The organism is Agrococcus jejuensis, from assembly GCF_900099705.1.
GTDB lineage: Bacteria > Actinomycetota > Actinomycetes > Actinomycetales > Microbacteriaceae > Agrococcus > Agrococcus jejuensis.
Window position 1 is genome coordinate 509,195 of record NZ_LT629695.1, and the last position, 112,526, is coordinate 621,720.

Genomic DNA, 112,526 nt, shown 5'->3' on the forward strand with positions numbered 1-112,526 from the left:
AAGGCCTCGGGCGAGTACGGCGGGAACAGCGGGTAGTCGCGCGTCGGCTTGGCAGCCGTCTTCGCGACCTGCTGCTGCGCCTCGACGAGCTGCTTGATGAAGGGCTTCGATGCCTCGAGACCCTCGGCCACGACCTCCTCGGTGGGGGCCTGCTGGCCGCCCTCGATGAGGTGCCACGACTCGTCGGTCGCCTCGGCCTCGACCATCATGATCGCGACGTCGCCGTCGTCGGTCACGCGGCCGGCCACGACCATGTTGAACACGGCGTGCTCGAGCTGCGAGTGCTTCGGGAACGCGACCCACTGGCCGTCGATGAGCGCGACGCGCACGCCACCGATCGGGCCCGAGAACGGCAGGCCCGAGAGCTGCGTCGACATGGACGCGGCGTTGATCGCGAGCACGTCGTAGAGCTCGTCGGGCTCGATGGCGAGCACCGTGATGACGACCTGGACCTCGTTGCGGAGGCCCTCGACGAACGTCGGGCGCAGCGGGCGGTCGATGAGGCGGCACGTGAGGATCGCGTCGGTCGACGGACGGCCCTCGCGGCGGAAGAACGAGCCCGGGATGCGACCCGCGGCGTACATGCGCTCCTCGACGTCGATCGTGAGCGGGAAGAAGTCGAAGTTGTCCTTCGGGTGCTTGCTGACGCTCGTCGCGCTCAGCAGCATGGTCTCGCCGTCGATGTACGCGGCGGCCGAGCCCTGCGCCTGCTGGGCGAGGCGGCCGGTCTCGAAGCGGATGGTGCGGGTGCCGTGCTTGCCGTTGTCGATGACGGCTTCGGCGAACGTGATCTCAGGACCTTCCAAGGTCTCTCTCCTCCTGTGCCCGATCCGCGGGCACGACAGACAGGTCGTGCGCAGCCTGATCCGTCGGAGTGGTCATCAGTGGTGGACGTCGAGACCTGCGGCCTCGGCATCCGCCACCAACGACCAGCCTTCCGGTCGTGACGGCGCACGCGGCCGCAGTCCTGCGGCCATCGGGAGCCTATCAGCCGGCACCCCGCCGAGCCCGGGATCTCCAGGCGGCGCGGCGAGCCCGCACATGCGACGAGGCCCCGCATCCCTTCCGGGATGCGGGGCCTCGCGTGCAGATACGGTGTCCTGCCGGGGGTCTCTAGCGGCGCAGGCCGAGACGCTCGATCAGCGAGCGGTAGCGCGCGATGTCGATGTCCTGGAGGTAGCCCAGGAGACGACGGCGCTGACCGACGAGGAGCAGGAGGCCACGACGCGAGTGGTGGTCGTGCTTGTGCTCCTTGAGGTGCTCGGTCAGGTCCTTGATGCGGCGCGACATGAGCGCGACCTGCACCTCGGGGGAACCGGTGTCACCCTCGTGGGTGGCGTACTCGGCGATGATCGCCTGCTTGACCTCAGAGGCAAGGCTCATTCGGTCTCCTCTCTCCTGTCGCAGCGCGGCGCCCGACGCTGGATGCGTGAGCTCTCTGGTTCCGCGGCCGATCGACGGCAACCTGTCGAGTGTAGCAGCGTCTCGGAGGCCTCGGCAGCGCGAGGAGTCGGGCGTCACCAGCCCTGCGTGCCGCCCTGCTGCGGCGGCTGCACGGGCGCCTGCTGCTGCGGGGGCTGCGGGGCGACGAACGGCGGCGCGACCTGCGTCGGTGCGGCGTTCGGCTGCGCCGGCGCGGAGCCGCCGACCGCCATGGCGTACTGCCAGCCCTGCTGCCACGGCTGCGCCTGCGCGCCCGGTGCGGTCGCGAAGCGCTGCGAGTGCGGCGTGGAGCCCTGGATCGGTGCGGGCAGCTGCTGGCCGACCCCGACCTGCACGGGCGCTCCCCCGCCGACGGTCGCCATGTACGAGCGCAGCGCGGCGACGTCGCCGAGCAGCCTCGCCTCGTCGGCGACCGGGCGCAGCTTCTCGCGGCCGATGATGGCGCGCTGGCGGTTGGCGGCCAGCCTCGTCGCGATGCGGATGTAGGCCTGCATCGCGCGCTGCAGCCCCTTGCGGCGTGCCCACTGCGTGAGGCTCAGGCGGCCGTCGGACGACGAGAGCATGCGCGACTCCTCGTTCGAGAACCAGCCGGCCTCCGCGTACTCGTCGAGCCGCAGGCGGGTGAGGCGCGCCTCGAATCGGCGCAGCATCACGACGAGCAGCAGGGCGCCGATGCAGATCGGCACCTGCACGAGGCCGTAGTAGATGAAGAACCCGAGCATGCCTGCCGGCACCCAGAACGACGCGCTGTTCCACAGCGCGTGCAGGAACATCGAGACGCCGAGCCCCACGGGCAGGGCGAGGAGGATCCAGAGGCGCGACGAGCGTCGGGCGGCGAAGCCGAGCGCGAGCCCCACGCCGACCGCCGTGAAGATCACGTGCGCGAGCGGGCTCATGATGCCGCGGAGGAAGAAGATGAACGACGCGTCGCCGACCTCGGCGAGCTCGCGACCGAAGTAGAGGATGTTCTCGGTGTAGGCGAAGCCCGCCGCCGAGAAGCCGGCGATGACGAAGCCGTCGATGGGGCCGTCGAAGTGCTTGCGCACGAAGAGGAACATGACGACGACCGGCACGGCCTTCCAGAGCTCCTCCGTGAACGGCGCCTGGATGACGGGGCCGTAGAACGAGTAGACGGCCTGCGCGGTCGAGGCGCCGCCGGACTCGACGAGGTCGCGCAGCGCGGGGAACGCCGGCGCGAGGATGCCGTAGATCGTGTCGGCGAACGCAGGCACCGAGAGGATCGGGACCGCGAGGAACGGCTGCAGCACCGCCTCGTTGAGCAGCAGCGTGAGCAGCACCGCCATCGTGCCGCCCCACAGCACCGACAGCCACAGCGCGACGCGCGGCTCGGGCTCCCAACGGTCGAGGCCCAGGAGCGCCCACACGACGAACGCGAGCGGGAAGAGGCCGAGGAAGCCCGCGATGGGCACGGCGAAGCCGAGCCCGAAGACGACGGCGAGCATGAAGAGCGTGACGACGCTCGCGAGGCCGAGGGCGGCGACGCCGACGATGCCGAGGATGAGGCCGGTCGACGACGGCTTCGAGAGCGCCGGCATGGGCGGCGCCTGCGGCGCGACGAGCTGCTGCGGGGCAGGCTGGTAGCCCGGCTGCTGGGGGGTCTGCGGCGGCTGCGCGAGCGTCATGCGGCCATGCTAGGCCGAGGAACCCGCCTGTTCGCCGGGAACGCGGCGCGCGTCGCCTGCCGGTCGACGCGCGCCGCGCGGCGGCTCAGGCGCGGTCGTGCTCGGCGAGCATCTCGGGCGTGATGACGGGGATGGCCTGCGTGGCCGGGTGCAGCCCCGACAGTCGTGCGGGCTCGAGCAGCTTCGTGACGCGCTCACGATCCATGAGCCCCGCCTCGACCACGAGGTCGGCGATCGACTTGTGCGACGTGAGCGCCTCGTGCGCCAGCGACGCCGACGCCGTGTAGCCGATGTACGGCGTGAGCGCCGTGACGACGCCGACCGACGAGCCGACCATGGCGTCGAGCCGCTCGCGGTTCGGCTGGATGCCGTCGATGCAGTTGATGCGCAGCGTGAGGCACGCCTGCGTCATCCAGTGCAGGCTCTGCAGGATCGAGTGGGCGATGACGGGCTCGAAGGCGTTGAGCTGCAGCTGCCCGGCCTCCGACGCGGCCGTGACCGTCGCATCCGAGCCGATGACGGCGAACGCGACCTGGTTCACGACCTCGGGGATGACGGGGTTGACCTTGCCGGGCATGATCGACGACCCCGCCTGCTTGGGCGGCAGCAGGATCTCGCCGAAGCCGGCCTGCGGTCCCGACGACAGCAGTCGCAGGTCGTTGCAGATCTTCGACAGCTTGACGGCGCAGCGCTTGAGCGCCGCGGACACCGACATGAAGACGCCCGTGTCGCTCGTGGCCTCGATGAGGTCGGCGGCCGTGACGATGGGCAGGCCCGTGAGCTCGGCGAGGTGGCGCCCCGCCGCCTCGGCGTAGCGCGGGTCGGCCGTGATGCCCGTGCCGATCGCGGTCGCGCCGAGGTTGACCTCCGACAGCAGGCCGATGGTCTCGTCGAGCCGGTCGTAGTCCTCGTCGAGCGTGACGGCGAAGCCGCGGAACTCCTGGCCGAGCGTCATGGGCACGGCATCCTGCAGCTGCGTGCGCCCGACCTTCAGCACGTCCTGGAACTCGACGCCCTTCGCATCGAACGCGTCGATGAGGAGGCGCAGCTCGGCGAGCATGCGGCGCAGCGTGAACGCCATCGCGACCTTGATCGACGTCGGGTACGTGTCGTTCGTCGACTGCGAGCGGTTGACGTCGTCGATGGGGTGCAGGTGCTGGTAGTCGCCCTTGGCGAAGCCCAGCTCGACGAGGCCCGCGTTGGCGATGACCTCGTTCGTGTTCATGTTCGTCGACGTGCCGGCGCCGCCCTGGATGACGCCGACCTTGAACTGGTCGTGCAGCTCGCCTGCGCGGATGCGGCGGCACACGTGGTCGATGAGGTCGGCCTTCTCGGGGTCGAGCGCGCCGATCTCGCGGTTCGCGCGCGCCGCCGCCTGCTTCACGACCGCGAGCGCGTCGACGAGGTCGGAGTACACCGAGATCGACCGACCCGTGATGGGGAAGTTCTCGAGCGCCCGCTCGGTGTGGATGCCCCAGTAGGCGTCGGCCGGCACGGGCTTCTCGCCCAGCGAGTCGCGCTCGATGCGCACGGGTCCGTCGACGACGTGCTCCCCCATCGGTGCTGGCTCGAGCTTGTATGCGGGCGTGTCGGTCATCGGCTCCAGCGTTCGTCGGATCGGCGCCGCGAGCGCTCCATCGCGCTCGCTGGGACGACCACGAGCCTAGCGTCGCGCCCAGGCGCCGGCTCGTATGCTCGCTTGCATGCGTGGCCTCTCCGTCGTCCCTCTCGCCCTCGTGCTCGCCGTGACGCTCGTGGGCTGCAGCGACGGCGGCGACGAGGCGGCGCCGAGCTCGTCGGCGCCGACGAGCGTCGCGCCCGACGGCCCGGGCGCGCCGTCGGCGACGCCCGACGCGGGCGGCGTGGATGCGCCCATCGCGCAGGAGGACATCCCCGGCTGCGAGGAGATCGACGCCGTGCTGCTCGCAGCCCTGCCTGCGGGATCGACGGCCGACGCCGCCGGCCAGTCGTTCGACGACCCGTCGGTCGACGTCGAGGGCTCGTGCGGCTACCGCGCGAACGGCGCGCTCGTGCAGGTGACCGTGTCGGCCATCCCGTTCACGGACGACGAGCTCGCGGCGCTGTCGACGGGCCCGACCGTGCGGGCGAGCGCCACGGGCGACGCCGCGGGCCTGCTCGTGATGACGAGCGACGAGATGGGCGACGACGCCGAGTGGCTCAACGGCTCGGTGCTCGCGTTCGACGGCGCGGTGTCGGTGAGCATCACGGCGCGCGATCAGGGTGGCGAGCGCACCGTCGTGCCGGAGGCGCTCACGATCGGCGCCGCGACCGACGCCGCCGTCGCGGTGCACGACCTGGTCGGCTGATGCCCGCGGCGCGGACGGTGGCAGGCGACCTCGGCCGCTTCGCCGCCGACCTCGCCGTCTCGATGCGCAGACTGGCGGCGCGCGGCCTGCCGGAGGTGCTCGCGATCGAGCTCGCCGCCCGCATCCTCGGCACGCTGCTCGTCGCCGTCGCGGGCTCCGTCGGCGCGACCTCCGCGGTCGGCGGGCTCGCGCTCACCGCCGTGACGGCGCTCGTGCGCATGGTCGCGATGATCCTGCAGATCCTCGTGCTGCTGCGGGCGATGCGGTCGACGCCGCCGCCGCTCGAGGGCTCGGCGCGCCTGCAGTCGGCGCTCGCGGGGCTCGCGGCATCCGTGCTCCCCGCGTTCCTGCTGCTCACCGCGTGGGGGCTCTTCACCGACGACCTGCGCGAGTACGCGCTCACGGCGCTGTCGGCGATCGACTGGTTCCAGGAGGGCGCGGGCGTCGGCGCCGTGCTCGACGTGCCGGTCGACGTGCTCTCGATCGGTCTCCTCGTCGGCTGCCTCGTGCTGCGCGGCGTGCTGCGCCGCTTCGAGCGCCGGGGCACGCGGCGCGGCGTCTCGGTCGCGACGCTCGTGCTCGAGGGCCTGTGGACCTTCCTCGCCGTGTCGATCCTCGCGCGTCTGCTCGGCATGGCCGGCGACTGGTTCGCGACGACGCGCCTCGCGAGCGGCGTCGACGACGTGCGCGCCGCGATCGACGGCGTGATCGGCGGATGGCTGCTGCAGACGTGGGAGGCGGTCGGCGAGGTGTGGCACACGGTCTCGCTGCCCCTCGTGTGGCTCACGCTCGTCGGCATCGTGCTGCTCGGCGCCCGGCCCGAGCTGGCGCCCGAGCCTGCCGAGCCGCCGCGGCCGGCGCGCTGGTGGCTGCGACTGCTCGAGGCGCTGCCGTCGCCGCTCGACGACCTGCTCGAGGAGCTCACCGACGACCTGCACGACCGCTGGGTGCCGATCGTCGCGACGCTGCGGCAGGTGTGGGGCGCCGGCCTCGTGCCCCTCGGCGCCGCCGTGCTCGCCTGGCACGTCGTGCACGTGGCGGCGTCGTGGCTCACTGTCGCGCTCACGCACGCGCTCGGCGGGCAGCCGCAGCAGCTGGCGGAGGCCGTCGCGAACGTGGGCGGGGCGCTGGGCGACTCGATCGTCGCCGTGCTGGGCCTCGTCGTCTCGGTCGCGGCGCTCGACGCGCTGCGGCTGCGGGCCGTGCCCGAGGCCGCGGGTCAGAGCGTGAGCGGCACGCCCAGCCAGATCGGCTCGCCGCCGACGAGCAGCCTCGCGTCGGACACCGAGCCTGCGGGCACCACGAACCCGACGACGCCCGACAGCGAGCCCTCCTCGGCGTAGCAGCTCGTGACGTCGGTCGCCCCGCCGTCCCACAGCCACTGCGACCGCACGCCGTCGACGGTCGCCTCGAGCCGGTACGTGCACCACGCGAGCAGGTCGTCGGCGTCGTCGACGCGCAGGTCGACCACGACGACCTGCGACCCCGCCGGCGCGTCGGCGTAGCCCGCCTCCTCGCTGTCGGGCGCGACGATCCTCGCCGACCCGATCGTGAACGCGGGGCCGCCGACCGTGTGCGCCGTGCCCTCGACGCCCGCGACGACGACGACGGGCTCGCGCTCCATCCAGCTCGTGACGGGCTCGGATGCGACGAGCACGGCGAGCCCGAGCGCGAGCGGTCCGATCGCGAGCGTCGCGACGATCCTCGACGGCCTCATCGCGACACGACCTCGATCGTCAGCTCGTCGACGACCGTCGGGTCGATCGAGAGCGGCACGACGACCTGCGGCTGCAGGTCGCCCTGGGCGTCGATGCCCATCGAGACCACGAGCTCGACCGTGCCGTCGGCGGCGAGCGCCGCCGGGTCGACCTCGAACACGAGGTCGCCGCGCACCGGGAGCCCGGCGGCGGGCTCGCTCTCGTCGAACGACGTCGGGCCCTTCGACGACGCGTCGTACACGCGGCCGTCGACGAGCAGGTCACGGGCGACGAAGTCCGTCATGCCGGTCCAGCCGATCGTCGCCTCGACGACCACGAAGACGCCGTTCGTCGTGCGCACCTCGTCGTCGACGACGATCGTCGCGGCGAGCTCGGCGTCGTGCACCTCGACCGACAGCGGCCCTGAGGTCACGAGCCCCGACCCAGAGGCCGAGAACGGGGCGTACCGCGCGGTGGGGCCCGGCTCGAGCCGGTCGACGCCGACGGCGAGCGCCGCGAGCGCCACCGCCACGAGCACCGCCGCGATGCCGCGCGCCGTCACGGCACGGCGTGCCGACGCCAGGCGGCTCACGGCATCCTCACGTACGCGACGGCGTGCTCGTCGTACGAGTTCGACCCGAGCCCGAACGCCGTCTCGTCGCGCGGCGTCCACGTGGCGTCGCGCACCTCGGCGCGCACGGAGCCCTCGATCTCGCGATCGACGACGAACTCGATGTCGAACGTGTCGGTGACGCCCGGCTGCGCGCTGTTCGCCGACACCCCGTCGACCGTGCCGTAGCCCCACAGCGCGAGGTCGCCGGCGTCGTCGACGAGGTGGAAGAGGTCGTCGTTGAGGATCGAGACCGGCAGGTGGCTCGTGATCGTCGCCGTGACGACGATGGCGCCGTCCTCGCCGTTCGCGAACGCCTCGATGGCGATGTCGGCCCGGCTCGTCTCGATCGTGTCGCCGAGGGCGACGATCGGCACGCGCTCGTCCTCGCGCGGGCCGAGGGCGCCCGTGAGCACGAGCGTGCCGACGATCGCCGCGACGGCGACGAGCGCCACGATGCCGATGCGCACGCGACCCGTCATGCAGCCGAGGCTAGCCGCCGCACCTCCACGCTCCGTGATCGACGGACGCGACGGATGACGACGCGTCATGTGCCGCCGATACCATCGGGCACGATGCCCTCGACGACCGCCGCCGACCGTCTCGCAGCCGTGCTGCGCGTGCCCACCGCCGCCACCGACGGCGTGCCCGACGCCGCGGGCCTCGCGGCGCTGCGCACGCTGCTCGCCGACCTCTACCCGCACGCGTTCGGTGCGCTCGAGGTCGAGCTCGTCGCCGAGCACACGATCCTCGCCCGCTGGCCGGGCGCATCCGCCGACGCCCCCGCGCTGCTCATGGCGCACCAGGACGTCGTGCCGCCCGGCGACGGCTGGACGCACGGCGCGTTCGACGGCGCCATCGTCGACGGCGTCGTGTGGGGCCGCGGCGCCATCGACGACAAGGGCTCGCTCGTCGGCATCCTCGAGGCGATCGAGGCGCTCGTCGTCGACGGCTTCGTGCCCGCGCACGACGTGTGGCTCGTGCTCGGCCACGACGAGGAGACCTTCGGCGGCGGCGCGCACGCCGCGATCGCGGTGCTCGCCGAGCGCGGCGTGCGGCCCGCGTTCGCGATCGACGAGGGCGGCGCCGTCGTCGACCCGCCGGTGCCGGGCGTCGACGTGCCCGCCGCGATGGTGGGGCTCAGCGAGAAGGGGATGCTCGTGCTGCGCCTCGCGGTCGACGAGCACGGCGGCCACGCCTCCACGCCACCGCGCATGCCAGCGACGGCGATCCTCGCCCGCGCCGTCGTGCGCGCCTCCCGCGCCCGCTTCCCCGAGCGGCTCACGCCGACGACGGTGCGGATGCTGCAGACGCTCGGCGCGCACGCGCGGGCACCGTACCGCGCGCTGCTGACGCGGGCCGACGTGCTCTCCCCCGTGCTGCGCCGCATCCTCGCCGCGAACGCCGAGACGCGCGCGACGATCGCGACGACCGCGACCGTGACGGGCCTGCAGGCGGGCACCGCCGCGAACGCCATCGCGGAGCGCGCCGAGGCCACCGTCAACGTGCGGCTCACGCAGGGCACGACGATCGCCGACGCCGTCGCGATCCTCGGCCGCGCCATCCGCGACGACCGCGTGACGATCGACGTCGTGCGCGGGCACGAGGCGTCGCCGACGTCGCCGACCGACGGCCGCGGCTGGGATGCCATCGAGGCCGCGACCGCCGCCGAGTACCCGGAGGCCGTCGTCTCGCCGTACGTGATGCTCGGCGGCTCCGACGGACGGCACGCGTACCGCGTGACCGACCGCGTCTACCGCTTCACGCCGTTCCTGCTCACGAGCGACCTGCGCGCATGCCTGCACGCGCGCGACGAGCGCATCCCCGTCGACGCGTTCGAGCGGGGCATCCGGTGGTACCGGCGCCTGCTCGAGACGTGCTGACCGGCGCGGCTCAGTAGTCGCTCGCCGAGGGCGCGCCCTCGACGATCGCGCGCGTCGACGACAGGCCGAGGCGCGAGGCGCCCGCACGGACCATGGCGTCGGCGGCCTCGCGCGTGCGGATGCCGCCCGACGCCTTGACGCCGAGGCGGTCGCCGACCGTCGCGCGCATGAGCGCGACGGCGTGCTCGCTCGCGCCACCGGCCGGGTGGAAGCCCGTCGACGTCTTCACGAAGTCGGCGCCCGCGGCCTCGGAGGCCTTGCAGACCGCGACGATCTGGTCGTCGGTCAGCGCTGCCGACTCGATGATGACCTTGAGCACCACGCCCGGCGCGGCCTCGCGCACCGCGCGCACGTCGGCCTCGACGGCGTCGTAGCGACCGTCGATCGCGGCGCCCACGTCGATGACCATGTCGAGCTCGTCGGCGCCCTGCGACGCGGCGAGGCGCGCCTCGGCGGCCTTGACCTCCGAGTGGTGGCGACCGCTGGGGAAGCCCACGACCACGGCGGTCTTGAGACCCTCGGGCACCTCGACGGGCAGCACGTTCGGCGACAGGCAGACGCTGTACGCGCCGAGATCCGCCGCCTCGGCGATCGTGGCGGCGACGTCGGCCGCCGTCGCCTCGGGCTTCAGCAGCGTGTGGTCGACGATGGTCGCGATCGACTCGGTCATGGCGTCTCCTCCTCGGGCGCATCCACGCGCCCCTCGGCGATCCCCAGGATCTCGCGCACGCGCTGGACGTCGGCGTGCATCTGGGCGATGAGCGGCTCGATGCCGTCGAAGCGCACCATGGGGCGCACGTGGTCGACGAGCTCGAGCTCGATGGGTCGGTGGTACAGGTCGAGGTCGACGTCGAGCAGGTACGCCTCGACCGTCGTCTGCACGCCGTCGAACGTGGGGTTGTCGCCGATCGACACCGCGGCCGGGAAGCGGCCGGCGTCGACGGTCGCCCACGCGGCGTACACGCCGTGCCCGGGCACGAATCCCTCGATGTCGGGGCCGAGGTTCGCGGTCGGGAAGCCGAGCTCGCGGCCGCGCTGGTGGCCGCGCACGACCGTGCCGCGCAGGCGCGGGCTCCTGCCGAGCTGCTCGGTGGCGTGCGGGATGCTGCCCGCCTCGAGCGCGTGGCGGATCTCGGTCGACGACACGCGCGTGCCCGCATCGTCGACGACGTCGTCGACGACGAGCACCTCGACGCCGCGCGCCGTGGCGAGGCGCGTGAGCAGCGCCGGGTCGCCCACGCCGCCGCGGCCGTACCGGAAGTCGCTGCCGACGACGATGAAGCGGGCGCCGAGGCCGTCGAGCAGCACGCGCTGCACGAAGTCCGTCGGGTCCATCGCGGCCGTCTCGGCGTCGAACGGGATCGTGACGACCTCGCAGCCGAGCGCCTCGAGCGCCTCGCGCTGCTGCGCCGGCGACAGGATGAGGCGCGGCGCGAGCTCGGGGCGGAGCGTCGCGAGCGGATGCCGGTCGAACGTGACGACGACGGGCGTGAGGCCCCGCTTCTCGGCCATGCGCAGCGCGCCGGTGAGCAGCTCGCGGTGGCCGAGGTGCACGCCGTCGAACTTGCCGATCGTCACGGCCGACGGACGCGCGACGAGATCGTCGATCCAGCTCACGCGGCGACGCTCCCGTCGACGGTGGCGCGCTCGGTGCGGCGGATCCACCACAGGCCCACGATGGGCAGCACGGCGGGTATGAACAGGTAGCCCATGCCGTACCAGCTCCACACGCTCGCGTGGCCGAAGAGCGCAGGGCTCGTGAGCGAGAGGGTGCCGACGGCGACGACGCCGACGAGCTCGAACGCGATGGTCGCCACGGCGACGCGCGTCCAGATCGCGCCGCGCATCGCGAGCGCGATCGTCGCGACGACGTAGACGACGGCGGCGACGGCGCTCAGCGCGTACGCGAGGGGCGCCTCGTCGAAGCGGCTGAGGATCTGGTAGACCGAGCGCCCCGTCGCGGCGATCGCGAGGATCGCGTACACCGCGATGAGCACGCGGCCGAAGCCGGATCGACGGGAGGAGGGCACCGGACGATCCTACGCCCGCGTGTGAGCGCGTTCAGACGACCTGCACGAACCAGATCTGGTGCATGCGGTACACCATGACGGCGACGGCGAGCAGGCCGACGCCGACGACGAGCACGCCCCAGCGGCCCTTGTCGGCGAACGCCCACAGGGTCGCGGCGGGCGGGATGAGCAGCGCCGTGACGAGGTACACCCAGTACTCGAGCAGGTCGCCCGTGGGGCCGGCGCCGACGATGGGCGCGACGATCGAGGCGACGACCTGCACGATGAGGCTCAGCATCGTGAGGGCGGATGCGCCGAGCACGAGGTCGTTCATCTTGACCTTCGCGAGCCCCGCGATGGCGACGCCGGCGCCGAGCACGGCGATGACGATCGCCTGCGTCAGCATGAGCCACGAGATCATGCGTCGGCCTCCGTCGCGGCGTCCTTCGCGGCCTGGTCGGCGGCGGCGACGCCGAGGTTCGCGACCGGGTGCAGGCGGCCGCCCTCGCCGCGGGCGATGCCCACGAGCTCGCCGTCGTGCACGGCCGCGACGATGCCCTCCGCGTCGGTGCGCGGGCGGCGACCGTTCGCGAGCAGGCGCGCATCCTCGTCGCCGAGCGTCACGACGGGCAGCACGCGCGATGCGACGTCGACGGGGCGCAGCATGCCCTCGGGCACGATCGCGTCGGCGGCGACGGCATCCTCGAGCCCGAACGGGCCGACCTTCGTGCGCCGCAGCGCGGTGAGGTGGCCGCCGACGCCGAGCGCGGCGCCGAGGTCGCGGGCGAGGGCGCGGATGTACGTGCCCGACGTGCAGTCGACGACGGCGTCGATCGATGCGAGCGCGCCCGGCCGCAGCGGGCCGAGCTCGAAGCGCGACACCGTGACGGGGCGTGCCGTGAGCGCGACGTCCTCCCCCGCTCGCACGCGGGCGTACGAGCGCTTGCCGTCGACCTTGATCGCCGACACGGCGCTCGGCACCTGCTCGATGTCGCCCGTGAGCGGCACCACGGCGGCCGCCACGGCCTCCTGCGTGATGCTCGACGCATCCGCGGTCTCCACCACGTCGCCCTCGGCGTCGTCGGTGATCGTCGAGGCGCCGAGCGCGATCGTCGTCTCGTACGTCTTGTCGAGGCCGACGAGGAACGTCAGCAACCGAGTCGCGGGGCCGACGCCGAGCACCATGAGCCCCGTCGCCATCGGGTCGAGCGTGCCGGCGTGGCCGACCTTGCGCGTGCCGAGCTGCCGCCGCGCCATGGCGACGACGGTGTGGCTCGTGACGCCAGCGGGCTTGTCGACGAGCAGCACGCCGTTCGGAGCAGTCATCGGTCATCGAGCGTAGCCGTAGCCTGAGGGGATGCGGATCGCGGTGCTCGGTGCTGGGGCGATCGGCGGTTGCCTCGCAGCCCTGCTCGATGCCGCGGGGCACGACCTCGTCGTGGTCGCGCGCTCGTCGGCGCCGGTGCTGCGCGCGCACGGCATCCGCCTCGAGGGCGCGTTCGGCACGCATCACGCGCATCCGGAGGTCGTGGATGCGCTCACCGAGGCGCCCGACGTCGCGATCCTCGCGACGAAGACGATCGACTCGGCCGCGGCGCTGACGCCGTCGCGCGCCGCGCTCGCCGACGTGCCGGTGCTCGCGGTGCAGAACGGCCTCGACGCGCACGGACGCGTCGCGCGCATCCTCGGCCACGACCGCGTCGCGGCGGGCCTCGGCACGTGGGCGGCGAACGCGCTCGAGCCGGGCGTCGTGCGCATCACCGCGTCGGGCGAGACCGTGGTCGGCGGACCGGAGGGCGAGCGGTTCGCGGGCATGCTCAGCGGCGCCATGCCGCACGTGCGGCGCGCGGGGAGCATCGAGGGCGCGCAGTGGGCGAAGCTCTGCGTCAACGCCGTCAACGCCGTGCCCGCGGCCGTCGGGCTGTCGATGCAGGAGGTCGCTGCCGCGCCCGCGCTGCTGCGCGTCACGGCGGCGGCGATGCGCGAGGCGGCCCTCGCGGCGATCGCGTCGGGCGTGGCGATCGAGCGCGTCGGCAGCGTCGGGCCCGAGACCATCGGCACGCTCGCGGCGTCGATCGAGGAGGCCCAGGCGGTGCCGCGCCGCATGGCCGCGACGTTCGGCGACGTGCCGAACCTCGGTTCGACGCAGCAGAGCATCCGCAAGGGCCAGCCGACCGAGGTCGACGACCTCGCGGGCGCGATCGTGGAGGCGTCGGCGCGCCTCGGGCTCGACGCGCCGGTGAACGCGGGGCTCGTCGCCCTCGTGCACGAGGTCGAGCGCACGGGCGCGTTCGTGGCGCCCGAGCGGGTCGCGGCGCTCGCGCCGCTCCCCTAGGTGCTCCCAGCACGCGGCGGATACTGTCCCCGTAGCGACCAGGAGGAGACACAGTGGCGCACAAAGACGCAACGACGGTGGCGGAGACCCTTCGCCGGATCCAGCGTGGGGACCTCATCCTGCCCGCGATCCAGCGGGAGTACGTCTGGAAGCCATCCCAGGTCGTCAAGCTGTTCGACTCGATGATGCGCGGCTATCCCATCGGCACGTTCCTGTCATGGAAGGTCGAGCCGTCCACCGCCAAGTCGTTCAAGTTCTACGGCTTCATGCGCGAGTACAGCGCCTATGACAATCGACACAATCAGCTCCTCGATGTGGATCCGAGCCGGCCGGTCACTGCGGTGCTCGACGGTCAACAGCGCCTCACGTCGTTGAACATCGGGCTGCGCGGTACCTACGCATACAAGAACAAGGGCGGCTGGGCCAGCAAAGAGTGGTCCTACCCAACCCGACACCTCTACCTGAACCTCCTCGGCTACGCGCCCGAAAACGACGCTGGCCTTCGCTACCACTTGGCGTTCCTGACCAAGGAGCAGGTCGCCGCAGCCGAGGATGACGCGGAGCATCGCTGGCTTCGAGTCTCCGATGTCTTCGAAGCAGCCGAGCCCGCAGCGTGGTTCAAGCTCGCACAGCAGTACGGTGTGGGCAACGACGAGATCGCCGTCGAGATCCTCGGCAACCTGTGGGCCGCCGTGCACAGCACCGCCAGTCTCCAGTTCTACGAGGAAAGCGACCAAGACATCGAGCGAGTCCTTGACATCTTCATCCGTGTCAACTCCGGCGGCACTGTCCTCTCGTACAGCGACCTGCTGCTCTCCATCGCTACCGCGCAATGGAAGACCCGTGACGCGCGTGCAGCAGTGCACGGTCTCGTCGATCAACTGAACGCGACCGGCGCTGGCTTCGACTTCGCCAAGGACACCGTCCTGAAGGCAGGTCTGGTCCTCACAGACATCCGCGACTTCGGCTTCAAAGTGAAGAACTTCCGCACCGAGAACATGGAACTGCTCGATGCGCAGTGGGACAGCATCAGCGAGTCGCTCCGGGTCGCGGCCGGACTGCTGTGGGACTTCGGACTCTCCGACGCAACGCTCACCGCCGATAGCGTGCTGATCCCGATCGCCTACTACCTGCAGCACCGTGGCCTCGGCAACGAGTACCGCCTCGCAGAGAAGCACCGCGACGATCGTGGCGCGCTTCGGACCTGGGTGCTGCGCTCGCTCATCGCCCGAGGGGTCTGGGGTTCCGGGCTCGACACCCTCCTTCGCGAGATGCGCGAGGTCATCCGTGTGCACGGCACCGGTGCGTTCCCAGACGCTGCTCTCGACGCCGCGCTCGCACGTCAGGGAAAGTCCCTCGAGGTCACCGAGTCACTCGTGGACGATCTGCTCTCGCTGCGCTTCGGCGGCCCGAGAACGTTCGCGACGCTCGCAATCCTGTTCGACCACGTCGACACGAGGTCGGTGCACCACGTCGACCACGTCTTCCCCGCCTCCCTGCTATCGAGGAAGGCAGTCATCACGGCGCTGTCCCAGAACGGCGGCCCCTCTCCCGATCGAGAGCACGTCGACACTCTGCTGTCGCTTCGCGACTCACTGGCGAACCTCGAGCTGCTACCCGGCGCTGAGAACGTCGACAAGTCGGATCAAGACCCTGCGTCCTGGCTCGACAACGCATACCCGACTCATGATGCTCGGAGCGCATTCCTCGACCGAAACGCCCTCCCCGACCCGCTGCCGACCGACGTCTCCGAGTTCGAAGCATTCATCGAGCGCAGACGCACGCTGCTCGCGCAGCGCATCGCACTCCGGCTCGGCGGGCTCGGTGGCGTGCCGGCCGTCGGGACCGACTCCGATGCGGGAATCGACGACATCGACACCGACCTGGGCGTCGCGGACGACGGCAGCGAGGCGCTCTCGTAGTCCGCGCCCGACCGCTCGTCAGCCGTCGAGCGCGTCGACGATCGTCGCGGCGATCTCGGCGTGCGCCTCGTCTCCGGCGACCGTCGCCTCGTCGTCGCCCGGCTGCGCACCGTAGTCGCCGAACTGCGCGTGGTTCACGCCCTCGAGCTCGACGAAGACCGCGTCGTCGGGCAGCAGGTCGCGCGCCTCGTCGGCCGCATCCTGGCGCAGCACGCCGTCGCGCGAGCCCGTGATCGACAGCACCGTGAGATCGTCGCGGCCGCTGAGGTCGCCGAGCGAGCAGTACGAGGCGAGCAGCACGAGCGCCTGCACGGCGTCGTCCTCGGCGTACGTGCACGCGCGCACCCCACCCATGCTGTGGCCGCCGACCGACCACGACTCGACGCCGGGCACCGCATCCGTGAACGTCGACAGCGGCCGCAGCTCGACGATCGCCAGGTTGAGGATCGGGCGCACGAGCACGACGGTCGCGCCCGCGGCGGCGACGTCGCGGAACGTCGCGACGTAGGCGGCCGCATCCACGCGCGCCCCTGCGAAGAAGACGATCCCCTGCCCCTCGAGCGTCGTCGATGCCTCGGCGGCCGGCGACAGCACCACGACGTCGCCCTCGTCGGCGACCGTGATGCGCGCATCCGCCTCGGCCGCCGCGAGCCCCGCGGCCTCGGCTCGGTACGGCGTGCCCGCCCACACGAGGCCGCCCACGATCGCGAGCACCAGCACGCCCGCCACCGCGATGCCGACGATGCGCACGACCCGGCGTCGACGCCGGCGCGGCGGCGCGCCCGACTCGTCGGCCATCGTCAGCAGCGGTCCTGGAACACCTGCCGCGGCGCGCGCCAGTCGGTGGTGTCGATGACCATGTCGGCGTTGCGCACGGGGTCGGCGAGCCGCTCGTAGTGCTCGTGCGCGAGCCGGTACCGGTCGTGCGAGGGATCGGTGACGAGCGGATGCGCGCCGTCGCGCCGCTGCAGGCGCGCGCCGCGCTCCGCATCCGACGCCTCGAGCCGCAGCACGAAGTGCCAGCGTCCCTTGAACGCGGGACGCAGCAGGAAGACGCCGTCGACGATGAGCACGGCGTCGGGCCCGGCGGTCTTCCAGTCCATCTCGACGGGCTGGTCGGTGTCGAGGTCGAAGGCCTTCGTCATGAAGCCCGTCGAGCCGCCCATGCGGAACGGCTGCAGCAGCACGCGGTCGGCGAGCTCGAGGTCGAACGCATCCTCGTAGTAGCCGGCCCACGAGTCGCGACCCTGGCGGTAGCGGCGCTCGCGCGGCTGGTGGAAGTCGTCGAGGCTCGCGCGGAACGACTGCACGCCTGCACGGGCGAACGCGACGTGCAGCGCGTCGGCGAGGTGGGTCTTGCCGACGCCGTCGCGCCCGTCGACCGCCACGATGCGGCGGCCGCGCGGGCTGCGGGCGACGACGACGCGCACGACCTCGGTGTAGAGCGCCTTCTGCTCGGGCGTCCACGACGCCGCCTGCATGAGGAGCTGCTGATCGGCCATGCAGCCAGGCTAGCCGCGCACGGTCGGCACCGGGGCGCTGCTCGCCGAGGGCGCAGCGGCATCGCGCATCGCCGTCGGCTGCGCCTTCGCATCGCGCGGGTACGCGAGCCTGCGCAGCAGCGTCTCGGCCGGTCCCCGTCGCCCGGCCGCGTCGAGCGCGACGGCGACCGCGACCGTCACGAGCCACACGCCGAGCGCGTACAGCGCGCCCTGCCACTCGGTGAGCACCCCGCCGAGGCCGAGGCCCCACGCCGACAGCACGGGCGCGAACAGCACCGACTGCAGCAGGTAGCTCGTCATCGACCGCTTGCCGACGGCGGTGAGCGCCTTCGACACCGGGCCGAGCGGACGCTGCGCGAGCCGTGCGGCGACGAGGCCGAAGAGCGCGGCGTAGCCGAGGCCGCCCGCGACGCCCGCGGCGGTGTGCAGCATCCAGAACGTCGTCGGCATGACGGGGATGACGTCGACGTGCTCGAGGAACGCGAGGATGCCCGCCGACCAGGCGATGGCGATGCCGCCGACCGCGACCTTCGCGAGCAGGGCGCGGTGCCGCTCGGGCTCCTCGAGCATGCCGTGGCGGGCGGCGAGGATCGCGAGCAGGATCGCGACCGGCACGGCGAGGCCGAAGACGCCCTGCACGAACGTCACGGGCGCCCACATGCCGAGCCTCGCGAGGATCGAGGCGAGGTACGAGTCGATGCCGGCGACCGCGGGCAGCGAGACGTCGCCGAGGTCGGTGACGCCGAAGAGGGTCGCGACGAGGCCCATCGCCATCCACGCGAGCGCGCCGAGCGCGAGCAGGCCGCCGAGCACGCTCGCCCAGATCACGATCGTGCGGTCCCTGCGCTCGACGAAGAGCCAGCCCACGAGCAGGCCCACGAGGCCGTAGGCGCCGATGATGTCGCCGCCCCACAGCAGCGCGGCGTGCACGGCGCCGAACGCGAGCATCCACCAGTGCCGGCGCCGCAGCAGCCGCCGCGCCTCGAGCGACGTCGCCCCGGCAGCGAGCTGCCTCCGGTACAGCTGCCACATGCCGTAGCCGAACAGGAACGCGAACAGCGGGTACGAGCGCCCGTCGATCGCGATGATCGCGATCGCCTGCCAGATGCGGTCGCCGAGGTCGCCGCCGTCGAAGTGCATCGACGACATCGCCACGTCGCGGCCGTAGAGGTGGAAGGGCATGTTCGCCAGGGCGATCATGAGCAGCATGAGGCCGCGCGCGAGGTCGGGCGCGATGGCGCGCACGCGGGATGCGGCGGGCGTCGACGCGGTGCTGGTCGGCGTGGTGGCGGTCGGACCGGATGCGGGGGCTGGGATCGTCACGCATCCGACGCTAGGGACGCCCGACGCGTCGCGCATCCACCCGTGGTCGGACCTGCGCGCCCGCCGCTCGGCGGAGGCGGGCTTCGGGCCCGCCGCGCCCGTAGCCTGGTCGGATGGACGCGGACCTGCTGCACGCACGCCTCGCGCCCTGGTACGCCGAGCATCGGCGCGACCTGCCGTGGCGCGAGCCCGGGTTCACGGCGTGGGGCACGCTCGTGAGCGAGATCATGCTGCAGCAGACGCAGGTCGCGCGCGTGCGCACCGCGATCGTCGAGTGGCTCGATCGCTGGCCGACGCCCGCCGACCTCGCCGATGCGCCGACGCACGAGGTGCTGCGCGCCTGGGGCACGCTCGGGTACCCGCGGCGGGCGCTGCGGCTGCAGGATGCGGCGCGCGCGATCGTCGAGCGGCACGGCGGCGTCGTGCCCGACGACGTGGCCCAGCTGCTCGCGCTCCCGGGCATCGGCGACTACACGGCGCGGGCCGTCGCCGTCTTCCACTTCCAGCAGCGGCATCCCGTCGTCGACACGAATGTGCGCCGCGTCGTCGCTCGGGCCGTGCAAGGGCAGGGGGATGCGGGCCCGGCGGCGCGCGCGGACCTCGCGCGCGTCGAGGCGCTGCTGCCCGACGACGTCGCCGAGGCGGGCACCGTGTCGATCGCGCTCATGGAGCTCGGCGCCCTCGTCTGCACGGCTCGCGCGCCACGCTGCGACGAGTGCCCGCTCGTGGGCGACTGCGCGTGGGTCGCCGCGGGGAAGCCGGCGTACGAGGGCCGGCGCGCCCCGCGGCAGGCGGCGTTCGCCGGCAGCGACCGGCAGACGCGCGGCACGGTGCTGCGCGCCCTGCGCGGCGTCGACGTGCCGCTCACGCTCGCCGAGCTCGCCCCGCTGTGGCCCGACGCCGAGCAGCTGTCGCGCGCCATCGCCTCCCTCGCCGACGACGGCCTCGTCGTGGTGGAGGGCGAGGCGGTGCGGCTGCCGCACTGATCCCCTCCAGCAGCTGGTCGAGGAGCGCGAGCCGCCCCTTCAGCTGGTCGAGGAGCGCGCGAGCCGCCAGGCGAGCACGCGTCACGAGACCACGCCACCGCGGCTCCTGCCCAGCCATGCTCGTGGGTCGCGTCGAGCGGGCACGTCGCGAGGTCTCGTGACGGCTCCTCGCCTGCGGCTCGGGGCCTCCTCGACCAGCTGGTGGGAGGCGACTCGGATCGAGCCTGGCTAGGGTCGACCCGTGCCCCTGCGACAGCAACGGCTCCGCGCCGACGCTCCCGAGCTCACCGCCGCGCTCGCCGCCATCCGCGCCGACCTGGGCGCCGACGAGGCCTTCCCGCCGGCCGTCGAGGCCGAGGCCGCCCGCGCCGCGCAGCGCCCTCTCGAGGGCGTCGACCGCACCGACGTGCCGTTCGTCACGATCGACCCAGCCGGCTCGACCGACCTCGACCAGGCGCTGGCGATCGAGGCCGACGGCGACGGCCACGTCGTGCGCTACGCCATCGCCGACGTGCCGGCGTTCGTCGAGCCCGGCGGTGCCGTCGACGCCGAGGCTCGCAGGCGCGGCCAGACGCTCTACGCGCCCGACGCGCGCGTGCCGCTGCACCCGACGGTGCTGAGCGAGGATGCCGCGAGCCTGCTCCCCGGAGTCGAGCGGCAGGCACTCGTGTGGACGTTCGTGCTCGACGCCGCGGGCGCCGTGCGCGACACGAGCCTCGAGCGCGCCCGCATCCGCAGCCGCGAGCAGCTCTCCTACCCCGAGGCGCAGGCGCGCATCGACGCGGGCGACGCGCAGCTCGGCATGCTGTGCACCGTCGGCGAGCGACGCATCGTGCTCGAGGCGGCGCGCGAGGGCGCGAGCCTCGACGCGCCCGACGAGGAGGTCGTGCACGACGAGCACGGCTGGCGCATCGAGCGCCGCGCGCCCCTGCCGGTCGAGCAGTGGAACGCGCAGATCAGCCTCATGACCGGCATGGAGGCGGCCAGGATGCAGCTCGCGGCCGGCGAGGGCGTGCTGCGCACGATGCCGCGCCCGTCGAAGGGCGCCATCCGCGACTTCCGCCGTGCCACGGAGGCGCTCGGCGTGCCGTGGGCCGAGGGCGAGCACTACGGCGCCTTCCTGCGCCGCCTCGACCGCGCCGAGCCGACGACCGTCGCGATCCTCGCCGCCGCCCGGCGCCTGTTCCGCGGCGCCGACTACCTCGTGCTCGACGGGGGCACGCCCGGCGCGGATGCCGTGGTGCAGGCCGCGATCGGCGCACCGTACGCGCATGCGACCGCGCCGCTGCGGCGTTTCGTCGACCGCATCGTGCTCGCCCACTGCGAGGCCATCGCCAACGGCCGCGACGTGCCCGCGTGGGCGCGCGAGGCCGCGCAGGGCGTGCCCGAGGCCATGCGGTCGTCGGGCTCGCGCGCGTCGCAGCTCGAGCGCGAGTCGCTGCGCGCGGTCGCTGCGTGGATCCTCGAGCCCCGCATCGGCGACGAGCTCGACGCGCTCGTCGTCGAGCGCCGCGACGACGAGGCCGTCGTGCAGCTCGTCGACCCGCCCGTCGAGGCGCGCGTCGTCACGGCTGCCGAGCCAGCCACGCGCATCCGCGTGCGCGTGCGCGCCGCATCCGTCGCCGACGGCACGATCGCGCTCGACGAGGTCTGAGCCCGCACGCACGACGAAGGGCCCGGCGCGCCATGCGTGCCGGGCCCATCCGTCGGACGGTCAGTCCTCGTCGTCGAGCTCGCGAGGCTTGCGGTACGGGTCGGCCTCGCCCGCGTACGACGCCGTCGACTGCTCCTTGCTCGTCGCGGCGTCGCGCGAGCGCGCCTCGTCGAGCAGGTGGTCGATCGACGCCGCGTTCTCGGGCAGCGCGTCGAGGATGAACTCGACCGACGGCGTGAGCCGCAGCGTGAGACCCTTGCCGATCTCACGGCGCACGACGCCCTTCGCCGACTGCAGCGCGGCGGCGGAGTCGCTGCGCTCCTCGTCGGAGCCGTAGACGGTGTAGAAGATCGACGCGTGCTGCAGGTCGCCGGTGACGCGCACGTCGGTGATCGTCACGAACCCGAGTCGCGGGTCGCGGATCTCGCGCTCGAGCGTCTTCGCGGTGATCTCCTGGATGCGGTCCGCGATCTTGCGGGCCCTGGGGTTCTCTCCCACGACTCCTCCTTCTCTCCTCGACGCCTGCGGCGTCGGTCCTGCCATGCCCTGCCCGGACGTCCGGCGAGCGCCGGATGCACGGATGGGGTGGCCGCAGCCACCCCATCCTTGCGCGTTCGCCGAATCAGTCGCGCGGCTTCTCGACCATCTCGATGGTCTCGATCTCGTCGCCGAGCTGGATGTCGTTGAACTTGCCCAGACCGATGCCGCACTCGAAGTCGGTCTTGACCTCGGTGACGTCGTCCTTGAAGCGGCGCAGCGACTCGATGGCGAGGCCATCGGCCAGCACGACGCCGTCGCGGATGACGCGCGCCTTGGCGTTGCGGGTGATCGTGCCGGAGCGCACGATGACACCGGCGATGTTGCCCCACTTCGACGAGCGGAACACCTCCCGGATCTCCGCGACGCCCGACTGGACCTCCTCGTACTCCGGCTTCAGCATGCCCTTCAGCGAGCTCTCGATGTCGTCGATCGCTGCGTAGATGACGTTGTAGAAGCGCACGTCGACGCCCTCGCGAGCTGCTCGCTCGCGCGCCTTCGTGTCGGGTCGCACGTTGAAGCCGATGATCACGGCGTCGTCGACCGTCGCCAGGTTCACGTCGGACTCCGTGATCGCACCGACGCCGCGGTGGATGATGCGGAGGTCGACCGAGTCGTCGATGTCGATCTTGAGCAGCGACTCCTCGAGCGCCTCGACCGCACCGGACACGTCGCCCTTGATGATGAGGTTGAGGGTCTCGACCTTGCCCTGCTCGAGCGCGAGCTTGAAGTCCTCGAGCGACAGGCGCTTGCGAGCCTTCGCCAGGAGGGCGTTGCGCTCGACGGCCTCGCGCTTCTCGGCGATCTGACGCGCCGTGCGGTCCTCCTCGGTGACGAGGAAGGTGTCGCCTGCGCGCGGGACCGACGAGAGGCCCTGCACCTGCACGGGCATCGAGGGCCATGCCTCGTCGACGGGGGTGCCGTCGTCGAGGGTCATGGCGCGCACGCGGCCGTAGGCCGTGCCCGCGACGATCGCGTCGCCGATGCGCAGCGTGCCCGACTGGATGAGCACGGTCGTGACCGCACCGCGGCCCTTGTCGAGGCGAGCCTCGATCGCGACGCCGCGCGCCTCCTTGTTGGGGTTGGCACGCAGGTCGAGGCCAGCGTCCGCCGTGAGGAGGACGGCCTCGATGAGCTCGTCGACGCCCTTGCCCGTGAGCGCGGACACGTCGACGAACATGACGTCGCCGCCGTACTCCTCGGCCACGAGGTTGTACTCGGTGAGCTGCTGGCGCACCTTGGCGGGGTTCGCGCCCTCCTTGTCGACCTTGTTGACCGCGACCACGATCGGCACGCCTGCGGCCTGCGCGTGGTTCAGCGCCTCGACCGTCTGGGGCATGATGCCATCGTCGGCCGCGACCACGAGGATCGCGAGGTCGGTGACGCGCGCACCGCGGGCACGCATGGCCGTGAAGGCCTCGTGACCGGGGGTGTCGATGAACGTGACGGCACGGTCGATGCCCTCGTGCTCGCGGTACACCTGGTACGCACCGATGTGCTGCGTGATGCCGCCGGCCTCGCCGTCGATGACGTTCGACTTGCGGATCGCGTCGAGCAGTCGCGTCTTGCCGTGGTCGACGTGACCCATGACCGTGACGACGGGGGCGCGGAACTCCAGGTCGCTCTCGTCCTCGTCCTCGAGCTCCTGCTCGAGGTCGAGGCCGAAGCCCTCGAGGAGCTCCTTGTCCTCGTCCTCGGGGCTGACGATCTGGATGCGGTAGCCGAGCTCCTCACCGAGGATCTCGAACGTCGACTCGTCGAGCGACTCGGTGGCCGTGGCCATCTCGCCCAGGTGGAACAGCACCTGCACGAGGTCGCCGGGGCTCACGTCGATCTTCTCGGCGAAGTCCGAGATGGATGCGCCGCGGCGCATGCGGATGACCTGGCCCTCGCCGCGACGGACGCGCACGCCGCCGAGCGATGGCGCCTCGCGCATCTCGAACTCGAGCCGCTTCGTACGCTTCGACTTGCGCGACTTGGCCTTGCCGCCGCCCTTGCCGAACGCGCCGGCGGTGCCGCCGGGACCGCGGCCACGACGACCCGCGAACGCGGGGCCGCCACGACCGGGGGCGCCACGACCGGGCTGGCCGGCGCCGGGGCGCTGGAAGCCGAGGCCGCCGCCACCGGGGCCGCCCTGGCCGCCGCGCGGAGCGCCGGGACGGGGCGAGCCGGGACGCGGGGCGCCCGGACGGGGTGCGCCGGGACGCGGAGCGCCCGGACGCGGGCTGTCACGCGTGGGACGCGCGGTGAACGGGTTGTTGCCACCGCGGGGACGGCCCATGCCCTGCGACGACGCGAAGGGGTTGTTGCCGGGGCGGGGCGCGCCGGGACGCGCCATGGGGCGCGGGATGGCGTTGGGGGTCGGCGAGTCGCCTGCCGGTGCGGCGGGGGTCGCCGGGGCCGTTGCCTCGGCAGCCTCGGCGGGCTTGGCAGCCGGAGCCTCGGCGGGCTTCGCCGCAGCGGGAGCTGCGGGCGCGGCGGGCGCGGGCGCCTCGGCGGCGGGCTTCGCCGCGGCGGGCTTCGCGCCGGCGGGCTTCGCTGCGGGCTTCGACGCAGGCTTCTCCTGCGCCGGTGCTGCCGCTGCAGCCTCGGGCTGCTTCGTGACGCCGGCCTCCTCGAGGGCGGCCTTGAGCTTGCGCGCGACCGGCGGTGCGACGGCGGATGCGGGGCCCTTGACGAACTCCCCCATCTCCTTCAGCTTCGCGAGCGCGACCTTGCTCTCGACGCCGAGCTCGGCGGCGATCTCGTGTACGCGTGGATTTGCCACTGGTTGTTCTCCTGTCCGGGTCCGACCCCGGATCAGGGGACGGACGTCTAGCTGACGGGTCTCATCTCGAGCCGCTCATCAGTTGTCCATGGTGGTTTCTGTCTTCCTGTCGTGGCCGTCTCCGGCCAGTCGTGCCGCCCACGCTTCGATGGGCGTCGCGTCGAGTCCCCTCGAGCGCAGCGCGTGTCCGAGCGATCTCGTCGCCCGCTGGACGCACGCAGCATCCGAGTGCACCCACGCGCCCCTGCCTGGCAGGCGTCGACCTTCGTCGACGACCACCGCGCCGTTCGCCGCGACGAGACGCACCAGGGCGTCCTGCTCGCAGCGCATGCGGCAGCCGAGGCACATGCGGATGGGCATCAGTCTATCCCAACGCTGGAAGCGGCTCGACGCTTCCCTAGTCCTCGTCCATGACGGAGTCGGGCTGGATGTCGATCTTCGAGCCCGTGAGCTTCGCGGCGAGGCGGGCGTTCTGGCCCTCCTTGCCGATCGCGAGCGAGAGCTGGAAGTCGGGCACGAGGGCGCGCACGGCCTTGAGCTTCGCGTCGAGCACGAACGCGTCCGAGACCTTCGCGGGGCTCAGGGCGTTCGCGACGAACGTCGCGAGGTCGTCGGAGTAGTCGACGATGTCGATCTTCTCCTCGCCGAGCTCCGACTGCACGGCGCGCACGCGCGAGCCCATCTCGCCGATCGCTGCGCCCTTGGCGTTGATGCCGGGGGCCTTCGCGATGACGGCGATCTTCGAGCGGTGGCCGGCCTCGCGCGCGATGGCGACGATCTCGACCTGGCCGCTCGCGATCTCGGGCACCTCGTGCGCGAAGAGCTTGCGCACGAGCGCGGGGTGCGTGCGCGACACGGTGACCTGCGGGCCCGTGCGGCCGCGCTCGACCTTCGTGATGAGCACGCGCAGGCGCTGGCCGTGGCGGTACTCGGCGCCCGGGACTCGCTCCTCGGGCGGCATGATCGCCTCGATCTCGCCGATCTGCACGTAGACCATGCGCGGGTTCGGGCCCTGCTGCACGACGCCGGCGACGATCTCGCCCTCGCGGCTCTTGAAGTCGCCGAGGATCGACTCGTCGGAGTGGGCGCGCAGGCGCTCGAAGATGACCTGCTTCGCTGCCGACGCGGCGATGCGACCGAAGTCCTCCTGCGCGACGGGCGACTCGCCGATGACGTTGCCGTCCTCGTCGACCTCGGTCTGGAACACCTGCACGAGACCGGACTTGCGGTCGATCGTGACGCGCACGCGGGGCGCGTCGGCGGCGCGGTGCTCCTCGGAGCGCAGGTACGCCTGCAGGATGGCCTGCTCGGTGATGACGATCAGCTCGTCGAACGGGACCTCGCGCTCGCGCTCGAGGTGCTTCAGCACGCTGAGATCGATCTCCATGGGGCGCCTCCTGTATGCAGTTGTGGTCGGGCAGACCTTCGAGGATACCGGATGCGGCGGGCACGGCACGCGGGCGCCGTCGGGCCGGGGACGACCCGCTCGCGCGACCGGATACCGTCGAGTCGTGCGCTCCCGACTCATCCCCGCCGCCCTGCTGCTCTCCGCCACGCTCGCGCTCGTCGCGTGCTCGACCCCCGACTCCCCCGCGTCCCCGTCGACCTCCGCCGGCACCGCGACCGACGGCTGCGCCTACGTCTCCGACGGCAGCGGCGCCGTCGAGGCCCCGCCCGCCGAGCCCGCGGTCTCGGGCGAGGTCGCCGTGACGCTCGAGACGAGCGCGGGCGCGATCGGCATGACCCTCGACGCCGACCGCACCCCGTGCACGGTCGGCAGCTTCACCTCGCTCGCCGACCAGGGCTACCTCGACGGCACGCAGTGCCACCGCCTCACGACCGAGGGCATCTTCGTGCTGCAGTGCGGCGACCCGACCGGCACGGGCCGCGGCGGGCCCGGGTACTCGTACGCCGACGAGCTCGACGGCACCGAGACGTACTCGGCAGGCACGGTCGCGATGGCGAACGCCGGCCCCGACACGAACGGCTCGCAGTTCTTCCTCGTCTACGAGGACTCGCCCCTGCCGCCGTCGTACACGGTCTTCGGCACGATGGACGAGGCCGGCCTCGCCGTCGTCGCCGCGATCGGCGCGGCAGGCGTCGCAGGCGGCGGGCCCGATGGCGCGCCCGCCGACGACGTGACGATCGCGTCGGTCGCCATCGGCTGACCCGCCGACGAACCACGAAGGGCCGGACGCGCATCGCGTCCGGCCCTTCGTCGTGGCGGTCAGCCCTGCTGCAGGCGCGCGACGACCTCGTCGAGGCGCACCTCTGCGCGCTCGCCCGTCGCGCGATCCCACAGCTCGCCGAGGCCCTCGACGGCGCCCCGGCCCACGACGACGACGCGCGGCACGCCGATGAGCTCGGCGTCGCCGAACTTCACGCCCGGGCTCACCTTCGCGCGGTCGTCGAAGAGCACCTCGAGGCCGGTCGCCTCGATGTCGGCGACGAGCTGCTCGGCGATCGCGAAGACGGCCTCGTCGCGGCCCGTGGCGACGACGTGCACGTCGAACGGCGCGATCTCGCGCGGCCACACGATGCCCTTGTCGTCGTGGTGGCCCTCGACGATCGCCGCGAGGTTGCGCGTGACGCCGATGCCGTACGAGCCCATCGTGACGGTCTGCAGTCGGCCGGACTCGTCGAGCACCTGCAGGCCCAGCGCCTCCGCGTACTTGCGGCCCAGCTGGAAGACGTGGCCGATCTCCATGCCGCGCTCGATCGTCACGGGACCCGAGCCGTCGGGCGCGGGGTCGCCCTCGCGCACCGACGCGACCTCGACGGTGCCGTCGCCGACGAAGTCGCGGCCGGCGACGAGCCCGAAGACGTGCCTGCCGTCCTCGTTCGCACCCGTGAGCCACGTCGTGCCGTCGACGACCCGGGGGTCGAGCAGGTAGCGGATGCCGGTGGTCGACTGCTCGCCGAGCACGGCGCCCGCGGCCGACCAGGGGCCGATGTAGCCCTTCACGAGGCCGGGGTTCGCGGCGAAGTCCGCCTCGGTCGCCGACTCGACCTCCGCCGGCTGGAACGCCACCTCGGCGCGCTTCTCGTCGACCTCGCGGTCGCCGGGCAGGCCGACGACGACGAGCTCGCGCGAGCCGTCGAGGTGCGTGAGACGCAGCACGACGTTCTTCAGCGTGTCGGCGGCCGTCCACGGCGTCGCGCGCGGCTGGTGCTCGTTGGCGTGGGCGACGAGGGTGTCGATCGTGGGCGTCGCGGGCGTGTCGTGCACGACCGCCGCGGGGGCGTCGTCGAACCCGATGGCGTCGGGCACGAGCGTCGTGAACGCCTCGACGTTCGCGGCGTACCCGCTCGCCGAGCGCACGAACGCGTCCTCGCCGATCGCCGTCGGGTGCAGGAACTCCTCCGACCGCGAGCCGCCCATGGCACCGGCGTCGGCCGCGACGATGACGTAGTCGAGGCCGAGGCGCTGGAAGATGCGCTCGTACGCGTCGCGCTGCGCCTGGTAGCTGGCCGCGAGGCCCTCGTCGGTGATGTCGAACGAGTACGCGTCCTTCATCGTGAACTCGCGTGCACGCAGCAGGCCCGCGCGGGGCCGCGTCTCGTCGCGGTACTTGTCCTGGATCTGGTAGATCGTCAGCGGCAGCTGCTTGTACGACGACACGACGTCCTGCACGAGCAGCGTGAAGACCTCCTCGTGCGTCGGCGCGAGCAGGTGGTCGGCGCCCTTGCGGTCCTGCAGGCGGAAGATGCCGTCGCCGTACTCGGTCCAGCGCCCCGTGCGCTCGTACGGCTCGCGCGGCAGCAGGCCAGGGAAGAGCACCTCCTGGGCGCCCGCTGCCGTCATCTCCTGACGGACGATCTCCTCGATGCGGCGGCGCACCCGCAGACCGAGCGGCAGCCACGCGAAGAGGCCCGACCCCGCACGGCGGATGTAGCCGGCACGCAGCAGCAGCCGATGGCTGACGGCGTCGGCCTCGGCCGGATCGTCGCGGAGGGTCGTGAGGAAGAGCTGGGAGAGCCGGATCACCCCACGATCCTACGAGCCGCGACGAGCCGCGTCGGACGCGGCACGACCCGAGGCGTCACGTCACCAGGGCTGCTCGACGCCTCCGCTGCCTTCCTCGCCCTGCTGCTGGTTGTACTCGTCCTGCTGCTGCTGCTGCTCCTGCGCCTGCTGGTTCTGCTCCTCGAGCTGCTCCTGCTGCGTCTGGGGCTCCTGACCCTCCGCCGGATCCTCGGACTCCGACTCCTCGCCCTCCGACGGGTCCTCGGAGTCGCCGCCGCCGCCCGACTCGTCCTCGATCTTCTCCTCGATGCGCGGCACGGCCTGCTCGAGCTGCTCGCCCGTGTCTGCCTGGATGATCGTCGGCTCGGCGAAGCAGCCGTCGGGCGCCGCATCGATGATGCCGAGCGCCTCGGCGTAGAGCCCGTTGGCGGTCTGCACGTCGTCGGCCTCGCGCGCCTGGTCGCCCTGCTTCTCGACGACGTAGACGATCGACACGAGGATGATGCAGTACTCGTTCGAGCCCTCCTGGCCGTTGAGCGCCAGCGACTCCTCGAGCAGCGTGCGCGCCTCGACGAGCTGCTCGGGGCTCCCCTGCATGCCGAGCGCGACGCCCACGTCGTACGGCGCCTTCCACGGCTCGAGGAAGTTCCACCACTGCAGGCCGCGCGCCTGCATCTCGGCCTCCTGGTACGCGCGACGCTCGAACGCGTTCTGCGACGCGTCCGCGAAGGCGTTGACGCTCACGAGCTTCGCCGAGAGCACGAGCCCCGCGATCGTGATGGGCGCGAGCACGAGCATGAGGATGAGGCGCAGCCTGCGGCGCGCGTCGTCGGTCCAGCGGCGCCGCCTCGGCGGCGGCGGCACGTGCGGCGGCGCCGACTGCGCGGGCGCGGCATCCCTCGTGAGCGTGTCGGTCATCATCGCCTCCTCGCGCCGGAGCGCAGTCGCAGCGCCCCCGCGAACACCCACAGCTCCCACATGAGCAGCAGGAACAGCGGCACGGCGAGCACCCAGTACAGGTCGAGCCTCGCCTCCTCGGTCTGCGACAGGTCGACCTCGCCCTGCTGCGACGTCATGGCGTCGAGCGACGGCGCGAGGTCGACGTCGGCCGTGCGGTGCAGGTAGCTGACGCCCATCTGCGTCGCGATCTCCTGCAGCGCCGCCTCGTCGATGCGGCTGATGGCATCGCCGCCCGCCGGATCCTGCACGTAGACGGGCTCGGTCGGCTGCTCGAACGACGACTCCTGCATGCGGCCGCCCTGCTCGGTGCCGTAGCCGAGCACGAAGCCCGCGTCGACGAGCGGCGCGACCGTGTCGAACGACTGCGGCGGCGCCTCGGCCGTCTGCTCGCCGTCGCCCATGTAGAACACGAGCGTCGGCGCGCCCGGATGCGCCGCATCCGCCCGCTCGATCTCCTGCTGCAGCATGTCGCGCGCCGCCGAGATCGACGAGCCCTGCGAGAAGAAGCCGATCTCGGGCTTCAGCGCGTTGACGAGCTCGATGACGGCCGAGCCGTCGTCGGTGAGCGGCACGCGCAGCTGCGGCTGCGAGTCGAACGTGATGACCGAGATGTTCGAGCCGGCGAACGCGTAGGCGACGTCGCGCACGTCGTCGCGGATGCCCTGGATGCGCGCCTCGCCCTGACCCCAGTCCTCGGCCGCGATCGACTGCGACGTGTCGATGACGAGGAAGACGTTGACGTTGATCGAGCCCGTCGGCACCTCGCCGCCGGGCACGCCGGGACGCGCGACCATCGCGATGACGACGATCGCCATGAGCGTGCGGCGGATCCAGTGGATGCGTCGGCCGCGCTCGGCGATCAGGCGCCACACGCACAGGCCCACGAGCGCGAGGCCCACGATGCCGAGCACCGCGATGGGGATGTCGGGCAGGAACGTCACAGTCGCACCCTCCACGCCACGACGCACACGCCGATGACCAGCATCATGAGGATCGGCAGCAGCGGCCCCGGCCTGTCGACGATCTGCACCTCGGGTGGCGTCTCGATGTAGCCGGCCTCGATGGCGTTGACGCGTTCGACGATGCTCGAGACCGTGTCGGCGAAGTCGAGCGCGAAGTACGCGCCGCCCGTCGTCTCGGCCACGTTCTGCAGCTGCGCCGACACGGGATCCCCACCCCAGTCGAACGGGTTGATCGCGTACACGCGCACGTCGTTGTCGATGGCCAGCTGGCCCGCCTGCTCGAGCGAGAAGATCTGCTGGCCGTTCACCATGTTGTCGGTCGCGAGGATGATCGAGCGCGGCCGGTCGGTGTCGTCGGTGTCGGCGAAGTCGAGCGCGCACGACGCGAGGCCGTCGCCCACGAGCGACGCGCCGTTGCCGTTCGACGTGCCCGCCGCGTAGCTGAACTGCTCGTCGGGGCCAAGGTTGCCCTGGAACGCCCGCTGGTATCGCCCGAGCTGCTCGACGATGTAGTCGTAGTCGCTCGTGAGCGGGAACGCCATGACGCTCGACGCGTCGAAGATGCGCATGCCGATGCGCTCGCCGTCGAGGCCCTGCGCGATCTGCTGGAAGACGCCGAGGATCTCGGCGTCGACGTCGACCATCGAGCCCGACACGTCGAGGCACAGCAGGATGTCGCGCTTGAAGTCGTCGTTCTGGTTCGCGTTCACCGCGGCCGGACGCGCGGCGATGAACGCCGTGCCGACGCCGCCGACGATGAGCACGACGAGACCGAGCGCCGTCCACGCGCGGTACCTGGCGAACGCCGCCCTGTAGCGCGGCAGCGCCGTGAGGCGGTCCATGTGCGCCACGGGCTTGCCGCGCTCGGCGCGACGCCTGCGCACGACGGCGAGGACGCCGACCACGCCGCCCACGATGAGCAGCGCCGGCAGCATCCACCACCACAGCAGCAGCCCTACATCCACGTCGACACGACCTTCCTGGCGATGTCGATCGCGCCCTCGGGGTCGTGCTTCGCCGTGCGGCGGAACGACGACGGGTAGTACTCGGCGACGGCGCCGTGCACCGTCGGCAGGTCGGCGTCGGCGAGGTCCTCGAGGGTCATGACCTCGGCGACGACGCCCGTCGACTCGTGCGCGAAGAAGCGCAGCACGAGGCTCAGGCGCTGCGACAGCCTGCGCGCATCCAGCTCGCCCGCCTCGTGCTCCTGGGCGACCTCGTCGATCATGCCGAGGTACTTCTGCTTCAACGAGCGCACGTCGACCTTGCGCGGCGGCGGAGGCGGCGGCACGAGGATGCCGCGCGGCCGCGTGCACAGCCACACGACGTAGTACGCGCCGGCGAGCGCGACGACGAGCAGCACGCCGGGCACCCACCACGGCTGGTACTGGAACGGCCCGTACAGGTCGGGAGCGTCAACGGCGAACACGACGATGCCTCTCGAGCAGCCGGAACAGCGCCGGGATGACCTCGTCGGACGACGGGATGCGCTCGGCCGCGACGCCCAGCGACAGCAGCTCCTGCTGCAGCGTGCGGCGACGCTGCGCGATGCCCTCGTCGAACGCGCGCATGAGGCGCTTGTCGCGTCGCACGTAGTCGGGCAGCGGCGCGTCGCCCGCGACGCCGAAGATCTCGGGCGCCTTCGCGTCGCGCGCCATGAGGTCGGCGTCGCCGATCGAGATCCACAGCACCTCGTGCCGCACGTGCAGGCGGCCGAGCACCTGGTCGAGCTCGCGCGTGTACGCGAGGTCGTCGGCCACGATCACGACGAGCGAGCGGCGCCGCACGCTCTTCGCCACCTGCTCGAGCACGTGCTGCAGGTCGCTGTCGGGCGCATCGAGCGAGATCTGGTCGTCGAGCATGCGCAGCATGCGCTCGAGGTGCGCCTCCGAGCCGCCCTCGGGCGTGAAGCCCGTGTGCTCGGCGTTGCCCGCGTACATCGCGACGCGGTCGCCGTGCTTGATCGCGAGGTACGAGAGGATGCCGATCGTCTGGATCGCGACGTCCTCCTTCGACTCGCCGCTCTCGGCCGTCGCCGCCATGTTGCGGCCCGTGTCGACCACGACGATGACGTTGTGCTGCCGCGAGGCGATGTATCGCTTCACGAGCGGCGTCGTCGAGCGCGCCGTCGCCTTCCAGTCGATGTCCTTCACCTCGTCGCCCGGCGCGTACTCGCGCAGGTCGTCGAAGTCGTGGCTGCGGCCGTGGTGGATCGACTGGTAGTTGCCGTCGAGCAGCTCGAAGGTCCGACGATGGGCGTGGATCGCCATCTTCGTCTTGACCTTCTGGAGCCTGCGCTGCATGACGACCCCTACGGCGTGCGCACGGCGTCGAAGATCGCGTCGACGACCTGCTCGCTCGTCACGCCATCCGCCTCCGCCTCGTAGCCGAGGATGATGCGGTGGCGCAGGATCGAGTGGCGCAGCGTCTTGACGTCCTCGGGGATGACGTAGTCGCGGCCGCGCACGAGCGCGAGCGCCCGCGTCGCCTGCGTGAACGCGATCGAGCCTCGCGGGCTCGCGCCGTACTCGATGTAGCCGGCGAGCTGCGCGCCGATGTAGTCCTTCGCGTGGCGCGTGACGTACATGAGCTGCACGACGTAGTTCACGATCGCCTGGTCGACGTAGACGCGCTTCGTGAGCTCCTGCAGGTACTGCACGTCGGCGACCGACGCGACGGGCGTCGTGTCGGACTCGAAGACGCCGGACTCGATGCGGCGCACGATCTCGGCCTCCTCCGTCGGCGACGGGTAGGTGAGGATCTCCTTGAGCAGGAAGCGGTCGAGCTGCGCCTCGGGCAGCGTGTACGTGCCCTCCTGCTCGATGGGGTTCTGCGTCGCGAGCACGAGGAACGGCTTCGGCAGCGGGTGCGACTCGCCGCCGATCGACGTCTGGCGCTCCTGCATCGCCTCGAGCATCGCCGACTGCGTCTTGGCGCTCGAGCGGTTGATCTCGTCGAGCAGCACGAAGTTCGCGTGCACCGGGCCCAGCTGCGTGCGGAACGTGCCGTCGTGCTGGTCGTAGATCTGCGTGCCGACGATGTCGGACGGCAGCAGGTCGGGGGTGCACTGGATGCGGTGGAACGTCGCGTCGACCGCGCGCGCGAGCGTCGCCGCCGCCGTCGTCTTCGCGAGGCCCGGGACCGACTCCATGAGCACGTGGCCGTTGGCGAGCACCGCGACGAGGAGCGACTGCAGCAGGTCGGCCTGGCCGACGACCTTCGACGCGAACGACTGCTGCACGGCCCGGATCACCTGCCCGCCGCGTGCGAGCTCGTCCTTCGTGATGGGCGCGCGGCCCGGCACTGCGTTCACGGATGGTCCTCCAGAGGTCGGCGAGGTGCGCCATCGACGGTAGTCGCATCGCGCAGCGCCCCGCTGGGTGCATCCTGCACGGGGCCTGACGTCGACGTGGCGGTCGGCTGGGGCGCGCGGTCGCGGCCCGGGCGCGTCGCGGCGATCGCCGCGACGCAGCCTGCGACGACGAACGCCGCCATCGCGAGCGAGAGGCCCGCGTAGCCCGCGAGGCCCAGGATCGGGCCAGCGATCGCGCCCGCCGCGGCGCCCGTGAGGCCCTGCACGAGGTCGGAGCGGCCCTGGATGCGCGGGCGAGCGCGATCGGGCGCCGACTCGCTCACGAGCGTCGAGCCCGCGACGGTCGCCGCGCTCCAGCCGAGGCCGAGGAGGGCGAGCGACAGCGGCGCGAGGTCGGCGGGCAGCGCGACGTTCACGACGATCGAGCCGACGAGCAGCGCCTGCCCCACGAGGATCGTCTGCACCCTGCCCATCCGGTCGGCGAGGACGCCGAAGACCGGCGACAGCGCGTACATGCCCGCCGTGTGGGCGCTCATCGTGATGGCGATGCCCGTGAGCGAGTGGCCGGCGTGCTCGAGGTGCACGGGCGTGAGCGCCATGATGCCGACCATCGTCGCGTGCGCGCTCGCCACGACGACGATCGCGAGCAGGGCGCGGGGGTGGTCGAGGAGCCGGGTCTTCGTCGCTGCGGCGGTGCTCGTTCCGGGCTCGTCGCCGCGCATCGCCTGCGCCGTGAGCAGCGGATCCGGGCGCAGCCCGATCGCGAGCGCCGCAGCCGTCAGCGCCTGCATCGCGCCGACGATCACGTACGCGCCCACGAGGTGCGGCAGGCCCAGCGCGACGCCGATCGCGTCGCCCGGCGGGATGAGCTGCGGACCGGCGACGACGCCGATCGTCGTCATCCACACGACGAGCGACAGGTCGCGGCCGCGCCGCGAGCGCACCGACAGGTCGGTCGCCGCGAAGCGCGACTGCAGGTTCACGGCCATGGAGGCGCCGAGCAGCAGGAAGCCGGCGAGCGCGATGGGCCACGCGTCGAGCGTGCCGCCGACGACGATCGTCGACGTGCCGGCGAGGCCGATGAGCGCGCCCGTCGTGAGCGCCGCCCTGCGCCCCCTGCGCGTCGCGAGGCGGGCGAGCGGCACGGCCAGGATCGCGCCGCCGAGCGTCAGCAGCGTGGCCGCGAGGCCCGCGAACGCCGCATCCCCCGTCACCTGCTCCACGAGCAGGCTGCCGACGCCCACCGCGACGCCGTTGCCGACACCGCCGAGCGCCTGCCCGATCGACAGCACCACGAGGGTGCGGCGCTGCGCGGGATGCTGGATGAGGCGGGGCTTGGGCACTGGCTGCGTCACGAGCCCGACGTGACGACGGTCGGCTCGCCGGCCGGCAGGTCGGGGTTCTCGGCGGCGATGCGTCGCGCCTCCTCGATGAGCGTCGCGACGATCTCGGCCTCCGGCACGGTCTTGATGACCTCGCCCTTCACGAAGATCTGCCCCTTGCCGTTGCCGCTCGCGACGCCCAGGTCGGCCTCGCGCGCCTCCCCCGGACCGTTCACGACGCACCCCATCACAGCGACGCGCAGCGGCACCGTGACGTCCTTGAGGCCCTCGGTGACCTCGTCGGCGAGCGTGTACACGTCGACCTGCGCGCGGCCGCACGACGGGCACGACACGATCTCGAGGCGGCGCTCGCGCAGGCCGAGGGACTGCAGGATCTGCAGGCCGACCTTGACCTCCTCGGCCGGCGGGGCCGACAGCGAGACGCGGATGGTGTCGCCGATGCCCTCGCTGAGCAGGATGCCGAACGCCGTCGCCGACTTGATCGTGCCCTGGAACGCCGGGCCCGCCTCCGTCACGCCCAGGTGCAGCGGCCAGTCGCCCGCCTGCGCGAGCAGCCGGTACGCCTGCACCATCGTGACGGGGTCGTTGTGCTTCACCGAGATCTTGAAGTCGTGGAAGTCGTGCTCCTCGAAGAGGCTCGCCTCCCACACCGCCGACTCGACGAGCGCCTCGGGCGTCGCCTTGCCGTGCTTCTGCAGCAGGCTCGGCTCGAGGCTGCCGGCGTTGACGCCGATGCGCAGGCTCACGCCCGCCGCCTTCGCCCGCCTGGCGATCTCGCCGACCTGGTCGTCGAACTTGCGGATGTTGCCCGGGTTCACGCGCACGGCGGCGCATCCCGCGTCGATCGCCGCGAAGACGTACTTCGGCTGGAAGTGGATGTCGGCGATCACCGGGATCTGCGACTTCCTCGCGATGATGTGCAGCACGTCGGCGTCGTCCTGCGTCGGCACCGCGACGCGCACGATGTCGCAGCCCGTCGCCGTGAGCTCGGCGATCTGCTGCAGCGTGCCGTTGATGTCGGTCGTCTTCGTCGTCGTCATCGACTGCACCGACACGGGCGCGTCGCTGCCCACCGCCACGCTGCCCACGCGGATCTGCCGGGTGCGCCGCCTGGGCGCGAGCGTGCGCACCTCCGGCGTGCCGAGGTTGATGGCGGCCATGGTCACCACCCTACGGCGGCCGTCCTCCCGCTTCGCCGTCCTTGACTGGTCACAGTTGCACCCCGACTGGTCGCAGTTGCACCTGACTGGTCGCACTTTCGATTCGACTGGTCGCAATTGCACCGCACTGGTCGCTGTTTCGGTGCAATTGCGACCAGTCACGCGCTGGAGCGGCAGGCGCGTCCCTCACAGGTCCGCTGCGTCCACAGGCCGCGCGACCGCGGCCCGACATCGCGGCGGAGGCGAGCATCCTCCGCCCATGAGCCATCTCCTCCCGCCGAGCCCCGACCACCGCGCATTCAGCGTCGCCGACGCGCTCGCCGACGGCGCGACGCGTCGCGAGCTCGCCGGCCACGGCTACCTCGCGCCCGCCTACGGCACGCGCATCCAGCGTTCGGACGATGGCACCATCACGCGAGCGCAGTTCCTGGATGCGCTCAGATCGGTCGCGCGCGACGACCAGTTCCTCTCGCACGCCACCGCGGCGCTCGTGCACGGCATGCCCATCCCGCTCGCGTTCCAGACCGGCCCCGTGCATCTCGCGTCGCCCACGCTCGGGCATCGCATGCGACGCCCGGGCGTCGTCGGACATCGCCTCAAGGCCGAGATCGTGGAGGTCGACGGGATCCGCGTCGAGCATCCGCACGACGCGTTCATCCATCTCGCGACGCTGCTGCCGCTGCATCCGCTCGTGGCCGTCGCAGACTGGCTCCTGCAAGAGCGCAACGGCGTGCCGACAACGAAGCAGGCGCTCGTCGAGCGCCTCGATCACTTCCGCGGTGCTCGTGGGCTGTCGCTGCTCCGTCGAGCGATCACGCTCGCACGGCACGGCGTCGAGTCGCCGCGAGAGAACGAGTTGCGACTGCTCGTGACAGCCGCCGGCCATGCCGAGCCCGTCTGCAACATCGACGTCGTCGACGTCGATGGCCGGTTCCTCGCGCGCGTCGACATGGCGTGGCCGGAGCTGCGGATCGCCCTCGAGTACGACGGCGAGCAGCATCGGCTCGACGACCGGCAGTACGCACGGGACATCGAGCGATCCGCGATTCTCGAGCAGCACGGATGGATCGTCATCCGCGTGACGAAGCAGCACATGGCGTCGCCGGCGACACGGGTCCTCCCGCGCGTCGCGGAGGCCTTCGCCCGCCGACGTCTCCAGGGCTGACTGGTCACAGTTGCACCGAAACTGCGACCAGTGCGGTGCAATTGCGACCAGTCGAATCGGAACTGTGACCAGTCCGGTGCAACTGCGACCAGTCCCGAGCGGGACGAGTCAGGGGAGGATCGAGATGGGGTTGATGATGTCGGCATAGATGAGCAGGGCGCTCATCAGGCCGAGCACCACCGTGACCGCGAGGGTCACGGGCACCCAGCGGGCCGTGTCGATCGGGCCGGGATCCGGCTTGCCGCGCAGGCGGGCGAAGCCGCGGCGGATCGCCTCGAGCACCGCGCCGAGCACGTGCCCGCCGTCGAGCGGCATGAGCGGCACGAGGTTGAAGACGAACAGCGCGACGTTGAGCGACGCGAGGATGCCGAGCATCGACGACGCGCGCTCGGCGATCGGCACCTGGTCGAGCGACGCGATCTCGCCCGCGATGCGACCGACGCCCACGACGGAGATCGGCCCCTCGGGGTCGCGCTCGCCGCCGCCGAACGCCGCCTGCGCCACCTCGACGAGGCGCACGGGCAGCGTCGCGATGACCTGCGCCACGCGCACGACGTTGTCGCCGACCGCGACGGGCACCTCGGCGATCGACTGCTGCACGATCTCGTACTGCGGCCCGATGCCGATGAACCCGACGGTCTCGACCTGCGGCTCGCCGTCGACCTCGACGATCTGACCGTCGGCATCCGTCACGTACCGCTCGGTCGCGAGCGGCGTCACCTGCAGGTCGACCTCGGCGCCGTCGCGCTCGACCGTGAACGTGAGCTCCTGACCGGCGTCGTCGCGGATGCCCGCCTGCACGTCGGCCCACGACGCGATGGGCGCGCCGTCGATCGCGACGATGACGTCGCCTGGCTCGATGCCGGCAGCGGCGGCCGGCGCCGCGGGGTCGGACGCCTCGCACGTCGTGCGGTCCTGGCTCGCCGGGATGACGCACTCCGACAGCGACGAGATCGTCGTGCCCGGCTGCGCGACGCCGAAGCCGCACAGCACGATCGCGTAGAGCACCGCCGCGAGCAGCAGGTTCATGAACGGCCCGCCGAGCATGATGACGATGCGCTTCCACACCGGCAGGCGGTAGAACGTGCGGTCCTCCCCCACGCCCTCCGCCGACTCCGCGGACACCTCGCGCGCATCCTGCACGAGCGTGTCGAAGAAGCCGGTGGATGCCGTGCGGGCCGCCTCGCCCTCGCGGCGCGGCGGGAACATGCCCGCCATCGAGATGTAGCCGCCGAGCGGGATGGCCTTGAGGCCGTACTCCGTCTCGCCCTTCCTGCGCGAGAAGAGCGTCGGCCCGAAGCCGATCATGTACTGGCCCACGCGCACGCCGAAGCGCTTCGCCGGCACGAGATGGCCGACCTCGTGGAGCGCGATCGAGGCCGCGAGGCCGACCACGAGGATGACGACGCCGAGGACGTAGAGCAGGACCGAATCCATCGCCTGCCGATGCTACGCGGCGATGCTGTGGGTCGCGCCACGCGTCGGGCATGGCTCGCCCATGGGCTGCGCGCCTAGCCTTGCCGGGTGCCCGCATCCACCCGCTCCCGACGTGCGCCCGCGCGTCGGCGGTCGAGCGGTGCTCGGAAGCCGAGGTCGGCGGCGGCTCGCGCGCGCCTCGCAGCGCAGGATCGGCGCCGCGTCGGCATCGCGACCGGCCTCGTCGCGGCAGCGACGGTCGCGATCGTCGTGCTCGCGTGGGTGCTCCAGCCGCGCATCGAGCCGTGGGAGCAGACCGCGACCGTCACGGGCGACGTGCCCTCGGGCGTCGCCGGCTGGGATCGCGAGCAGCTGACGAACGCCGCGATCATCCTGCAGGCGGGCGCCGACCTCGGACTCTCGGACCGCGACCGCACCATCGCGGTCATGACGGCGATGGGCGAGTCGAGCCTCATCGTCGTCGACTTCGGCGACGACGCCGGCCCCGACTCCCGCGGCCTGTTCCAGCAGCGCACCGGATGGGGCCCGTACGAGGTGCGGATGGATGCGTACGGCTCGGCCGTGCTCTTCTACCAGGCGCTCGACGACGTGGCCGCGCGCGACGGCATGGCGCCGACGATCGTCGCGCACACGGTGCAGGTGAACCAGGATCCGTACCACTACGAGTCGTACTGGGACGACGCCGTCGCGGTCGTCGCTGCGCTGGATGCGGCGCAGATCGCCGTGGAGGTCGCGCCCGCCTGAGGCGCTGTGGCCGGTCCTCGACTGGTCACAGTTGCACCGAAACGGCGACCACTCTGGTGCAACTGCGACCAGTCGGAGCGAAACTCTGACCAGTCAGGTGCAACTGCGACCAGTCCAAGTGCAACTGTGACCAGTCGGCGCGGACAGCGGGTCAGGAGGACGCGGCGGAGGCAGCGATCTGGGCGTCGGCGGCGGAGCGAGCCCACGACTCGGCGGCGGCGATCGCAGCGAGGGTCGCGGGGACGGCGTCGTGCGCGTCGAGCACGCGCTCGACGACGGCGAGGACGTCGAGGAAGCCGATGCGACCGTCGAGGAAGGCGTGCACCGCCTGCTCGTTCGCCGCGTTCAGCACCGCGGGCGCCGTGCCGCCGCGCGCGGCCGCGGCGCGCGAGAGGCGGATGCCCGCGAGCGGGCCGTCGTCGTCGACGGGCTCGAAGGTCCAGGTGGATGCGCGCGTCCAGTCCAGCGGAGCGACCGCATCCGGCACCCGCGCGCCCCCGTCGAGGGCGAGCGCGATCGCGAGCGCCATGTCGGGCGGCGAGCACTGCGCGATCGTCGAGCCGTCGACGAACTCGACCATCGAGTGCACGATCGACTGCCGGTGCACCGTCACGGCGACGTCGTCGAGCGGCACGCCGAAGAGCGCGTGCGCCTCGATGACCTCGTGCCCCTTGTTCATGAGCGTCGCCGAGTTCGTCGAGATGACGCGCCCCATCGACCACGTCGGATGCGCGAGCGCATCCGCGGGCGTCACCGAGGCGAGCCGCGCGCGATCCCACCCGTGGAACGGCCCGCCGCTCGCCGTGAGCACCAGCCGCCGCACCTCGTCGGCGCGGCCTGCGGCGAGGCACTGCGCGATCGCCGAGTGCTCCGAGTCGACCGGCACGATCTGCCCCGGCGCCGCCGCAGCCATCACGAGCTCGCCGCCGACGACGAGCGACTCCTTGTTCGCGAGCGCGAGCGTCGCCCCGGTGCCGAGCGCCGCGAGCGTCGGCGCGAGCCCCGCCGACCCCGTGATGCCGTTCACGACGACGTCGCACTCGACGTCCTCGATCAGCCGCACGGCATCCGCGGCGCCGAGCGCCGTCGCCGAGGCGGGCACGCCCAGCGCCTCCGCCTGCGCCGCGAGCCCGCCGGCATCCGAACCCGCCGCGAGCCCGACGACCGAGAACCGGCCGGGATGCGCGCGCACGAGCTCGATGGTCTGCGTGCCGATCGACCCCGTCGATCCGAGCAGCAGGATGCGTCTCACGCGTGCGCGCCGGCGTCGCCGCCCGGCTCCCCCGCCACGAGCACGCCGTCGTGCCAGATCGTCGGCGCGTGGTCGACGGGGAACGCGACCGACGACGCGATGAAGCAGTCCTTCGACGCCTGCAGGTGCGCCTCGAGCGCGACCGCGGCCATGTCGGCGTCGCGCACCGTCACGCGCGGCCGCAGCACGACGCGCTCGAACGCGCCGCCCGTGCCCTGCGTCACCATGAACCCCTCGGCGACGTCGTCGTACGCCGTCACGACGACGCCGCGCGTCACCGCCTGGTGCAGGTACGACAGCATGTGGCACTGCGCCAGCGCCGCCACGAGCAGCTGCTCGGGATTGTGGCGCGTGCGGTCGCCGCGGAACGTCGGATCGGCCGAGCCGAGGATGTCGGGCAGCCCGTCGACGCGGATGACGTGGTCGCGAGCGTACGAGCGATAGCCCTCGGTGCCGACGTCGCCGGCACCCGTCCACTCCACCCCGACGCGGTACTCATGGCGCATGCCACCCAGGCTAGCCAGGCACGCGGGTCGCCCGCCGGGCCGCGCGTAGGATCGAGAGCATGACCGACGTGCTCGCACCCCAGTCCCGCTCCGTCACGACCCCCATCCCGGGTCCGCGCAGCCAGGAGCTGCTCGCGCGCAAGGCGAAGGTGGTGCCGCAGGGCGTGCCGAGCCAGCTGCCCGTCTTCATCGCCTCGGCGCACGACGCGATCATCACCGACGTCGACGGCAACCGCTTCATCGACCTCGGCTGCGGCATCGGCGTCACGACCGTCGGCCACACGAACGACGCCGTCGTCGCCGCCGTGCAGGAGCAGGTCGCGCGCCTCACGCACTCGCTGTTCGGCACGACCCCGTACGAGTCGTACGTGCGCGTCGCCGAGCTGCTCGCCGAGCTCACGCCCGGCGACTTCGAGAAGCGCTCGTTCTTCGTGAACTCGGGCTCGGAGGCCGTCGAGAACGGCGTGAAGATCGCCCGCCGGTACACGCGTCGCCGCGCCGTCGCGGTGCTCGAGCACGGCTACCACGGCCGCACGAACCTCACGATGACGATGAACTTCAAGCCGGCGCCGTACGCGACCGGCATGGGGCCGCTCGCCTCCGACATCTTCCACGCGCCCGGCTCGTACCCGCTGCGCGACGGCCTCGACGGCGCCGCCGCCGCGAAGCGCACCATCTGGTACCTCGAGAAGCACGTGGGCGTCGAGGACCTCGCGTGCCTCGTCGTCGAGCCCATCCAGGGCGAGGGCGGCTTCATCGTGCCCGCCGACGGCTACCTCCCCGCCATGCAGGAGTGGTGCACCGCGAACGGCGTCGTCATGATCGCCGACGAGGTGCAGTCGGGCGTCTGCCGCACCGGCAAGACGTTCGCGGCCGAGCACTTCGGCTGGGTGCCCGACCTCGTGCTGTCGGCCAAGGGCATCGCGGGCGGCATGCCCCTCGCGGGCGTCACGGGCCGCGCCGACATCATGGATGCGGTGCACACGGGCGGCATCGGCGGCACGTTCGGCGGCAACCCCGTCTCGTGCGCCGCAGCCGTCGCCGTGCTCGAGCAGGTGCAGTCGTCGGACCTCAACGGCAAGGCGCAGCGCATCGAGGCCGTGCTGCGGCCGCTGCTCGAGGCGCTCGCCGCGAAGCACGACGTCATCGCCGAGGTGCGCGGCCACGGCGCCATGCTCGCGATCGAGCTCGTCGACCCTGCCACGGGCGACCCCGTGCCGTCGGCGCCGATCTCGAAGGCGGCCGGCGAGCAGGGCGTGCTCGTGCTCACGGCGGGCACCGACTACAACGTGCTGCGCTTCCTGCCGAGCCTCGCGATCACCGACGCCCAGCTCGAGGACGCGATCGCCGTCATCGACGAGGCGTTCTCCGCGCTCTGATGCGGGTCGCCGTCGTCGGGCTCGGTGCCTGGGGCTCGATGACGGCGTGGCGCCTCGCCAGGGCGGGCGCCGACGTCGTCGGCTTCGAGGCCGGCGTGATCGGACATGACCACGGGTCGTCGCACGGCGCCACGCGGCTGTACCGGCGCCTGTGCGTCGAGCACGCCGGGCTCGTGCCGCTCGCCGAGCGGTCGGCCGAGCTGTGGCGCACGCTCGAGCAGGAGGCGGGAGAGCCGTTGCTCACCGTCACGGGCGGCGTCTCGATCGGTCCCGCCGACTCGGCGCTCGTGCACGACTCGCTCGCGGTCGCCGCGGCGACGGGCGTCGCGCACGAGGTGCTGGATGCGGAGGCGATCCGCGCGCGCTGGCCCATGCTGCGCATCGCCGACGATGCCGTCGGCATCGTCGACCCCGCGGCGGGCATCCTCGCGGCCGAGCCCTCGGTGCTCGCCGCCGCCGCGGCCGCCAGGCGTGCGGGCGCGACGCTGCACGATCGCACGCGCGTCGACGTGACGGATGCCGCCGACGGCATCGTGCGCGTCGACGGCCGCGAGGAGCGGTTCGACCAGGTGATCGTGGCCGCAGGCGCCTGGACGGGCGAGCTCGTGCCCGGACTCGGCGTCACGCCGACGCGCACGCTCGTGACGTGGTTCGCGCCGCGCCCCGGCGAGGAGGCGCAGCACTCGGCCGAGACGCTCGGCGTCGTCGTCGTCGCCGTCGAGGATGCGTGGATGTGGGGCCACGGCGCGCTGCCGGGCGGCCTCGTGAAGCTCGGCCCCGCCGACGACCCCGCATTCGTGCCCATCGGCCCCGACGCCCTCCCCGGCAGCAGCGACCCGCGCGACGGTGCGCTCGTGTCGCGCCTGGCCGCCGCGGCGCTGCCGGGCCTCGATCCGACGCCGACGGGCATGCGCCCCTGCATGTACGGCCGCACGAGCGACCACCAGTTCGTCATCGGTCGCATCGGCGAGCGGCTGACGGTCGCCGGCGGCTGCAACGGCCACGGCTTCAAGCACGCGGCGGCGATCGGCGAGCACCTCGCCGAGGTCGCGCTGGGCACCGAGCCCACCGTGCCGCTGCCGTTCGCCGACCCCGTGCGCTTCGCCGCTGCCGCCGCCTAGGCGAGCCGGCTCGCGACGCCGCCGACGAGCATCCAGCGCCGCTCGCCGCGCAGCACGGGCGACAGCGGCGCACCCCGCAGCACCTGCCGCGCGACACGGTCGTCGACGCCGAGCACGAGGACGGGCCGGTCGACCCGCAGCCGATCGAGCGCGCCCCATGCGGCCTCCCATTCGCCCACGGTGCCGATCGTGACGTCGCCCGGCGCCGCCGGCTTGCCCGTGGCGCCGAGGCCCCGCGGCACGTCGTCGAGCGTCGCCGCGACGATCGCGAGCGGCCCCCGCGGCATCGCGACGCGCTGCGGCGTGCGCGGCACGGCCATCGCATCCGCGATCCCCAGCTGCACGCGCTCCCCCGCCACCCACGCGGCGCCTGGCGGCATCGTGGCGTCGTAGCGATCCATCGCCCCACCGGCCAGCGCGTGCTCCTGCCGCGACGCGAGCCGCAGGAGCACGCGCGTGTCGGCGAGCGGCGCGAGCTGCCCCATCGCCGCCGTCGCCCGCCTCGCGGTGAGCGCGACGGCGTGGCCGACGCCCGCCCCCTCGCGCATGCGGCGCGCGAGCAGCGCCGCGACCTCGTGCGCGTGCTCGTCGTCGAGCCGGGCGAGCAGCGCGTCGACGTCGTCGATCGCGAGCACGCCGGGCGCGATCGGCTCGTGCACGGCATCCCACAGCGACTCCTCGTCGCGCACGACGTCGGCGCCGGCGGTCGCGAGCAGGTCGACGAGCGCGCTCTTGCCGCTCGCGGCGGCGCCGAGCGCGAGCAGCGGCCCGTCGACGGCCGGCCGCCAGACGAGCGGGTCGACGCGCTGGCTCGACGGTCGATCGACGAGGCCGAGCACGATGCCGCCGGGCTCCCGCGCCACGGGCAGCGCGTCGATCGGGATGCGGGCGGGCAGCGGATCGCACCACGGCCTGCGCGGTGCCGCATGCACCTGCGAGTCCGCGACGAGGCGCGCGAGCAGCGCAGGCTCGGCGAGCGCCGACTGCGCGTGCACCGTCGCGTGCCCCGCGATGCGCACGACGCAACGGCCGCGCTCGTCGAGCCGCAGCCGCGCGGCGTCGGGCACGCCCGTGACGGCGATGGCGTCGGCGTCGTCGGGGACGCGCAGCGAGATGCGCACGCCGCAGTTCGCGAGCACCGCGTCGCGCACGGCCTCGGCGGGCCGCTGCGTGCAGAGGATGAGGTGCATGCCGAGGCTGCGCCCGCGGGAGGCGACGTCGGCGAAGAGCCGCAGCAGGTCGGGCTGCTCGTGCAGCATCGCCGCGAACTCGTCGACGACGATCACGAGCCTGCCGAGGCCCGTCGCCTGCTCGATCGACCGCACGCCCTGCGCGTGCAGCACCCGTTCGCGGTGGCGGATCTCGGCGCGCAGGCTCTCGATCGCGCGCGTGGCGCCGTGCTCGTCGAGGTCGGTGACGACGCCCACGCAGTGCCGCAGCTCGCGCAGCGCCTCGAACGACGCCCCGCCCTTGAAGTCGACGAGCAGCACCGCGAGGTCGGCGGGGTCGTGGCGGCGCGCGAGGGCGGCGATCCACGCGACGAGCAGCTCGCTCTTGCCCGAGCCGGTCGTGCCGCCGACGACGGCGTGCGGGCCGTCGACCGCGAGGTCGATCGCGAGCGGCTGCGGTGCCGCGAGGAACGTCGCGGGCAGCACGCCGGGCGCGTCCTGCGCGAGGTCGGCGAGTGGCACGAGCGCGGGCAGCACCGCGGCGCCGCCGATGCCCGCATGCGTCGCTGCCTCGGCGAGACGCGCCGCCGCCGCGACCGCCTCGAGCGTCGAGACGAGCGCGGGCACGCACGACCGCTCCCCCACGCGCACGCCGTCGAGCCGTGCCTCGACCACGACGCGGCAGTCGCGGGGCAGCCTCTCGGCCGTCGGCCCGCTCGCGATCGTGACCTCGAGGTCGTCGCCGAGGATGCGCACGAGCACGCCGTCGTCGACGACCTGCCGGTCGACGCGATGCGGCACGGCGTCGATCCACGCCCACGTCGCGTCGGCCTCGACGACGACGGCGACGTCGCGCGGCGAGAGCTGCGCGAGCACCTGCAGCACGAGGCTGCGCGCGTGCGCGTCGCCGACGCCAGGTGCCGCGACGACGCCGATGCCCAGCCGGGCGTCGACGACGAGCGGCGCCTCGACCTCGGCGGCATGCGCACGCAGCGCATCCGCGCGCCGCTGCACGTCGTCGGCCTGGCGATGCGGGTACCCGTCGAGGGCCGACGACGACGCGACGGCCCCGACGCCGAGCGTCACGGGCACGGGCTGCCCTGCCGCGTGCCGCCAGCGGTGCGGATGGTTCGCAGGCGCCTCGGCGCACGCGCGCGCGTCGGGATGCGCGTCGGCGATCGCGAGCGCCTCGTCGGCGTGCGCGGCGCGGATGCGGTCGTCGAGCGCGTCGCAGTCGCGTGCGAAGCGCGCGGCCTCGCGCCGCCTGGCGCGGCGTCGCTGCATGCGCCCGTCGCCGAGGCTCGCGATCGCGATGACGGGGCCGAGCAGCGCGAAGAGCAGCATGCTCGAGAGCTGCGTCACGAGCCACAGCGCGCCGGCGCCGACGACGGGCGCGAGGCTCGCGAGCACGGGGAACGACGCGGCGGGCGGCTCGGCGGGCGGCGTGGGCAGCTGGAGGCGATCGGGCACGCAGGCATCGTGTCCCGCACCACCGCGCCGAGCGGCGGCCCATCCGAGCCCTGTGGACGACGAGCGCCTGTGGAGCCTCAGCGCCCCCGCAACGACCGCAGCGACAGCCGGGCCCGCAGCCGTTCGAGCCACGAGCGGTCGCGGTCGAGCCCGGCGACGAGCTCGCCGCCCGCCTCCCACGCCGCATCGGCCGCGGCGTCGTCGGGATCGACGCGACCGAACAGGGCGCGATCGATCGCCGTCGCGAACGCCACCTCGCGGTCGCCGCGCGCCGTCTCGAGGCGCGTCGCCCCCGGCCGTCGCGTGCGGCCGCGATCGACGGTCGCGTCGACGAACTCCTTCCACGCCCCCTCGACGCGGTCGGCGCGCGACGACGCGCGCCTGCGTCGGCGGCGCCGCAGCAGCTTGGCGCCGAGGATGACGAGCACGGGCGAGGCGATCAGCAGCATGCCGCCGAGCGTCGCCGCGACGATGCCGAGCACGGTGCGCAGCACGCCGTCCTCGGCTGCCTGCGCCGGCGGCTGCACGGGGTCGGCGGGCTGCTCGCCGCGGTCGACGCCTCCTTCGGGCAGCACGGGCGCGGCCGGCGGCTGCGGCTGCGTCGACGGCTGCGGCGCCGTCGACTCCTCCTCGGGGATCGGGCGCGACTCGGGCGTCACGCCGATCGCGACCCAGCCTGCCTCCTGCGTCGACACCTCGACCCACGCGTCGAGGTCGCCCGCGACGACCGTCGTCGGCTCGCCGTCGACGATCGACTGCGGCACGTAGCCGACGACGATGCGCGCCGGGAAGCCCAGCTGCTCCGCGAGCAGCGCGGCCGCGACCGCGTACTGCTCGCCGTCGCCCACCATGACGCCGTCGAACAGCTCGGCGATGCGTGCGACCGAGTGGCCGGCGCGGGAGGCGGGATCCCCCTCGACGCCGTGGCTCAGGTACCCGTCGGCCGCGAGCCCCGCGACGAGCGCCGCGAGCCGCTCGCCGGGCGTCGTCGCGTCCTCGGTCCAGCCCGAGAGCCACGCGACGGCGTCGGCGGGCGGCACGACGTCGAGGCGCGGCGAGCCCGCGGGGCTCAGCGTCGCGAGGTCGTCGACGACCGGCGATCGCGAGAACGACACCTCGTACGCGTCGCCCGAGTCGATGCCCGCCGTCGCGAGCAGGTCGCCCGTGTCGGCGTCGGCGTGCAGCGATGCCTGCAGCACCGCGGCGCGCGAGCCGACGAATCCGACCGACTCGGGCGTGCCGACGTGCGGCAGCCACGGCCCCTCGAGCGCCTGCACCGCGACGCCCAGCACGTCGTCGCCCGTGGGCGGCACGGCGGGCATGCGCACGAACGCGGCGTCGCCGACGCCCGCGACGACGCCGTCGTACGCGTCGAGCACCGCGAGGGCGAGGCGGTCGCCCTGCTGCATGCCCGTGGCCACGAGCACCGTCTCGTCGCGGCGATCGGGGTCGTGGGATGCGCGGAACGCCGAGAGCGGGCTGTCGAGGTCGCTCGTGTCGAGCACGACGGGGTCGGTGCGCAGCACGACGCGATCGCCCACCATGGCGGCGCCGCCCACGATGCCGCAGCCGATCGCCGCCGCGGCGACCGTGAGCGACGCGATCGAGCGGCGCCACAGCGTCGAGAGCGTGCGCGGCGCGGCGCGGCGACGGCGCGCCTGGCGCACGATCGACACGAGCACGACGACGAGCGACATCACGAGCACGGCGTGCAGCACGGGCGACCACGGGTCGGCGGGTCCGAAGAGGATGGTCCAGGCCGCGATCGCGACGGGCACGAGCCCCGCGAGCTCCGCGCGGTGCGCACGCAGCACGATCGACGACGAGATGGCCGAGCCGACGAGCACGAGCAGCAGCGGCGCCACGAGCACGCCACCGCCGACCCCGACGGGTGGCGCGATCGTGAGGATGTCGCGCCACGACTGCCAGATGGCGGGCACGACGATGCCGTACGCGTCGAACGTCGGCAGGATGCCCGCGAGCGCCTCGGGCGCCGCGAGCGGCGGCGCGACGACGACGAACGCGGCGATGCCGACGAGGATGAGCCACAGCGCGGGCCAGCGCCGCCACCAGCCGAGCAGGCCGATGCCGGTGCCGACGAGCAGCGCCGTGGCGACGACGGGCACGATGCGCGTCGAGCCGAACAGCGCGCCCATCGGCAGGCACGCGGCGAGGATCGCGAGCACGCTCGTCGTGAGCGCCGCGAGCCGCCACTGCGTCATCCGCGCACCTCCCGCCTCACGATCGCGCTCATGCGAGCGCCTCGGAGCGCAGGCCGCGCGCGAGGTCCTCGAGCAGCCCGACCGTCAGCACGGGCACGCGCGCGAGCCTGCCGACCGACGGCGGCGCGAGGGCGTCGGCGCGCAGCACGATGGGGGCGACGTCGGGCGGCAGCAGGCCCGCGGCCTCGCGCAGCCGGCGCGGCGCAGCGGTGCTGCCGACGACGATCCACGCGACCGACGCCTGCGGCGACAGCGCGATCGACCGCACGACGTCGACGATGCCCAGCCTCCGGTCGGTCGCGAGGTCGGTGAGTCCGTCGAGCAGGCGGTCGCGCGTGCGAGCGTCGATCGCGGCGGGGTCGAGCCTGCCGCTCGCGGGGCTCTCGACCACGCGCACGCGACGCCGTTCGGCGATCGCGCCGGTCGCGATGGTCGCGACGATCTCGAGCGCGAGCTCGAAGTCGTCGGCGCCGTAGTCCTCGGGCGACGTCGACACGCACACGAGGGTGTCGCTGCGCTTCGACGGCTCGAACTGCCGCACGAGCAGCTGGCCCGTGCGGGCGGTCGACCTCCAGTGCACGTGTCGCGGCTCGTCGCCCGGGTGGTAGTCGCGCAGGCTGTGGAAGGCGACGTCGTCGGCGGTGAGCTCGGCGGCCGACTCGCCCTCGAGGTCGCGCACGAGACCGGCGGCGACGGCGGGGATGCGGGCGATGCGCGGGTGCACGACGAGCTCCGACGCGACCGTGAGCACGTGGGTGCGCTCGAGGATGCCGAACGGATCCGTGCGCAGCACCGTCGCGGGGCCCACGACGACACGGCCGCGCCTGCGGGTGTCGAGCACGAGCCGCTGCGACGACTCGTCGCCGGCGTCGAGCCGCGGCAGGTCGATGCGGTACGTCACGTCGCCCACGAGCACGTCGATCGCGCGCGGCGCGAAGATGCGGCCCGGCCGGCGCACGACGAGCGTCGCATGCGCGGGCTGCCCGACGGGCACGCGCTCGGCCGACAGCGCCAGCTGCACGTCGACGTCGCGCTGGCCGACGACCCACGGCAGCGCTGCGAGCACGAGCAGCGCCGCCGCCGATGCGGCGACGACGAGCTCGACCCAGCCGAGCGCGACGCCGACGGGGCCGCCCACGATCGCGACGCCCACGAGCGTCCAGCCCCATCCGGTGACGATCGCGGCCCTGCGCCGCAGCCGCTCGATCACGAGCCGTCGCGCCCTCGCGGCGGCGGCGTCGAGAGCATGAGCTGCTGCAGGATCGTCTCCTGCGTGATGCCGTCGAGCTCGGCCTCGGGCTCGAGCACGATGCGGTGCGCGAGCACGGGGATCACGAGGGCCTTCACGTCGTCGGGCGTCACGTAGTCGCGGCCGTCGAGCGCCGCGTACGCCCGCGCGGTGCGCACGAGCGACAGGGCGCCGCGCACGCTGACGCCGAGCCGCACCTCGCCCGACTGGCGCGTCGCATCCACGATGCGCGCGACGTAGTCGGCGACGGCGGCGTCGACGTGCACCGTCGCGACGACGCCGATGAGCTCGATGAGCCGCGCCGTGTCGACGACGGGCGCGAGCGAGCCGGGATCGATGGGCTCGGCGGAGCCCTCGAGGATGCGCAGGGTCGACGCGTGGTCGGGGTAGCCGATGGAGGTGCGCAGCGCGAAGCGGTCGAGCTGCGCCTCGGGCAGGCGGTACGTGCCCGACTGCTCGATGGGGTTCTGCGTCGCGACGACCATGAACGGCGTGGGCACGGCGTTGGGCTTGCCGTCGATCGTGACGCGACCCTCCTGCATGACCTCGAGCATCGCCGACTGCGTCTTGGGGCTCGCGCGGTTGATCTCGTCGGCGAGCACGACGTTCGCGAAGACCGGGCCCTCGTGGAAGGTGAAGCGACCGGTCGACTGATCCCAGATGCTCACGCCCGTGATGTCGCCGGGCAGCAGGTCGGGCGTGAACTGGATGCGCGACGCCGAGCCGTCGATGCAGGCGGCGAGCGCACGCGCGAGCGAGGTCTTGCCCGTGCCCGGGTTGTCCTCGACGAGCAGGTGGCCGCCCGAGAGCATGGCCGCGAGCGCGAGCCGCACAACGTGGCTCTTGCCGACGAGCACGGGCTCGATGGCCTCGGCCATGCGGTCGCCGAGCTCGCGGATGGCGGTCACGTCGTCGGTCATCTCGCTCCTAGATCTGGCAGCCGTAGGCGGGCGGGTTGGCGTGACGAACTGGGTCCGGTCCGATCAGCGCTGTCGAGGCTACCTCGCCGATGACGCGAACCTCTTGGACGCCGAACTCCACGGGCGTGCCCGGCTCGTACGCGACGGGATCGCTCCACTGGCTCCCCGTTCGGAACGAGACCAGCACCCGGTCCTCGAACGCCCCCGCATTGGCTGGCGCCACGAGCAGGAGCTCCTCGCCATAGCGGCACATCTGACCCTGCTGCATCGAGGCCGCAAGCGTCAGAGGCGTCCGGGTGCCGACGGTCGTCGCACTGCTGCACGTGAGCGAACCACCATTCGATGCGCACTGCCGAGCCTCGACCCGGTACTCCTGGCCGTAGGTGACGGCGACGGGGTCAGGAGTGAGGAACATCGGGGCAGCCGTCGTCGGCTGCGCGACGGCCGTCCATGCGCTCGTCAGCCCGGAGCCGACGACCCGCACCTGCATCTGGAGGCCCGACGCCGGGGCCGAGCTCGTCACGGCAAGGTCGAGCGCAGCTCGACCGCCGGCCTGGCTCGTCGTGATGCTCACGCTCGACGCCGCAGGCGCGTCGGGCACGCCGTAGACGACCTGGCTCGTCGACGACGAGCAGAACCAGCCGTTGTCGGCGATCACGACGACCTGCACGCGCGCGTTCGCGTCGACGCGCGCGGTGCCCGACGTGTCGGCGGAGCCGCCACCGCCGGGCGCGCACGTCGGCGGCTGCTGACCGGCGGGCACGGTCGTGATGCGGTAGCGCAGCGCCGCGCCGCCCGTCGAGGGGGCGGCCCACGTCACGGTGGCGCGCGCGGCCGCCTGGTCGTAGCCCGTCAGCAGCACCGTCGTCTGCCCGGGAGGGCCGACCGCCGTGAAGTCGAGGGGCGTCGAGTACCGCCAGGCGCCGTCGCCGACGCCGGCGTCGTTCGTCGCCGCCACGTCGACGCGGTACGCCTGACCTGCCTGCAGGCCCGACACCGTCGACTCGCGGGCGGAGGCGTCGAGGCGCTGCACGACGTCGACGCCGGGGCCCTGCACGCGCACGAGGTAGCCCGTGATGCCCGTCGCGCCCGCAGGCACCGTCGCCGCCTGCCAGCGCACGACCGTCGTGCCGGCCGTCGTCGTCGGCGACGTCGTCACGCCCGTCACCGGCGCCGGCAGGCGGTCGGCGTGCATGGGCTCGGAGGGCGACGACCGCTCGCTCTCGCCCACGGCGTTGCGGGCGACGACCTGCAGCCGCACGTCGAGGCCGACGGGCAGGTCGGTGATCGTGCACGTCGTCGCGGGGCCGCAGTCGTGCCGGTAGCCGTCGGGGCCGAGCAGCGTGTAGCCCGTGATGGGGCTGTTGCCGTCGCCGGGTGGCGTGATGCGCACGACGAGGCCGCCGTCGACGTGCACGTCGGTCGCCTGCTGCGGCGGCGCCGGCCGATCGGGCACGTCGTGCACGACGATCGTGAGGGTGCTCCAGACCGCACGGCGCGGATCCCCCGTCTCGTCGAGCACCTGGTACCGCACCGTCGTGGTGCCGACCTGCGCGAGGTCCGACGCCTGGATCGTGATGGTGCTCGAGCCGGGGTCGCGCTGCAGCGCCACCCCGAGCGGCACGCCCGACTGGTCGATGGCCGAGAGCACGAGCGGCGTCTCGGGGAACGGGTTCGTGGCCTCGTCGTTCGCGAGCACGTCGATGCTCGCCGAGCCGCCGCGGACGACCTCGAGCCTGTCGGGCTGCGGCTGCGCGAGCGGCCTCGTCGACGAGATCGTCGCGAGCCGCAGCGTGCCGGGCACGCCGTCGCCGTTCGGCCCCGACACCGAGACCTCGAGGTCGCCCACGTCGCCGACGGCCGCGCCGGTCGCCTCGACCGTGAGCACCGAGCCCGTGACGGATGCCGTGAAGCCGTCGGGCACGGGGCCGAGCGACCACGTGAAGTCGACGACGGCGGCCGGATCGGGTGCCGTCGTGATGCGCGTGAGGTCGAGCTGCCGCGACCCGCTCTGCTCGAGCTGCAGCGTCGTGCCGAGCACGCGGCCGGGCAGGCCCTCCCCCGGCTCGACCGTGATCGGCAGCACGATGGGCGCGACGCGGCCCTCGGGATCGTTCGGCGAGTCGCCGTCGGTGACCTCGAACGCGATGCTCGCGAAGCCGAAGAAGCCGGGCGCCGACGTGAAGCGCAGCGTCTGCGAGTCGACGACCGGCTGGCCGTCGTCGGAATGCTCGGCGCGCACGCTCGACGCATCCGTGAGCATCACCGGGTCGCCGTCGACCGCGACGACGTAGTCGTCGATGTCGATCTCGATGGTCTCGCCGGAGGCGACGACGATCGGCGGCGCGTCGGGTCGCAGCTGCGGCAGCGCATCCTCCGTGCCCGGCACGACGACGAGCGCCGACGCCGACGCGCCCGTGTCGGCGCGCGTCACCGTGTACGGCACGATGCGCGTCCGCGGCGCGACGTCGACGCGGATCGAGCCGTCGGCCGCGAGCGCGGCGCCGGCGACGTCGAGCGGCAGCGTGACCTCGAGCTCGTCGACGGCGCCGTCGGCGATCGTCACGGCATCCATGGGGTCGACCGCGATCTCCTCGCGATCGAGGATCGACGTCACGGGCACCCGCACGTCCTGCGCGCGCGGCGCGGGAGGCTCGGCGTCGGCGTCGACGACGACGCGCAGCCAGCCGACGGCCTGCGCGCCGCGCGACGACTCGATCGTCACGACGACGCCGAACTCGCCCTCGTCGGCGCCGGCGGTCACGAGCACCTCGCCGTCCTCGACGCGTGCCCCGATCGCGCCCTGCGCGTCGGCACCCACGACGTCGAGCGCGAGGCCGGCCGGATCGAGGTCGTTCGCGAGAACGTCGACCGTCTGCGTCGTGTCCGGCCGCATCGTGACGAGGTCGGGCTCGGCGACCGGCGGCGAGACGGCGCCGTCGGGTGCCGCGACGCCGATGCGCACCGTGCCCTGCGCCTGCGCGCCGAGGTCGTCGGCGACGACGTACGCGAGCGTCTCGGTGCCCGCCGAGTAGCCGCCGGCCTCGTAGCGCAGCGTGCCGCCGTCGACGATCGTGACGCTGCCGAGGCTCGCGGGCGTCGCGAGGCCCACGAGCGCGACGCCGTCGCCGTTGGGGTCGGCGGTCGTGAGGTCGATGGGGATGTCGACGGTCTCGCCCGCGACGACGCGCGCGTCGACCGTCGGCGGCGAGGGCGCGACGTTCGTCGCCGCGTCGGAGTCGGCGACGACGATGCGCACGGTCGCGAACGCGCTCTGCCCGTCGGGGCCGCGCACCTCGTACGTCACCGAGACCTCGCCGGGCTCGTCGGGGGCGACGAAGCGCAGCCGGTCGCCGTCGACGAACGCGAGCCCCGCGGCGGCCGGCTCGAGCAGCGTCGGCACGAGCGTCAGCTCGGCGCCGTCGGGATGCTCGTCGTTCGCGAGCACGGGCACGTCGACGGCGCCGCCCGGTCGCACGCGCACGGCGTCGTCGCGGGCGATGGGCGCCTGCATCGCGTCGTCGCGCTCGACGACGTCGATGGTGCCCTCCGCCGACGAGACGCCGTTCGCGATGCCGTAGCGCACGGTCGCGGCGTCGTCGAGCGGGCCGACGAGCTCGATGCGCACGCGATCCTGGTCGACGACGTCGACCCGCACGGCATCCGCGTCGGTGCGCGCACCGGTCACGACGAGCACGCCGCCGGCGGGGTCGACGTCGAGGTCGGCGACCGGCACCTCGATCGTGCCCCCCACGAGCACGCCGACCGCGTGCTGCGTCGGCTGCGGCGGCGTCGAGGCGTCGACGGCCGGCAGCGCCTGCACGCGCACCTGCCCCGTCGCGGTCTCGGCGCCGTCGCTCACGACGTACGTGAACGTCGTGGTGCCGACGGCGTCGGGCGTCACGGCGATGGTGTCGTCGACGTAGCTCGCCGAGACGATGCCGGCGGGGCCGTTGACGTTGTGCAGCGCGAGCGACGCGCCACCGCGGGCCGAGAGCAGCGGCTCGAGCGTCGTCGTCTGCCCCATGCGCGTCGTCGCCGTGACGGTGCCCGCGACGAGCGGCGGCGTCTCGACCGGCACGAGGCCGATGGTGCCGCGCACGGTCGTCGTGCCGTCGGAGACGGCGATCGCGAGGTCGCGCACCGTGCCGGCGCCGCCGTCGGTGATCTCGATGCGGCCGTCGGCGCGGAACCGCACGACGTCGCCGGCGTCGCTCGACGCCTCCACGAGCACGAGCGCGTCGCCGTCGGGGTCGATCCAGTGGTCGAACGCGTTCGCGACGACGGTCTCGCCCGGCGCGATCTCGAGCTGCACCGAGCGCTGCGGCGACGGCGGGTCGTCCTCCTCTGCCGTGCGCACCGTGACGGTTGCCGTCGCGACGTCCTCGCCGCCCGCGCCGTCAAAGATGCGGTACGTCAGCGCGACCTCGCCCGTCGCATCCGCGGGCAGCGCGAGGCGGATGCTGCGGCCGTCGGGCGCGATGGATGCGGCGGGATCGCCCTGCACGTCGACGACCGTGAGCACGTCGCCGTTCGGGTCGACGTCGTTCTCGAGCACGGGCAGCAGCACGACGCGGCCGGGGCGGGCGCCGAGCTCGTCGTCGTTCGCCGTCGGGGGCAGCTGCTCGGGGTCGTCGTCGCCCGCGCCCGGATCCTCGGGCTCCTCGCCGCCAGGCGCGACCTCGGGCGGCGTCGGCAGCGACCAGTCGTCGACGAGCGCGCCATCGCGCGTGATCGTCCACGCGTCGCCCGATGACGCGTCGGCGAGCACGACGGCGTCGCCGCGGGCCGCGAGCGCGAGCTGCGCGCCCGAGCCGACGCCCTGCAGGTCGAGCGCGACGTCGTCGGTGCCGCAGCCGCGCCACGCCATGCCCGACGACCACGCGCCGTACGCGCAGCCGTCGCGCACGAGCGGCCGCGACGGCGTGCCCGAGAGCCCCGAGACGACGTTCTCGACGGTCTCGACGCCGAGCTCGCGCGCCTCGATGCCCTGCTCGGTCGCGATGAGCACGCGACCGGATGCGGGCCCGGGCAGCTGCAGCGCCCCGCCCTGCGACGTCAGCCGCGTCTGCCATCCGTTGCTCGAGAGCACGTTCGACGTCGCATCGAGCAGCACCCAGCGCGAGCCGACGGCCGTGAGCTGCAGGCTCGGCTGGTCGGGCGACATCGGCGCCTCCGACGACGCCGTCGTCTCGCCCGTCGCGACGTCGATCTCGAGCACGCGCCCGAGGCCGGGCGACGCCGCGAACAGCACCGTCGAGGTGAGGGCGGCGACGGCGCCGCGTCCCAGCTGCACGACGGGCTCGCCCAGCTCCTCGCCGCCGCGCACGGCGTCGACGTCGGTCACCCACACGTCGCCGCTCGACGGCGACACGATCGACACGGCCGAGCCCGCGAGCTGCACGTCCGACCCGGCGGGCACGAGCACGGCGGGCCCGCGCTCGAGCGTCGACGGGTCGATCGCGCGCACGACGCTCGCCGCGCGATCCACCACGAGCACGCCGCCCGATCCCTGCACGACCTCGCTCGCGGCGCCGCCGGGCGCGACGATCGACTCGAGCTGGTCGGTCTGCGTGTTCACGACGCCCACGAGGTCGGCGGATGCGTTCGCCACCCACACGCTCGACGCGTCGAGCTGCGGGTCGAGCGCCGCGTTGCCCTGCCAGAGCGTCGCAGCGGTCACGACGGCGACGGCGAGCGCGCCTCCCAGCGCGATGCCCCCGATCCGCGTCGCTCGACTCACGGCACCTCCGCGCACGCCTCTGCGCCGTCGCCGGAGCGACCGTCGCGATTCACGGCCACCGTGACGCACAGCTCCTCGCCGCTCGCGCCCGACAGGCGGAAGGTCGTCGCGCGCTGGATCACGGCGTCGCCCGCCGCGGTCGTCACGAGGTACGAGTCGGCGTCGACGAGGCCAGGATCGGTCCACGTGAACGCGATGCCGCCGTCGACGGGCTCGGCGACGACCTCCTCCACGACGGGGATCGCGCCCTGGATCGTCGTGACGGCGACGGCGACGATCGCGACGGCGCCGAGCACGACGGCGGTCGCGGCGCCGACGAGCACCGACACGAGGCCCTTGCGGCTCGGCGGCGTCGCCGCCTGCGTCGACGACGAGATGTCGATCTGCTGCGCGCCGCGCATCGGCGCACGTCGCCGCGCAGCGCGCACGCGCACGGGCAGCTCGTCGGCCGGCTCCTCGACGCCCGTGTCGAGGTCGCGCGACCACGGGCGCTCCTGCAGGTCGATCGGCGTCACGGGCACGCCCATCTCCTCCTGCACCGCCTGCAGGTCCTCCACCATCGGCAGGATCGAGAGATACCGGTCGGCGGGGTCCTTCGCCAGCGCCTTCCGCACGATCGTCGCGAGCGTGCGGGGCGCGTCGACGTCGAACGGCTGGATGTCGTGGGCGAGGATGCGCGCCGACAGCTCGTCGGTGCCGTTGCGGCCGCCACGGATCTCCGCCGGGCTGCGCCCGGCGACGAGCGAGTACAGCGTCGCGCCGAACGACCACACCTCGCTCGCGATCGTGCCCGCCGTCTCGTCGCGCAGCACCTCGGGCGCCGACCACGGCACCGAGACGCCCGCGGCCTCGTGGTCGCCGAGGTGCATGTTCGCGGCGATGCCGAAGTCCGACAGCACGGGATGCCCGAACGCGGTCGTGAGGATGTTCGCGGGCTTGATGTCGCGGTGCAGCGTGCCCGCGCGGTGCGCGGTCTCGAGCGCGCCGCCGACGCGCACCATGATCTCGAGCGCCTCGTCGAGCTCGAGCGGGCGCTGGCGGAAGCGGTCGCCGATCTCGGTCGAGCACAGCTCCATCACGAGGTACGGGCGGCCGTCGCCCGAGACGCTCGCCGAGTAGACGGTGAGGATCGAGGGGTGCGCGCTCAGCCGCCCCATGAGGTTCACCTCGGAGCGGAAGGCGCTGCGCACGCGGTCGTCGACGAGGTCGGCGTGCATGACCTTCACCGCGACCGGGCGGCGCGGCAGGTTCTGCTCGTACAGGAAGACGTCGGCGAACCCGCCCTTGCCGAGGATGTGGACGTGCGTGAACCCAGGCAGCACCGGTGGTGACGACGGCAGCCTGGCGGCCACGATCAGTCCTCGCGCAGCGTCGCCCGTGGCACGGTGCGGTCGACGTCCTCGACCTCGGGCGCGCGCAGCACGTCGACGACGACGACGGTCACGTTGTCGCGCCCGCCGGAGTCGAGCGCGGCGTCGATGAGCGCCTCGCACGCGGCGAGCGGCTCCTCGTGCTCGCCGAGGATGCGCTCGATGTCGACGTCGTGCAGCTCCTTCGTGAGCCCGTCGGAGCACACGAGCAGCCGCAGCCTCGGCATGATCGGCAGCAGGAAGTAGTCGGGCACCGGGTCGGCGTTGAAGCCGACGGCGCGCGTGACGACGTTCGCCTCGGGGTGCGACTCGGCCTCGTCCTCCGCGAGCAGGCCCGCGTCGACGAGCTCCTGCACCACCGAGTGGTCGACGGTGATGCGCGTGAGGCGCTCGCCGAGCATCGCGTACGTGCGCGAGTCGCCGACGTTGAAGATCGCGAAGTACGGCTCGCCGTCGTGCTCGGCGAAGGCGCAGCCGGTGACGGTCGTGCCCGTGCCGGCGTCGGCATCGCCCGCGAGGCGGGCGATGTCGGCCGTGGCCTCGCGCAGCGCCTCGACGACGTCGGAGGGCTCGACGCGGTCGCGTCCGCCCAGCTCGCCGAGGCGCTCGACGACGACGCGGCTCGCGATGTCGCCGTGGCTGTGGCCGCCCATGCCGTCGGCGATGGCGAAGACGGGAGGCTGCGTGACGAGGCTGTCCTCGTTGTGCGCCCTGCGCAGGCCGACGTCGGTCGTGCCCGCCCAGCGCACCTGGAACGTCTGGCTCGCCGGCCCCTGGCCCGTGTGCTCGCCGACAGGCGCTCCGATGTGCGTCACACGCACCAGTCTCCCAGATGCGCGCCCCAGTCGCGCACGTCGAGCGCACGGCGCGCCCCACGACGAAATCCGTCATGCACATCGATGTCGAACGACGGAATCCCTTGCGGCGAGCCTCTCGATCGGTCAGGATCGCATGCATGTCCGATCGAAGGAACCCTGCGCTCGATGACGTGTCGAAGGCGATCATCGAGCGGCTCCAGCGCGACGGCCGCAGGTCGTACGCCGACATCGGTCGCGAGGTGGGCCTCAGCGAGGCCGCCGTGCGCCAGCGCGTGCAGCGCCTCACCGAGTCGGGCGTCATGCAGATCGTCGCCGTGACCGATCCGCTGCAGCTGGGCTTCCGCAGGCAGGCGATGGTCGGCATCCGCGTGCAGGGCGACACCGTGAAGGTGGCCGAGCGCCTCGCCGAGCTGCCGCAGATCGACTACGTCGTGATGACGGCTGGCACCTTCGACGTGATCGCCGAGGTCGTCTGCGAGGACGACGACGCGCTGATCGAGCTGCTGAACACCGAGGTGCGCACCATCGAGGGCGTCGCCGCGACCGAGACGTTCCTGTACATGCGACTGGTCGAGCAGCGCTACGACTGGGGCACCCGCTAGGAGGGCATGACGATGACCGAGCTCAACGACCTGCAGACCAAGGCCGCCGACCATCTCTGGATGCACTTCGCGCGCCAGTCGGCGCTCGAGGCCGGGCAGACGCCCATCATCGTGAAGGGCTCCGGCCACCACATCTACGACGACGCCGGCAAGGAGTACATCGACGGCCTCGCGGGGCTCTTCGTCGTCGCCGCCGGCCATGGGCGCGAGTCGCTCGCGGAGGCTGCGGCTCGGCAGGCGAAGGAGCTCGCGTTCTTCCCGCTGTGGTCGTACGCGCATCCGCCGGCCATCGAGCTCGCCGACCGCATCGCGTCGTACGCGCCCGGCTCGCTGAACCACGTCTTCTTCTCGTCGGGCGGCGGCGAGGCCGTCGAGTCGGCGTTCAAGCTCGCGAAGCAGTTCTGGAAGATCCAGGGCAAGCCCATGAAGCACAAGGTCATCTCGCGCGCCGTGGCGTACCACGGCACGCCGCAGGGCGCCCTGGCCATCACGGGCATCCCGTCGCTCAAGCAGATGTTCGAGCCGCTGGTGCCCGGTGGCTTCCGCGTGCCCAACACGAACCGGTACCGCGCCGAGGAGTCGGGCTTCACGGGCACGACCGACGAGGAGTTCGGCATCTGGGCCGCCGACCGCATCGAGGAGATGATCCTCTTCGAGGGTGCCGACACCGTCGCCGCCGTCTTCCTCGAGCCCGTGCAGAACGCCGGCGGCTGCTTCCCGCCCCCGCCCGGCTACTTCCAGCGCGTGCGCGAGATCTGCGACCGCCACGACGTGCTGCTCGTGAGCGACGAGGTCATCTGCGCCTTCGGCCGCATCGGCCACATGTTCGCGTGCGACGCCTACGGCTACGAGCCCGACATGATCACGTTCGCGAAGGCCGTCACGAGCGGGTACGCGCCGCTCGGCGGCACCGTCGTGAACGACCGCGTCTACGAGCCGTTCCGGCAGGGCGACGCCATGTTCAGCCACGGCTACACGTTCGGCGGCCACCCGGTGTCGACGGCCGTCGCGAACGCGAACCTCGACCTGTTCGAGGACGAGGGCCTGCTCGAGCGCGTGCGCACGAACTCGCCGCTGTTCCGTGCGTCCCTCGAGTCGCTGCTCGACCTCGACATCGTCGGCGACGTGCGCGGCGACGGCTACTTCTTCGGCATCGAGCTCGTGAAGGACAAGGGCACGAAGGAGTCGTTCGACGGCCCCGAGTCCGAGCGCCTGCTGCGCGGCTTCCTGTCGAAGGAGCTGTGGGAGGCGGGGCTGTACTGCCGCGCCGACGACCGCGGCGACCCCGTCATCCAGCTGTCGCCACCGCTCACGATCGGCGAGCCCGAGTTCGCGGAGATCACGGGCATCCTGCGCGACGTGCTCACGCGGGCGCAGGCGCAGCTCTAGCCCGTGCTGACGAGACCCGAGCTGCACGGCACGGTCGGCGCCGTCGCGTCGACCCACTGGCTCGCCTCGAGCGCCGGCATGGCCGTGCTCGAGCGCGGCGGCAACGCGGCCGATGCTGCGGTCGCCGCCGGCTTCGTGCTCCACGTCGTCGAGCCGCACCTCAACGGACCCGGCGGCGACCTGCCGGCGATCGTGCACGTGCCCGGCTCCGAGCCGCGCGTGCTGAGCGGTCAGGGCCCGACCGGCGCTGGCGCGACGATCGCGGCGCATCGCGCGCTCGGCGTCGACCACGTGCCCGGCACGGGTCTGCTCGCCGCCGTCGTGCCCGGCGCCGTGCCCGCGTGGCTCACGCTGCTGCGCGACCTCGGCACGTGGTCGGTCGCCGACGTGCTGGCGTTCGCGATCGACCTCGCCGAGCGCGGGCACCATGTGCTGCCGCGCGTCGCCGCGACGATCGGCGCGAGCGCCGAGCGCTTCCGCAGCGAGTGGCCGACGTCGGCGGCGCTGTGGCTCGCCGACGGCGTGCCCGAGCCGTGGCAGCGCATCCGCAACCCCCTCCTCGCGCAGACGTACCGCAGGCTCGCGGATGCGGGCGCCGGGCTCGGCCGCGACGCCGCGTGCGATGCGGCGATCGCGGCGTGGAGCGAGGGCTTCGTCGCCGAGGCGATCGACGCGCACGTGCGCGTGCCGGTCGTCGACGCGACGGGCGACGCGCACCCCGGGCTGCTGCGCGGCGAGGACATGGCCGCGTGGCGGCCGACGTGGGAGGCCCCGCTGGGCCTCGACTGGCGCGGTCGCCGCGTGCTGAAGTGCGGCGCGTGGACGCAGGGGCCCGCGCTGCTCGCGCAGCTCGGCATCCTCGAGCCGCTGCTGCCGACGCGCGCCGACCGCTTCGACGCCGACCTCGTGCACCTCGCGACCGAGGCGGCGAAGCTCGCGTTCGCTGACCGCGACGCGTGGTTCGGCGACGGCGCCGACCTCACGGGCCTGCTCGACGAGCCGTACCTCGCCGAGCGTCGTGCGCTCATCGGCAGCGAGGCGTCGCTCGAGCTGCGCCCCGGCGCGCTGCACGGTGCGCCGCGGTTCCCGGTCGTGCAGGTCGAGGGCGCCGAGCGCGCCGCCGGCGCGGGTGAGCCGACGCGCGGCGACACGTGCCACCTCGACGTCGTCGACGCCGACGGCATGGTCATCTCGGCGACGCCGAGCGGCGGCTGGCTGCAGTCGAGCCCTGCGATCGAGGGCCTGGGCTTCTGCCTCGGCACGCGCGCGCAGATGCTGTGGCTCGAGGAGGGCCTCGCGACGTCGATGGCGCCGGGCATCCGCCCGCGCACGACCCTCTCCCCGTCGATGGCGCTGCACGACGACGGCACGGTCGCGGCGTTCGGCACCCCCGGCGGCGACCAGCAGGACTCGTGGCAGCTGTCGATGCTGCTCGGCATGGGCGTGCTCGGCCTCGGCCCGCAAGCGGCGATCGACGCGCCCGCGTGGCACACGACGCACCTCGTGTCGTCGTTCGACCCGCGCGTGTGGGAGCCGGGCGGCCTGCACGTGGAGTCGCGCCTCGGTGCCGACGTCATCGACGAGCTGCGCCGCCGCGGGCACCGCGTGACCGACGTCGGCGAGTGGAGCCTCGGCAGGCTGAGCCTCGCGAGCCGCTCCCCCGACGGCACCGTGCGCGCCGCGGCGAACCCCCGCGGCGAGCAGGGCTACGCCGTCGTGCGCTGAGCGCGTCACGACACGGCGGCGCGCTCGGCGGCCACCCACTCGGGCAGCATGCCCGCGTGCAGCACCGTGGCCATGAGCAGCGCCATGCCGAGCTCGGGGTCGTCGCGCAGCGAGGCCTCGACGCAGGCCGCCGCCGTGCCGGATCGCCCCAGCAGCCAGTGCAGCGACGCGAGCATGACGAGCGGGGCGGCGCGCATGCCCGTCGGCGCGACGGCGACGACGTGCTCGAGCAGCCCCACGCCGCGCTCGACGCGGTCACGATCCGGCGCGGGGCCGACCCCGAGCATGCGGTCGGCACCGGCCGCCGATCCCCCGGTGCGCTGCAGCGCGTGCGCCTCGACGCCCGCGGCGATGCCGTCGAGCAGCTGGCACGTCGTCGCGTCGCGGATGGCAGGACGCTGCACGAGCGCGAGCACCGTCGCCGCCTGCTCGGGCGACAGCACCGCGGCCTGCAGCGCGAGCTCGACGGGCACGACGGGGTCGTCGAGCGCCGCGCGCATCGCCCCGGACGTCACGATCGCGTCGAGCGCGTCAGCGACGGCGGCGCACCGCGAGGGCGACGCGGGCTCGGGCACCCGCGGCGCGGGCGTCGGCGCGAGGAACGGCAGGCCCTCGGTGACCTCGAGCTCGGCGAGCGGGCCCCTCGCCGCCTGCGGCTGCGCGTAGTCGCCCCACGCATCCGCCGACTGGCACAGGCGAGCACGCACGGGCACGCGGGCGCGGCGGCACGCGGCGACGAGCGCACGCACGAGCGCGCGGTGCGGCAGGGCACCCGCGCCCACGATGCGGTCGGTCACGACCGCGATGGCGACGCCGTCGGGCTCGGCATCGAGCACCGACCCCACGACGTCGTCGGCCCACGGCACGAGCGCGCCGCGCGGCAGCACGGGGATGTCGCAGCGCAGCGCCATGCCCGTGCGCGATCCGTGGAACGGCACGACGAGGATCGAGCGGGCGATGGCTGGGCCCGCGAGGTGCGGGAGGGCGAGCAGGAGCTGCTGGGGCGACGAGGCGCGGACGATCTGCATGCCCGGGAGCATGCGCGGCGCCGCCGACGGTCACGCGCGCCGCAGACGCGACCTGTGGATCGCGACGTTCGAGCGAGCGTCGTGGAGCCTCGACTCCCCCGCGCTCGCGGGACGCGCTACGAGAAGAGGTCGGAGATCGCGGCGACGACGTCGGCGCCCATGCGCGCCTCGCCAGCGGCGACGTTCTGCGCGATCTGCTCGGGCTTCGTGGCGCCGGCGATGACCGAGACGACCGGCTCCTGCGCGAGCAGCCACGCGAACGTCGCCTCGAGCATCGTGAGGCCCGCGTCGCGCGCGACGCGGTCGTACTCCTCGAGCAGCGTCCAGTCGACGCCCTCGAGCAGCTGCGGCTTGATGCGCGTGAGCCTGCCGTCGTGCGGCTGCTCGGTGCGCGTGTACTTGCCCGAGAGCAGGCCGTTGTACAGCGGGAAGTACGGCAGGAAGCCCAGCCCCGCCTCGCGTGCGGCGGGCAGCACGTCGGCCTCGACGCCGCGCGCCAGCAGGCTGTACTCGTCCTGCGCCGTCACGAAGCCGTTCGGCGACTGCACGGCGGCGGCCTCGCGGATCTGCTCGCCCGACAGGTTCGAGTGCCCGTACGCGCGGATCTTGCCGGCCTCCACGAGCTCGTCGAGCGCGTCGATCGTCGTCGCGATGGGCGTCTCGGGGTCGGGCGTGTGCAGCTGGTACAGGTCGATCCAGTCGGTCTGCAGGCGCGTGAGCGACGCGTCGACCGCGTTGCGGATGTAGCGGCGCTCGCCCTTCGGGCCCCAGTCCTCGCTGCCGGGGATCGGGAAGTCCTGGTGGCCCCACTTCGTGGCGAGCACGACCTGGTCGCGCTTGCCCTTCAGTGCGTTGCCGAGCAGCCGCTCGCTCGTCGTCGGCGGCACGCCGTACATGTCGGCGGTGTCGAGCAGCGTGATGCCGTGGTCGACGGCCGCGTGGATGAGGCGGTCGGTGCCCGCCTGCTCCTCGGTCGCGGTGCCGGGCCGGCCGAGGTTGTTGAGGCCGAGGCCGACCGGGCTGACGACGATGGCACTGGTTCCGAGGGTTCGGCGCATCTCATCAGCCTAGGCGCGTCTCGCCGGTGGCAGTCGCGCTCTCAGCGAAGCGGGATCAGCCGAGCCCCGCGGCCGTCGCCGTGAGCTCGAGCCGGTCGTCGGCGATCGCGCGCAGGCGGATGCCCCGATCGGCCGCCCACGCCGCGAGGCCGTGGGCGCCGCTCGCCGCGAGCCCCGCCTCCGCCATGCGCCGCACGAGCGCGCCCTTGGCGTGCTTGTTCCAGTGGTTGAGCGCCGCGCCGTCCTCGCCCACGACGTCGACGGCGATCGCGCCGGGCACCGGGGCCACGTGGACGTACGCCTTCGAGCGCAGGTCCACGACCGTCTCGTCGGCGAGCAGGGCTCCGGCATCCGACCACGCGCCGCGCAGCGGACCCTTGAGGTCGCTCGACGAGCACCGGTACGACGGGATGCGGTCGCTCGCGCGCACGAACCCCCACAGGGCCGAGCCGATGAGCACGTGATGGTCGACCCACGCGCGCGCCGAGGGGTCGAGCGACGCGGCGCCGAGGCCGTCGTACAGCACGCCCTCGTAGCGCTCGATCGCCGGCATCGTCGGCGACGAGCGCAGCACGCGATCGTCGTCGATCCAGCGCTGGCGCGCCGGCGTCGCAGCGGGCGGCGCCGCGACGGCCTTCGCGATCGTGACGTCGAGGACGCGCTCGCGCGTGGACGACAGGGGCGGGAACGCCAGTGCGCCGAGGTCCAGCATGGACCCCGGCGCACCGCCCGCCGCCTTCGTCTCGGAAGGGGGCAGGATGACGATCACGCGAGCTGTGCGTGCCTGGCGACGATCTCGACCCGGTCGTGGTCGACCGACAGGAAGCCGTCCGCGGCGTCGACCGCGATGGGGGCTCCGTCGATCGGCGTCACGCGCACCTGCCCCTCGGCGAGCACGGCCAGCACGGGCTCATGACCCGAGAGGATGCCGATCTCGCCCTCGACCGTGCGTGCGGAGACCTGGCTCGCATCGCCCGACCAGACCTCGGCCTCGGCGGAGACGATGCTGACGGCGAGTGCCATCAGCCGTTCTCCTTCTGGATCTGCGCCCACTTCTCCTCGACGTCCGTGATGGCGCCGACGTTGAAGAAGGCCTGCTCGGACACGTGGTCGAACTCGCCCTTGGCGATCGCGTCGAACGACTCGATCGTGTCCTTGAGCGGCACCGTGGAGCCCTCGACGCCCGTGAACTTCTTCGCCATGTACGTGTTCTGCGAGAGGAACTGCTCGATGCGACGTGCACGCGACACGACGATCTTGTCCTCCTCGGAGAGCTCGTCGACGCCGAGGATCGCGATGATCTCCTGCAGCTCCTTGTTCTTCTGCAGGATCTGCTTCACGGTCGTGGCGACGCGGTAGTGGTCCTCGCCGATGTAGCGCGGGTCGAGGATGCGGCTCGTCGACGTGAGCGGGTCGACGGCCGGGTAGAGGCCCTTCGACGCGATCGCACGGCTCAGCTCCGTCGTCGCGTCGAGGTGCGCGAACGTCGTGGCGGGGGCCGGGTCGGTGTAGTCGTCAGCGGGCACGTAGATGGCCTGCAGCGACGTGATCGAGTGACCGCGCGTCGAGGTGATGCGCTCCTGGAGGAGGCCCATCTCGTCGGCGAGGTTCGGCTGGTAGCCCACGGCCGAGGGCATGCGGCCGAGCAGCGTCGACACCTCGGAGCCCGCCTGCGTGAAGCGGAAGATGTTGTCGATGAAGAGCAGCACGTCCTGCTTCTGCACGTCGCGGAAGTACTCCGCCATCGTGAGGGCCGACAGGGCGACGCGCAGACGCGTGCCCGGCGGCTCGTCCATCTGGCCGAAGACGAGGGCGGTCTTGTCGAAGACGCCCGCCTCCTCCATCTCGTGGATGAGGTCGTTGCCCTCACGCGTGCGCTCGCCGACGCCCGCGAACACCGACACGCCACCGTGGTCCTGCGCGACGCGCTGGATCATCTCCTGGATGAGGACGGTCTTGCCGACGCCCGCACCGCCGAAGAGGCCGATCTTGCCACCCTGCACGTACGGCGTGAGGAGGTCGATGACCTTGATGCCGGTCTCGAAGAGCTGCGTCTTCGACTCGAGCTGGTCGAACGCGGGCGCCTTGCGGTGGATGGGCCACCGCTCGGTGACCTCGATCGTCTCGCCCTCGGCGAGGTTCAGGGCCTCGCCGATGACGTTGAAGACCTTGCCCTTGGTGACGTCGCCGACGGGCACCGTGATGGGCTCGCCGGTGTCGCGCACCTCCTGGCCGCGGACGAGGCCGTCGGTCGGCTTGAGGGCGATGGCGCGCACGAGGTCGTCGCCGAGGTGCTGCGCGACCTCGAGCGTGATCGTCTGCGTCTCGGTGCCCTCGCCGAACGACACGTCGGTCTTCAGCGCGCTGTAGATGCCGGGGATGGCGTCATGCGGGAACTCGATGTCGACGACCGGGCCCGTGACGCGCGCGATGCGGCCGACGGCTGCCTGCGTGGCTGCTGCTTCCGTGATGGTCATGCTTCCAGGTGCCTTTCGTGGCTTACTTCGCCGAGCCGAGGGCGTCCGCGCCGCCCACGATCTCGGAGATCTGCTGCGTGATCTCTGCCTGACGCGCGTTGTTGCGGAGGCGCGTGTAGTCGGTGATGAGCGTGTCCGCGTTGTCGGATGCCGACTTCATCGCCTTCTGCGTCGCGGCCTGCTTCGAGGCTGCGGACTGCAGGAGGGCGTTGAAGATGCGGCTCTCGACGTAGACGGGCAGGAGCGCGTCGAGCACGCGGCCCGGCTCCGGCTCGAACTCGTAGAGCGGGAAGTGCTCGCCGTCGGTCGCGTCGTCGGCTGCGTCGACGATCTCGAGGGGCAGCAGACGCACGGTCTGCGGCTCCTGCGTCATCATGCTGACGAAGCGGTTGTAGACGACGTGGATCTCGTCGACGCCACCGTCTGCCGAGCCCTTGACGTACGACTCGATGACGGCGTCGGCGATCTCCTTGGCCAGGTCGGCCGTGGGCACGTCGGTCTCGCCCGTCCAGTCGCGCACCGCGGCACGGCGACGGAACTGGAAGTACTGCACCGCCTTGCGGCCGACCAGGTAGTGCTCGACCTCCTTGCCCTGCGCCTCGAGCTGCGCGCGCAGCTCGCCGGCCTCGCGGAGGATCTGCGAGTTGAACGCGCCGGCGAGGCCGCGGTCGCTCGTGAGGACCACGATCGCGCTGCGGCGGATCTCGTCGCGCTCGAGCGTGAGGTCGTGGACCTCGTTCGAGTACGTCGCGACCGCGCTCACGGCACGCGTGATCGCGCGTGCGTACGGCGAGGAGGCCTCGACCCGCGCCAGCGCCTTCTGGATGCGCGACGCGGCGATGAGCTCCATCGCCTTCGTGATCTTCTTGGTCGTCTGCGCAGACTTGATCTTCTGCGTGTAGACCCTGAGCTGGGCTCCCATGAGGCTTAGCGCTTGCCCTTCACGATCTGCGCCTGGTTGACGTCCTCGAGCGGCATCTGCTCGGAGGAGTCGTCGCCCAGGATCGAGTCGGACTCGTCGGCGACGAAGCCGGCGGCGAACGCGTCGACCTCGGACTCGAGCGTCTTCAGCGTCTCGTCGTCCAGCACGTTCGTGTCGCGCAGCGTCGTGAGCACGGTGGAGTTGCGACGCAGGTGGTCGAGCAGCTCTGCCTCGAAGCGCAGCACCTCGCTCACGGGCACGTCGTCCATCTTGCCGTTCGTGCCCGCCCAGATCGAGACGACCTGCTCCTCGACCGGGTACGGCGAGTACTGCGGCTGCTTCAGCAGCTCGGTGAGGCGTGCGCCTCGAGCGAGCTGACGACGCGACGCGGCGTCGAGGTCGGATGCGAACATCGCGAACGCCTCGAGCGAGCGGTACTGGGCGAGCTCGAGCTTGAGCGTGCCGGAGACCTTCTTGATCGACTTGACCTGCGCGTCGCCACCGACTCGCGAGACCGAGATGCCGACGTCGACCGCGGGACGCTGGTTGGCGTTGAAGAGGTCGGACTGCAGGAAGATCTGGCCGTCGGTGATCGAGATCACGTTGGTCGGGATGTACGCCGAGACGTCGTTGGCCTTCGTCTCGATGATGGGCAGACCCGTCATCGAGCCGGCGCCGAGGGCGTCGGAGAGCTTGGCGCAGCGCTCGAGCAGACGGGAGTGCAGGTAGAAGACGTCGCCGGGGTATGCCTCGCGGCCCGGCGGGCGGCGCAGCAGCAGCGACACGGCGCGGTAGGCCTCGGCCTGCTTCGACAGGTCGTCGAAGATGATCAGGACGTGCTTGCCCTCGTACATCCAGTGCTGGCCGATGGCCGAGCCGGTGTACGGCGCGAGGTACTTGAAGCCGGCGGGGTCCGACGCGGGAGCGGCGACGATCGTCGTGTACTCCATGGCGCCGGCCTCCTCGAGCGCACCCTTGACGGAGGCGATCGTGGAGCCCTTCTGGCCGACGGCGACGTAGATGCAGCGGACCTGCTTCGAGACGTCGCCCGACTCCCAGTTGGCCTTCTGGTTGATGATCGTGTCGATCGCGATCGCCGTCTTGCCGGTCTGGCGGTCGCCGATGATCAGCTGACGCTGACCACGGCCGACGGGGATCATGGCGTCGATCGCCTTGATGCCGGTCTGCATGGGCTCGTGGACCGACTTGCGGTCCATGACGCCTGCAGCCTGCAGCTCGAGCGCACGACGACCGGTCGACGCGATGTCGCCGAGGCCGTCGATCGGGGCGCCGAGCGGGTCGACGACGCGACCGAGGTAGCCGTCGCCGACGGGGACCGAGAGGACCTCGCCGGTGCGGGTGACCTCGAGGCCCTCGACGATGCCGCCGAACTCGCCGAGCACGACGACGCCGATCTCGGTCTCGTCGAGGTTCTGGGCGAGGCCGAGCGTGCCGTCCGCGAAGCGGACGAGCTCGTTGGCCATGACGCCGGGAAGGCCCTCGACGTGGGCGATGCCGTCGGCGGCGTCGGTGACGCGACCGACCTCGCTCGTCGACGACGCCTTGGCCTCGTACGAGGCCACGAAGTCGCTCAGCGCACCCTTGATGTCATCGGGGCTGATGGTGATCTCTGCCATTGCTTCTCCTCGTGTGACCTAGCCCAGCTGCAGCCGGAGGTCGGTGAACTTCGAGCGGATCGTGCCATCGATGACGTCGTCCGCGACCGCGACCCGGAGGCCGCCGATGATCTGGGGGTCGACGACCTGCTGCACCTGCAGGCGTCGTCCGTAGCGCTGCGTCAGGCTCGCCTCGAGCCTGCGCAGCTGCGTGTCCGGCAGGGGCACGGCGGTCGTGACCGTCGCGATCCCGGCGCCGGCGGCGTCGGCGACCGTCTCGGCGGCCTGCGCGAGCAGCGCGCCGATGCGGCGGCCGCGCGGCGAGCGCACGAGGTGGTCGAGGATCACGAGCGTCGCCTCCGAGGCCCGTCCGGCGAGCAGACGCTCGACCACGAGGGCCTTGTCGTCGGCCTCGCCGAGCAGACCACCGAGCGCGAGCTCGAGGTCCGCGTCGCCCGCGACGATCTCGCGGAACTGGTGGATCTCGCTCGCGACGTCGGCGTCGGCCGCCGTCGCCGCGAGGCGGATGCCCGCGTCCTCGAGGCCGGCGAGCAGGTCGGCGCCCGAGGACCAGCGCTGCGCGGCGGCGACGCCGAGCAGGCGACGTGCCTCGGCGCCGAGCGAGCCGAAGACGCGCGCGACGATCGCGTCGCGGTCGGCGCTCGTGCCGTTCGTGTCGACGAGCGCCGCGAGCAGCTGCGGCGTGCGCTCGATGGCGCGCGCCGCCTGCAGCACCTCGCGGGCGTCGGAGACGCCGGCGCCCGACGACGCCTGCACGGCGGTCGTCAGGGCGCCGAGCGCCTCACGGGTGGCGGACCTCACCGGCGACCAGCCTCCTCGGCCTCGAGGTCCGCGAGGAAGCGGTCCACGATGCCAGCGGCACGCTGCTCGTCGAGCGACTCGCCGACGACCTTCTCGGACAGGTCGAGCGCGAGCACGCCGACCTCCTGGCGCAGCGACTGCACGGCAGCCTGGCGCTCGGCCTCGATCTGCGCGCGGGCGGTGGCACCGACGCGGTCGGCCTCCTCCTGCGCTGCGACCTTCAGCTCCGCGAGGATCTGCGCACCCTCGGCGCGCGCCTTCTCGCGGATCTGCGACGCCTCGGCACGAGCCTCGGCGAGGATCGCGGCGTTCTCCTCGACGGAGGCCTTCGCCTTCGCCTCGGCGGCCTCGGCGCGCTCGAGCGCACCCTCGATGGCGTCGCGACGTGCGTCGAGCGCCTTGTTCAGCTTCGGGACGAGCCAGAAGAAGAACGCGAGGACGATCGCGAACACGACCAGCGACCAGACGATGTCGTAGATCGCCGGGATCAGCGGGTTCGAGGGGCTGGCCTCGCCGTGCTCATCCGCCGTGACGACGGGGAATGCGAGCTGCATCCCTACTCCTTTGCTGCTTGGAGACCGCTAGGCGGTCGGCGATCAGGCCGGGGCGGTGAACGGGATGAAGCCCGTGGCGATGGCGATGAACGCCAGTGCCTCGGTGAAGGCGATGCCGAGGAACATGAGGCCCGTCAGGCGGCCCTGGAGCTCGGGCTGGCGAGCGACCGACTCGATCGTCTTGCCGACGATGATGCCCACGCCGATGGCGGAGCCGATGGACGCGAGGCCGAATGCGATCGGGGCGAGGTAGCCGACGATGTTCATTGGTGCGGTTCCTTTCTGGAGGTTGCTGTACGACCGGGTTGGGGTCGGACGATCAGTGCTCGTCTGCCAGCGCGAGCTGGATGTAGACGGCCGTGAGGTAGGTGAAGACGTACGCCTGGAGGACGGCCACGAGGATCTCGAACAGCGTGAACGCGAGGCCGAAGGCCAGCGTGCCGACGCCGAGGAGCCCGAGGAAGTCGCCGTAGGCGAGCATCGAGAGGAAGAAGAAGTGCGTCGCCGCGAAGCACAGCACCAGCAGCAGGTGGCCGGCGACCATGTTCATGAGGAGTCGCAGGGCGAGCGTGACCGGACGCAGGATGAACGTCGAGAGGAACTCGATCGGCGTCACGATGAAGTAGATCGGCCACGGCACGCCCGACGGGAAGAGCGAGTTCTTCAGGAACGCGCCGGGGTGCTTCTTGAGGCCCGCGTAGATGAACAGCACGTACGCGACGAGCGCGAGCACGAGCGGCATGCCGATCACCGAGGTGCCTGCGATGTTCAGGAACGGGATGATGCCCGTGATGTTCATCGCGAGGATGCCGAAGAACATGGCCATGAGCACCGGCATGAACCGGCGGCCGTCCTTCTCGCCGAGCGTGTCGATGATCACGTTCTGGCGCACGAAGCCGAGCAGGAACTCGGCGCCGGCCTGGAAGCGCGTCGGCACGATGCGCATGTTGCGCACGGCGAGCCACAGGATCAGCATCATCACGGCGACCGCGAGGAAGCGGATGAGCATGATGCGGTTCAGGCCGAAGATCGGCTCCTCGGCGCCCGAAAGGCCCACGGCCGTCGGATCCGTGAGGAGGAAGACCTCAGGGAAGAACTCCGACAGGCTCGGCGGGTGGAACGGCTCGGGCTCGGGAGCGGCGGCGGAAATGGCCAGCAGGGGAAGCGCGCTCAGCGGGGTCTCCGTCGGTCACGGCGCGTCACGGCGCCATAGGTCGTCGTCGTACAGATCCTGGCCCCGGATCGGGTCCCGATCGCTCGCGCGCCACGAGGGCACGGAGGATGAGGGATCAACCTGGGGGATCACTCGAAGCCTAGCAGAAGCCAGGGCGTCAGCGGCGTGCTGGCCGCCCCTGGGTCTCCTCCTCGGCGGGCTCGTCGACCGTGGGCTGCCGCGAGCGGCCGATCACGAGCACGTCGACGACGAGGGAGCCGAGCACGGCGGCGAGCATCGTGCCGAACACGACGCCTCCCGCGAGCCACGGCTGGCCCTGCAGCCACATCATGAAGACGAGGAAGAGGACGAACTTCAGCATCATGCCGCCGAGCAGCACGCCGAAGAATCCGACGTGCAGCAGCTCGCCGCGCGAGACCTTGAAGCCCACGATGACCGAGACGGCCGTGAGCGAGAGGAAGGCGATCGCGATGGCGGTGCCGACGAGGGCGCTCACGACGCCCGTCCATCCGGCCACCGCGAATCCCACGATCCCGCCGATGACCGCGATGGCGAGGGCCAGCAGCCCGCCGTACGCGAGCACGCGGCGCATGACGTCCTGGATGGTCATCGTCGCTCCCCTGCCTCGACCTTGCTCTGCCTCCTGCTGCGCGCCCGGCGCTCCGCCGCTCGCAGCCTCGCGAGGCGCCTGGCGGAGTGCCAGACCCGACGGCTCACGGGCAATGCCGTGAGGACCGCGCAGACGAGGAAGCCGAGAGCGATGATACCGGCTGCGACCCACTCGTCGAGGAACAGGAAGAGCAGGCAGCCCACCGAGACGACGATCGTCCACGAGTAGAAGATGAGCACGGCGCCGAGGTGCGTGTGCCCCATGTCGAGCAGTCGGTGGTGCAGGTGCTTGCGGTCGGCGGCGAAGGGGCTCTGGCCGTTGAGCAGCCTGCGCAGCACCGCGAGCACGAAGTCGAGCAGCGGCAGCGCGAGGATCGCGAACGGCAGCAGCACGGGGATGAAGGCGGGGAGGATCTGCGAGCGGCCGCCGAGCACCGTGAGGTCGATCTGGCCCGTGACCGAGATCGCCGCCGTCGCGGTGAGCAGGCCCACCATGAGCGCGCCGGCGTCGCCCATGAACATCTTCGCCTTGTGCCAGTTGAGCGGCAGGAAGCCGACGCACGCGCCCACGACGACGGCCGTGATGACGCTCGCGGTCGAGAAGTACGCCTCAGCCTGGCCGAGCGAGCGGCTGATGATCCAGATGTACGCGAAGAACGCGGCGGAGCCGATGATCGTCGTGCCTGCGACGAGCGCGTCGAGGCCGTCGATGAAGTTGACGGCGTTCATGACGAGCACGATCGTCACGACGGTCAGCACGATCGACATCTGCGACGACCCCACCGCGATGCCGCCGAACGGGTTGGGCGTCGACGTGATGCGCACGACGAAGAACGCGATGACGCCGGCGGCGACGAGCTGCGCGCCGAGCTTGAGCATCCAGTCGAGGTCGAGCAGGTCGTCGAGCACGCCGACCGTGACGATGAAGCCCGTCGCGCACAGCAGCGCGACGATCTTGTGCGGCTCCGCGTAGGCGGCTTGGAACTGCGGGATGAACGCGCCCGCCGTGAGCGCGGCGACGACGCCAGCGAACATCGCGACGCCGCCGAGGCGCGGCGTGGGCTTGGCGTGCACGTCGCGCTCGCGCACGGGCGGATGGATGCCGCGGGCGAGCGCGAAGCGCAGCGTGCCGAGGCTCATGAGCCAGGTGACGACGGCGGCGAGCAGCGCGACCGCGACGAAGAGGGTCATGGCGCGAGCGCCTCGCCCACGACCTCGGCGATGCGCTCGCGCGACAGCACGCCCTGGCGCACGATGCGGATGCGCTCCCCCGTCGCGTCGACGATCGTCGACCCGTTCTGCGCCCGCTCGCCGTCGGCGTGGGGCTCGTAGCCCTCGCCCACCTCGCCGGCGTCGAGCACGACGGCGACGGACTCGGCGAGCGCCTCGGCGGGTGCGGCGGCGGACGTGGAGGCGGGCTCGCCGTGGCGGTTGGCGCTCGAGACGGCGAGCGGGCCCGTCTCGGCGAGCAGGCCGAGCGCGACGTCGTTCGCGGGCATGCGCAGCGCGACGGTGCCCTTCGTCTCGCCGAGGTCCCACGACAGGCTCGGCTGCGCGCGCACGATGATCGTGAGCGGCCCCGGCCAGAACGCGTCGGCGAGCGCGCGCACGTCGTCGGAGACGCGCTCGGCGAGCGCCGTGAGCGTGGCGACGTCTGGCACGAGCACCGGCGGGGGCGACTGGCGATCGCGGCCCTTCGCAGCGAGGAGACCCGCGACGGCCTCGGGGCTGAACGCGTCGGCCGCGATGCCGTAGACCGTGTCGGTCGGCATGATCACGAGGCCGCCGGTCTGCAGCGTCTGCCGCGCCGCGCGCACCCCGGCGAGGAGGCTCGTGGGCACGCTGCAGTCGAAGGTCTCGGGCACGCCTCCATCGTACGGTCGCGTGGCCGCGCCGGGCGTCAGGCGGCCCGCGGCGGCCGCGACCTCAGCGGCGCGCGGTCGTGATGCGGTCGCGCCCCGTGAGGTCGGCATGCGTCGCGGCGTCGTGCCAGCCCGCGGCGGTCAGCACCGCGCGCACGCCCTCCCCCTGCTCCTCGCCGTGCTCGAGCGCGATGCCGCCGCCTGCGCGCACCATCCGCAGGCCCACGTCGGCGAGGGCGCGCACGACGTCGAGGCCGTCGTCGCCCGAGTACAGCGCGAGCGCCGGGTCGTGCAGCCGCACCTCGGGGTCGCGCGGCACGGCGGCGACGGGCACGTACGGCGGGTTCGACACGAGCACGTCGACGGCGCCTGCGACGTCGGGCAGCAGCGCGTCGAGCGCCGCGACGTCGCCCTGCACCACGTGGATGCCGGGCGCGAGCGCGTCGACGTTGCAGCGCGTCCAGGCGATCGCGTCGCCCGAGAGCTCGACGGCGTGCACGCGCGTCGCCGGCCGCTCGGTCGCGATCGCGATGGCGACGGCGCCCGAGCCCGCGCACGCGTCGACGACGACCGGCGCCGGGCCCGCCGCATCCACCATCGCCAGCGCGTGGTCGACGAGCACCTCGGTCTCGGGCCGCGGCGTGAAGACGCCGGGGCCGACCGCGAGCGTCACGTGGCGGAAGTGCGCCTCGCCCGTGAGGTGCTGCAGCGGCTCGCGCTCGCCGCGACGGGCCACGAGCCCACCGAGCCTGCGGGCGTCCTCGGGGCCGACCTCGGCGCCGCGCAGCATGCGCATCCGCAGGTCGCCGAGCGACGTCTCGAGCACGTGCGCGGCGAGGATCTCGGCGTCGGGACCGACGACCCCGACCCTCGCGAGGGCGTCGCGTGCGGCGGTCACGGTCGCGCGGAGGTCGGGCACCTCGGCACCGTACCCTGAAGGCATCCCCATCCGTGCACGCGGTCAGGGTCGAACGGCTAGCATCATCACGACTGCTTCTCCCCCGTGAAAGGCTTACCTATGGCTCGCATCTACGACGACGTGACGGCCACGATCGGCGGCACGCCGCTCGTCCGACTGCAGCGCGTCGACGACACCCACGCGACGATCCTCGCGAAGCTCGAGTACTTCAACCCGGGCGCCAGCGTGAAGGACCGCATCGGCAAGGCGATCATCGAGGCCGCCGAGGCCTCGGGCGAGCTGAAGCCGGGCGGCACGATCGTCGAGGGCACGAGCGGCAACACCGGCATCGCGCTCGCGCTCGTCGGTGCCGCGAAGGGCTACCGCGTCATCCTGTCGATGCCCGAGACCATGTCGGTCGAGCGTCGCGCCGTGCTCAAGGCGCTCGGCGCCGAGCTCGTGCTCACGCCCGGCTCCGAGGGCATGCGCGGCGCCGTCGAGCGCGCCGCCCAGATCGTCGAGGAGACGCCCGGCGCGATCCTCGCCCGTCAGTTCGACAACCCCGCGAACCCCAAGGTGCACCGCGAGACGACGGCCGAGGAGATCTGGGCCGACACCGACGGCGCCGTCGACATCTTCGTCGCGGGCATCGGCACGGGCGGCACCGTCACGGGCGCGGGCGCTCGCCTCAAGGAGCTGAAGCCCGAGGTGCAGGTCATCGCCGTCGAGCCGATCGACTCGCCGCTGCTCACGCAGGGCACCGCGGGCCCGCACAAGATCCAGGGCATCGGCGCGAACTTCGTGCCGTCGATCCTCGACCGCGAGGTCTACGACGAGGTCGTCGACGTCGCGCTCGACGACGCCGTGCGCGTGGCGCGCGAGCTGTCGGCCGAGGAGGGCATCTTCTCGGGCATCTCGTCGGGCGCCATCGTCTGGGCCGCCCTCGAGGTCGCACGTCGCCCCGAGAACGCTGGCAAGACCATCGTCGCCATCATCTGCGACACCGGCGAGCGCTACCTGTCGAACCCGATCTACGCCGACCTGGCCTGATCGAGGTGCTGGGGATCCGCGAGGACATCCGGAACGCGCAGCTGCGCGATCCGGCGGCTCGCGGCGCCCTGGAGGTGTGGCTCACCTACTCGACGCTGCACGCCGTGTGGGGCCACCGCTGGCACCACTGGCTCTGGCGGCGCGGGCTGCGATTCGCAGCCCGCGCCGGCAGCCAGTGGATGCGGTTCATGACCGGCGTCGAGATCCACCCGGGCGCGACGATCGGTCGGCGCCTGCTCATCGACCACGGCATGGGCGTCGTGATCGGCGAGACCGCGGTCGTCGGCGACGACTGCCTCATCTACCACCAGGTGACGCTCGGCGGCACGAGCTCCGGTGCCGGCCGCAGGCACCCCGTGCTCGGCGACCGCATCACCGTGGGAGCCGGTGCGAAGATCCTCGGCCCCATCGTGCTCGGCGACGACGTGAAGGTCGGCGCGAACGCCGTCGTCGTGCGCGACGCCCCCGCAGGCGTGACGCTCGTGGGCGTGCCCGCCTCGGTCGCCCGCTCGGGCTCGATCGAGTACCAGATCTAGGCGGTCAGCCCGTCGTCAGCGTCCACGCATCGGACGCGCCGGATGGTCGGCGACGATGGCGGGATGCGGATCTCCCACGTGCCGAGGGCCTATTGGGCGGCGCTCGTCGTCTCGGCGCTCGGGTTCGTCGTGTCGATGTCGTCGACCACGATGGGGTCGCCGGCGGCGGCCGGCACCGTCACGGCGTGCTCCTTCCTCGACCTCGGACCGCTCGTCGCGGCCGCCGGGTCGGTCGCCCTCACGCTCGTCGCCCTCGGCGAGCGCCGTCGGCAGCACGTCGACGCCCGTGCATCCGTGCCGTGGGTCCTCACGGGCGTCGCGGTCGTCGCCGCGCTGGCGGTCGTCCACGTGCTGCGCGGCCTCGGCGTGCTCGGCGGACCGTGCTGACCGACCGGCTCAGCCGGTGACGACGACGCGCGCGTGCTCGTCGGGATGCGGCGGCTCGACCGACGCGACGTACGCCTCGAGCGCATCGCGATCGAGCGTGAACGCGTTGGGGCCGTCGCGGCCCGCCCGCTGCTGGATGCGCGCCCACAGCACGTCGGTCGGCGCCGTGAGCACGACGAGGTCGACGCTCCCGCCCGCCGCCTCCGCCGCCGCGCGCCACGCGTCGCGGAAGTCCCGCGTCGTGAGCGACAGGTCGACGACGACGGAGCGGCCAGCCTCGACGGCATCCGTCATGCGCTGCTTCAGCTCGGCCTCGAGGCGCTCGATGACCTCGACCGGAGGGAAGGCCCCGCGGTAGCCGGCGGCCCACTGCGCCTCGTCCATCGACAGGCGCAGCGCGCCCGCTGCCTCGAGCGCCTGCGCCATCGTGGTCTTGCCGGTCGCGGTCGGACCGCTGAGCAGCGTGACGAGGGGCATGCGCCGAGCCTATGCGGCGGCGTGCGCGCTGCGGGATGCTGGGGGCATGCGGGTGGTGCTCGACCTCGTCCTCGACTGCGACGTCGAGCGCGCGTGGGCGCTGCTGCACTCCCCCGCCGCGATGCGGTTCGCGATGGCGCCCGTGCTGGCGCCGACGCCCGTCGACGGCGCGTGGCCCTCGACGTGGCCTGCGGCGACGGCGGTCGCGCTCGACACGCGGATGCTCGGGGTGCCGTCGGGCCGCATGACGGTGGAGCTGCACGACGAGGTGCGCGGCGACGTGCGCATCGTGCACGACCGCGGCGGCCCGCAGTCGGGGCCGCTCGACGCGCTGTCGTCGTGGCGGCATCGCATGGCCGTGTCGCCGCTGCCCGACGGCCGGTGTCGCTTCCGCGATCGGCTCGATGTGAGCGGCGCCGCCGCCCCGGCGATGTGGCCGACGCTGTGGGCGCTGTGGCAGTGGCGCGGGCACCGGCTGCAGGTGCTGGCGCGACGGGAGGGCTGAGCGGAGCGCATGCGGGCGCCCGTGCGCCAGCTGGTCGAGGAGCGCGCGAGCGCTGGGCGAGCACGCGTCACGAGACCACGCGACCGCCGCTCCTGCCCGATCATGCGCGTGGCCGCGTCGAGCGGGCACGTCGCGAGGTCTCGTGACGGCTGCAGCCTTCGGCTGCGGCCTCCTCGACCAGCGGCTGGAGCGTGGCGGGGCCGGACGACGCTGCTCAGAACGCCGGCCAGGGCACCGCGGGCAGCCCGGCGACCGGCGCGGGGAAGGCACCCCGCGCGAGCAGCGCCTCGCAGCGGACGGCGAGCGCGTCCACCTCGCTGGGCTCGAGGAGCGCGCCGAGCACCTCGCCCAGCTCGCCGTCGAGCCCGGCCAGCACGCGCCGCATCCCCGCGACCTCCTCGTCGACGAACGGCTCGTCGATCCATCCCCACAGCACCGTGCGCAGCTTGTGGTCGACGTGCATCGTGAGGCCGTGGTCGATGCCGTGCCGGTGGCCGCCGGCGACCTCGAGCACGTGCCCGCCCTTGCGGTCGGCGTTGTTCGTGACGAGGTCGAGCACGGCGATGCGCCGCAGCGGCGCCGAGTCCTCGTGCACGAGCGCGATCGGCTCGTCGTCGGCGCCGACCCCCTCGAGCACGTGCAGCATCCCGTCGGGCACGTCGCCGGCCGGCACGAGCGCGACGGCCTCCTGGTCGGCGTCCGCCTCGACCCACCGCTGCAGCATGCCGACGCCGTACGGGCCGTCGACGAGGCGCGTCTCGGGCACGACGTCCCACCCCGTGGCGTGCGAGACGGCGTAGGCCGCGACCTCGCGCGCTGCGAGCGTGCCGTCGGGGAAGTCGTGCAGCGGACGCTCGCCCAGCACGGGCTTGTAGACGACCGCGGCGCCGTCGAGCTCGCCGACGAGCACGGCGTTCGACGCCGACACGACGCGGCCCGTGAGCACGAGCCGGTCGCCGAGCGCCTCGGGCTCGGCGATCACGTCAGGTCGTCGGGCACGCCGCACGCGTGGCTGCCGTCGGCATCCATCGGCTCGCCGCACAGCGTGCAGATCGGCCGGCCCGCCGAGACGACCTCGCGGGTGCGCAAGGCGAACGCGCGCGCCGAGCCGACCGGGATGCGCACCACCAGGCGCTCGTCGGGCTCCGCGACGTCGAGCGCATCCTCGTCGTCGTCCTCGTCCTCGACGACCAGCGGCAGCGCCTCGATGACGATCTGCGCCGTCGAGGGATCCCAGCCGAGCGCCATGCGGCCGACGCGGAAGCGCTCGAGCACGGGCGCGTCGAGGGGCTCGTCGTCGCGCAGCTCGTCGGCGGTGCCCTCGGGCACGTGGAACGGGTTGCCGTCCTGCGTGCGCAGCTCGTCGAGGATGCGGTCGATGCCGAGCGCGAGCTGGGCGGTCTGCTGCTTCTCGAGCGCGACGCTCACGACGTCGCGGCCGTCGCGCACCTGCAGGTAGAACGTGCGGTCGCCGGGCTCGCCGACGGTGCCCACGACGAATCGGTCGGGCCAGTCGAAGCCGTGCACCACCGGGGTCATGCCTCCATGCTACGAGCGCGGGCCGGCGCCGCCGCCGACCACGGCATCGTCGCTCGCCGCACTCGCCGCATCCTCGACGCGCGGCCGCAGCCACGACAGGTCGCCGGCGTGCGTGTTCGACCCCAGCACCTGCGGCCTGCCCGTGCCGTACCGCACGATCGAGACGGAGGCGGGGTCGACGTGCAGCCGCTGGAAGTGGTCGAGGTGCATGCCGAGCGCGTCGGCGAGGATCGCCTTCAGCACGTCGCCGTGGCTCACCGCCACCCAGACGGCGTCGGGTCCGTGGTCGGCGAGCACCTCGGCATCGATGCGCCGCACGGCCTCGACGCCCCGCGCATGCATGGCGAGCATCGACTCCCCGGCGGGGAACGTCGCCGCCGACGGCGTCGACTGCACGACCTTCCACAGGTCCTCGCGGGCGAGCTCGGCGAGCGGGCGGCCCTGCCAGTCGCCGTAGTCGCACTCGCTCAGGCCGGGCTCGATCGCCAGGGCCGGTGCGACCTCCTGCGCGGCGAGGATCGCATCCGCCGTCTCGCGGCACCGCTCGAGCGGGCTCGACACGACGCGCGCGATAGGCGCGGCGGCGATGCGCTCGCCGGTGGCGGCCACCTGCCGGCGGCCGACCTCGTCGAGATGCACCCCCGGCATGCGACCGGCGAGCACGCCCGACGCGTTGGCGGTGGTGCGTCCGTGGCGGACGAGCAGCACGGTGGGCATGCGTCGAGCCTAGGCGGCGTGCGGCGCGTCAGGCGGGCGCGCGGCCGCCGAGCGACGCCGTGACGCCCTCGGCCGCGTCGACGACGGCGTCGACCATCGACGCGCACACCTCGAGCGGCATGCGCAGCGTCGGCCCCATGACCGTGAGCGCGCCGACGACCTGCGCGTGCGCGTCGAAGACGGGCGCCGAGACGCCCGACGCCGCCTCGACGCGCTCGCCGATCGTGATGGCGTAGCCCTGCGCGCGCGTCTCGGCGGCGACGGCGCGCAGCGCATCCGCCTCCGTGATCGTCGCGTCGGTGAGCGCAGGCAGCGGTCCGGCGGCGACGGCGTCGAGCAGCGCGGCGTCCCACGCGAGCAGCACGCGGCCCGCGCTGCCCACGTGCAGCGGCTGGATGCGGCCGACGTACATCTCGCGCTTGAGGCCGTGGCGCGTCTCGGCGACGCCGATGCACACGCGCGAGCCCTGCTCGGCGCGGAAGCAGCACGCCGTCTCTCCCGTCGCGTCGCGCAGTGCCTCGAGCTGCGGCGCGAGCAGGTCGACGAGGTCGCGCGCCCGCGTCGCCGGCCCCGCCCAGTACGCCATGCGCGCGCCGATGCGGAAGGCGTCGCCCTGCCGGTCGAGGAAGCCGTGCTCGACGAGGTTCAGCAGGAGCCGGTGGGCCGTCGACGACGGCAGCCCGGTCGCCTGGCGGATCTCCGCCGCGGTGCGCACGGGCGCCGCGAGCGTGAACGCGTCGAGGATGCTGCGGATCTTGCCCAGCACGAGGAGCGGCTGCTCTGCCATGGGGCCGATCGTACGCGGCGACACGCCGCCGGGCTATCCATCTGGTGGGATGCATGCCACGATGTGGCAATCGCGATGGCCGCCATCGCGTGCTGTGCGCTCGACGAGGAGCGCCGCATCCCTCGACGAGGAGGAACCCAAGTGCCCGACTGGTACACGCTGACCGTGGTCGGCGCCGTCATCCTGGCGGTGGTCGTCGTCATCGTGCGATTCCGCATCAACCCCGTCATCGCCCTCGCGCTCGGCGCCGCCGCCATCGGCCTGCTCACGGGCCTCGGCCCCGTCGACACCGTCTCGGTCATGACGCAGGGCTTCGGCGACGTGATGATGGAGGCCGGCCTGCTCATCGCGTGGGGCGTGCTCATCGGCTCGATGCTCAACGAGATGGGCGCCATCACGCGCCTCGTCGAGACGCTGCTGCGCGTCTTCGGCAAGCGGGGCGTGCCCTACGCGCTCGGCCTGTCGTTCGCGACGTACCTGCAGACGATCTTCGTCGACGCCATGATCGTCATCGCCGCGCCCCTCGCCCGCCGCATCGCGCCGCGCCTGGGCAAGGCCGGCACGGGCATCATGGCCGCGACGTTCGCGATCAGCCTCGAGGTCGGCATCGTCATGATGGTGCCCGGCTTCGCAGCCGTCGCCCTCGCGGGCCTGCTGGGCGTGCCGCTCGGCATCATGCTGCTCGGCGGCCTCGCGGTCGTCGTGCCCACGGTCATCCTCGCGATCCTCGTGACGAGCGTGCTCTTCCGCCTCGGCTTCTGGAAGCCCGAGAGCGACGAGCAGCAGCTCATCAGCGACGGCGAGGATGCGGTCGCGGTCGGTGCGAAGGGCGGCGAGCGCTCCCAGGCGTTCGGCGGCGACGACGACGAGCGCGCCGCCGCGGTCGCGACGGCCGAGGCATCGACGACGAGCACCGAGCGCGGGCCGCGCGACCCCGCATCCGTGCCGCTGCTCGTGCTGTTCGGCCCCATGCTCGCGGCGCTCGCGCTCATCGCCGTGCAGGCGGTGCTCACGGTGATCGAGATCGAGCTGCCCGCGATGCAGTTCCTCGGCAATCCCGTCATCGCCCTGCTGCTCGCCGTCATCGCCACGGGCCTCGTGGGCCGCGCGACGGTCGGCACGCCGCGCGTCGAGCGCGCGCTCGTGCGCGGCTTCCAGGACGGCGGCCAGATCTTCGTGCTCACGGGCGTCGGCGGCGCCCTCGCCGCCGTCATCGCCGAGGGCGACCTCGGCGCGATTCTGCAGGGCTACTTCTCGGCCACGACCGTCGCGCCGCTGCTCGTCGTGTGGGTCATGGCGGCCGTGCTGCACATCGCCGTCGGCTCCGTCACGCTCTCGGCCATCACGGCAGCGGGCATCCTCGGCCCCGTCGCGGCGACCCTCGGGCTCAACCCGCTGCTCATCGCCCTCGCGGCCGGCGCGGGTGCCCTGTTCTGCATCCACGTGACGTCGAACACGTTCTGGCTGCTGCAGTCGTTCCTCGGCCAGTCGGTGCGCGGCGCGCTGAAGTCGGTCACGGTCGGCGTCTCGATCGCCTCGGTCATCGCCCTCGGCATGACCCTGATCCTGTCGATCTTCGTCTCGTGATGGACGCGGGGAGGGATGCAGCGACGGGCCCGCTCGCGGGCGTGCGGGTCGTCGAGCTCGGCAACTACATCGCGGCGCCCACGACAGGTCGCCTGCTGGCGGACTTCGGCGCCGACGTCGTGAAGGTCGAGCGGCCGCGCACGGGCGACGAGCTGCGGCGCTGGCGGCTGCGGTCGGGCACGACGTCGATGCTGCACCGCACGATCAACCGGTCGAAGCGCTCGATCGTCGCGGACCTCCGCAGCGACGAGGGCCGCGAGCTCGTGCTCGACCTCGTGCGCCGCTCCGACGTGCTGCTCGAGAACTTCCGCCCCGGCACGCTCGAGCGCTGGGGACTCGACGCCGCGGCGCTCGAGGCGGCGAACCCCGACCTCGTCGTCGTGCGCATCTCGGCGTTCGGGCAGACGGGGCCGCTCTCCCCCAGGCCGGGCTTCGCTGCCGTGGCCGAGGCGGCCGGCGGCTTCCGCGAGCTCGTTGGCGAGCCCGGCCGCGCCCCGAGTCGCACGGGCGTCTCGATCGGCGACACGATCGCGGGCCTCTACGGCGCGTTCGGCGCCGTCATGGCGCTGCTCGAGCGCGAGACGACCCGCGCCGCCCGAGGCGAGTCGCACCTCGCGATCGATCGCCGCACGATCGACGTCGCGCTCAACGAGGCGATGCTGTCCGTGACCGAGTCGCTCGTGCCCGAGTGGTCGGCGTACGGCGTGCGGCGCGAGCGCACCGGCGGCCGCATGGAGGGCATCGCGCCGTCGAACGCGTACCTGTGCGCCGATGGTCGCAGCATCGTCGTCGCTGGCAACGGCGACGGCATCTACCAGCGCTACATGCGCGCGATCGAGCGCCCCGACCTCGCCGACGACCCCGCGCTGCAGACGAACGACGGCCGCTGGGCGGCGCGGGATGCGCTCGACGAGGCGATCGGCGCCTGGGCGGGCGCGCGGTCGAGCCGCGAGGCGCTCGCGGCGCTCGACGCCGCCGACGTGCCGTCGGGCCCCATCGCGACGGCCGAGGACCTGTGCGCCGACGAGCAGCTCGCGGCGCGCGGCATGATCCAGCACCTCGACGTCGACGACGGCGAGCGCGACCTGCCGGCGACGGCCTTCCCGGGCGTCGTGCCCGTGCTGGGCGAGCGATCGCTGCCCATCCGCCATGCGGGTCCCGACCTGGGCGCGCACACGGGCGAGGTGCTGCGCGAGCTGGGATGGAGCGACGACCGCGTCGCCGACTACGAGGAGCGGATGCGATGACGGTGCAGATCCGAGACGTGACGCTGCGGGATGGCCTGCAGCTCGTGGGGCGACCCCTGCCGACGGAGCGCAAGGTGCGCCTGGTGCGCGAGCTCCTCGCGCTCGGCGTCGAGCACGTCGAGGTCGGCTCGATGGCGAGGCCCGACCTCGTGCCGACGCTCGCCGACACGCTCGACGTCGTCGCCGAGCTGTCGGACGAGGAGCGCGACCGCGCGTGGGTGTGGGTCGCGACGCCGCGGCACGTCGAGCGCGCCGCCGCGGCGGGCGTGCGCCGGTTCCAGTACTGCCTGTCGGCGTCGGATGCGCACAACCGCGCGAACGTGGGGCGCGACGCGGAGGCGTCGGTCGCAGCGTTCCCCGACGCGCTCGCCGCGGCGCAGGCGGTCGGCGGCACCGTGCAGCTGTGCGTCGCGACGGCGTTCACGTGCCCGTTCGACGGCGAGGTGCCCATCGAGCGCGTGCTGTCGATCGTCGACGACCCGCGCACGGACGGCGCGGTCGACGTCGTGATCGCCGACACGCTCGGGCAGGCGCATCCCGGCGAGGTGCGCCGCCGGATCGCCGAGACCGCCAGGCTGCGGCCAGGGCTGGGCCTCGTCTTCCACGGTCACGACACGTGGGGCAACGGCGTCGCCAACGCCCTCGCAGCCGTCGAGGGCGGTGCGACCGTCGTCGACGGCGCGCTCGGCGGCCTCGGCGGCTGCCCCTTCGCGCCCGGCGCCTCCGGCAACACCGCCACCGAGGACCTCGTCTTCGGCCTGCGGCCCTCGTGGGCGACGCCCGAGGCGTTCGGCGAGCTCGTGCGCCTCGGCGAGGAGGTCACGACGACCCTCGCCGAGCCCGACCGCGCCCGCTCGCAGGCGGGCGCGCGCAGCGGCGCGCACGCGTTCGGCTGGGTCGTCGACGACTGACCCCGGCGGATGCGCTCGCGGGCGCATCCCAGCGGAGGCTGCGACGATCGCGGTCGTGCCCCGACTCCGCCTCGCCGCCGCCACCGCCGCCGTCTGCCTCGCGCTCGTGGGATGCAGCGGCAGCGCCGACCCGGTCGCGAGCGATGAGCCGTCGACGCCGGCCACGTCTGCGGCGCCCGAGCCCACGGCGTCGGAGGCGCCGGCCGAGTCCGTCGCCGAGTGCACCGACGTGCTGCTCGACCCCGCGTCCACGGTCGCGGGCGACGCGCTCGGCGGGTGCGTCGCCGCCGCCATGGTCGCGGTCGGCACGGGCACGCAGCGCGTCGACTCGTCGGACGGGCAGTCGACCGTCGTCGACTTCCAGTGGGATCCCGACTTCTCGATGCACGCGGCGAGCGACGACATCGGCATCGTGATCGACGGCGACCGCGGCTGGGCGCTCGTCGACGGCGCCTGGGTCGAGGGCGATGCCGGCTCGAGCGACGGAGCCACGGCGATGGCCGGCATCCTCGTCGAGGCGACGCGCGCCGCATCCGATCCCGCCACGATCGCGGGGCTGCTGTCGACGTCGCCGACGTGGACCGTGCAGGATCAGCAGGCCGTGCCCGTCGGCGACTCGGTCGCGGAGTCCGCATGGCTGCTGACGCCCGATGCGCCCATGTCGATGCTCGGGGTGACGCTGACCGACGTGCAGCTGTGGCTCACCGACGCGCACCTCGGCGCCTACTTCGTCGGCACGGGCAGCGTCTCGGGCGTCACGGTGACGACGAGCAACACGTTCCTGCAGTGGGGCGGGCCAGTCGACATCCCGCAGCTGGGGTAGCCGGCAGTCACTGCTGCGGACGCCATCCACCCGTTCCCTGAGGTGCGAGCCCGAAGGGCGAGCCTCGACGGGTCACGACCAGGAGTTCCTGGCCGCGGCTCCTTTCGAGGCTCACTTCGTTCGCACCTCAAGGAGCGGTCTTGGGAACGGTGCCCGAGAGGAGGTCAGGCGTCGGCCGACGCCGCCTCGGGCTTCGGCGCCGTCACCTTCAAGCCGATGACGCTGCCGACGATGCCGGCGACGAAGAGCACGGTCCACCACGAGAACGCCTCCGCGCCCGTCACGATCGCCCACGTGACCGTGAGGGCGGCACCGATGCCGACCCACACGGCGTAGGCCGTCGCGATCGGGATGGTGCGGGCGGCGCGTTCGAGGCCGATCATCGACAGGATGCAGCCGACGACGAACACGATCGACTCGACGGGGCGCGTGAAGCCCTCCGATGCACCGAGCGCCGTCGCCCAGACGGCCTCGAGCACGGCGGAGGCGAGCAGCACGATCCAGGCCATGGCTACGCCACCACCTTGAGGCCGACGACGCAGCCGACGAGCACGGCGAGGAGCACGACGCGCGACACGGTCGCCCGCTCGGCCTTCGTGACCATGGCCCAGACCGCCGTGGTGACGGCACCGATGCCGACCCACACCGCGTAGGCGGTGCCGGTCGAGATGGTGAGCATCGCGATCGCGAGCCCGACCATGCTGCCGACGATCGCGACGCCGAAGACGACGGTCGGCTTCCAGCGCGTGAAGCCCTTCGTGCGCGAGAGCGCCGTGGCCCAGACGGCCTCCAGCAGCCCCGAGACGACGAGGATGACCCAGTCCATGACAGACCTCCGATGTGGTCAGTCTTGTCGCTGTGCGGGTACTGCGCCCTCGTCCGCACGCCTGCCCCGGCGTGCTTCCAGGGTAGCAAGGATGGCCACCCGTGGCACGGGTGCAGCCCGCAGGCTCAGAGGTCGAGCGCGCCGACGACCTCGCCGAAGAGGATCTCGCCCGTCTGCACGAACCCGAGGCGCAGGTAGAAGCCCTCGGGGCCGTCGTCTCCGGGCTCCCACAGCACCGTGATCCGCTCGATGCCGCGCCGACGCGCCTCCTCGGCGACCTGCTCGACCGCGAACCGACCGACGCCGCGCCCCTGCGCCGACTCGGCGACGTCGAGCCGCCACACGCCGGCTCGGAACGCCTCGAGCTCGTTCTCGGGATCCCAGCTCGCCATGACGAAGCCCACGACCTCGTCGCCGTCGAGCACGACGCGCGGCCACGCCGACGGCGTGACGTATGCCTCAGCGATCGAGAAGACGACCGGCGCGACGTTCGCCGGCTCGCCCACCGCGGGTGGCAGGCGCACGGCGGCACCGAGGGTGTCGGGGGTGAGCTCGGCTAGTCGCAGGGTCATGCGGCAGAGGCTAGGCGCACGCTCCGACGTCGGTCAGGACTCGTCGGCGAGCGCCGCGAGCCTGGCCTCCTCGTCGGCCGAGATGCACGAGTCGATCACGGCCTGCAGCGCGCCATCCATCACGGTGTCGAGGTTGTACGCCTTGAAGCCCGTGCGGTGGTCGGCGATGCGGTTCTCGGGGAAGTTGTACGTGCGGATGCGCTCCGAGCGGTCCATGCCGCGGATCTGCGAGCGACGCGCGTCGGAGGCGGCTGCGTCGAGCTCCTCCTGCTGCTTCGCGAGCAGGCGGGCGCGCAGCACGCGCATGCCGGCCTCGCGGTTCTGCAGCTGCGACTTCTCGTTCTGCATCGACACGACGATGCCGGAGGGCAGGTGCGTGATGCGCACGGCGGAGTCGGTCGTGTTCACCGACTGGCCGCCGGGACCCGACGAGCGGAAGACGTCGATCTTCAGGTCGTTCGGGTCGATCTGCACCTCCTCGGGCTCGTCGACCTCGGGGAAGACGAGCACGCCGGTGGTGGAGGTGTGGATGCGGCCCTGCGACTCGGTCGCGGGCACGCGCTGCACGCGGTGCACGCCGCCCTCGTACTTCAGCGACGCCCACACGCCCTGCGCGGGGTCGGACGCGGAGCCCTTGATGGCGACCTGGACGTCCTTGTAGCCGCCCATGTCGCTCGTCGTGTGCTCGAGCATCTCGGTCTTCCAGCCGCGGCTGGTGGCGTAGTGCTCGTACATGCGCAGGAGGTCGGCTGCGAAGAGCGCCGACTCCTCGCCGCCCTCGCCGCCCTTGATCTCCATGATCACGTCGCGGCCGTCGTCGGGGTCGCGTGGGATGAGCAGGCGCCGCAGGCGCTCCTCGGCCTCGTACGCACCCTGCTCGAGCGTGGGCACCTCGTCGGCGAACGCCTCGTCCTCGCGGGCGAGCTCGCGGGCGGCGGCGAGGTCCTCCCCCGCCGCCGTCCACCGCTCGTGCGCCGCCTTGATCTGGCTGAGCTCCGCGTAGCGGCGGTTGACGCGCTTGGCGCGCCCCGCATCCGCGTGCAGCGCAGGATCCGCGAGCTGGTGCTCGAGGTCCGCGTGCTCGCTCAGCAGCGCCGAGACGGATTCGAACACGTGAGTCAGGCCTGCTCGCCCGGCGTCGACTTCGAGACCTTCATGAGGAACTCGACGTTCGACTGGGTGTCCTTGAGGTTCTTGAGCACGAGCTCCGTCGCCTGCTGCGGGTCGAGACCCGCGAGCGCACGGCGCAGCTTCCACATGACCTTGGTCTCCTCGGTGCCGAGCAGCATCTCCTCGCGGCGCGTGCCCGATGCGTTGACGTCGACGGCCGGGAAGATGCGCTTGTCGGCGAGCTGGCGCGAGAGGCGCAGCTCCATGTTGCCGGTGCCCTTGAACTCCTCGAAGATGACCTCGTCCATCTTCGAGCCCGTCTCGACGAGCGCCGTGGCGAGGATCGTGAGCGAGCCGCCGTGCTCGATGTTGCGCGCGGCGCCGAAGAAGCGCTTCGGCGGGTACAACGCGCTCGAGTCGACGCCACCAGAGAGGATGCGACCCGACGCGGGCGTCGAGAGGTTGTAGGCGCGGCCGAGGCGCGTGATGCCGTCGAGCAGCACCACGACGTCCTTGCCGAGCTCGACGAGGCGCTTCGCGCGCTCGATCGCGAGCTCCGCGAGGGTCGTGTGGTCCTCGGCGGGACGGTCGAACGTCGACGCGATGACCTCGCCCTTGACGGTGCGCTGGAAGTCGGTGACCTCCTCGGGGCGCTCGTCGACGAGGACGATCATGAGGTGGACCTCGGGGTTGTTCTCGGCGATCGCGTTCGCGATGGCCTGCATCACGAGCGTCTTGCCGGCCTTGGGCGGCGAGACGATGAGGCCGCGCTGGCCCTTGCCGATCGGGGCGACGAGGTCGATGACGCGCGTCGAGAGCTTGCCGGGCACGGTCTCGAGACGCAGGCGGTCCTGCGCGTAGAGCGGCGTGAGCGACGAGAACTCGGGACGGTTCGCGGCCTCCTCGGCGGGCAGGCCGTTGATCGAGTCGACGCGCACGAGCGCGTTGAACTTCTGGCGGCCCTGCACGCCCTGCGCCTCGCCCTCGCGGGGCTGCTTGATGGCGCCGGTGACGGCGTCGCCCTTGCGGAGGTTGTGCTTGCGCACCTGGCCGAGCGACACGTAGACGTCGCTGTTGCCCGGGAGGTAGCCCGTGGTGCGCACGAAGGCGTAGTTCTCGAGCACGTCGAGGATGCCGGCGACGGGCAGCAGCACGTCGTCGTCGAGGATCTCGGGCTCGAGGTCGTCGCCGCGGCCCTGGCCGCGACGGCGGTCGCGCGTGCGGCCGCGGCGCGACTCGAGGTCGACGTCGTTGCCACCGCGCTGGTTGCGGCCGTTGCCGCCCTGGCCGTTCTGGTTGCCGTTCTGGTTGCCGTTCTGGCCGTTGCCGTCCTGGCGGCGACCGCGACGGTTGCCCTCGGCGGGCTGCTCGTCGTCGGCGTCGTTCGCCTGCTGCTGCTGCTGGCGGCCGCCCTGCTGCTGCGGCTGGTCGCCCTTGTCCTGCTGGTCGGCGTTCGCCGCGCCCTTGCCGCGGCCACGGCGGCGACGGCTCGTGCGGGGCTCGCCCTGCTCGGCGTCGTCGGCGGGCTGCTCGGCCTTGGGCTCGTCGGCCTTGGCGCCGTCGGCCTTCGGCTCGTCCTTGGCCTCGCCAGCGGCGTCGCCGGCCTCGGGGGCGGCGTCGGCAGCGGGTGCCTCGGCCGGCGTCTCGGCGGCAGCGTCGGCGACGGGCGCCTCGGCAGCCGGCTCCTCGGCAGCGGGTGCCTCGGCCTCGGCGGCCGGGGCCTCCTCGACCTTCTTCTTGCGCGGCGCGCGCTTGCGCTTCGGCGCCTCGACGGGAGCGTCCTCGCTCGCGGCGGGCGCCTCGGCGGCAGCCTCGGCGGGCGCGGCCTCGGCCGGCGCCTCGTCGACCGGCAGGTCGAGCGTGGCGGCCTCGGGCGCCGCGGCGGCGCTCTGCGCACGGCGCGAGCGACGCGCCTTCGGCGGCGCGGCAGGGGCCTCGGTGGCGGGTGCGGCGTCGGGCTGCTGCGTGGGCTCTGCGGCCTCTGCGGCGGCAGCGTCGACGTCGGTGGTCTCGTTGGTCATCGTTCTCCCTTTCCGGGGAAGGCCGTGGCGGACACGGCCTCAGATGCACGGACCCATCGCGCGGCGTGGAAGGACATCGCCGATCGATGGGGCGGTGCTGCGACTGGAGTCTCGTGATCCCCCGCAGGCGGACACGGATCGTGGCCGGGACTAGCGGGGATTGCCCTCGACTGTACCACCCTTGATGTCGACGGCGAGCAGATGGGATTCCCAGGAATCCTCCTGCGCCGCGACGATCTCGGCTGCGGCGAGGCGCTGCTCGGGGTCGCTCGACAGCACGAGCACCGAGGGTCCGGCGCCCGAGACGACGGCCGCGTGGCCCGCGGCGCGCAGCGCCTCGACCAGTCGGCTCGTCGACGGCATCGCCGATGCGCGGTAGCGCTGGTGCAGGCGATCCTCGGTCGCTGCGAACAGCAGGCCGGGCGTCTGCGTGAGCGCCGCGATGAGCAGCGCGGCGCGCGAGAGGTTGAACACGGCGTCGGCGTGCGGCACGTCGGCCGGCTGCAGGCTGCGCGCGAGCGACGTCGACATGCGCTCCTGCGGCACGGCCACGAGCAGCGAGACGCCGCGGTGCACCGCGAGCTCCGTGTGGTGGGGGCCGTCGTCGTCGACCCACGCGATCGTGAGGCCGCCGAAGATGGCGGGCGCGACGTTGTCGGGGTGACCCTCGAGCTCGGTCGCGAGGCGCAGCACGGTCGCGTCGTCGACGTCGACGTCGTCGCCGACGAGGCCGACGGCCGCGAGCACGCCCGACACGATCGCGGCGCCCGACGAGCCCATGCCGCGCGAGTGCGGGATGGCGTTGCGGGCGTGGATGCGCAGGCCCGGCGCGGGCACGCCGAGGCGATCGAACGCGTGGAGGGCCGCGCGCGCGACGAGGTGGGTCTCGTCGGTCGGCACCTCGCCGGCGCCGACGCCCTCGACCGTGATCTCGACGCCCGACTCGATGGCCTCGACGTCGAGCTCGTCGTGCACGTTGAGCGCGAGGCCCAGCGTGTCGAACCCGGGGCCGAGGTTGGCGCTCGTCGCGGGCACGCGCACGCGCACGCGACGACCGACGAGCGTCACGCGAGACCCAGGAGGCTCGCGACCTCGCTCGTCTCGGCCTTCACGACCTGCGGCGACGCATCCGTGCCGTCATCCGACTTCAGACCCCACTGCGCGTCCTTGAGGCCGTGGCCCGTGACGGTGAGCACGACGGTGGAGCCCTTGGGCACGTCGCCGGCCGCGTGGCGCTCGAGCAGGCCCGCGAGGCTGATGGCCGAGGCGGGCTCGACGAAGATGCCCTCGTCGCGCGCCAGCAGGCGCTGCGCCGCGAGGATGCGCTCGTCGTCGATCGCCCAGAAGCCGCCCTGCGACTCGTCGCGCACCGCGAGGGCCTGCTCCCACGATGCGGGGTTGCCGATGCGGATGGCCGTGGCCACGGTGTCGGGCTCGCGCACGACCTCGCCGCGCACGATCGGCGCGGAGCCGAGCGCCTGGAAGCCGAGCATGCGGGGCGTGCGCGTGGCGTCGCCGCGCTGCGCCGCCTGCGTGTAGCCGCGCCAGTAGGCCGTGATGTTGCCGGCGTTGCCGACGGGGATGAAGTGCAGGTCGGGCGCGTCGCCCAGCACGTCGACGATCTCGAACGAGGCGGTCTTCTGCCCCTCGATGCGGTCGTCGTTCACGGAGTTGACGAGGTGCACGGGGTAGTGCTGCGACAGCTCCTTCGTGATCTCGAGGCAGTCGTCGAAGTTGCCCTGCACCTGCAGGATGCGCGCGCCGTGCACGACCGACTGGGCGAGCTTGCCCATGGCGATCTTGCCGTCGGGCACGAGCACGGCGGCGGTGATGCCCGCGTGCGCCGCGTAGGCGGCCGCCGAGGCCGACGTGTTGCCCGTCGACGCGCAGGCGATGGCCTTCGCGCCCTGCTCGACGGCCTTCGTGACCGCCATGGTCATGCCGCGGTCCTTGAAGGATCCCGTTGGGTTCATGCCCTCGAACTTCACGAAGACGCGAGCGTCGACGCGTGCCGAGAGGTGCGTCGCCTCGATGAGCGGCGTGCCGCCCTCGCCGAGCGTCACGATGGGCGTCGAGTCGGTGACGTCGAGCCGGTCTGCGTACTCGCGGATGACTCCGCGCCACTGGTGTGCCATGCGTCCCTCTCCCCCGCTCAGGCCTGCGCCTCGATGCGGATGACGTGATCGATGCTCGCGACGTCCTCATGCGTGCGCAGAGCGTCGACGACCTGCTGCAGCCTGCCCTCGGGGGCGGCGTGCGTGCCGAGCACCAGGCTAGCCGTCGGTCCATCCGCCACGTGCTGCTCGATGGCCTCGATCGACACGTCGTGCTGGCCGAGGATCGTCGCGATGGCCGCGAGCACGCCCGGGCGGTCGGCGACGGCGAGGCGCAGCTGGTAGCGGGTGGGCACGTCGGCGATCGGTGCGATCGGCAGGTTGGCGTGGCTCGACACGGCAAGGCCCGGGCCGCCGATGACGTGGCGGCGGGCGATCGAGACGAGGTCGCCGAGCACGGCCGACGCCGTCTCGGGGCCGCCGGCGCCCGCGCCGTAGAACATGAGGTCGCCGGCTGCCTCGGCCGTGACGAAGATGGCGTTCTTCGCCTCGTGCACGGCGGCGAGGGGGTGGTCGCCGGGGATGAGCGCCGGGTAGACGCGAGCGGAGACGCGCTCGCCGTCGGGGCCGTCGAGGCGCTCGCAGATCGCGAGCAGCTTCACGACGCGGCCGTCGCGCTCGGCCTGCTGCACGACCTCGGCCGAGATGTCGAGGATGCCCTCGCGGTGCACCTGCTCGACGGGCACGGTCGTGTGGAACGCGAGCGACGCGAGGATCGTGGCCTTCGACGCGGCGTCGTAGCCCTCGACGTCGGCGGTCGGGTCGGCCTCGGCGTAGCCCAGGCGCGTCGCCTCGGCGAGCGCATCCTCCATGGTGGCGCCCTCGCGGTGCATGAGGTCGAGGATGTAGTTCGTCGTGCCGTTGACGATGCCCATGACACGCGTGATGCGGTCGCCCGCGAGGCTCGCCTCGAGCGGACGGATGATGGGGATCGCGCCGCCGACGGCGGCCTCGAACGCGAGCTGGCCGCCGACGCGCTCTGCGGCGTCGAAGAGCTCGGGGCCGTGCGCGGCGACGAGCGCCTTGTTCGCCGTGACGACGTCGGCGCCCGCGTTCAGCGCGTCGAGCACGAGCGTGCGCGCGGGCTCGATGCCGCCGAGCAGCTCGACGACGATGTCGGCGGATGCGGCGAGGCGCGCGAGGTCGGTCGTGAGCAGCTCGCGGGGCAGCTCGACGTCGCGCTGGGCGTCGACGTCGCGCACGCCGATGCCGACGAGCTCGATGCGGGCACCGGCGCGGGCGGCGAGCTCGTCGCCGTGCTCGAGCAGCAGGCGCGCGACCTGCGAGCCGACGCTGCCGGCTCCGAGCAGCGCGACCTTGAGGCTGCGGTAGGCGGTCATGCGGTTCCTCCCAGGCCCGCGTCGCGCGCGAGCAGGTCGTCGATGGTCTCCCGACGCACGAGCACGCGCGATGCGCCGTCGGCAACGGCGACGATCGGCGGGCGGGGCGTCATGTTGTAGTTCGAGGCGAGGCTCGCGCAGTACGCGCCCGTGGCGGGCACCGCGAGCAGGTCGCCGGGCGCGACGTCGCCGGGCAGGCGCACCTCGTCGACGACGATGTCGCCCGACTCGCAGTGCAGGCCCACGACGCGGGCGCGCACGGCATCCGCATCCGACGACCGGCTCACGACGCGTGCCGTGTACTGCGCGCCGTAGAGCACGTGGCGCGGGTTGTCGCTCATGCCGCCGTCGACCGACACGTACACGCGCTCGCCATCGGCGAGCTCCATGCGCTTGATCGTGCCGACGCGGTAGATCGTGACGCCCGCGGGGCCGGCGATCGAGCGGCCGGGCTCGATGGCGACGCGCGGCATCCCGATGCCCTCGCGCTCGCACGCGGCACGCAGCGCCTCGGCGAACGACGCGGCGATCTGCTCGATCGGCTGCGGGTCGTCGGCCTCGGTGTAGGCGATGCCGAAGCCGCCGCCGACGTTGAGCTCGGGCAGCGGCCCGCCGGGCAGCAGCGACGCGTGCAGCGCCACCATGCGGTCGAACGCGGCCGCGAAGCCGGCGCCGTCGAAGATCTGCGAGCCGATGTGCGTGTGCAGGCCGCGCAGCTCGAGCACGTCGTCGGCGCGGATGCGGGCGACGAGCGCGGGAGCGTCGGCGATCGGCACGCCGAACTTCTGGTCCTCGTGGCTCGTGGCGAGGAACTCGTGCGTCGACGCGTGCACGCCCACGTTGATGCGCAGGCGCATCCCCTGCCGCACGCCCGCCTCGGAGGCGACGCGCGTGAGGCGCTCGAGCTCGAGCTCGGAGTCGACGACGATCGTGCCGATGCCCGCGGCGACGGCGACGCGCAGCTCGGCCTCGGACTTGTTGCTGCCGTGGTAGCCCACGTGGGCGAGGTCGACGCCGGCGGCGCGCACGAGCGCGAGCTCGCCCGCCGAGCACACGTCGACGCCGAGCCCCTCGGCCGTGACCCACCTGGCGACGTCGGCCGTGAGCAGCGCCTTGCCTGCGTAGTAGACGATCGGGTCGTCGAGCACGGCCGAGAACGCGGCGCGGATGCGGCGGGCACGGCCGCGCAGCTCGCCCTCGTCGAGCAGCATGAGCGGGGTGCCGTGCTCGGCGACGAGCGCGTCGACGCTCGTGCCGCCGACGTGCACGACGCCGTCGACGCGGTGGGCGCTCGCCGGCCAGATGGCGGGCTGGAGCGCGTCTGCTTCAGGGGAATGGGTCATGTCGGTCCGTGGAGGGTGGGGATCGCCTGCGGTGCGAGCGCGGGCCTGCGGCACGACGCGCTCGGATCAGCAGGCGAGCGGACCCGGCTTGGCCCCTGAAGCCTGACCCGGCCAGCCTAGCGGGCGCGGCATGGCGCATCCGCCCCGCTCGTCACGCGGCGACGCGCGTCAGCCGGAGCAGGTGCCGTGCGGCGACTGCAGCTGCAGCACCGAGCGCTGCTCGATCGCGAAGACCAGCAGCACGGCGCCGTTCGACACGCGCACGTCGGCGATCTCCATCGTCGTCGGCACGGAGTCGGCGACGCAGAACCCCGTCTGGTCGAACAGCGACGACGTGGGCACGCCGAACCGCTGCTCGAACTCCGCCGGCGCGAGGCGCGACGCCCCGACCTCGATCGACTGCGGCACGAGCACGATGCGCGACCCACGCGTCACGGGCTCGACGACGACCGTGACGTCGGTCGGCGACGACCGCGTCGGCAGCTGCGCCTCGAGCTCGACGCGCAGCGCCGGCGGCTGCAGCGTGACGTCGACCACGGGGGCGTCCACGAAGTCGCCGGTCAGCTGCACGACCGACTCGTGGTCGAGCGAGATGTACGAGTACACGCGCGGGATGGGCGTGAGCGGATTCGTCGGCAGGTCGTAGATCTCGGCGTGGAACGTGCCGTCGGCGACGCCGAGGTCGAGGTCGGCGACCGTGATCGCGACGTGGTCGACCGAGCCGAGCAGCAGCTGCAGGATGGCGCTGCCGCCCTCGATCTCGGCCTCGACGTCGTTCGGGTCGTCGAGCTCGAGCGCGACCGCGATCTCCTCGCGGGCGATGCGCTCCATCTCCTTGCGCACGACGAGGTCGGCGATGACGGTCGCGCCGACGAGCGCGCCGATGCCTGCGAGGCCCATGGCCACGCGCACCAGCCGCCGCGGCATCCGCTACATCCGCTCGGGAGCGCTCACGCCGAGGGTGCCCAGGGCGGTGCGCAGCACCTGGCCCGTGGCGTCGTTGAGCCACAGGCGCGAGCGGTTGACGTCCTCGATCGGGTCGTCGCCCTGCGGCACGACGCGGCACGCGTCGTACCAGCGGTGGTAGAGGCCCGCGAGCTCCTCGGCGAAGCGGGCGACGCGGTGCGGCTCGCGCAGCTGCGCCGACTGCGTCAGCACGCGCGGGAAGTCGGCGAGCGCGCCCAGCAGCGCCGCCTCGGTCTCGTGGTCGAGCGTCGACGCGTCGAACGCCGAGCGGTCGACGCCCGCCGCCGATGCGTTGCGCGCGACCGCCGACGTGCGCGCGTGGGCGTACTGCACGTAGAAGACGGGGTTGTCGTTCGACCGCTTCTGCAGCAGCTCGAGGTCGATGTCGAGGGGCGTGTCGACGCTCGAGCGGGCGAGCGAGTAGCGGGCGGCGTCGACGCCGACGACCTCGACGAGGTCCTCCATCGTCACGATCGTGCCTGCGCGCTTCGACATGCGCATGGGCTTGCCGTCGCGCACGAGGTTCACCATCTGGCCAATGAGCAGCTCGAGGTTCACGTGCGGCTCGTCGCCGAACGCGGCGCACATCGCCATCATGCGGCCGACGTAGCCGTGGTGGTCGGCGCCGAGCATGATGAAGCACTGCTCGAAGCCGCGCTCGCGCTTGTTGAGGTAGTAGGCGAGGTCGCCCGAGAAGTACGCGGGCGCGCCGTTCGAGCGCACGACGACGCGATCCTTGTCGTCGCCGAGCTCGGTCGAGCGCAGCCACGTCGCGCCGTCCTGCTCGAAGATGTGGCCGCGCTCGCGCAGACGCTCGATCGCGCGCTCGACGTCGCCGTTCGCCTGCACGTCGTGCTCGTGGAAGAACACGTCGAACACGACGCCGAAGTCGGCGAGCGACTGCTTGATCTCGCCGAACATCAGCTGCACGCCGTGCTCGCGGAAGTGCTCCTGCAGCGCGTCGTCGTCGAGGTCGAGCAGGTCGATCTCGCTCGCCGCCTCGACGCGCGCGGCGATGTCGGCGATGTAGTCGCCGCCGTAGCCGTCCTCGGGCGTCGGCTGCCCGCGCCATGCGGCGACGAGGCTGCGCGCGAAGCGGTCGATCTGCGCGCCGTGGTCGTTGAAGTAGTACTCGCGGGTCACGCGCGCACCCTGCGACTCGAGGATGCGGGCGAGCGAGTCGCCGACGGCGGCCCAGCGCGTGCCGCCGAGGTGCAGCGGCCCCGTGGGGTTCGCCGACACGAACTCGAGGTTCATCTGGATGCCCTGCATCGAGTCGCCGCGACCGTACGCGCCGCCGGCCTCGACGATCGTGCGGGCGAGCTCGCCCGCGGCAGCGGCGTCGAGGCGCAGGTTGAGGAAGCCGGGGCCGGCGACCTCGACGCCTGCGACGCCCGGGATCGCCTGGATGCGCTCCTGCAGCTGCGCGGCGAGGTCGCGCGGCGGCATGCCGACGCGCTTCGCGAGGCGCATGGCCGCGTTCGTCGTCCAGTCGCCGTGCTCGCGGCTGCGCGGCCGCTCGAGCACGATGTCGGTCGCCGCGACCTCCGCGCGGTCGCCGACGACCGCCTGCACGGAGGCGAGGAGGGCTTCGGAGAGGGCGGCGGGATGCATCCCTCGATCCTATGCTGGCCGCATGCCACGCTCTCGCGCCCTCGTCGCCGTGCTCGCCGTCGCCGGGGCGCTCGCGCTCGCCGCCTGCACGCCCGGTGCGCTCGGCGACGACGACGCGCCGAGCACGAGCCCCACGCCGACGCCGGCGCCGCCGCCCTCCGACGCGCCCGCGGATCCCGACCCCTCCGGCTTCGACCCCGCACCGTCGGAGGCTCCCGTCGTCGGCCCCGTCGACGGCGACCTGGACCTCGCGTGCGGCGACCTGCTCACGCCGCAGCAGGTGTACGACTTCAACCCCGAGATGCTCGCGACCGACGCCCCCACGGGCGGCCTGCCCGCCGGCTTCGCCACCATCGTCGAGGTCGGTGGCATCGTCTGCGCCTGGCAGCACGCGACGAGCGGCGACGTGCTGCTCGTCGGCGTCGCGTCCGTCGAGGCCACGGAGGGTCACGACGGCTGGGACTGCACGCCCGTCACGTGCGCCGACGCGGTCGACGGCGACACGTACGTGCTCGTCGGCTCGCTCTACTTCGAGGGCGCCGAGGACCAGGGTCGCGAGCTCGCGAGGCTCGTCGCGGACAACGTCGGCTGACGCCGAGCGACGCCGCGGCCGAGCGGCTCACGCGAGGCGCACGCGCTCCCGCGGGTCGTCGGCGGCATCCTCGGCGAGCGCATCGTCGGCCGCGGCGACGACGAGCCGCTCGAGCGTGACCCAGCCGCGCGAGTTCGTCGCCCACGCCGTCTCCTCGGCGTCGATGCCCGTCGCGATGCGCACCATGCTGCCGCGCGGCGCGAGGTGCGTCGCATCCACGACCCACCACTCCCCGTCGAGGTGCACCTCGGCGACGGCGTGGAAGTCCGGCGGCTGCAGCGCGGGTGCGTAGACGGATGCGTAGCGCGCGGGGATGCCGAGCGCGCGGCACAGCGCGATGACGACGTGCGCGTAGTCGCGGCACATGCCGCCGCGCTTGCGCAGCGTCGCGACGGCGCCGTCATCGAGCGCGGAGCGCATCATGTCGTACTCGAGGTTGCGGGCGACGTACTTGACGATGGCGTCGACGGCGGCCCAGCCCTCCGCCCGACCGAAGCGCTCGGATGCGAGGTCGCGCAGCTGCTCGACCTCCGCGTAGCGCGACGCGGCGAGGTAGCGACTCGGGTCGTCGTCGACCGCCGACGACGCACTGCCCTCGATCGATGCGTCGAACGTGCAGGAGAGCCTGCCGGGACCGGCGGCGAAGCGCAGCTCGCGCGTGCCGTGACGGCCCTCCTGCTCCCTCGAGTCGACAGGCTGGCCGTCGAGGGCGAGCGTCAACGACTCGTCGATCGCGTGGCCCCTCGACGGCAGCAGCAGCAGCACGAAGTCGGCCTCCTGGTCGACGTCCATGGCGAACTGGGCATGCACGGTACGCGTCACGGCGACTCCTCGCATCGGGGGGGGTGGGATGGCTGGACGGCGCATGCGCGCCCGGGTGCTAGCCTCGTGTCATCCCTGCCTTCGTAGCTCAGGGGATAGAGCGTCTGCCTCCGGAGCAGAAGGTCGTAGGTTCGAATCCTATCGAGGGCACCACAGCCGGTGGACCGCGTGTCGCGGACCGGCTCGCTCCCGCCAGGCGGGCTCAGATCGCGGCGGCACCCGCGACCGGCGTCGGCGTCGCCGCCGCGCGGAACGCGGGATGCGCGAGCGACAGCGCGAAGGCGCCGACGAGCACCGCGCCGAACGCGATGAGCGGTGCCATCGTGCCGATGCCGAGCAGCACCGTGCCGACCGGCGGGCCGACGACGACGCCGAGCACCGTCATGGTGCCCATGAGCAGCTGCGTGGTCGACCGGTCGCGCGTGACGGCACCCGCCGCGCGGGCGATGCCCGGCAGCGCCAGCCCGACCCCGACGCCCGAGAGCACGATCGCGGCCAGCACGGCGAGAAGACCGTCGGCGATCGCCAGCCCGCCGACGCCGACGGCCGCGAACGCGAGGCCGACGCGGACGAGCACGGCACCGCGGCGAGCGACCCGCGCGATGCGCGTCTGGGCGACGACCGCGGCGAGGCCGCCGGCCAGCAGCACCCATCCCGTCGCGAATCCCGTCATGGGCGCGTCGAGGTCGAAGCGCTCGTGCAGCACGAAGCCGAGCACGATCTGCACGCACGCGACGCTCGCGAGCAATGCGAGCGCCGCGACCGCGAAGGGCCACGTGCGCGCATCCACCAGCGAGCGCGCCGACTTCGTCGCGGGCTCGCCCGCCGGCGCGGCACGGATGCCGCGAGGTACGCCCAGCGCGACGGCGAGGGCGCCGATGCCGAGCAGCAGCGGGGATGCCGCCACGGGCACCAGCGCGCCGAACGACGACAGGCCGCCGCCGAGACCGACGCCGACGACGATCGAGATGCCCTGCACGGATGCGATGCCCGCCAGGCCTCGCATGCGCCATGCGTCGTCCTGCGTCGCGTCGATGACGAGGCGGGCGGCGGGCACGATCGCGGCGATGCAGGCGCCGAGCGCCAGACCGCGCAGCGCGACAAGCGCGATGACGACGACCCAGGTGGGGATGCCGACGCGCGGCGCGAGCATGACGAGCACTGCGACGACCGTCATGGCGGCGGTCGCGATGAGCATCGCCGAGACGATCGGGCCGCGGGCACCGTGGCGGTGCACCACGCGCATCCACGTCGGCGCGGCGACGAGCATCATCGCGGCGGACGCAGCGACCGCGACGCCGACGTGCCAGGGCTCGAGGCCGAGCTCGAGCACGAGCGGCGCCGTCGCGGGCTGCATCGTCATCTGCGCGAACGATGCGAGCAGCACGGCCGCGAGCGCGGCGGCGAGCGGCGCGCGACCTCCCACGGAGCTCGGAGCGTTCATGGAGCCTGCACTCTCGGACGAATGGTAGAACGACGTTCGAATGCAGGCTACCGCGTCGAAGCGCTTGCGTCACTCCGTCGCGAGCCGAATGCGGCACACTGGGCGCTGACGACGGGGAGGGTGATGATCGACGACGCGCCCTTCCACGTGGGCCTGACGCCCGAGCGCATCGTCGCGGAGGCGGTCGCACTGACGCGCGAGACGCACCTCATGGGGTGGTCGGTGCGCGATCTCGCCCGCCGGCTCGACGTCGCCGCATCCGTGCTGTACCACCACGTCGGCGGCAAGGACGTCATCGTGCGCCGCGTCGTCGAGCATGTGCTCGACCAGACTGCGATCCCGGACCCGACCCTCGCGTGGCAGGACTGGTTCCGTGCCGTGATCCTGCCCTCGCGCGACATCATCGCGGCCCACCCGGGCGTCGCGCAGTGGCTGCTGCTGCACGGACCCTCGCTCACGCTGCTCGAGCCGTCGGTCGAGGCGGGCGTCGCGACGCTGCAGCGTGCGGGCTTCGGCGACCGCGCGGCGCTCGCCTACGCCGCGCTGCTGAACAACACCCTCTCGGCGGTCGCGATGGGCGACGAGCGCAGGCTCATCGCCGGCGACGAGCCCGAGGACCACGCGGCGATGCTGGCCGACCTCCAGACGAGCGACTCCGAAGCGATCGCGCTCATCGGCGCGACGCTCGTCGAGCCGTTCATCGGCGACGCCCAAGCCGTACGCGCCGCAGACGCCGCCTACTTCTCGTTCATCCTCGAGACGACGATCGCGGGCCTCGAGACGCTGCTCGACCCAGAGCCGTGACGCGGCCCGACCGCGCCTGGCTCGCGCGCGACCCCGTCGTCGTCGCTCCCCTGCTGCTCGGCGCGACGCTCGCGCACGACACCGCCGAGGGTCGCGTCGCGATCCGCATCACCGAGGTCGAGGCGTACCGCGGCGCCGACGACCCGGGCGCGCACTCCTTCCGCGGCCGCACGGCGCGCAACGCGACGATGTTCGGCGACGCCGGGCACCTCTACGCGTACTTCACCTACGGGATGCACCACGCGATCAACGTCGTCGCGGGCGAGCGCGAGGGCTTCGGCATCCTCGTGCGCGCCGGCGCGGTCGTGGAGGGCGAGCCGCTCGCTCGGAGGCGGCGCGAGGCGAAGCCGAGGCGCTCGCCGATCGTCGAGCTCGCGCGCGGACCGGGCAACGTGGCGCAGGCGCTCGGCGCGACGCTCGCCGACGACGGTGCCGACCTGCTGGGCGACGGCCCGTGGACGCTCGCGGTCGACGGCCCGCTGCCGACGCATCCGCTGCCCCACCGCACGGGCCCGCGCGTCGGCGTCTCGGGCGACGGCGGCGACGGCACGCGGTTCCCGTGGCGGTGCTGGCTGCCCGACGAGCCGAGCGTCTCGGCCTACCGGGCGGCGACGCCCAGGCGGCGTCAGGCCACGTAGACCTTCGTGAGGGACTCGTGCACCGTCCACTCGGTGCGCTCCCCCGCGTCCAGCGTCACGAGGTCGCCGGCTGCGACGTCGATGGCCTCGCCATCGGCGAAGCGGATGCGGGCGCTGCCCGAGAGCACCACGAACGCCTCGTCGACCTCCACGTCGGTCGCGACCCCCGCCGTCATGCGCCACACGCCGACCTCGACCTCGCCGATCGTCGCGAGCGCGACGGATCCCGCCGACGGCGCACCCTCGACGACATCCGTCGCAGGCAGCGGCTCGAGCGGCACGGCGACGTCGGCGAGCCGCACGACGCGGCTCACGAGTCGAATCCCAGGCCGAGCGCGTCGAGCGTCTGCAGCAAGGCGTTGCGGCGGCCGCCGTTGTGGTCGGCACGGTCGAGCGACCAGCGCGTCGCCTGGATGCCGGCCGACGCGAACGGCTCGGGCGGGAACGGGATCGACGGCTGCCGCACCATCTGCAGCTGCGTGCGCTCGGACTCCACGCCCGTGAGCCGGTCGAGGCACACGTCGGCCGCGAAGCGCGTCGCCGCGACGCCGAGGCCCGTGAACCCGTTGGCGTAGGCCACCTTGCCGCCGCGCGCGAGCCCGTACTGGGCGCAGAAGCGCGTCGACGTGTCGATGACGCCCGCCCAGCGGTACGCGAAGCGCACGTCCTCGAGCTGCGGGAACGTCGTGAGGAAGTGGGCAGCGAGCCGGTCGAACGACGCCTGCCGACGCTCGTGGTGCGGGCGGATGCGGCCGCCGTAGAAGTAGACGGCGTCGTAGCCGCCCCACACGATGCGGTCGTCGGCCGTGAGCCGGTAGTAGTGGAACTGGTTCGCCGCATCCGAGATGCCGCGGCGGTTGCCCCAGCCGATCGCCGCCTTCTGCTCGGCGGTGAGCGGCTCGGTCGCGAGCACGTAGTCGTAGACCGGCACCGTCGAGAGGCGGTCGCGCTTCAGCAGGCTCGGGAAGGCGTTGGTCGCGAGCATCGCGCGCGGCGCGCGCACGCTGCCGCCGCCCGTGTGCACCGTGACGCCGTCGTCGTCGGAGTCGATCGAGATGGCCTTGGTGCGCTCGAACAGCTCGACGCCGCGGTCGGCGCACGCGCGAGCGAGCTCATGCACGAGGCGACCGGGATGCACGAGCGCCGTGCCGGTGCGATCGAGGTAGCCGCCGAGGAACGTGGGCGAGTCGAGCTCGGCGCGCGTCTGCTCGGCGCTGAGGAAGACGCCACGGTCCTCGATCGCCTCGGTGCGCAGCCAGTCGACCTGGTGCGGCTCGGTCGCGACCGTCAGCGAGCCCGTGCGCTCCCACTCGACGTCGAGGCCGAGGCGCTCGATGTCCGCGCCCATGCCGTCGAGGTTCCCGATGCCGAGGCGCTCGAGCTCGTCGAGCTCTGCGGGCCAGCGGGCCTCGCCGTTCGCGCGGCCGTGCGTGAGGGAGGCGTCGCAGAAGCCGCCGTTGCGGCCCGACGCCGCCCAGCCGAGGCGATGCGCCTCGACGACGACGACCTTCGTGCCTGGCTCGCGCTCGACCGCCTTCAGCGCCGTCCAGAGCCCCAGGTAGCCACCGCCCACGACGACGAGGTCGGCGCGCACGTGCGACGTGAGCCGCGGATGCCGCTGCGACGGCATGTCGAGCCACACCGAGCCCTCCTGCGCGGGGGCGAGGGCGCGAGCGACGAGCGCGGGATCGACGGATGCGTCGAACGTGGTCTCCATGAGCGGAGCCTAAGACAGCTGCGCTGCCTGCGGGTGAGGGCAGGTCACGCGGGCGGCAGCAGCGTGCCGCTCGGGGCCGGCGACAGCGGGATGCGGGCCAGCAGCAGCGCCACGACGGTGCCGACGACGCCCGCGGCGGCGAGCGGGAGGTCCATGCCGAACGTCATGATCGCGAACGGCGGCGCGATGAACACCACGATCGCGACGATCGTGCGCCACGCGGGCGGCGACTCCCCCAGCGCCTGCACGCGCTCGAACCGCGTGAGCGGGATCGACAGCAGCGACACGAGCACGAGCACGAGCAGGAAGAACGGGATGCGCTCGAGCCACCACTGCGCCGTGCCGGGCGTCGAGAGCGGGAAGGGCAGCACGAGCTGCACGCCGATCATCACCATGATGAGCGGCAGGTGCCACAGGTACACCGTCATGAGACGCGACCCCATGAGCAGCACGAAGCCCTGCGCGGGTCGCAGCCGCATGAGCGCCGTGAGCGGGCGATGCAGCAGCTGCAGCAGGCACGCCTGCGCGATGCCGAGCAGCAGCAGCGGCACCGTGGGCGGGAACTGGTTCGACAGCATGTTCGTGGAGTAGTCGCCCACGCGCACGACGACGAGCAGGATCGCGTACGCGACGACGACGACGAGCGCGAGCTGCCACCAGCGGCGCGCGGCGAACCAGCCGTCGTGCATCCAGAATCCGAGCTGCTGCACCGCGAGCCACACGAACGCGACGTTCGGCAGGCCCGCGAGCGGCTCGTCGACGAGGATGCGCACGAGGTCCGTGAGGCACGCGGCGGCGATGAGCACGGCCAGCGTGGTCTTGGGGCGACGCTCGTGCCACTCGATGAGCACGGGCGCGAGCGCCTGCACGAGCATGTACGACGCGAGGAACCACAGCGGCGAGCCGACGCCCACGGCGACGCCGTCGACGAACGCGGGGTCGACGGGCAGCAGCGCCGCGACGCCCAGCACGATCGTGAAGAAGACGAACAGCGGCAGCGACGGGCGTGCGAGGCGGGCGAGGCGCACGCGTGCGAACTCCTCGGGGTCGCCGCCGCGGCGCCGCGCGCTGCGGAAGCCCGCGGCCGACGCGAAGCCGCCGACGACGAAGAACAGCGGCATGATGAGGCCGAACCACGTCGCCGCGGGGAACCACGTCTGCAGCTCGAGCGTGCGCTCGAGCGAGATGCCCTCGTCGCTCACCGAGACGCCCGCGAAGAGCAGGTGCACGACGATGACGAGCAGCACGCACACGACGCGCGCGAGGTCGAGCGTGAGGTCGCGCTTGGCGAGCTTCGCCTCGGCGGCGGCGCGTGCGTCGGTGGTCACGCGGTCACTGTACGACGCCGCGTGCGCGGAACCTGGGATGTCGACCCTCGCGCGAGGCCCGCATCCTGGACTCGACATACCCCCAAGGGGTATGGTGGGCGGCATGGAGCAGCACAGCCACGGCTACGCCGAGGACAAGCAGGCGATCCTCCGCAGGCTCAAGCGAGCCGAGGGCCAGGTGCGCGGCATCGCGCGCATGGTCGAGGAGGACACGTACTGCATCGACATCCTCACGCAGGTCTCCGCCGCCACCAAGGCGCTCGAGACCGTCGCGCTGCAGCTGCTCGACGACCACCTGGCGCACTGCGTCGCCGAGGCCGCGAGGTCCGGGGGCACGGTCGCCGACGAGAAGATCCGCGAGGCGAGCGAGGCCATCGGCCGGCTCGTCCGCTCGTGACGAGAGGAATCCCCATGCAGCAGGACGTCGAGATCACCACCGCCCCGCAGGCGCCTGAGCAGTCCGGATGCTGCGGCGGAGGATGCTGCGGTGGCGGCGCCGCCGAGACGGCAGCCCCCGCGCAGACCCAGGACTTCGCCGTGACCGGCATGACGTGCGGCCACTGCGTCTCGTCCGTGACCGAGGAGCTCGGCGCCATCGCCGGCGTGCGCGGCGTCGAGGTCGACCTCGTCGCGGGCGGCACCTCCACCGTGCGCGTCGACGCCGACGGCCCCCTCGACGTCGCGGCCGTGCGCGCCGCGGTCGACGAGGCCGGCTACACGCTCGTCGGCTGATGCCCGCCGAGGTCGTCGACCTCGAGATCCAGGGCATGACGTGCGCGTCGTGCGCCGCTCGCATCGAGCGGCGCCTCGGCCGCATGCCCGGCGTCGAGGCGACCGTGAACTACGCGACCGAGGTCGCGCACGTGACGCTGCCCGCGGGCACGAGCGCCGCCGACGCCATCGCGACCGTCGAGGCCACCGGCTACGGCGCCTCCCTGCCCGAGCCCGACCGCGAGCGCTCGGACTCGCCGCTCGTGTGGCGGCTGTTCGTCGCCGCCGTGCTCGGCACGCCCGTCGTCGCCATGGGCATGGTGCCCGCGTTGCAGGTCGAGGGCTGGCAGTGGCTGTCGCTCGTGCTCGCGACGCCGATCGCCGTCTACTCGGCGTGGCCGTTCCACCGCGCCGCCGCCCTGGCGCTGCGCCACGGCGCGACGACGATGGACACGCTCGTCTCCCTCGGCGTCACCGCCGCCTACCTCTGGTCGGTGTGGGCCCTCGTGTGGGGCGGCGCCGGCGAGATGGGCATGCACATGGAGGGGCTGCTCTCGACCGGCGAGCACGCGGGCCTCTACCTCGAGGTCGTCGCGGCCGTCACGGCGTTCCTGCTCGCGGGGCGCCTCATCGAGCATCGCGCGCGCCGCGGCTCCGTCGACGCGCTGCGCTCCGTCGCACGCCTCGGCGCCCGCGAGGCCACGCGCCTCACCGACGCCGGCGAGGAGCGCGTGCCCGTGGATGCGCTCGTGGTGGGTGACCGCATCCGCGTCGTGCCCGGCGAGAAGATCGCGGCCGACGGCGTCGTCGTCGAGGGCGCCTCCACCGTGGATGCGTCGCTCGTGACCGGCGAGTCGATGCCCGTCGAGGTCACGTCAGGGTCCGCCGTGATCGGCGCGACCATCAACGGCTCCGGCGTGCTCGTGGTGCGCGCGACCGCCGTCGGCGGCGACACCGAGCTCGCGCGCATCGCCCGCCTGCTCGAGCAGGCGCAGGAGGGCAAGACGGCGGTGCAGCGCATCGCCGACCGCATCTCGTCGGTGTTCGTGCCCGTCGTCGTCGCGCTCTCGGTGCTCACGCTCGTCGGGTGGATCGTCGCGACCGGCGACGTGCAGCGCGCCTTCACCGCCGCGATCGCCACGCTGATCATCGCCTGCCCGTGCGCGCTGGGCCTCGCGACCCCGACGGCGCTGCTCGCGGGTACGACCACGGGTGCCGAGCTCGGCATCCTCATCCGCGACGCCCGCGTGCTCGAGGCCGCGCGCCGCGTGCGCGTGCTGCTCGCCGACAAGACCGGCACCATCACCGCCGGGCGCATGCGCCTCGAGGCGACGACGGTCGCCGACGGCGAGGACGCCGAGCGCGTGCTGCGCGTCGCCGCGGCGCTCGAGCGCGGCAGCGAGCACCCCATCGCGAAGGCCATCGTCGCCGCTGCGCCCGACGCGCCTGCCGCGGCGTCGGTGCAGGCGGCGGCCGGCTTCGGCATCCACGGCGTCGTCGACGACGTCGCGGCGCAGGCCGGCTCGGCGGCGTGGATCGCGGATGCGTGGGCCGCTCCCCTGCCCGCATCCCTCGCCGCCGCGCTCGACGAGGCCGAGGCGCGCGGCGCCACGACCGTCGTCGTCGCATGGGACGGCGCCGCCCGCGGCGTGCTCGCCGTGCGCGACGAGGTGCGCCCCACGAGCGCCGCCGCCGTCGCACGCCTCGCTCGCATGGGCGTGCGCGTGGGGATGGTGTCGGGCGACAACCCGCGCGCGGCGCACGCCGTTGCCCGCGAGGTCGGCATCGACGACGTCACCGCCGCCGCGACGCCCGCCGACAAGGTCGAGGCCGTGCGCGCCGCCCAGGCCGGCGGGTCGGTCGCGATGGTCGGCGACGGCGTCAACGACGCCGCAGCCCTCGCTGCTGCCGACCTCGGCATCGCCATGGGCACCGGCACGGATGCGGCGCAGCACGCCGCCGACGTCACGCTCGTGCACGGCGACCTCGAAGCCGCCGCCGACGCCATCGCCCTGTCGCGCCGCACGCTCGCGACCATCCGCCTCAACCTCGTGTGGGCGTTCGCCTACAACACGATCGCGATCCCCGTCGCGATGGCGGGCCTGCTGACGCCGATGCTCGCGGGCCTCGCGATGGCGCTGTCGAGCGTGCTCGTGGTGGCGTCGTCGCTCACGTTGCGGCTGTACAGGCCGCGGCGGTAGGCGCCAGCTGCCGATCTGCGCTCGACTCCCCACCAGCTGGTCGAGGAGCGCGCGAGCGCAGCGAGCACGCGTCACGAGACCACGCGACCGCCGCTCCTGCCCAGCCATGCGCGTGGTCGCGTCGAGCGGGCACGTCGCGTGGCCTCGTGACGGCTGCAGCCTTCGGCTGCGGCCTCCTCGACCAGCGGTTGTGAGGCGGGCCCGATCGAAGACTCGGCGGAGCGCTAGGAGCCCAGCTGCGCCAGCAGCTCGTCGACGCGCACGCGGATGCGGTCGCGCAGCGTGCGCACGGCTCCCGAGCCGAGCCCCGCGGGGTCCTCGAAGTCCCAGTCCTCGGTGCGCTGCCCGTCGTGCAGCGGGGGCGGGTCGCACAGCATCGTCACGACGACGTCGGCCCGCGAGAGCACCTCGGGCGTGAGTGGCTTCGGGAAGCCCGGGTGGGCGACGCCCACCTCGGCGAGCGCATCCGCCACCGAGCGCAGCACGGTCGCGACGGGTCGCACGCCCGCCGACGACGCGAGCACGGGCGCACCCGAGGCGCGCACGAGCGCCTCGGCGAGGATCGACATGCCGTCGTTGCGCGTCGACAGGAACAGCACGCGCGGCACGCCGGGCGACACCGTGGCGTCGAGCGCGTCGAGCCGGGCGGCGGCGAGGTCGACGGCGCGCTGCTGCAGGCGCTCGTGGCCGGCGTCGATCGCGGCGAGCAGATCGCGCGAGTGGTGCACGAGCGTCGTCACGGTGCCTGCGTCGAGCGTGGGGTGCGCATCGACGAGCGCGACGGCGGCGTCGTCGAGCGACACGGGCTCGTCGCCCTGCCTGCCCCGCCTGCCGCGCATGCCTCCCAGCATGGCCTAGGCGCCCATCCGAGCGCTGTCCGCGTCGGCCTCGTCGGGCGCGTGCCGCTCGAGGAAGTCGTACAGCTCGGCGTCGTCGACGCCCGGGAAGGTGCCCGACGGCAGCGGCGCCAGCGTGTGCTGGTGCATGCGCGCCGACGCCCACGCGCTCGTGCGCCAGCGGTCGGCGATCTCGGGCGCCGGCTGCGAGCAGCACGTCTTGTCTGGGCACCGCGACTGGTCGCGGCGCTGCGTCGACGAGCCGCGGAACCACTTCGCCGTGTCGAACGGCACGCCCACGGTGATCGAGAACTCGCCGTCGGTGCCTGTGCCGGTCTGCGACGAGCACCAGAAGGTGCCGACGGGCGTGTCGGTGTACTGGTAGAACTCCGTCGTGCGCGACGCGCGGTCGAAGGCCGTGCGGGCGGCGAAGTGCCTGCACACCACCTGTCCCTCGATCGCTCCCGACGCATCCATGGGCAGCGGCAGCCCGTCGTTCTCGTACGCGCGCATGAGGGCGCCGTCGTCGCCGACGCGCAGGAAGTGCACCTGCAGGCCGAGGTCGACGGTCGCGAGGTTCGTGAAGCGCATGGCGGCGGACTCGTGCGTGACGCCGAACGCGTCGCGGAAGTCCTCGACGGCGATGTTGCGCTCCTGCTTCGCCCGCCGCAGGTACTCGACCGACGCCGTGCGCGGCATGAGCGTGGCGGCGGCGAAGTAGTTGATCTCGAGCCGCTGCTGCAGGAACTCCCGGTACGACGTCGGCTCGGAATGGCCGAGCAGGCGGTGCGCGATCGCCTGCAGCGCCATGGAGCGCAGGCCGTGGCCGCCGGGGATGGATGCGGGCGGCAGGTAGATGCGGCCGTGCTCGAGGTCGGTGACCGAGCGCGTGGAGTGCGGCAGGTCGGTGACGTAGACGAGCTCGAAGCCGATGCGCGTCGCCATGTCGGCGACGGCGCGGTGCGTGAGGGCGCCGCGCTCGTGGCCGACGGCGGCGAGCTGCTCCTCGGCGAGCGCGTCGAGCTCGGGCATCGCGTTGTCGGCCTGCTGCATCTGCAGGCGGATGGCGGTGGAGTCGCGGCGCGCCTGCTCGGGCGTCGCGATCGCCTCGCGCGAGCGGCGGTCGAGCTCGCGCTGCAGGCCGACGAGCGAGCGCAGCACCTCGTCGGGCATCGTCTTCGACGCGCGCACGTGCGGCAGGCCGAGGCGCGAGTACACCGTGCCCTCCTGCAGACGCTGCAGCTCGAGCTCCATGCGGGAGCGCTCGGTGGGCGGCTCCTCCGACAGCAGGTCGGTCGTCGTGACGTCGAGGGCGGCGGCGATGGCCTGCAGCTGCGACAGCCGCGGCTCGCGCTTGCCGTTCTCCATGAGCGACAGCTGGCTGCCCGCGAGGCCCACGAGGTCGCCGAGCCCGTCGAGCGTCAGGCCCGCGCGACCGCGGTAGTGCCGGATGCGGTGGCCGAGGACTGCAAGATCGCTCACACCGGCAGCGTAGCGAAAGAAGCGGCGAACATTCACCCCGCAAGTGGGCGATTCGGCCGGAAAGTCGGCGCAAGGTGGAAGACATGACGATCCTTCCTCCGCCTCCGACGGCCGGCGCCTCCGCCGCGAAGGCCGCGCGCACGCTCATCGGCGCCCCCGACGGCACCGCCCCGTCGGTCGTCGAGTGGGTCGCGAGCGTCGCTCGCCTCACGGAGCCCGCGCACGTGCAGTGGTGCGACGGCACCGACGCCGAGTTCGGCTCGCTCGTCGAGACGATGCTCGACGCCGGCACGATCGTGCCCGTGCCCGCACGGCCCGGCAGCTACCTCGCCCGCAGCCACCCCGACGACGTCGCCCGCGTCGAGGACCGCACCTTCATCTGCTCCGTCGACGACGAGGATGCGGGCCCCACGAACCACTGGCGCGACCCCGAGTCGATGCGCGAGACGCTCGGCGGGCTCTTCCAGGGCGCGATGCGCGGCCGCACGATGTACGTCATCCCCTTCTCGATGGGCCCCGTCGGCGGCCCCATCTCGAAGCTCGGCATCGAGCTCACCGACTCCCCCTACGTCGTCGCGAGCATGCACGCCATGACGCGCGTCGGCACGAACGTGCTGGATGCGATCGCCGAGGGCGAGGACTGGGTGCCCGCCGTGCACTCCGTCGGCGCCCCGCTCGCGGCGGGCCGGGCCGACACCCCGTGGCCGTGCAACCCGACGAAGTACATCTCGCACTTCCCCGAGACGCGCGAGATCTGGTCGTTCGGCTCGGCGTACGGCGGCAACGCCCTGCTGGCGAAGAAGTGCTTCGCGCTGCGCATCGCCTCGGTGCAGGCGCGCGACGAGGGCTGGCTCGCCGAGCACATGCTCATCGTGCGCATGACGCACGACGACGGCCGCCGCCTGCACCTCGCCGCCGCGTTCCCGTCGGCGTGCGGCAAGACGAACCTCGCGATGCTCAAGCCATCGATCCCCGGCTGGAACGTCGAGACGATCGGCGACGACATCGCCTGGATGCGCACGGGCGCCGACGGCAGCCTGCACGCCATCAACCCCGAGAACGGCTTCTTCGGCGTCGCCCCCGGCACGTCGGAGGCGACGAACGCGACGGCGATGGCGATGCTCGACCGCGACACGATCTTCACGAACGTCGCGCTCACCGACGACGGCGACGTGTGGTGGGAGGGCATGACGAAGCACGCCCCCGAGGGCCTCACCGACTGGCGCGGCGAGCGTTGGACACCCGAGTCGGGCCGCCCGGCAGCGCACCCGAACGCGCGCTTCACGGTGCGGGCGACGCAGTGCCCGTCGATCGCCGACGACTGGGATGCACCCGAGGGCGTGCCGATCGACGCGATCGTGTTCGGCGGCCGCCGCCCGTCGCAGGTGCCGCTCGTGATGCAGGCGCGCGACTGGGAGCACGGCGTCTACGTGGGCGCGACGATCTCGAGCCAGCAGACCGCCGCGGCCGAGGGTCCCGTCGGCGCGATCCGCCGCGACCCGTTCGCGATGCTGCCGTTCTGCGGCTACGACATGGGCGACTACTTCCGTCACTGGCTCGACATCGGCCAGCGCCTCGGCCGCAACGCGCCCGCGATCTTCAGCGTCAACTGGTTCCGCCGCGACGCCGACGGCGGGTTCCTGTGGCCCGGCTTCAGCGAGAACGCGCGCGTGCTCGAGTGGATCGCCGGCCGCGTCGCCGGCACCGCCGACGGCGTCGACACCGCGATCGGCGTGCTGCCGAGCGACGGCGCGCTCGACGTGTCGGGCCTCGACCTGCCCGAGGGCGTGCTCGACGAGCTGCTCGAGGTCGATGCGCCCGCATGGCTCGCCGAG

Annotated in this window: 105 protein-coding genes, 1 tRNA gene and 1 riboswitch (2 of these 107 running past the window's edge); of the genes, 31 read left to right on the forward strand and 75 right to left on the reverse strand. The window is 73.0% G+C overall.

The window, feature by feature from the left end; all coding sequences use genetic code 11:
* The 4 genes from BLQ67_RS02365 to BLQ67_RS02380 form a co-directional block, all read right to left on the reverse strand.
* A protein-coding gene (locus tag BLQ67_RS02365; protein ID WP_092502094.1) for a polyribonucleotide nucleotidyltransferase crosses the window boundary here: on the reverse strand, window positions 1-806 show its beginning. Its footprint begins 1,438 nt before the window's first position; 806 of the gene's 2,244 nt are visible here — the first part of the coding sequence; the start codon lies at window positions 804-806; its stop codon lies beyond the left edge, outside the window.
* Window positions 807-1,113: 307 nt separating this feature from the next.
* Window positions 1,114-1,383, reverse strand: coding sequence for a 30S ribosomal protein S15 (gene rpsO, locus BLQ67_RS02370; RefSeq protein ID WP_092502096.1), 270 nt, complete (start codon window positions 1,381-1,383; stop codon window positions 1,114-1,116).
* 134 nt (window positions 1,384-1,517) lie between these two features.
* A complete protein-coding gene (locus BLQ67_RS02375) occupies window positions 1,518-3,086 on the reverse strand; it encodes a PrsW family intramembrane metalloprotease (RefSeq protein WP_092502098.1) in 1,569 nt (522 codons plus the stop codon).
* 85 nt (window positions 3,087-3,171) lie between these two features.
* Window positions 3,172-4,683: an aspartate ammonia-lyase gene (locus BLQ67_RS02380; RefSeq protein ID WP_407922479.1), complete on the reverse strand. Its 1,512-nt coding sequence runs from the start codon at window positions 4,681-4,683 to the stop codon at window positions 3,172-3,174.
* Window positions 4,684-4,789: 106 nt separating this feature from the next.
* Here BLQ67_RS02380 and BLQ67_RS02385 point away from each other — a divergent pair, with 106 nt between their 5' ends.
* Together BLQ67_RS02385 and BLQ67_RS02390 are read left to right on the forward strand one after the other, a co-directional pair.
* A complete protein-coding gene (locus tag BLQ67_RS02385; protein ID WP_092502100.1) occupies window positions 4,790-5,413 on the forward strand; it encodes a hypothetical protein in 624 nt (207 codons plus the stop codon).
* A complete protein-coding gene (locus BLQ67_RS02390; protein WP_092502102.1) occupies window positions 5,413-6,756 on the forward strand; it encodes a hypothetical protein in 1,344 nt (447 codons plus the stop codon). Before BLQ67_RS02385 ends, BLQ67_RS02390 begins: the two co-directional genes overlap by 1 nt.
* Before the next feature lie 370 nt (window positions 6,757-7,126).
* Here the strand turns inward: BLQ67_RS02390 and BLQ67_RS02395 are convergent, their stop codons facing one another.
* Together BLQ67_RS02395 and BLQ67_RS02400 are read right to left on the reverse strand one after the other, a co-directional pair.
* Entirely contained in the window at window positions 7,127-7,702 is a 576-nt protein-coding gene (locus BLQ67_RS02395; RefSeq protein WP_092502104.1) for a DUF4352 domain-containing protein, read from the reverse strand.
* Window positions 7,699-8,202, reverse strand: coding sequence for a hypothetical protein (locus BLQ67_RS02400; protein ID WP_092502106.1), 504 nt, complete (start codon window positions 8,200-8,202; stop codon window positions 7,699-7,701). The genes BLQ67_RS02395 and BLQ67_RS02400 overlap by 4 nt, the downstream gene beginning before the upstream one ends.
* A gap of 93 nt (window positions 8,203-8,295) precedes the next feature.
* On the opposite strand from BLQ67_RS02400, the gene BLQ67_RS02405 reads away from it, so the two are divergent.
* The gene (locus tag BLQ67_RS02405) at window positions 8,296-9,603 is read left to right on the forward strand and encodes a M20/M25/M40 family metallo-hydrolase (protein WP_092502108.1); all 1,308 of its coding nucleotides are present in this window, start codon (window positions 8,296-8,298) and stop codon (window positions 9,601-9,603) included.
* A gap of 10 nt (window positions 9,604-9,613) precedes the next feature.
* Here the strand turns inward: BLQ67_RS02405 and deoC are convergent, their stop codons facing one another.
* The 5 genes from deoC to truB are packed head-to-tail and all read right to left on the reverse strand — an operon-like array spanning window position 9,614 to window position 12,938.
* On the reverse strand, window positions 9,614-10,273 hold the full coding sequence (gene deoC, locus BLQ67_RS02410; RefSeq protein WP_092502109.1) for a deoxyribose-phosphate aldolase: 660 nt from the start codon (window positions 10,271-10,273) through the stop codon (window positions 9,614-9,616).
* Window positions 10,270-11,220, reverse strand: coding sequence for a bifunctional riboflavin kinase/FAD synthetase (locus BLQ67_RS02415; protein WP_092502111.1), 951 nt, complete (start codon window positions 11,218-11,220; stop codon window positions 10,270-10,272). Before BLQ67_RS02415 ends, deoC begins: the two co-directional genes overlap by 4 nt.
* Window positions 11,217-11,633 (reverse strand): hypothetical protein, encoded by a 417-nt coding sequence (locus BLQ67_RS02420; protein WP_092502113.1) that lies wholly within the window; start codon window positions 11,631-11,633, stop codon window positions 11,217-11,219. Before BLQ67_RS02420 ends, BLQ67_RS02415 begins: the two co-directional genes overlap by 4 nt.
* Before the next feature lie 31 nt (window positions 11,634-11,664).
* Window positions 11,665-12,033, reverse strand: coding sequence for a hypothetical protein (locus tag BLQ67_RS02425; protein WP_092502115.1), 369 nt, complete (start codon window positions 12,031-12,033; stop codon window positions 11,665-11,667).
* Window positions 12,030-12,938, reverse strand: a complete 909-nt coding sequence (gene truB / locus BLQ67_RS02430; RefSeq protein ID WP_092502117.1) for a tRNA pseudouridine(55) synthase TruB — start codon at window positions 12,936-12,938, stop codon at window positions 12,030-12,032. Before truB ends, BLQ67_RS02425 begins: the two co-directional genes overlap by 4 nt.
* A 31-nt stretch (window positions 12,939-12,969) precedes the next feature.
* On the opposite strand from truB, the gene BLQ67_RS02435 reads away from it, so the two are divergent.
* Entirely contained in the window at window positions 12,970-13,947 is a 978-nt protein-coding gene (locus BLQ67_RS02435; protein WP_092502119.1) for a ketopantoate reductase family protein, read from the forward strand.
* A gap of 53 nt (window positions 13,948-14,000) precedes the next feature.
* Window positions 14,001-15,869, forward strand: coding sequence for a DUF262 domain-containing protein (locus BLQ67_RS02440; protein WP_092502121.1), 1,869 nt, complete (start codon window positions 14,001-14,003; stop codon window positions 15,867-15,869).
* Window positions 15,870-15,887: 18 nt separating this feature from the next.
* On the opposite strand, the gene BLQ67_RS02445 is transcribed toward BLQ67_RS02440, so the two are convergent.
* The 3 genes from BLQ67_RS02445 to BLQ67_RS02455 are packed head-to-tail and all read right to left on the reverse strand — an operon-like array spanning window position 15,888 to window position 18,694.
* Entirely contained in the window at window positions 15,888-16,667 is a 780-nt protein-coding gene (locus BLQ67_RS02445; RefSeq protein ID WP_092502123.1) for an alpha/beta hydrolase, read from the reverse strand.
* Window positions 16,668-16,669: 2 nt separating this feature from the next.
* Window positions 16,670-17,371, reverse strand: a complete 702-nt coding sequence (locus BLQ67_RS02450) for a nucleoside/nucleotide kinase family protein (protein ID WP_092502125.1) — start codon at window positions 17,369-17,371, stop codon at window positions 16,670-16,672.
* Window positions 17,372-17,380: 9 nt separating this feature from the next.
* On the reverse strand, window positions 17,381-18,694 hold the full coding sequence (locus BLQ67_RS02455) for a DUF418 domain-containing protein (protein ID WP_231945135.1): 1,314 nt from the start codon (window positions 18,692-18,694) through the stop codon (window positions 17,381-17,383).
* A 113-nt stretch (window positions 18,695-18,807) separates the two neighbouring features.
* Here BLQ67_RS02455 and BLQ67_RS02460 point away from each other — a divergent pair, with 113 nt between their 5' ends.
* Both BLQ67_RS02460 and BLQ67_RS02465 read left to right on the forward strand, forming a co-directional pair.
* Window positions 18,808-19,680: an HhH-GPD family protein gene (locus tag BLQ67_RS02460; RefSeq protein WP_092502128.1), complete on the forward strand. Its 873-nt coding sequence runs from the start codon at window positions 18,808-18,810 to the stop codon at window positions 19,678-19,680.
* A gap of 241 nt (window positions 19,681-19,921) precedes the next feature.
* Entirely contained in the window at window positions 19,922-21,334 is a 1,413-nt protein-coding gene (locus tag BLQ67_RS02465; protein ID WP_092502130.1) for an RNB domain-containing ribonuclease, read from the forward strand.
* 60 nt (window positions 21,335-21,394) lie between these two features.
* On the opposite strand, the gene rbfA is transcribed toward BLQ67_RS02465, so the two are convergent.
* The 4 genes from rbfA to nusA all read right to left on the reverse strand — a co-directional run bounded on the left by rbfA (window position 21,395) and on the right by nusA (window position 26,025).
* Window positions 21,395-21,832, reverse strand: a complete 438-nt coding sequence (gene rbfA / locus BLQ67_RS02470) for a 30S ribosome-binding factor RbfA (RefSeq protein ID WP_092502132.1) — start codon at window positions 21,830-21,832, stop codon at window positions 21,395-21,397.
* Between the two features lie 124 nt (window positions 21,833-21,956).
* Window positions 21,957-24,638, reverse strand: a complete 2,682-nt coding sequence (gene infB / locus BLQ67_RS02475) for a translation initiation factor IF-2 (RefSeq protein ID WP_092502134.1) — start codon at window positions 24,636-24,638, stop codon at window positions 21,957-21,959.
* Between the two features lie 78 nt (window positions 24,639-24,716).
* On the reverse strand, window positions 24,717-24,998 hold the full coding sequence (locus BLQ67_RS02480) for a YlxR family protein (RefSeq protein ID WP_092502136.1): 282 nt from the start codon (window positions 24,996-24,998) through the stop codon (window positions 24,717-24,719).
* 37 nt (window positions 24,999-25,035) lie between these two features.
* Window positions 25,036-26,025 (reverse strand): transcription termination factor NusA, encoded by a 990-nt coding sequence (nusA, locus tag BLQ67_RS02485; protein WP_092502138.1) that lies wholly within the window; start codon window positions 26,023-26,025, stop codon window positions 25,036-25,038.
* A gap of 124 nt (window positions 26,026-26,149) precedes the next feature.
* On the opposite strand from nusA, the gene BLQ67_RS16770 reads away from it, so the two are divergent.
* Window positions 26,150-26,806 (forward strand): peptidylprolyl isomerase, encoded by a 657-nt coding sequence (locus BLQ67_RS16770; RefSeq protein ID WP_269457100.1) that lies wholly within the window; start codon window positions 26,150-26,152, stop codon window positions 26,804-26,806.
* A 59-nt stretch (window positions 26,807-26,865) separates the two neighbouring features.
* Here the strand turns inward: BLQ67_RS16770 and BLQ67_RS02495 are convergent, their stop codons facing one another.
* Genes BLQ67_RS02495 through ispG form a run of 9 tightly spaced genes read right to left on the reverse strand, consistent with a single transcriptional unit; the run spans window position 26,866 to window position 36,343 of the window.
* A complete protein-coding gene (locus tag BLQ67_RS02495; RefSeq protein ID WP_092502141.1) occupies window positions 26,866-28,626 on the reverse strand; it encodes a proline--tRNA ligase in 1,761 nt (586 codons plus the stop codon).
* A gap of 60 nt (window positions 28,627-28,686) precedes the next feature.
* Window positions 28,687-29,523, reverse strand: a complete 837-nt coding sequence (locus BLQ67_RS02500; protein WP_092502143.1) for a hypothetical protein — start codon at window positions 29,521-29,523, stop codon at window positions 28,687-28,689.
* Entirely contained in the window at window positions 29,523-30,506 is a 984-nt protein-coding gene (locus BLQ67_RS02505; RefSeq protein ID WP_092502145.1) for a vWA domain-containing protein, read from the reverse strand. The genes BLQ67_RS02500 and BLQ67_RS02505 overlap by 1 nt, the downstream gene beginning before the upstream one ends.
* Window positions 30,503-31,492, reverse strand: coding sequence for a vWA domain-containing protein (locus BLQ67_RS02510; protein ID WP_157674629.1), 990 nt, complete (start codon window positions 31,490-31,492; stop codon window positions 30,503-30,505). Before BLQ67_RS02510 ends, BLQ67_RS02505 begins: the two co-directional genes overlap by 4 nt.
* The gene (locus tag BLQ67_RS02515) at window positions 31,483-31,956 is read right to left on the reverse strand and encodes a hypothetical protein (protein ID WP_092502149.1); all 474 of its coding nucleotides are present in this window, start codon (window positions 31,954-31,956) and stop codon (window positions 31,483-31,485) included. Before BLQ67_RS02515 ends, BLQ67_RS02510 begins: the two co-directional genes overlap by 10 nt.
* Complete coding sequence (locus BLQ67_RS02520) at window positions 31,943-32,830, reverse strand: DUF58 domain-containing protein (protein WP_092502151.1); 888 nt, start codon at window positions 32,828-32,830, stop codon at window positions 31,943-31,945. The genes BLQ67_RS02515 and BLQ67_RS02520 overlap by 14 nt, the downstream gene beginning before the upstream one ends.
* An 8-nt stretch (window positions 32,831-32,838) precedes the next feature.
* On the reverse strand, window positions 32,839-33,840 hold the full coding sequence (locus tag BLQ67_RS02525) for an AAA family ATPase (RefSeq protein WP_092502153.1): 1,002 nt from the start codon (window positions 33,838-33,840) through the stop codon (window positions 32,839-32,841).
* On the reverse strand, window positions 33,837-35,195 hold the full coding sequence (locus tag BLQ67_RS02530; protein WP_092502155.1) for an MFS transporter: 1,359 nt from the start codon (window positions 35,193-35,195) through the stop codon (window positions 33,837-33,839). The genes BLQ67_RS02525 and BLQ67_RS02530 overlap by 4 nt, the downstream gene beginning before the upstream one ends.
* Window positions 35,192-36,343, reverse strand: a complete 1,152-nt coding sequence (ispG, locus tag BLQ67_RS02535) for a flavodoxin-dependent (E)-4-hydroxy-3-methylbut-2-enyl-diphosphate synthase (RefSeq protein WP_092502157.1) — start codon at window positions 36,341-36,343, stop codon at window positions 35,192-35,194. The genes BLQ67_RS02530 and ispG overlap by 4 nt, the downstream gene beginning before the upstream one ends.
* A 259-nt stretch (window positions 36,344-36,602) precedes the next feature.
* On the opposite strand from ispG, the gene BLQ67_RS02540 reads away from it, so the two are divergent.
* Window positions 36,603-37,508 (forward strand): endonuclease domain-containing protein, encoded by a 906-nt coding sequence (locus tag BLQ67_RS02540; protein WP_092502159.1) that lies wholly within the window; start codon window positions 36,603-36,605, stop codon window positions 37,506-37,508.
* A 108-nt stretch (window positions 37,509-37,616) separates the two neighbouring features.
* On the opposite strand, the gene BLQ67_RS02545 is transcribed toward BLQ67_RS02540, so the two are convergent.
* Entirely contained in the window at window positions 37,617-38,945 is a 1,329-nt protein-coding gene (locus BLQ67_RS02545; protein WP_092502161.1) for a M50 family metallopeptidase, read from the reverse strand.
* Window positions 38,946-39,032: 87 nt separating this feature from the next.
* Here BLQ67_RS02545 and BLQ67_RS02550 point away from each other — a divergent pair, with 87 nt between their 5' ends.
* On the forward strand, window positions 39,033-39,689 hold the full coding sequence (locus BLQ67_RS02550) for a hypothetical protein (RefSeq protein WP_092502163.1): 657 nt from the start codon (window positions 39,033-39,035) through the stop codon (window positions 39,687-39,689).
* A gap of 151 nt (window positions 39,690-39,840) precedes the next feature.
* On the opposite strand, the gene BLQ67_RS02555 is transcribed toward BLQ67_RS02550, so the two are convergent.
* Window positions 39,841-40,941, reverse strand: coding sequence for a 1-deoxy-D-xylulose-5-phosphate reductoisomerase (locus BLQ67_RS02555; RefSeq protein WP_092502165.1), 1,101 nt, complete (start codon window positions 40,939-40,941; stop codon window positions 39,841-39,843).
* Window positions 40,938-41,447 carry an OsmC family protein gene (locus tag BLQ67_RS02560; RefSeq protein WP_092502167.1) on the reverse strand — a complete coding sequence of 170 codons (510 nt, stop codon included), beginning with the start codon at window positions 41,445-41,447 and terminating at the stop codon, window positions 40,938-40,940. Before BLQ67_RS02560 ends, BLQ67_RS02555 begins: the two co-directional genes overlap by 4 nt.
* A 59-nt stretch (window positions 41,448-41,506) precedes the next feature.
* Here BLQ67_RS02560 and BLQ67_RS02565 point away from each other — a divergent pair, with 59 nt between their 5' ends.
* Both BLQ67_RS02565 and solA read left to right on the forward strand, forming a co-directional pair.
* Window positions 41,507-42,826: an aminotransferase class III-fold pyridoxal phosphate-dependent enzyme gene (locus BLQ67_RS02565; RefSeq protein ID WP_092502168.1), complete on the forward strand. Its 1,320-nt coding sequence runs from the start codon at window positions 41,507-41,509 to the stop codon at window positions 42,824-42,826.
* The gene (gene solA, locus BLQ67_RS02570) at window positions 42,826-43,947 is read left to right on the forward strand and encodes an N-methyl-L-tryptophan oxidase (protein WP_092502170.1); all 1,122 of its coding nucleotides are present in this window, start codon (window positions 42,826-42,828) and stop codon (window positions 43,945-43,947) included. Before BLQ67_RS02565 ends, solA begins: the two co-directional genes overlap by 1 nt.
* Here the strand turns inward: solA and BLQ67_RS02575 are convergent.
* The 7 genes from BLQ67_RS02575 to BLQ67_RS16575 all read right to left on the reverse strand — a co-directional run bounded on the left by BLQ67_RS02575 (window position 43,944) and on the right by BLQ67_RS16575 (window position 58,905).
* Window positions 43,944-46,586: an FtsK/SpoIIIE domain-containing protein gene (locus BLQ67_RS02575; protein WP_092502172.1), complete on the reverse strand. Its 2,643-nt coding sequence runs from the start codon at window positions 46,584-46,586 to the stop codon at window positions 43,944-43,946. The two genes, solA and BLQ67_RS02575, sit on opposite strands and share 4 nt — an antisense overlap.
* A gap of 77 nt (window positions 46,587-46,663) precedes the next feature.
* A complete protein-coding gene (locus tag BLQ67_RS02580; RefSeq protein WP_092502174.1) occupies window positions 46,664-48,808 on the reverse strand; it encodes a transglutaminase-like domain-containing protein in 2,145 nt (714 codons plus the stop codon).
* A gap of 28 nt (window positions 48,809-48,836) precedes the next feature.
* Window positions 48,837-50,018, reverse strand: a complete 1,182-nt coding sequence (locus BLQ67_RS02585) for a DUF58 domain-containing protein (protein WP_092502176.1) — start codon at window positions 50,016-50,018, stop codon at window positions 48,837-48,839.
* On the reverse strand, window positions 50,015-50,977 hold the full coding sequence (locus tag BLQ67_RS02590) for an AAA family ATPase (RefSeq protein WP_092502178.1): 963 nt from the start codon (window positions 50,975-50,977) through the stop codon (window positions 50,015-50,017). The genes BLQ67_RS02585 and BLQ67_RS02590 overlap by 4 nt, the downstream gene beginning before the upstream one ends.
* Window positions 50,978-50,984: 7 nt before the next feature.
* A complete protein-coding gene (locus BLQ67_RS02595; RefSeq protein WP_157674630.1) occupies window positions 50,985-56,720 on the reverse strand; it encodes an Ig-like domain-containing protein in 5,736 nt (1,911 codons plus the stop codon).
* Complete coding sequence (locus BLQ67_RS16570) at window positions 56,717-58,072, reverse strand: serine/threonine-protein kinase (protein ID WP_092502181.1); 1,356 nt, start codon at window positions 58,070-58,072, stop codon at window positions 56,717-56,719. Before BLQ67_RS16570 ends, BLQ67_RS02595 begins: the two co-directional genes overlap by 4 nt.
* 2 nt (window positions 58,073-58,074) lie before the next feature.
* Entirely contained in the window at window positions 58,075-58,905 is an 831-nt protein-coding gene (locus tag BLQ67_RS16575; RefSeq protein WP_092502183.1) for a PP2C family protein-serine/threonine phosphatase, read from the reverse strand.
* 140 nt (window positions 58,906-59,045) lie between these two features.
* On the opposite strand from BLQ67_RS16575, the gene BLQ67_RS02610 reads away from it, so the two are divergent.
* The 3 genes from BLQ67_RS02610 to BLQ67_RS02620 all read left to right on the forward strand — a co-directional run bounded on the left by BLQ67_RS02610 (window position 59,046) and on the right by BLQ67_RS02620 (window position 62,624).
* Window positions 59,046-59,510 carry an Lrp/AsnC family transcriptional regulator gene (locus BLQ67_RS02610; RefSeq protein WP_092502185.1) on the forward strand — a complete coding sequence of 155 codons (465 nt, stop codon included), beginning with the start codon at window positions 59,046-59,048 and terminating at the stop codon, window positions 59,508-59,510.
* A 6-nt stretch (window positions 59,511-59,516) separates the two neighbouring features.
* Window positions 59,517-60,899 carry an aspartate aminotransferase family protein gene (locus BLQ67_RS02615; RefSeq protein ID WP_092502186.1) on the forward strand — a complete coding sequence of 461 codons (1,383 nt, stop codon included), beginning with the start codon at window positions 59,517-59,519 and terminating at the stop codon, window positions 60,897-60,899.
* A gap of 78 nt (window positions 60,900-60,977) precedes the next feature.
* Window positions 60,978-62,624 (forward strand): gamma-glutamyltransferase family protein, encoded by a 1,647-nt coding sequence (locus BLQ67_RS02620; RefSeq protein ID WP_092506738.1) that lies wholly within the window; start codon window positions 60,978-60,980, stop codon window positions 62,622-62,624.
* A 5-nt stretch (window positions 62,625-62,629) separates the two neighbouring features.
* Here the strand turns inward: BLQ67_RS02620 and BLQ67_RS02625 are convergent, their stop codons facing one another.
* From BLQ67_RS02625 to prmC, 15 genes are all read right to left on the reverse strand, one after another.
* Window positions 62,630-63,652 carry a DUF4192 family protein gene (locus BLQ67_RS02625; protein ID WP_157674631.1) on the reverse strand — a complete coding sequence of 341 codons (1,023 nt, stop codon included), beginning with the start codon at window positions 63,650-63,652 and terminating at the stop codon, window positions 62,630-62,632.
* A gap of 116 nt (window positions 63,653-63,768) precedes the next feature.
* Window positions 63,769-64,710, reverse strand: a complete 942-nt coding sequence (locus BLQ67_RS02630; protein ID WP_092502190.1) for an aldo/keto reductase — start codon at window positions 64,708-64,710, stop codon at window positions 63,769-63,771.
* Between the two features lie 55 nt (window positions 64,711-64,765).
* Entirely contained in the window at window positions 64,766-65,422 is a 657-nt protein-coding gene (locus BLQ67_RS02635; RefSeq protein ID WP_157674632.1) for a YaaA family protein, read from the reverse strand.
* A 53-nt stretch (window positions 65,423-65,475) separates the two neighbouring features.
* A complete protein-coding gene (locus BLQ67_RS02640) occupies window positions 65,476-65,733 on the reverse strand; it encodes a F0F1 ATP synthase subunit epsilon (protein WP_092502193.1) in 258 nt (85 codons plus the stop codon).
* The gene (atpD, locus tag BLQ67_RS02645) at window positions 65,733-67,187 is read right to left on the reverse strand and encodes a F0F1 ATP synthase subunit beta (protein WP_092502195.1); all 1,455 of its coding nucleotides are present in this window, start codon (window positions 67,185-67,187) and stop codon (window positions 65,733-65,735) included. Before atpD ends, BLQ67_RS02640 begins: the two co-directional genes overlap by 1 nt.
* 22 nt (window positions 67,188-67,209) lie before the next feature.
* Window positions 67,210-68,109: a F0F1 ATP synthase subunit gamma gene (locus BLQ67_RS02650; RefSeq protein ID WP_092502197.1), complete on the reverse strand. Its 900-nt coding sequence runs from the start codon at window positions 68,107-68,109 to the stop codon at window positions 67,210-67,212.
* Window positions 68,110-68,114: 5 nt separating this feature from the next.
* Window positions 68,115-69,746: a F0F1 ATP synthase subunit alpha gene (gene atpA, locus BLQ67_RS02655; protein WP_092502199.1), complete on the reverse strand. Its 1,632-nt coding sequence runs from the start codon at window positions 69,744-69,746 to the stop codon at window positions 68,115-68,117.
* An 18-nt stretch (window positions 69,747-69,764) separates the two neighbouring features.
* Window positions 69,765-70,547 carry a F0F1 ATP synthase subunit delta gene (locus BLQ67_RS02660; RefSeq protein WP_092502200.1) on the reverse strand — a complete coding sequence of 261 codons (783 nt, stop codon included), beginning with the start codon at window positions 70,545-70,547 and terminating at the stop codon, window positions 69,765-69,767.
* Window positions 70,544-71,101 (reverse strand): F0F1 ATP synthase subunit B, encoded by a 558-nt coding sequence (locus tag BLQ67_RS02665; protein ID WP_092502202.1) that lies wholly within the window; start codon window positions 71,099-71,101, stop codon window positions 70,544-70,546. The genes BLQ67_RS02660 and BLQ67_RS02665 overlap by 4 nt, the downstream gene beginning before the upstream one ends.
* Before the next feature lie 42 nt (window positions 71,102-71,143).
* Window positions 71,144-71,368, reverse strand: coding sequence for an ATP synthase F0 subunit C (atpE, locus tag BLQ67_RS02670; RefSeq protein WP_092502204.1), 225 nt, complete (start codon window positions 71,366-71,368; stop codon window positions 71,144-71,146).
* A 52-nt stretch (window positions 71,369-71,420) separates the two neighbouring features.
* Complete coding sequence (atpB, locus tag BLQ67_RS02675) at window positions 71,421-72,275, reverse strand: F0F1 ATP synthase subunit A (protein ID WP_092502206.1); 855 nt, start codon at window positions 72,273-72,275, stop codon at window positions 71,421-71,423.
* Between the two features lie 157 nt (window positions 72,276-72,432).
* Entirely contained in the window at window positions 72,433-72,885 is a 453-nt protein-coding gene (locus BLQ67_RS02680) for a hypothetical protein (protein WP_092502208.1), read from the reverse strand.
* Window positions 72,882-74,075, reverse strand: a complete 1,194-nt coding sequence (locus tag BLQ67_RS02685; RefSeq protein WP_092502210.1) for an MraY family glycosyltransferase — start codon at window positions 74,073-74,075, stop codon at window positions 72,882-72,884. Before BLQ67_RS02685 ends, BLQ67_RS02680 begins: the two co-directional genes overlap by 4 nt.
* The gene (locus tag BLQ67_RS02690; RefSeq protein WP_092502212.1) at window positions 74,072-74,749 is read right to left on the reverse strand and encodes an L-threonylcarbamoyladenylate synthase; all 678 of its coding nucleotides are present in this window, start codon (window positions 74,747-74,749) and stop codon (window positions 74,072-74,074) included. The genes BLQ67_RS02685 and BLQ67_RS02690 overlap by 4 nt, the downstream gene beginning before the upstream one ends.
* A gap of 61 nt (window positions 74,750-74,810) precedes the next feature.
* Complete coding sequence (gene prmC / locus BLQ67_RS02695; protein WP_092506739.1) at window positions 74,811-75,689, reverse strand: peptide chain release factor N(5)-glutamine methyltransferase; 879 nt, start codon at window positions 75,687-75,689, stop codon at window positions 74,811-74,813.
* Window positions 75,690-75,764: 75 nt separating this feature from the next.
* On the opposite strand from prmC, the gene cysK reads away from it, so the two are divergent.
* The 3 genes from cysK to BLQ67_RS02710 all read left to right on the forward strand — a co-directional run bounded on the left by cysK (window position 75,765) and on the right by BLQ67_RS02710 (window position 77,617).
* Window positions 75,765-76,694 carry a cysteine synthase A gene (gene cysK / locus BLQ67_RS02700; protein ID WP_092502214.1) on the forward strand — a complete coding sequence of 310 codons (930 nt, stop codon included), beginning with the start codon at window positions 75,765-75,767 and terminating at the stop codon, window positions 76,692-76,694.
* Between the two features lie 5 nt (window positions 76,695-76,699).
* On the forward strand, window positions 76,700-77,230 hold the full coding sequence (gene cysE, locus BLQ67_RS02705) for a serine O-acetyltransferase (RefSeq protein ID WP_407922480.1): 531 nt from the start codon (window positions 76,700-76,702) through the stop codon (window positions 77,228-77,230).
* Window positions 77,231-77,293: 63 nt separating this feature from the next.
* The gene (locus BLQ67_RS02710; protein ID WP_092502216.1) at window positions 77,294-77,617 is read left to right on the forward strand and encodes a hypothetical protein; all 324 of its coding nucleotides are present in this window, start codon (window positions 77,294-77,296) and stop codon (window positions 77,615-77,617) included.
* 9 nt (window positions 77,618-77,626) lie between these two features.
* Here the strand turns inward: BLQ67_RS02710 and BLQ67_RS02715 are convergent, their stop codons facing one another.
* On the reverse strand, window positions 77,627-78,094 hold the full coding sequence (locus BLQ67_RS02715) for an AAA family ATPase (RefSeq protein ID WP_092502218.1): 468 nt from the start codon (window positions 78,092-78,094) through the stop codon (window positions 77,627-77,629).
* A gap of 46 nt (window positions 78,095-78,140) precedes the next feature.
* On the opposite strand from BLQ67_RS02715, the gene BLQ67_RS02720 reads away from it, so the two are divergent.
* Entirely contained in the window at window positions 78,141-78,599 is a 459-nt protein-coding gene (locus BLQ67_RS02720) for an SRPBCC family protein (protein ID WP_092502220.1), read from the forward strand.
* Between the two features lie 214 nt (window positions 78,600-78,813).
* On the opposite strand, the gene BLQ67_RS02725 is transcribed toward BLQ67_RS02720, so the two are convergent.
* Genes BLQ67_RS02725 through BLQ67_RS02740 form a run of 4 tightly spaced genes read right to left on the reverse strand, consistent with a single transcriptional unit; the run spans window position 78,814 to window position 81,642 of the window.
* Window positions 78,814-79,578 carry an SCO1664 family protein gene (locus BLQ67_RS02725; RefSeq protein WP_092506741.1) on the reverse strand — a complete coding sequence of 255 codons (765 nt, stop codon included), beginning with the start codon at window positions 79,576-79,578 and terminating at the stop codon, window positions 78,814-78,816.
* Window positions 79,578-80,138 carry a DUF3090 domain-containing protein gene (locus tag BLQ67_RS02730; protein ID WP_092502222.1) on the reverse strand — a complete coding sequence of 187 codons (561 nt, stop codon included), beginning with the start codon at window positions 80,136-80,138 and terminating at the stop codon, window positions 79,578-79,580. Before BLQ67_RS02730 ends, BLQ67_RS02725 begins: the two co-directional genes overlap by 1 nt.
* 9 nt (window positions 80,139-80,147) lie before the next feature.
* Window positions 80,148-80,855 carry an MSMEG_4193 family putative phosphomutase gene (locus BLQ67_RS02735; protein ID WP_092502224.1) on the reverse strand — a complete coding sequence of 236 codons (708 nt, stop codon included), beginning with the start codon at window positions 80,853-80,855 and terminating at the stop codon, window positions 80,148-80,150.
* Window positions 80,856-80,883: 28 nt separating this feature from the next.
* The gene (locus tag BLQ67_RS02740; RefSeq protein ID WP_092502226.1) at window positions 80,884-81,642 is read right to left on the reverse strand and encodes an IclR family transcriptional regulator; all 759 of its coding nucleotides are present in this window, start codon (window positions 81,640-81,642) and stop codon (window positions 80,884-80,886) included.
* A gap of 141 nt (window positions 81,643-81,783) precedes the next feature.
* On the opposite strand from BLQ67_RS02740, the gene BLQ67_RS02745 reads away from it, so the two are divergent.
* Genes BLQ67_RS02745 through BLQ67_RS02760 form a run of 4 tightly spaced genes read left to right on the forward strand, consistent with a single transcriptional unit; the run spans window position 81,784 to window position 86,210 of the window.
* On the forward strand, window positions 81,784-83,229 hold the full coding sequence (locus BLQ67_RS02745; protein WP_197674625.1) for a GntP family permease: 1,446 nt from the start codon (window positions 81,784-81,786) through the stop codon (window positions 83,227-83,229).
* A complete protein-coding gene (locus BLQ67_RS02750; RefSeq protein ID WP_092502230.1) occupies window positions 83,229-84,476 on the forward strand; it encodes a CaiB/BaiF CoA transferase family protein in 1,248 nt (415 codons plus the stop codon). Before BLQ67_RS02745 ends, BLQ67_RS02750 begins: the two co-directional genes overlap by 1 nt.
* A complete protein-coding gene (locus tag BLQ67_RS02755) occupies window positions 84,473-85,387 on the forward strand; it encodes a beta/alpha barrel domain-containing protein (protein WP_092502232.1) in 915 nt (304 codons plus the stop codon). The genes BLQ67_RS02750 and BLQ67_RS02755 overlap by 4 nt, the downstream gene beginning before the upstream one ends.
* Window positions 85,388-85,442: 55 nt before the next feature.
* A complete protein-coding gene (locus BLQ67_RS02760; RefSeq protein ID WP_092502234.1) occupies window positions 85,443-86,210 on the forward strand; it encodes a hypothetical protein in 768 nt (255 codons plus the stop codon).
* 164 nt (window positions 86,211-86,374) lie between these two features.
* Here BLQ67_RS02760 and BLQ67_RS02765 read toward each other — a convergent pair whose 3' ends face one another.
* From BLQ67_RS02765 to argS, 11 genes are all read right to left on the reverse strand, one after another.
* Window positions 86,375-86,719, reverse strand: a complete 345-nt coding sequence (locus tag BLQ67_RS02765; protein WP_092502236.1) for a DMT family transporter — start codon at window positions 86,717-86,719, stop codon at window positions 86,375-86,377.
* A 2-nt stretch (window positions 86,720-86,721) separates the two neighbouring features.
* Entirely contained in the window at window positions 86,722-87,036 is a 315-nt protein-coding gene (locus BLQ67_RS02770; RefSeq protein WP_092502238.1) for a DMT family transporter, read from the reverse strand.
* 13 nt (window positions 87,037-87,049) lie between these two features.
* Window positions 87,050-87,114, reverse strand: a riboswitch (guanidine-III (ykkC-III) riboswitch).
* A 47-nt stretch (window positions 87,115-87,161) separates the two neighbouring features.
* Window positions 87,162-87,608 carry a GNAT family N-acetyltransferase gene (locus tag BLQ67_RS02775; RefSeq protein ID WP_092502240.1) on the reverse strand — a complete coding sequence of 149 codons (447 nt, stop codon included), beginning with the start codon at window positions 87,606-87,608 and terminating at the stop codon, window positions 87,162-87,164.
* A 33-nt stretch (window positions 87,609-87,641) separates the two neighbouring features.
* Entirely contained in the window at window positions 87,642-88,721 is a 1,080-nt protein-coding gene (gene prfA / locus BLQ67_RS02780) for a peptide chain release factor 1 (RefSeq protein WP_092502242.1), read from the reverse strand.
* Between the two features lie 5 nt (window positions 88,722-88,726).
* Window positions 88,727-90,739: a transcription termination factor Rho gene (rho, locus tag BLQ67_RS02785; RefSeq protein WP_092502244.1), complete on the reverse strand. Its 2,013-nt coding sequence runs from the start codon at window positions 90,737-90,739 to the stop codon at window positions 88,727-88,729.
* A 150-nt stretch (window positions 90,740-90,889) separates the two neighbouring features.
* Window positions 90,890-91,807, reverse strand: a complete 918-nt coding sequence (thrB, locus tag BLQ67_RS02790) for a homoserine kinase (RefSeq protein WP_092502246.1) — start codon at window positions 91,805-91,807, stop codon at window positions 90,890-90,892.
* A complete protein-coding gene (gene thrC / locus BLQ67_RS02795; RefSeq protein WP_092502248.1) occupies window positions 91,804-92,874 on the reverse strand; it encodes a threonine synthase in 1,071 nt (356 codons plus the stop codon). The genes thrB and thrC overlap by 4 nt, the downstream gene beginning before the upstream one ends.
* Before the next feature lie 17 nt (window positions 92,875-92,891).
* Window positions 92,892-94,193 (reverse strand): homoserine dehydrogenase, encoded by a 1,302-nt coding sequence (locus tag BLQ67_RS02800; RefSeq protein ID WP_092502249.1) that lies wholly within the window; start codon window positions 94,191-94,193, stop codon window positions 92,892-92,894.
* A complete protein-coding gene (gene lysA, locus BLQ67_RS02805; protein ID WP_092502251.1) occupies window positions 94,190-95,536 on the reverse strand; it encodes a diaminopimelate decarboxylase in 1,347 nt (448 codons plus the stop codon). Before lysA ends, BLQ67_RS02800 begins: the two co-directional genes overlap by 4 nt.
* 168 nt (window positions 95,537-95,704) lie before the next feature.
* Window positions 95,705-96,463: an LmeA family phospholipid-binding protein gene (locus BLQ67_RS02810; RefSeq protein ID WP_092502253.1), complete on the reverse strand. Its 759-nt coding sequence runs from the start codon at window positions 96,461-96,463 to the stop codon at window positions 95,705-95,707.
* A gap of 3 nt (window positions 96,464-96,466) precedes the next feature.
* Window positions 96,467-98,116 (reverse strand): arginine--tRNA ligase, encoded by a 1,650-nt coding sequence (gene argS, locus BLQ67_RS02815; protein WP_092502255.1) that lies wholly within the window; start codon window positions 98,114-98,116, stop codon window positions 96,467-96,469.
* Between the two features lie 22 nt (window positions 98,117-98,138).
* On the opposite strand from argS, the gene BLQ67_RS02820 reads away from it, so the two are divergent.
* Window positions 98,139-98,708, forward strand: coding sequence for a hypothetical protein (locus BLQ67_RS02820; RefSeq protein WP_092502257.1), 570 nt, complete (start codon window positions 98,139-98,141; stop codon window positions 98,706-98,708).
* Window positions 98,709-98,735: 27 nt separating this feature from the next.
* Here BLQ67_RS02820 and BLQ67_RS02825 read toward each other — a convergent pair whose 3' ends face one another.
* Complete coding sequence (locus tag BLQ67_RS02825) at window positions 98,736-99,518, reverse strand: transglutaminase-like domain-containing protein (RefSeq protein WP_157674634.1); 783 nt, start codon at window positions 99,516-99,518, stop codon at window positions 98,736-98,738.
* A gap of 89 nt (window positions 99,519-99,607) precedes the next feature.
* Between BLQ67_RS02825 and BLQ67_RS02830 the strand changes: the two genes are divergently transcribed.
* A tRNA-Arg gene (locus tag BLQ67_RS02830) sits at window positions 99,608-99,683 on the forward strand.
* Between the two features lie 49 nt (window positions 99,684-99,732).
* Here the strand turns inward: BLQ67_RS02830 and BLQ67_RS02835 are convergent.
* Window positions 99,733-100,974 carry an MFS transporter gene (locus BLQ67_RS02835; RefSeq protein ID WP_092502261.1) on the reverse strand — a complete coding sequence of 414 codons (1,242 nt, stop codon included), beginning with the start codon at window positions 100,972-100,974 and terminating at the stop codon, window positions 99,733-99,735.
* Window positions 100,975-101,097: 123 nt separating this feature from the next.
* On the opposite strand from BLQ67_RS02835, the gene BLQ67_RS16775 reads away from it, so the two are divergent.
* Window positions 101,098-101,778 (forward strand): TetR/AcrR family transcriptional regulator, encoded by a 681-nt coding sequence (locus BLQ67_RS16775; protein ID WP_231945138.1) that lies wholly within the window; start codon window positions 101,098-101,100, stop codon window positions 101,776-101,778.
* Window positions 101,775-102,416 (forward strand): DNA-3-methyladenine glycosylase, encoded by a 642-nt coding sequence (locus tag BLQ67_RS16780; protein WP_231945139.1) that lies wholly within the window; start codon window positions 101,775-101,777, stop codon window positions 102,414-102,416. Before BLQ67_RS16775 ends, BLQ67_RS16780 begins: the two co-directional genes overlap by 4 nt.
* On the opposite strand, the gene BLQ67_RS02845 is transcribed toward BLQ67_RS16780, so the two are convergent.
* Genes BLQ67_RS02845 through BLQ67_RS02855 form a run of 3 tightly spaced genes read right to left on the reverse strand, consistent with a single transcriptional unit; the run spans window position 102,404 to window position 105,461 of the window.
* The gene (locus BLQ67_RS02845) at window positions 102,404-102,730 is read right to left on the reverse strand and encodes a cupin domain-containing protein (protein ID WP_231945140.1); all 327 of its coding nucleotides are present in this window, start codon (window positions 102,728-102,730) and stop codon (window positions 102,404-102,406) included. The two genes, BLQ67_RS16780 and BLQ67_RS02845, sit on opposite strands and share 13 nt — an antisense overlap.
* A complete protein-coding gene (locus BLQ67_RS02850) occupies window positions 102,727-104,133 on the reverse strand; it encodes an NAD(P)/FAD-dependent oxidoreductase (RefSeq protein ID WP_092502263.1) in 1,407 nt (468 codons plus the stop codon). The genes BLQ67_RS02845 and BLQ67_RS02850 overlap by 4 nt, the downstream gene beginning before the upstream one ends.
* 44 nt (window positions 104,134-104,177) lie before the next feature.
* Window positions 104,178-105,461, reverse strand: a complete 1,284-nt coding sequence (locus BLQ67_RS02855) for an acyltransferase family protein (RefSeq protein WP_092502265.1) — start codon at window positions 105,459-105,461, stop codon at window positions 104,178-104,180.
* Between the two features lie 103 nt (window positions 105,462-105,564).
* Here BLQ67_RS02855 and BLQ67_RS02860 point away from each other — a divergent pair, with 103 nt between their 5' ends.
* The 3 genes from BLQ67_RS02860 to BLQ67_RS02870 are packed head-to-tail and all read left to right on the forward strand — an operon-like array spanning window position 105,565 to window position 108,373.
* The gene (locus BLQ67_RS02860; protein WP_092502267.1) at window positions 105,565-105,858 is read left to right on the forward strand and encodes a metal-sensitive transcriptional regulator; all 294 of its coding nucleotides are present in this window, start codon (window positions 105,565-105,567) and stop codon (window positions 105,856-105,858) included.
* 14 nt (window positions 105,859-105,872) lie between these two features.
* Window positions 105,873-106,193: a heavy-metal-associated domain-containing protein gene (locus BLQ67_RS02865; protein ID WP_092502269.1), complete on the forward strand. Its 321-nt coding sequence runs from the start codon at window positions 105,873-105,875 to the stop codon at window positions 106,191-106,193.
* Entirely contained in the window at window positions 106,193-108,373 is a 2,181-nt protein-coding gene (locus tag BLQ67_RS02870) for a heavy metal translocating P-type ATPase (RefSeq protein WP_092502271.1), read from the forward strand. Before BLQ67_RS02865 ends, BLQ67_RS02870 begins: the two co-directional genes overlap by 1 nt.
* Window positions 108,374-108,597: 224 nt before the next feature.
* Here the strand turns inward: BLQ67_RS02870 and BLQ67_RS02875 are convergent, their stop codons facing one another.
* On the reverse strand, window positions 108,598-109,212 hold the full coding sequence (locus BLQ67_RS02875) for an arsenate-mycothiol transferase ArsC (protein WP_157674635.1): 615 nt from the start codon (window positions 109,210-109,212) through the stop codon (window positions 108,598-108,600).
* Window positions 109,213-109,227: 15 nt separating this feature from the next.
* The gene (locus BLQ67_RS02880) at window positions 109,228-110,691 is read right to left on the reverse strand and encodes an XRE family transcriptional regulator (RefSeq protein ID WP_092502275.1); all 1,464 of its coding nucleotides are present in this window, start codon (window positions 110,689-110,691) and stop codon (window positions 109,228-109,230) included.
* A gap of 83 nt (window positions 110,692-110,774) precedes the next feature.
* On the opposite strand from BLQ67_RS02880, the gene BLQ67_RS02885 reads away from it, so the two are divergent.
* Window positions 110,775-112,526: the 5' portion of a phosphoenolpyruvate carboxykinase (GTP) gene (locus BLQ67_RS02885; protein WP_092502277.1), read on the forward strand. 135 nt of this gene lie beyond the right edge of the window; 1,752 of the gene's 1,887 nt are visible here — the first part of the coding sequence; its start codon is at window positions 110,775-110,777; the stop codon falls past the right edge of the window.

Coding starts and splice junctions, on each gene's coding strand:
- rpsO (WP_092502096.1), bottom strand. CDS start 1,383: ATGAGCCTTGCCTCTGAGGTCAAGCAGGCGATCATCGCCGAGTACGCC.
- BLQ67_RS02375 (WP_092502098.1), bottom strand. CDS start 3,086: ATGACGCTCGCGCAGCCGCCGCAGACCCCCCAGCAGCCGGGCTACCAG.
- BLQ67_RS02380 (WP_407922479.1), bottom strand. CDS start 4,683: ATGACCGACACGCCCGCATACAAGCTCGAGCCAGCACCGATGGGGGAG.
- BLQ67_RS02385 (WP_092502100.1), top strand. CDS start 4,790: ATGCGTGGCCTCTCCGTCGTCCCTCTCGCCCTCGTGCTCGCCGTGACG.
- BLQ67_RS02390 (WP_092502102.1), top strand. CDS start 5,413: ATGCCCGCGGCGCGGACGGTGGCAGGCGACCTCGGCCGCTTCGCCGCC.
- BLQ67_RS02400 (WP_092502106.1), bottom strand. CDS start 8,202: ATGACGGGTCGCGTGCGCATCGGCATCGTGGCGCTCGTCGCCGTCGCG.
- BLQ67_RS02405 (WP_092502108.1), top strand. CDS start 8,296: ATGCCCTCGACGACCGCCGCCGACCGTCTCGCAGCCGTGCTGCGCGTG.
- deoC (WP_092502109.1), bottom strand. CDS start 10,273: ATGACCGAGTCGATCGCGACCATCGTCGACCACACGCTGCTGAAGCCC.
- BLQ67_RS02425 (WP_092502115.1), bottom strand. CDS start 12,033: ATGATCTCGTGGCTCATGCTGACGCAGGCGATCGTCATCGCCGTGCTC.
- truB (WP_092502117.1), bottom strand. CDS start 12,938: ATGACTGCTCCGAACGGCGTGCTGCTCGTCGACAAGCCCGCTGGCGTC.
- BLQ67_RS02435 (WP_092502119.1), top strand. CDS start 12,970: ATGCGGATCGCGGTGCTCGGTGCTGGGGCGATCGGCGGTTGCCTCGCA.
- BLQ67_RS02445 (WP_092502123.1), bottom strand. CDS start 16,667: ATGGCCGACGAGTCGGGCGCGCCGCCGCGCCGGCGTCGACGCCGGGTC.
- BLQ67_RS02450 (WP_092502125.1), bottom strand. CDS start 17,371: ATGGCCGATCAGCAGCTCCTCATGCAGGCGGCGTCGTGGACGCCCGAG.
- BLQ67_RS02460 (WP_092502128.1), top strand. CDS start 18,808: ATGGACGCGGACCTGCTGCACGCACGCCTCGCGCCCTGGTACGCCGAG.
- BLQ67_RS02480 (WP_092502136.1), bottom strand. CDS start 24,998: ATGCCCATCCGCATGTGCCTCGGCTGCCGCATGCGCTGCGAGCAGGAC.
- nusA (WP_092502138.1), bottom strand. CDS start 26,025: ATGGAGATCGATCTCAGCGTGCTGAAGCACCTCGAGCGCGAGCGCGAG.
- BLQ67_RS02500 (WP_092502143.1), bottom strand. CDS start 29,523: ATGACCGACACGCTCACGAGGGATGCCGCGCCCGCGCAGTCGGCGCCG.
- BLQ67_RS02520 (WP_092502151.1), bottom strand. CDS start 32,830: ATGCAGCGCAGGCTCCAGAAGGTCAAGACGAAGATGGCGATCCACGCC.
- ispG (WP_092502157.1), bottom strand. CDS start 36,343: ATGGCCGCCATCAACCTCGGCACGCCGGAGGTGCGCACGCTCGCGCCC.
- BLQ67_RS02540 (WP_092502159.1), top strand. CDS start 36,603: ATGAGCCATCTCCTCCCGCCGAGCCCCGACCACCGCGCATTCAGCGTC.
- BLQ67_RS02545 (WP_092502161.1), bottom strand. CDS start 38,945: ATGGATTCGGTCCTGCTCTACGTCCTCGGCGTCGTCATCCTCGTGGTC.
- BLQ67_RS02560 (WP_092502167.1), bottom strand. CDS start 41,447: ATGCGCCATGAGTACCGCGTCGGGGTGGAGTGGACGGGTGCCGGCGAC.
- BLQ67_RS02565 (WP_092502168.1), top strand. CDS start 41,507: ATGACCGACGTGCTCGCACCCCAGTCCCGCTCCGTCACGACCCCCATC.
- solA (WP_092502170.1), top strand. CDS start 42,826: ATGCGGGTCGCCGTCGTCGGGCTCGGTGCCTGGGGCTCGATGACGGCG.
- BLQ67_RS02580 (WP_092502174.1), bottom strand. CDS start 48,808: ATGACGCAGTGGCGGCTCGCGGCGCTCACGACGAGCGTGCTCGCGATC.
- BLQ67_RS02590 (WP_092502178.1), bottom strand. CDS start 50,977: ATGACCGACGACGTGACCGCCATCCGCGAGCTCGGCGACCGCATGGCC.
- BLQ67_RS02610 (WP_092502185.1), top strand. CDS start 59,046: ATGTCCGATCGAAGGAACCCTGCGCTCGATGACGTGTCGAAGGCGATC.
- BLQ67_RS02615 (WP_092502186.1), top strand. CDS start 59,517: ATGACGATGACCGAGCTCAACGACCTGCAGACCAAGGCCGCCGACCAT.
- BLQ67_RS02620 (WP_092506738.1), top strand. CDS start 60,978: ATGGCCGTGCTCGAGCGCGGCGGCAACGCGGCCGATGCTGCGGTCGCC.
- BLQ67_RS02625 (WP_157674631.1), bottom strand. CDS start 63,652: ATGCAGATCGTCCGCGCCTCGTCGCCCCAGCAGCTCCTGCTCGCCCTC.
- BLQ67_RS02630 (WP_092502190.1), bottom strand. CDS start 64,710: ATGCGCCGAACCCTCGGAACCAGTGCCATCGTCGTCAGCCCGGTCGGC.
- BLQ67_RS02635 (WP_157674632.1), bottom strand. CDS start 65,422: ATGCTGGACCTCGGCGCACTGGCGTTCCCGCCCCTGTCGTCCACGCGC.
- BLQ67_RS02640 (WP_092502193.1), bottom strand. CDS start 65,733: ATGGCACTCGCCGTCAGCATCGTCTCCGCCGAGGCCGAGGTCTGGTCG.
- atpD (WP_092502195.1), bottom strand. CDS start 67,187: ATGACCATCACGGAAGCAGCAGCCACGCAGGCAGCCGTCGGCCGCATC.
- BLQ67_RS02650 (WP_092502197.1), bottom strand. CDS start 68,109: ATGGGAGCCCAGCTCAGGGTCTACACGCAGAAGATCAAGTCTGCGCAG.
- atpA (WP_092502199.1), bottom strand. CDS start 69,746: ATGGCAGAGATCACCATCAGCCCCGATGACATCAAGGGTGCGCTGAGC.
- BLQ67_RS02665 (WP_092502202.1), bottom strand. CDS start 71,101: ATGCAGCTCGCATTCCCCGTCGTCACGGCGGATGAGCACGGCGAGGCC.
- atpE (WP_092502204.1), bottom strand. CDS start 71,368: ATGAACATCGTCGGCTACCTCGCCCCGATCGCATTCGGCCTCGCGTCC.
- BLQ67_RS02680 (WP_092502208.1), bottom strand. CDS start 72,885: ATGACCATCCAGGACGTCATGCGCCGCGTGCTCGCGTACGGCGGGCTG.
- BLQ67_RS02685 (WP_092502210.1), bottom strand. CDS start 74,075: ATGACCCTCTTCGTCGCGGTCGCGCTGCTCGCCGCCGTCGTCACCTGG.
- prmC (WP_092506739.1), bottom strand. CDS start 75,689: ATGCCTTCAGGGTACGGTGCCGAGGTGCCCGACCTCCGCGCGACCGTG.
- cysK (WP_092502214.1), top strand. CDS start 75,765: ATGGCTCGCATCTACGACGACGTGACGGCCACGATCGGCGGCACGCCG.
- BLQ67_RS02710 (WP_092502216.1), top strand. CDS start 77,294: ATGCGGATCTCCCACGTGCCGAGGGCCTATTGGGCGGCGCTCGTCGTC.
- BLQ67_RS02715 (WP_092502218.1), bottom strand. CDS start 78,094: ATGCCCCTCGTCACGCTGCTCAGCGGTCCGACCGCGACCGGCAAGACC.
- BLQ67_RS02720 (WP_092502220.1), top strand. CDS start 78,141: ATGCGGGTGGTGCTCGACCTCGTCCTCGACTGCGACGTCGAGCGCGCG.
- BLQ67_RS02730 (WP_092502222.1), bottom strand. CDS start 80,138: ATGACCCCGGTGGTGCACGGCTTCGACTGGCCCGACCGATTCGTCGTG.
- BLQ67_RS02735 (WP_092502224.1), bottom strand. CDS start 80,855: ATGCCCACCGTGCTGCTCGTCCGCCACGGACGCACCACCGCCAACGCG.
- BLQ67_RS02740 (WP_092502226.1), bottom strand. CDS start 81,642: ATGGCAGAGCAGCCGCTCCTCGTGCTGGGCAAGATCCGCAGCATCCTC.
- BLQ67_RS02750 (WP_092502230.1), top strand. CDS start 83,229: ATGGACGCGGGGAGGGATGCAGCGACGGGCCCGCTCGCGGGCGTGCGG.
- BLQ67_RS02755 (WP_092502232.1), top strand. CDS start 84,473: ATGACGGTGCAGATCCGAGACGTGACGCTGCGGGATGGCCTGCAGCTC.
- BLQ67_RS02765 (WP_092502236.1), bottom strand. CDS start 86,719: ATGGCCTGGATCGTGCTGCTCGCCTCCGCCGTGCTCGAGGCCGTCTGG.
- BLQ67_RS02770 (WP_092502238.1), bottom strand. CDS start 87,036: ATGGACTGGGTCATCCTCGTCGTCTCGGGGCTGCTGGAGGCCGTCTGG.
- BLQ67_RS02775 (WP_092502240.1), bottom strand. CDS start 87,608: ATGACCCTGCGACTAGCCGAGCTCACCCCCGACACCCTCGGTGCCGCC.
- rho (WP_092502244.1), bottom strand. CDS start 90,739: ATGACCAACGAGACCACCGACGTCGACGCTGCCGCCGCAGAGGCCGCA.
- thrC (WP_092502248.1), bottom strand. CDS start 92,874: ATGGCACACCAGTGGCGCGGAGTCATCCGCGAGTACGCAGACCGGCTC.
- BLQ67_RS02800 (WP_092502249.1), bottom strand. CDS start 94,193: ATGACCGCCTACCGCAGCCTCAAGGTCGCGCTGCTCGGAGCCGGCAGC.
- lysA (WP_092502251.1), bottom strand. CDS start 95,536: ATGACCCATTCCCCTGAAGCAGACGCGCTCCAGCCCGCCATCTGGCCG.
- BLQ67_RS02810 (WP_092502253.1), bottom strand. CDS start 96,463: ATGCCGCGGCGGCTGGTGCGCGTGGCCATGGGCCTCGCAGGCATCGGC.
- argS (WP_092502255.1), bottom strand. CDS start 98,116: ATGCATCCCGCCGCCCTCTCCGAAGCCCTCCTCGCCTCCGTGCAGGCG.
- BLQ67_RS02820 (WP_092502257.1), top strand. CDS start 98,139: ATGCCACGCTCTCGCGCCCTCGTCGCCGTGCTCGCCGTCGCCGGGGCG.
- BLQ67_RS02835 (WP_092502261.1), bottom strand. CDS start 100,974: ATGAACGCTCCGAGCTCCGTGGGAGGTCGCGCGCCGCTCGCCGCCGCG.
- BLQ67_RS16775 (WP_231945138.1), top strand. CDS start 101,098: ATGATCGACGACGCGCCCTTCCACGTGGGCCTGACGCCCGAGCGCATC.
- BLQ67_RS02850 (WP_092502263.1), bottom strand. CDS start 104,133: ATGGAGACCACGTTCGACGCATCCGTCGATCCCGCGCTCGTCGCTCGC.
- BLQ67_RS02860 (WP_092502267.1), top strand. CDS start 105,565: ATGGAGCAGCACAGCCACGGCTACGCCGAGGACAAGCAGGCGATCCTC.
- BLQ67_RS02865 (WP_092502269.1), top strand. CDS start 105,873: ATGCAGCAGGACGTCGAGATCACCACCGCCCCGCAGGCGCCTGAGCAG.
- BLQ67_RS02870 (WP_092502271.1), top strand. CDS start 106,193: ATGCCCGCCGAGGTCGTCGACCTCGAGATCCAGGGCATGACGTGCGCG.
- BLQ67_RS02875 (WP_157674635.1), bottom strand. CDS start 109,212: ATGCGCGGCAGGCGGGGCAGGCAGGGCGACGAGCCCGTGTCGCTCGAC.